At 35.3% G+C, this 80,893-nt stretch carries 82 protein-coding genes; 58 read left to right on the forward strand and 24 right to left on the reverse strand.

What is annotated here, in order from left to right:
- Nucleotides 1–73 precede the first annotated feature (73 nt).
- Entirely contained in the window at nucleotides 74–874 is an 801-nt protein-coding gene (locus HMPREF3270_RS04900; RefSeq protein WP_070848216.1) for a carbon-nitrogen family hydrolase, read from the reverse strand.
- Nucleotides 875–1,094: 220 nt separating this feature from the next.
- On the opposite strand from HMPREF3270_RS04900, the gene HMPREF3270_RS04905 reads away from it, so the two are divergent.
- Nucleotides 1,095–2,543 (forward strand): SdrH family protein, encoded by a 1,449-nt coding sequence (locus tag HMPREF3270_RS04905; protein ID WP_070848217.1) that lies wholly within the window; start codon nucleotides 1,095–1,097, stop codon nucleotides 2,541–2,543.
- Nucleotides 2,544–2,631: 88 nt separating this feature from the next.
- On the opposite strand, the gene mroQ is transcribed toward HMPREF3270_RS04905, so the two are convergent.
- Entirely contained in the window at nucleotides 2,632–3,375 is a 744-nt protein-coding gene (gene mroQ, locus HMPREF3270_RS04910; RefSeq protein ID WP_070848218.1) for an intramembrane glutamic endopeptidase MroQ, read from the reverse strand.
- 216 nt (nucleotides 3,376–3,591) lie between these two features.
- Here mroQ and groES point away from each other — a divergent pair, with 216 nt between their 5' ends.
- Nucleotides 3,592–3,876, forward strand: a complete 285-nt coding sequence (groES, locus tag HMPREF3270_RS04915; protein WP_070848219.1) for a co-chaperone GroES — start codon at nucleotides 3,592–3,594, stop codon at nucleotides 3,874–3,876.
- Between the two features lie 38 nt (nucleotides 3,877–3,914).
- Complete coding sequence (gene groL, locus HMPREF3270_RS04920; protein ID WP_002481715.1) at nucleotides 3,915–5,534, forward strand: chaperonin GroEL; 1,620 nt, start codon at nucleotides 3,915–3,917, stop codon at nucleotides 5,532–5,534.
- Between the two features lie 104 nt (nucleotides 5,535–5,638).
- Here the strand turns inward: groL and HMPREF3270_RS04925 are convergent, their stop codons facing one another.
- Both HMPREF3270_RS04925 and HMPREF3270_RS04930 read right to left on the reverse strand, forming a co-directional pair.
- Nucleotides 5,639–6,664, reverse strand: coding sequence for a threonine aldolase family protein (locus HMPREF3270_RS04925; RefSeq protein ID WP_070848220.1), 1,026 nt, complete (start codon nucleotides 6,662–6,664; stop codon nucleotides 5,639–5,641).
- A gap of 388 nt (nucleotides 6,665–7,052) precedes the next feature.
- Nucleotides 7,053–8,348 carry an aminotransferase class I/II-fold pyridoxal phosphate-dependent enzyme gene (locus HMPREF3270_RS04930; protein ID WP_070848221.1) on the reverse strand — a complete coding sequence of 432 codons (1,296 nt, stop codon included), beginning with the start codon at nucleotides 8,346–8,348 and terminating at the stop codon, nucleotides 7,053–7,055.
- A 192-nt stretch (nucleotides 8,349–8,540) separates the two neighbouring features.
- Between HMPREF3270_RS04930 and HMPREF3270_RS04935 the strand changes: the two genes are divergently transcribed.
- The 6 genes from HMPREF3270_RS04935 to HMPREF3270_RS04960 all read left to right on the forward strand — a co-directional run bounded on the left by HMPREF3270_RS04935 (nucleotide 8,541) and on the right by HMPREF3270_RS04960 (nucleotide 12,476).
- A complete protein-coding gene (locus tag HMPREF3270_RS04935) occupies nucleotides 8,541–8,732 on the forward strand; it encodes an SE1626 family protein (protein ID WP_002481712.1) in 192 nt (63 codons plus the stop codon).
- Between the two features lie 164 nt (nucleotides 8,733–8,896).
- On the forward strand, nucleotides 8,897–9,277 hold the full coding sequence (locus HMPREF3270_RS04940; RefSeq protein ID WP_002481711.1) for a PSM export ABC transporter transcriptional regulator PmtR: 381 nt from the start codon (nucleotides 8,897–8,899) through the stop codon (nucleotides 9,275–9,277).
- Nucleotides 9,274–10,164: a phenol-soluble modulin export ABC transporter ATP-binding protein PmtA gene (locus tag HMPREF3270_RS04945; protein ID WP_070848222.1), complete on the forward strand. Its 891-nt coding sequence runs from the start codon at nucleotides 9,274–9,276 to the stop codon at nucleotides 10,162–10,164. Before HMPREF3270_RS04940 ends, HMPREF3270_RS04945 begins: the two co-directional genes overlap by 4 nt.
- Nucleotides 10,161–10,841 carry a phenol-soluble modulin export ABC transporter permease subunit PmtB gene (locus HMPREF3270_RS04950; protein WP_057510885.1) on the forward strand — a complete coding sequence of 227 codons (681 nt, stop codon included), beginning with the start codon at nucleotides 10,161–10,163 and terminating at the stop codon, nucleotides 10,839–10,841. Before HMPREF3270_RS04945 ends, HMPREF3270_RS04950 begins: the two co-directional genes overlap by 4 nt.
- 22 nt (nucleotides 10,842–10,863) lie before the next feature.
- Nucleotides 10,864–11,751, forward strand: a complete 888-nt coding sequence (locus HMPREF3270_RS04955; protein ID WP_002481708.1) for a phenol-soluble modulin export ABC transporter ATP-binding protein PmtC — start codon at nucleotides 10,864–10,866, stop codon at nucleotides 11,749–11,751.
- Nucleotides 11,748–12,476 carry a phenol-soluble modulin export ABC transporter permease subunit PmtD gene (locus HMPREF3270_RS04960; RefSeq protein ID WP_057510883.1) on the forward strand — a complete coding sequence of 243 codons (729 nt, stop codon included), beginning with the start codon at nucleotides 11,748–11,750 and terminating at the stop codon, nucleotides 12,474–12,476. Before HMPREF3270_RS04955 ends, HMPREF3270_RS04960 begins: the two co-directional genes overlap by 4 nt.
- Before the next feature lie 50 nt (nucleotides 12,477–12,526).
- Here the strand turns inward: HMPREF3270_RS04960 and HMPREF3270_RS04965 are convergent, their stop codons facing one another.
- Nucleotides 12,527–13,090, reverse strand: coding sequence for a thioredoxin family protein (locus HMPREF3270_RS04965; RefSeq protein WP_002481706.1), 564 nt, complete (start codon nucleotides 13,088–13,090; stop codon nucleotides 12,527–12,529).
- Nucleotides 13,091–13,311: 221 nt separating this feature from the next.
- On the opposite strand from HMPREF3270_RS04965, the gene HMPREF3270_RS04970 reads away from it, so the two are divergent.
- The 3 genes from HMPREF3270_RS04970 to HMPREF3270_RS04980 all read left to right on the forward strand — a co-directional run bounded on the left by HMPREF3270_RS04970 (nucleotide 13,312) and on the right by HMPREF3270_RS04980 (nucleotide 15,339).
- Nucleotides 13,312–13,797 carry a hypothetical protein gene (locus HMPREF3270_RS04970; RefSeq protein ID WP_226956295.1) on the forward strand — a complete coding sequence of 162 codons (486 nt, stop codon included), beginning with the start codon at nucleotides 13,312–13,314 and terminating at the stop codon, nucleotides 13,795–13,797.
- A 148-nt stretch (nucleotides 13,798–13,945) separates the two neighbouring features.
- Nucleotides 13,946–14,506: an HAAS signaling domain-containing protein gene (locus tag HMPREF3270_RS04975; RefSeq protein WP_002481704.1), complete on the forward strand. Its 561-nt coding sequence runs from the start codon at nucleotides 13,946–13,948 to the stop codon at nucleotides 14,504–14,506.
- Nucleotides 14,503–15,339 carry a DUF4097 family beta strand repeat-containing protein gene (locus HMPREF3270_RS04980; protein ID WP_070848223.1) on the forward strand — a complete coding sequence of 279 codons (837 nt, stop codon included), beginning with the start codon at nucleotides 14,503–14,505 and terminating at the stop codon, nucleotides 15,337–15,339. Before HMPREF3270_RS04975 ends, HMPREF3270_RS04980 begins: the two co-directional genes overlap by 4 nt.
- A gap of 77 nt (nucleotides 15,340–15,416) precedes the next feature.
- Here the strand turns inward: HMPREF3270_RS04980 and HMPREF3270_RS04985 are convergent, their stop codons facing one another.
- The 3 genes from HMPREF3270_RS04985 to HMPREF3270_RS04995 form a co-directional block, all read right to left on the reverse strand.
- Nucleotides 15,417–16,100 carry an ABC transporter ATP-binding protein gene (locus HMPREF3270_RS04985; protein ID WP_070867180.1) on the reverse strand — a complete coding sequence of 228 codons (684 nt, stop codon included), beginning with the start codon at nucleotides 16,098–16,100 and terminating at the stop codon, nucleotides 15,417–15,419.
- An 18-nt stretch (nucleotides 16,101–16,118) separates the two neighbouring features.
- Entirely contained in the window at nucleotides 16,119–17,168 is a 1,050-nt protein-coding gene (locus HMPREF3270_RS04990; RefSeq protein ID WP_023015883.1) for an ABC transporter permease, read from the reverse strand.
- 294 nt (nucleotides 17,169–17,462) lie between these two features.
- Nucleotides 17,463–18,506: a C45 family autoproteolytic acyltransferase/hydrolase gene (locus tag HMPREF3270_RS04995; protein WP_002481700.1), complete on the reverse strand. Its 1,044-nt coding sequence runs from the start codon at nucleotides 18,504–18,506 to the stop codon at nucleotides 17,463–17,465.
- A 406-nt stretch (nucleotides 18,507–18,912) separates the two neighbouring features.
- Here HMPREF3270_RS04995 and HMPREF3270_RS05000 point away from each other — a divergent pair, with 406 nt between their 5' ends.
- A complete protein-coding gene (locus HMPREF3270_RS05000; protein ID WP_096754678.1) occupies nucleotides 18,913–19,089 on the forward strand; it encodes a hypothetical protein in 177 nt (58 codons plus the stop codon).
- 72 nt (nucleotides 19,090–19,161) lie between these two features.
- On the opposite strand, the gene HMPREF3270_RS05005 is transcribed toward HMPREF3270_RS05000, so the two are convergent.
- Nucleotides 19,162–19,572, reverse strand: coding sequence for a YolD-like family protein (locus HMPREF3270_RS05005; protein ID WP_023015882.1), 411 nt, complete (start codon nucleotides 19,570–19,572; stop codon nucleotides 19,162–19,164).
- A gap of 167 nt (nucleotides 19,573–19,739) precedes the next feature.
- Here HMPREF3270_RS05005 and HMPREF3270_RS05010 point away from each other — a divergent pair, with 167 nt between their 5' ends.
- A complete protein-coding gene (locus HMPREF3270_RS05010; RefSeq protein WP_070848224.1) occupies nucleotides 19,740–20,774 on the forward strand; it encodes a 6-phosphogluconolactonase in 1,035 nt (344 codons plus the stop codon).
- Between the two features lie 257 nt (nucleotides 20,775–21,031).
- A complete protein-coding gene (locus HMPREF3270_RS05015; protein WP_070848225.1) occupies nucleotides 21,032–22,594 on the forward strand; it encodes an SLC13 family permease in 1,563 nt (520 codons plus the stop codon).
- Nucleotides 22,595–22,659: 65 nt separating this feature from the next.
- On the opposite strand, the gene HMPREF3270_RS05020 is transcribed toward HMPREF3270_RS05015, so the two are convergent.
- On the reverse strand, nucleotides 22,660–23,778 hold the full coding sequence (locus HMPREF3270_RS05020; protein ID WP_070848226.1) for a glycosyl hydrolase family 28-related protein: 1,119 nt from the start codon (nucleotides 23,776–23,778) through the stop codon (nucleotides 22,660–22,662).
- A gap of 119 nt (nucleotides 23,779–23,897) precedes the next feature.
- Between HMPREF3270_RS05020 and HMPREF3270_RS05025 the strand changes: the two genes are divergently transcribed.
- From HMPREF3270_RS05025 to HMPREF3270_RS05035, 3 genes are all read left to right on the forward strand, one after another.
- A complete protein-coding gene (locus HMPREF3270_RS05025; RefSeq protein ID WP_002481694.1) occupies nucleotides 23,898–24,449 on the forward strand; it encodes a cysteine hydrolase family protein in 552 nt (183 codons plus the stop codon).
- Nucleotides 24,450–24,524: 75 nt separating this feature from the next.
- A complete protein-coding gene (locus tag HMPREF3270_RS05030) occupies nucleotides 24,525–25,451 on the forward strand; it encodes a manganese-dependent inorganic pyrophosphatase (protein ID WP_070848227.1) in 927 nt (308 codons plus the stop codon).
- Nucleotides 25,452–25,669: 218 nt separating this feature from the next.
- On the forward strand, nucleotides 25,670–27,046 hold the full coding sequence (locus HMPREF3270_RS05035) for an aldehyde dehydrogenase (protein WP_070848228.1): 1,377 nt from the start codon (nucleotides 25,670–25,672) through the stop codon (nucleotides 27,044–27,046).
- A gap of 93 nt (nucleotides 27,047–27,139) precedes the next feature.
- On the opposite strand, the gene HMPREF3270_RS05040 is transcribed toward HMPREF3270_RS05035, so the two are convergent.
- Nucleotides 27,140–27,946: a prephenate dehydratase gene (locus HMPREF3270_RS05040; protein ID WP_002481691.1), complete on the reverse strand. Its 807-nt coding sequence runs from the start codon at nucleotides 27,944–27,946 to the stop codon at nucleotides 27,140–27,142.
- Nucleotides 27,947–27,977: 31 nt separating this feature from the next.
- Nucleotides 27,978–29,057 carry a nitric oxide synthase oxygenase gene (locus tag HMPREF3270_RS05045; protein ID WP_002481690.1) on the reverse strand — a complete coding sequence of 360 codons (1,080 nt, stop codon included), beginning with the start codon at nucleotides 29,055–29,057 and terminating at the stop codon, nucleotides 27,978–27,980.
- Nucleotides 29,058–29,306: 249 nt separating this feature from the next.
- Between HMPREF3270_RS05045 and HMPREF3270_RS05050 the strand changes: the two genes are divergently transcribed.
- The 11 genes from HMPREF3270_RS05050 (at nucleotide 29,307) to HMPREF3270_RS05100 (ending at nucleotide 41,781) form a co-directional block, all read left to right on the forward strand.
- On the forward strand, nucleotides 29,307–30,776 hold the full coding sequence (locus HMPREF3270_RS05050) for a nicotinate phosphoribosyltransferase (protein WP_070848229.1): 1,470 nt from the start codon (nucleotides 29,307–29,309) through the stop codon (nucleotides 30,774–30,776).
- Nucleotides 30,769–31,614, forward strand: a complete 846-nt coding sequence (gene nadE, locus HMPREF3270_RS05055; RefSeq protein ID WP_070867181.1) for an ammonia-dependent NAD(+) synthetase — start codon at nucleotides 30,769–30,771, stop codon at nucleotides 31,612–31,614. Before HMPREF3270_RS05050 ends, nadE begins: the two co-directional genes overlap by 8 nt.
- A 90-nt stretch (nucleotides 31,615–31,704) precedes the next feature.
- Nucleotides 31,705–32,244, forward strand: a complete 540-nt coding sequence (locus HMPREF3270_RS05060; RefSeq protein ID WP_371099748.1) for a DUF2179 domain-containing protein — start codon at nucleotides 31,705–31,707, stop codon at nucleotides 32,242–32,244.
- A complete protein-coding gene (locus tag HMPREF3270_RS05065) occupies nucleotides 32,234–32,407 on the forward strand; it encodes an NETI motif-containing protein (protein WP_002481686.1) in 174 nt (57 codons plus the stop codon). Before HMPREF3270_RS05060 ends, HMPREF3270_RS05065 begins: the two co-directional genes overlap by 11 nt.
- 212 nt (nucleotides 32,408–32,619) lie before the next feature.
- Nucleotides 32,620–33,918 (forward strand): adenylosuccinate lyase, encoded by a 1,299-nt coding sequence (gene purB, locus HMPREF3270_RS05070; protein WP_002481685.1) that lies wholly within the window; start codon nucleotides 32,620–32,622, stop codon nucleotides 33,916–33,918.
- 115 nt (nucleotides 33,919–34,033) lie between these two features.
- Nucleotides 34,034–34,336: a YerC/YecD family TrpR-related protein gene (locus tag HMPREF3270_RS05075; protein ID WP_023015874.1), complete on the forward strand. Its 303-nt coding sequence runs from the start codon at nucleotides 34,034–34,036 to the stop codon at nucleotides 34,334–34,336.
- A gap of 130 nt (nucleotides 34,337–34,466) precedes the next feature.
- Complete coding sequence (locus HMPREF3270_RS05080; RefSeq protein WP_002481683.1) at nucleotides 34,467–35,156, forward strand: heptaprenylglyceryl phosphate synthase; 690 nt, start codon at nucleotides 34,467–34,469, stop codon at nucleotides 35,154–35,156.
- Between the two features lies 1 nt (nucleotide 35,157).
- Nucleotides 35,158–37,353: a DNA helicase PcrA gene (pcrA, locus tag HMPREF3270_RS05085; protein ID WP_070848230.1), complete on the forward strand. Its 2,196-nt coding sequence runs from the start codon at nucleotides 35,158–35,160 to the stop codon at nucleotides 37,351–37,353.
- A 3-nt stretch (nucleotides 37,354–37,356) separates the two neighbouring features.
- Nucleotides 37,357–39,360, forward strand: a complete 2,004-nt coding sequence (ligA, locus tag HMPREF3270_RS05090) for an NAD-dependent DNA ligase LigA (RefSeq protein WP_002481681.1) — start codon at nucleotides 37,357–37,359, stop codon at nucleotides 39,358–39,360.
- Nucleotides 39,361–39,379: 19 nt separating this feature from the next.
- Nucleotides 39,380–40,579, forward strand: coding sequence for a CamS family sex pheromone protein (locus HMPREF3270_RS05095; protein WP_070848231.1), 1,200 nt, complete (start codon nucleotides 39,380–39,382; stop codon nucleotides 40,577–40,579).
- Between the two features lie 158 nt (nucleotides 40,580–40,737).
- Nucleotides 40,738–41,781 carry an NAD-dependent formate dehydrogenase gene (locus HMPREF3270_RS05100; protein WP_070848232.1) on the forward strand — a complete coding sequence of 348 codons (1,044 nt, stop codon included), beginning with the start codon at nucleotides 40,738–40,740 and terminating at the stop codon, nucleotides 41,779–41,781.
- Nucleotides 41,782–41,886: 105 nt separating this feature from the next.
- On the opposite strand, the gene putP is transcribed toward HMPREF3270_RS05100, so the two are convergent.
- A complete protein-coding gene (gene putP, locus HMPREF3270_RS05105) occupies nucleotides 41,887–43,425 on the reverse strand; it encodes a sodium/proline symporter PutP (protein ID WP_070848233.1) in 1,539 nt (512 codons plus the stop codon).
- 386 nt (nucleotides 43,426–43,811) lie between these two features.
- Between putP and gatC the strand changes: the two genes are divergently transcribed.
- The 5 genes from gatC to rlmD all read left to right on the forward strand — a co-directional run bounded on the left by gatC (nucleotide 43,812) and on the right by rlmD (nucleotide 49,526).
- Nucleotides 43,812–44,114, forward strand: coding sequence for an Asp-tRNA(Asn)/Glu-tRNA(Gln) amidotransferase subunit GatC (gene gatC / locus HMPREF3270_RS05110; RefSeq protein ID WP_002481677.1), 303 nt, complete (start codon nucleotides 43,812–43,814; stop codon nucleotides 44,112–44,114).
- Nucleotides 44,114–45,571, forward strand: coding sequence for an Asp-tRNA(Asn)/Glu-tRNA(Gln) amidotransferase subunit GatA (gene gatA, locus HMPREF3270_RS05115; protein ID WP_002481676.1), 1,458 nt, complete (start codon nucleotides 44,114–44,116; stop codon nucleotides 45,569–45,571). The genes gatC and gatA overlap by 1 nt, the downstream gene beginning before the upstream one ends.
- Before the next feature lie 12 nt (nucleotides 45,572–45,583).
- On the forward strand, nucleotides 45,584–47,011 hold the full coding sequence (gene gatB / locus HMPREF3270_RS05120; protein ID WP_037556606.1) for an Asp-tRNA(Asn)/Glu-tRNA(Gln) amidotransferase subunit GatB: 1,428 nt from the start codon (nucleotides 45,584–45,586) through the stop codon (nucleotides 47,009–47,011).
- Between the two features lie 165 nt (nucleotides 47,012–47,176).
- Nucleotides 47,177–48,097 carry a diacylglycerol kinase gene (locus HMPREF3270_RS05125; RefSeq protein ID WP_002481674.1) on the forward strand — a complete coding sequence of 307 codons (921 nt, stop codon included), beginning with the start codon at nucleotides 47,177–47,179 and terminating at the stop codon, nucleotides 48,095–48,097.
- A 67-nt stretch (nucleotides 48,098–48,164) separates the two neighbouring features.
- Nucleotides 48,165–49,526 carry a 23S rRNA (uracil(1939)-C(5))-methyltransferase RlmD gene (gene rlmD / locus HMPREF3270_RS05130; protein WP_023015867.1) on the forward strand — a complete coding sequence of 454 codons (1,362 nt, stop codon included), beginning with the start codon at nucleotides 48,165–48,167 and terminating at the stop codon, nucleotides 49,524–49,526.
- A 117-nt stretch (nucleotides 49,527–49,643) separates the two neighbouring features.
- Here rlmD and HMPREF3270_RS05135 read toward each other — a convergent pair whose 3' ends face one another.
- On the reverse strand, nucleotides 49,644–49,964 hold the full coding sequence (locus HMPREF3270_RS05135; protein WP_070848234.1) for a hypothetical protein: 321 nt from the start codon (nucleotides 49,962–49,964) through the stop codon (nucleotides 49,644–49,646).
- 268 nt (nucleotides 49,965–50,232) lie between these two features.
- On the opposite strand from HMPREF3270_RS05135, the gene dinB reads away from it, so the two are divergent.
- Nucleotides 50,233–51,303 carry a DNA polymerase IV gene (gene dinB / locus HMPREF3270_RS05140; RefSeq protein WP_002481671.1) on the forward strand — a complete coding sequence of 357 codons (1,071 nt, stop codon included), beginning with the start codon at nucleotides 50,233–50,235 and terminating at the stop codon, nucleotides 51,301–51,303.
- A gap of 44 nt (nucleotides 51,304–51,347) precedes the next feature.
- Here the strand turns inward: dinB and HMPREF3270_RS05145 are convergent, their stop codons facing one another.
- On the reverse strand, nucleotides 51,348–51,905 hold the full coding sequence (locus HMPREF3270_RS05145) for a 3'-5' exonuclease (RefSeq protein WP_070848235.1): 558 nt from the start codon (nucleotides 51,903–51,905) through the stop codon (nucleotides 51,348–51,350).
- 164 nt (nucleotides 51,906–52,069) lie between these two features.
- Here HMPREF3270_RS05145 and HMPREF3270_RS05150 point away from each other — a divergent pair, with 164 nt between their 5' ends.
- On the forward strand, nucleotides 52,070–53,386 hold the full coding sequence (locus tag HMPREF3270_RS05150) for a lipid II isoglutaminyl synthase subunit MurT (protein ID WP_070848236.1): 1,317 nt from the start codon (nucleotides 52,070–52,072) through the stop codon (nucleotides 53,384–53,386).
- A complete protein-coding gene (locus HMPREF3270_RS05155; RefSeq protein WP_070848237.1) occupies nucleotides 53,383–54,102 on the forward strand; it encodes a lipid II isoglutaminyl synthase subunit GatD in 720 nt (239 codons plus the stop codon). The genes HMPREF3270_RS05150 and HMPREF3270_RS05155 overlap by 4 nt, the downstream gene beginning before the upstream one ends.
- A gap of 82 nt (nucleotides 54,103–54,184) precedes the next feature.
- On the opposite strand, the gene HMPREF3270_RS05160 is transcribed toward HMPREF3270_RS05155, so the two are convergent.
- Entirely contained in the window at nucleotides 54,185–55,171 is a 987-nt protein-coding gene (locus tag HMPREF3270_RS05160; protein ID WP_070848238.1) for an FUSC family protein, read from the reverse strand.
- A 219-nt stretch (nucleotides 55,172–55,390) separates the two neighbouring features.
- On the opposite strand from HMPREF3270_RS05160, the gene map reads away from it, so the two are divergent.
- From map to HMPREF3270_RS05185, 5 genes are all read left to right on the forward strand, one after another.
- Complete coding sequence (gene map / locus HMPREF3270_RS05165; protein WP_002481666.1) at nucleotides 55,391–56,155, forward strand: type I methionyl aminopeptidase; 765 nt, start codon at nucleotides 55,391–55,393, stop codon at nucleotides 56,153–56,155.
- Nucleotides 56,156–56,270: 115 nt separating this feature from the next.
- Nucleotides 56,271–56,666 (forward strand): hypothetical protein, encoded by a 396-nt coding sequence (locus tag HMPREF3270_RS05170; protein WP_002481665.1) that lies wholly within the window; start codon nucleotides 56,271–56,273, stop codon nucleotides 56,664–56,666.
- 15 nt (nucleotides 56,667–56,681) lie between these two features.
- Nucleotides 56,682–57,383 (forward strand): cell wall-active antibiotics response protein VraT, encoded by a 702-nt coding sequence (liaF, locus tag HMPREF3270_RS05175; protein WP_002481664.1) that lies wholly within the window; start codon nucleotides 56,682–56,684, stop codon nucleotides 57,381–57,383.
- Nucleotides 57,380–58,423: a sensor histidine kinase VraS gene (locus HMPREF3270_RS05180; protein ID WP_002481663.1), complete on the forward strand. Its 1,044-nt coding sequence runs from the start codon at nucleotides 57,380–57,382 to the stop codon at nucleotides 58,421–58,423. Before liaF ends, HMPREF3270_RS05180 begins: the two co-directional genes overlap by 4 nt.
- Nucleotides 58,413–59,042 carry a response regulator transcription factor VraR gene (locus HMPREF3270_RS05185; protein ID WP_002481662.1) on the forward strand — a complete coding sequence of 210 codons (630 nt, stop codon included), beginning with the start codon at nucleotides 58,413–58,415 and terminating at the stop codon, nucleotides 59,040–59,042. The genes HMPREF3270_RS05180 and HMPREF3270_RS05185 overlap by 11 nt, the downstream gene beginning before the upstream one ends.
- 70 nt (nucleotides 59,043–59,112) lie before the next feature.
- Here the strand turns inward: HMPREF3270_RS05185 and HMPREF3270_RS05190 are convergent, their stop codons facing one another.
- The 4 genes from HMPREF3270_RS05190 to HMPREF3270_RS05205 all read right to left on the reverse strand — a co-directional run bounded on the left by HMPREF3270_RS05190 (nucleotide 59,113) and on the right by HMPREF3270_RS05205 (nucleotide 61,868).
- A complete protein-coding gene (locus HMPREF3270_RS05190; protein ID WP_002481661.1) occupies nucleotides 59,113–59,691 on the reverse strand; it encodes a beta-class carbonic anhydrase in 579 nt (192 codons plus the stop codon).
- 207 nt (nucleotides 59,692–59,898) lie between these two features.
- Nucleotides 59,899–60,975 (reverse strand): YihY/virulence factor BrkB family protein, encoded by a 1,077-nt coding sequence (locus HMPREF3270_RS05195; protein WP_057510596.1) that lies wholly within the window; start codon nucleotides 60,973–60,975, stop codon nucleotides 59,899–59,901.
- Between the two features lie 130 nt (nucleotides 60,976–61,105).
- Nucleotides 61,106–61,396, reverse strand: a complete 291-nt coding sequence (locus HMPREF3270_RS05200; protein ID WP_002481659.1) for a hypothetical protein — start codon at nucleotides 61,394–61,396, stop codon at nucleotides 61,106–61,108.
- Nucleotides 61,397–61,403: 7 nt separating this feature from the next.
- Nucleotides 61,404–61,868 carry a low molecular weight protein-tyrosine-phosphatase gene (locus tag HMPREF3270_RS05205; protein ID WP_023015860.1) on the reverse strand — a complete coding sequence of 155 codons (465 nt, stop codon included), beginning with the start codon at nucleotides 61,866–61,868 and terminating at the stop codon, nucleotides 61,404–61,406.
- A gap of 223 nt (nucleotides 61,869–62,091) precedes the next feature.
- On the opposite strand from HMPREF3270_RS05205, the gene HMPREF3270_RS05210 reads away from it, so the two are divergent.
- The 3 genes from HMPREF3270_RS05210 to HMPREF3270_RS05220 are packed head-to-tail and all read left to right on the forward strand — an operon-like array spanning nucleotide 62,092 to nucleotide 64,129.
- Nucleotides 62,092–62,298, forward strand: a complete 207-nt coding sequence (locus tag HMPREF3270_RS05210; protein ID WP_002481657.1) for a DUF1128 family protein — start codon at nucleotides 62,092–62,094, stop codon at nucleotides 62,296–62,298.
- A 36-nt stretch (nucleotides 62,299–62,334) separates the two neighbouring features.
- The gene (locus HMPREF3270_RS05215) at nucleotides 62,335–63,573 is read left to right on the forward strand and encodes an aminopeptidase (RefSeq protein WP_070848239.1); all 1,239 of its coding nucleotides are present in this window, start codon (nucleotides 62,335–62,337) and stop codon (nucleotides 63,571–63,573) included.
- A gap of 58 nt (nucleotides 63,574–63,631) precedes the next feature.
- Nucleotides 63,632–64,129 (forward strand): acyl-CoA thioesterase, encoded by a 498-nt coding sequence (locus HMPREF3270_RS05220; RefSeq protein ID WP_031262747.1) that lies wholly within the window; start codon nucleotides 63,632–63,634, stop codon nucleotides 64,127–64,129.
- Between the two features lie 68 nt (nucleotides 64,130–64,197).
- Here HMPREF3270_RS05220 and yfkAB read toward each other — a convergent pair whose 3' ends face one another.
- The gene (gene yfkAB, locus HMPREF3270_RS05225) at nucleotides 64,198–65,349 is read right to left on the reverse strand and encodes a radical SAM/CxCxxxxC motif protein YfkAB (RefSeq protein WP_070848240.1); all 1,152 of its coding nucleotides are present in this window, start codon (nucleotides 65,347–65,349) and stop codon (nucleotides 64,198–64,200) included.
- Nucleotides 65,350–65,521: 172 nt separating this feature from the next.
- Between yfkAB and HMPREF3270_RS13915 the strand changes: the two genes are divergently transcribed.
- The 7 genes from HMPREF3270_RS13915 (at nucleotide 65,522) to HMPREF3270_RS05255 (ending at nucleotide 71,005) form a co-directional block, all read left to right on the forward strand.
- Entirely contained in the window at nucleotides 65,522–65,689 is a 168-nt protein-coding gene (locus tag HMPREF3270_RS13915) for an SE1561 family protein (RefSeq protein WP_096754677.1), read from the forward strand.
- A 116-nt stretch (nucleotides 65,690–65,805) separates the two neighbouring features.
- Complete coding sequence (locus tag HMPREF3270_RS05230; RefSeq protein WP_002481652.1) at nucleotides 65,806–66,333, forward strand: type 1 glutamine amidotransferase domain-containing protein; 528 nt, start codon at nucleotides 65,806–65,808, stop codon at nucleotides 66,331–66,333.
- A 180-nt stretch (nucleotides 66,334–66,513) separates the two neighbouring features.
- On the forward strand, nucleotides 66,514–67,326 hold the full coding sequence (gene sgtB / locus HMPREF3270_RS05235; RefSeq protein WP_002481651.1) for a monofunctional peptidoglycan glycosyltransferase SgtB: 813 nt from the start codon (nucleotides 66,514–66,516) through the stop codon (nucleotides 67,324–67,326).
- A gap of 176 nt (nucleotides 67,327–67,502) precedes the next feature.
- Nucleotides 67,503–68,306 carry a recombination regulator RecX gene (gene recX / locus HMPREF3270_RS05240; RefSeq protein WP_023015857.1) on the forward strand — a complete coding sequence of 268 codons (804 nt, stop codon included), beginning with the start codon at nucleotides 67,503–67,505 and terminating at the stop codon, nucleotides 68,304–68,306.
- Entirely contained in the window at nucleotides 68,299–68,613 is a 315-nt protein-coding gene (locus HMPREF3270_RS05245; RefSeq protein ID WP_002481649.1) for a YfhH family protein, read from the forward strand. The genes recX and HMPREF3270_RS05245 overlap by 8 nt, the downstream gene beginning before the upstream one ends.
- A gap of 15 nt (nucleotides 68,614–68,628) precedes the next feature.
- Nucleotides 68,629–70,155, forward strand: coding sequence for an ATP-binding cassette domain-containing protein (locus HMPREF3270_RS05250; RefSeq protein WP_070848241.1), 1,527 nt, complete (start codon nucleotides 68,629–68,631; stop codon nucleotides 70,153–70,155).
- Nucleotides 70,156–70,207: 52 nt separating this feature from the next.
- A complete protein-coding gene (locus HMPREF3270_RS05255) occupies nucleotides 70,208–71,005 on the forward strand; it encodes a hypothetical protein (protein WP_234016319.1) in 798 nt (265 codons plus the stop codon).
- 88 nt (nucleotides 71,006–71,093) lie between these two features.
- Here HMPREF3270_RS05255 and HMPREF3270_RS05260 read toward each other — a convergent pair whose 3' ends face one another.
- Nucleotides 71,094–72,077, reverse strand: coding sequence for a metal-dependent hydrolase (locus HMPREF3270_RS05260; protein ID WP_002481646.1), 984 nt, complete (start codon nucleotides 72,075–72,077; stop codon nucleotides 71,094–71,096).
- Between the two features lie 119 nt (nucleotides 72,078–72,196).
- Between HMPREF3270_RS05260 and mutY the strand changes: the two genes are divergently transcribed.
- From mutY to HMPREF3270_RS05275, 3 genes are all read left to right on the forward strand, one after another.
- Nucleotides 72,197–73,243 (forward strand): A/G-specific adenine glycosylase, encoded by a 1,047-nt coding sequence (gene mutY, locus HMPREF3270_RS05265; RefSeq protein ID WP_023015854.1) that lies wholly within the window; start codon nucleotides 72,197–72,199, stop codon nucleotides 73,241–73,243.
- 72 nt (nucleotides 73,244–73,315) lie between these two features.
- A complete protein-coding gene (locus tag HMPREF3270_RS05270; RefSeq protein WP_002481644.1) occupies nucleotides 73,316–73,858 on the forward strand; it encodes a nucleoside tri-diphosphate phosphatase in 543 nt (180 codons plus the stop codon).
- A gap of 158 nt (nucleotides 73,859–74,016) precedes the next feature.
- Nucleotides 74,017–75,753: an ABC transporter ATP-binding protein gene (locus HMPREF3270_RS05275; protein WP_070848242.1), complete on the forward strand. Its 1,737-nt coding sequence runs from the start codon at nucleotides 74,017–74,019 to the stop codon at nucleotides 75,751–75,753.
- A 51-nt stretch (nucleotides 75,754–75,804) separates the two neighbouring features.
- Here the strand turns inward: HMPREF3270_RS05275 and HMPREF3270_RS05280 are convergent, their stop codons facing one another.
- Complete coding sequence (locus HMPREF3270_RS05280) at nucleotides 75,805–76,905, reverse strand: FUSC family protein (protein WP_002481642.1); 1,101 nt, start codon at nucleotides 76,903–76,905, stop codon at nucleotides 75,805–75,807.
- Between the two features lie 107 nt (nucleotides 76,906–77,012).
- Nucleotides 77,013–78,302 (reverse strand): glutamate-1-semialdehyde 2,1-aminomutase, encoded by a 1,290-nt coding sequence (locus tag HMPREF3270_RS05285; RefSeq protein WP_002481641.1) that lies wholly within the window; start codon nucleotides 78,300–78,302, stop codon nucleotides 77,013–77,015.
- 81 nt (nucleotides 78,303–78,383) lie between these two features.
- On the opposite strand from HMPREF3270_RS05285, the gene bcp reads away from it, so the two are divergent.
- From bcp to perR, 3 genes are all read left to right on the forward strand, one after another.
- Nucleotides 78,384–78,839, forward strand: coding sequence for a thioredoxin-dependent thiol peroxidase (bcp, locus tag HMPREF3270_RS05290; protein WP_002481640.1), 456 nt, complete (start codon nucleotides 78,384–78,386; stop codon nucleotides 78,837–78,839).
- 5 nt (nucleotides 78,840–78,844) lie between these two features.
- Entirely contained in the window at nucleotides 78,845–79,795 is a 951-nt protein-coding gene (locus HMPREF3270_RS05295; protein ID WP_023015853.1) for a phosphoglycerate dehydrogenase, read from the forward strand.
- Nucleotides 79,796–79,888: 93 nt separating this feature from the next.
- On the forward strand, nucleotides 79,889–80,341 hold the full coding sequence (gene perR, locus HMPREF3270_RS05300; protein WP_002481638.1) for a peroxide-responsive transcriptional repressor PerR: 453 nt from the start codon (nucleotides 79,889–79,891) through the stop codon (nucleotides 80,339–80,341).
- Nucleotides 80,342–80,893: the final 552 nt, after the last annotated feature.

Here is an 80,893-nt window from a genome sequence, read left to right on the forward strand (position 1 = left end):
ATATATCAACCGAATTTGACAAAGAGCCTAATAAGTAAAACCCATGAGTTCCTCCCAAACTCATGGGTTATTTTTATTGATCATATTTATAAAGGTGAGGGCGTCTATTATCAAAGACAGGAATATTTTGTCGTTGCTGCTTAACTTCATCAAGATTAATATCTACAGTTAAGACTTCTTCTTTAGTTCCTGCTTCGGCTAAGATTTCTCCATTCGGATTAATCACAAGAGAATGACCCGCGTATTCTGTGCCACCATCTTTTTCAAAACCGCAAGTATTACAAGCGATAACGAAGATATCATTTTCAATCGCTCGGCTTTGGAGCAATGTACGCCAATGATTTAAACGTGCCATCGGCCATTCAGCTACATAGAATAAAATATCTGCACCTTCAATAGAAGGGTGTCGTGCAATTTCAGGGAATCGTAAGTCATAGCAAATGATTTGTGACGCACGCACTTGTTCATTGAGGTTAAAGACATAAGGAACAGTTTCGCCGCCAGTTAAGTATAAATGCTCATCTAACATAGGAACGAGATGTACTTTATCATATTGATAAATCAATTCGCCTTGTGCGTTAACTGTGAATGCAGTATTGAAAGTATTGCCTTTTTTCTTATTAGAAACTGATCCAGCAACAATTGTAACGTTATAAGCACGGCTTAGCTTTTGAATGAATGATAGACTCTCTTTTAAATCATCATCTGATAAAGTAGATAGTTGTTCTAGTGCGTAACTGTTATTCCACATTTCAGGTAAAACAGCGACGTCTGTATCAGATTCAAGGTTTTTTGAAAATAGTGATTCAATCTTATCTTGGTTAGCTTTCGCATTACCATGTGCAAGATTGAATTGAAATAGTTGAACTTTCATTGATAATCCTCTCCATTCTTTTATTAATATTACTGTACTAAAGTGCGTCATGAATTTCCAATATTGATAATAATCTGATATTTTAGTGCTTTATTTGGATTATTACAAATTATTAAGTATATTAACACTTCTTTTCATTCTAATATACATATAGAATTTAAAGATAAGTTCTTATATACTTAAGTTGATTGCTATATTTGATAAAAGGAGGTGCGTTAAAATGAAAAAGAAAGTATACAAAAAATTAACATTGACCATCGCTGCAACTGGGCTGCTATTACCAAGTACAGTAACACATGCCGCAGAACAAACACAAAAGAATCAACAAGTACCTGTTTCAAAACAAACAGAAACAACTAAAACACAATCAGATGGTTTAAATAATCAAAGCGCGCCTGAAGAAGAAACGTTAACTCAAAGTCCGAGTGACACTTCAAATGAAAGTACTTCATCTAGTGTTCAACCAAATCAACAGATTGATACTACAACACAAAAAGAAGACCAAACAACAACACCATCAAATAATACATCGACAAATGAGGAGACAAATGCATCACAAGAAGACACTTCACAAGATACGACAAAACCTCAACCAAACGATCAACCTGGAGGTAGTTCAACAGGTGCAGAAAGTTCGGACAACCCAAATGACAGCAGCAATAATACTGAAACCCAACCCGAACCTACAAATCCAGAAGAACCAAAACCTGAAGAAACAAATCCAGACGAAAAAACATCTTCAGGCGATAATACAGAAAAACCTGAAGATAATAGTGAAAATGATAAAGGACAAGGTGGCGGTACGATTCCACAAAGAGGAGAGGGCGGTTCACATCCAGTTGAACCATCACCTGAAAAACCTGTGCCAGACGAACCAACACCAGAGGAGCCTGAACCAGGAGAACCATCAATGCCAGATGGACCCACTACACCAGAAACACCAGAACAAGGCCCATCAGACAATAATTTACCAAGCAACAATAAATCTGGACAAAATTCATATCAACCGAATCAACAAGTCACGCCAACTTCAAGCTATCATCCATCAGCTGACTATATACCGAACAGTTCTAATTTCGCTTCGGCAACACCTTCTTTAAATGGAGGCTTAAATGAACAGCAAGCTTCGGATGAAGTAATGCCTTTTTCAAATTTAGGTTTAATTGGTGACCGTTATGGACATTTGATTACAGGGTCATTTAGATATAATCCATTCATCGTTCATCAAGTAGGTATGATCAGTGATGATACGCAGTCAACTGAAGATGATGTTCATGCAGTGTTGCAACCGCAAAATTTTAGTAATAATAGTAATTTAAATAATTTACAGCAAAGTACGGGCTACTTCAAATATCAGTATTTCAGTCCTATGAGAGCGCAACAATATTATGCAAATTTAGACTTGCAAATTTTAGGATTAGTAACAAGTGACTTAGGCTCAATGCCAGATTTAAAAGAAGTAAAACGAGATAAGCATGCTGAAGCTAAACAGACAACTAAACCTTCAGAAGATACAAAACAAAATGCAGATAAAGCGAAGAAGAAACAAGAAGAAAAAACAACTGATAATCAGAAATACCCACGCTTACTCAACACTTTGTTAATTGTATTCGGGGTTGCATTTATCTGGTTTATTGTATTAATGATTATGAAACGAAAGAAGCAATAATATAGTATTTAGATTAGTAACTATATTAATAGAACCTAATTCAAAAAAATCACGCAACAAGTTCGAGAGTAACCTGTTGCGTGATTTTTTAATATCCAATCATATGAAAAATAAATGATACAGATTCTTGAATTTTTTTAAGATCGTCTGCGAATAATAATTGAATGACGACCACGTAACTATTCATGAAGATATGAATTAAAATGGGCACGGCAATACGCTTGGTGTAAACATAAAAACCAGCTAAAATAAAGCCCATACCAAAATAAATTAAAATAAAGTTTGGGTCGTTATGTGCCATAGCGAATAATGCTGAGCTGACTGTGCCAGCAATGATAAAACGTATGACTTTATTACCTCTAAGAATATTGAAAATCTCACCGAAGATAACCTTTCTGAATACGAATTCTTCTAAGAAAGGCCCAGCAATTGCCACGAGTACAATAAAAATAGGTGCTTCTTGAATAATTTTCATAATGCCGGTTGTATTCGGGCTTGGCTGATCGATTTTAAATACAAAATGATTTAATAGAGAAGCAATAATTTGATATAACAGTACGACAATGAGCCCTACAATGGCCCAAAGAATGACATAACGTTTTTGGACTTTCGGTTGTAATTCTAAACGTGTTTTGTTTTTGATTTTATAATTCATCCACAAAATGACCAATGCTGCTAAAATCATTAAAATGACTTGTGTGTATGATGTCGTAAGCATAAGTTGTTTGCCTTTAAAATGATCAAACAAACCAGCACGATACAACATCTGTGGACCGAACAATGCAAGTCCATAAACGATCAAGGTTAGGATTGAAAACCATAGTCGTGACATAATGTAACTCCTCCATACTATCTAGTTGCTATATTCATTTTAAACTAAAAGTTTGTGCGAGGAAAATAAAATTCTAATTGCTTGATGTATTGACCAATTTTGATTAATATAGAAAGTGGATTAGCACTCAGGATATGAGAGTGCTAAACAAAACTTGATATGTAAATAAATCAAATATGAAATAAACAATTGCAACAGATTAGAGGAGGAACGACCATGCTTAAACCATTAGGGAATCGCGTGATAATTCAAAGAATTGAAAGTGAACAAACAACTAAGAGCGGAATCGTATTAACTGATAAAGCGAAAGAAAAATCTAATGAAGGTAAAGTTATCGCAGTCGGACCAGGCAGAACTTTAGATAATGGTACTGTTATTACGCCTGAAGTTAAAGAAGGCGACACTGTGGTATTTGAACAATATGCCGGAAGTGAAGTACAAGTCGGTGAAGACAAATACCTTGTTATCAGTGAAGAAGAAATTCTAGCTATCGTACAATAATACATCAATCATAACAAATAACAGGAGGCTATAAACATATGGCTAAAGAAATAAAATTTTCTGAAGATGCACGTCAATCAATGCTTCGCGGTGTAGATCAACTTGCGAATGCAGTCAAAGTAACAATCGGACCTAAAGGTCGTAACGTGGTGCTAGACAAAGAATTTACTGCACCTTTAATTACAAATGACGGGGTAACGATTGCGAAAGAAATTGAACTTGAAGATCCATATGAAAATATGGGTGCAAAATTAGTGCAAGAAGTTGCGAATAAAACAAATGAAATTGCTGGTGACGGTACAACAACAGCTACAGTACTTGCACAAGCAATGATTCAAGAAGGATTAAAAAACGTAACAAGCGGTGCGAACCCTGTTGGTTTACGTAAAGGTATTGATTTAGCAGTAGGCGAAGCGGTACAAGCTTTGCATGATCAATCTCAAAAAGTTGAAAATAAAAATGAAATTGCACAAGTTGGTGCTATTTCAGCAGCTGATGAAGAAATCGGTCGATACATTTCAGAAGCAATGGATAAAGTTGGTAATGACGGTGTTATCAGTATTGAAGAATCAAACGGCTTCAACACAGAATTAGACGTAGTTGAAGGTATGCAATTTGATAGAGGTTACCAATCTCCATATATGGTAACTGACTCTGAAAAAATGGAAGCTGTATTAGAACGTCCATATATCTTAGTGACTGATAAAAAAATCAGCTCATTCCAAGATATCCTTCCATTATTAGAACAAATTGTTCAATCTAATCGCCCAATTTTAATCATTGCTGACGAAGTAGAAGGCGATGCTTTAACAAACATCGTATTAAACCGTATGCGTGGAACATTTACTGCAGTCGCAGTTAAAGCACCAGGTTTCGGTGATCGTCGTAAATCAATGTTAGAAGACATTTCAATTTTAACAGGTGCACAGTTCATCACTGATGACTTAGGTTATGACTTGAAAGATGCATCTATTGATATGTTAGGTACAGCAAATAAAGTGGAAGTTACTAAAGACAATACAACAATTGTTAACGGTGACGGAGATAAAAATTCTATCGATGCACGTGTATCACAAATCAAATCACAAATTGAAGAAACTAACTCAGATTTCGACCGTGAAAAATTACAAGAACGTTTAGCTAAATTAACTGGCGGCGTAGCAGTAATTAAAGTCGGTGCTGCAAGTGAAACAGAATTAAAAGAACGTAAATTACGTATCGAAGACGCATTGAACTCTACACGTGCAGCAGTAGAAGAAGGTATTGTTGCTGGTGGCGGTACTGCATTAGTGAATGTATACAAACGTGTCAGCGAAATTGAAGCTGAAGGTGATGTTGAAACAGGTATTAATATCGTCTTAAAAGCATTAGAAGCACCTGTACGTCAAATTGCTGAAAATGCTGGTTTAGAAGGTTCAATTATCGTTGAAAAATTAAAACATGCAGATCCAGGTGTTGGTTACAACGCAGCTACTGGTGAATGGGTGAATATGTTAGATGCAGGTATCGTAGACCCTACAAAAGTAACACGTTCAGCATTACAAAATGCTGCAAGTGTAGCAGCAATGTTCTTAACAACAGAAGCTGTAGTAGCTAAAATTCCTGAAGAAAATAATGATGCAGGCAACCCAGGAATGGGCATGCCAGGCATGATGTAAGAGATATCATAAATAAAGCAGTTTAATTCATAAACTGCTATCAATAGAAAAGGCGCTTCATTAGTATGTATAGCTAATGAAGCGTCTTTTTTGATAAATTTTACTTAAATATGTGCTTTAAGGTAGGCGATATGTTCTTCACGTGTTGCCCAGCTGGTCGCAAAGCGTACGATTTTATGCGTCTCGTTATACTTCTCCCAACAAGTGAGTTTTATATATTCACTCAATCTTTCAATTGTTTCATTGTTCATAATAAAGAATTGCTGATTGGTTGGTGAATCTAAATAGAGTTGGTAGCCTTTTTCAACAAATGCTTGTTTTAATTGCATTGCCATATCCACTGCATGTCGACTGATATCTAAATATAAGTTATTTGTAAATAATTCAGCAAACTGAACACCGATTAAGCGGCTTTTCGCAAGTAAGGCACCGTGTTGTTTAACAATAGATGTAAAGTGCCTCGGCTCATTGTTGCTTGTGAAGACAATAGCTTCACCACATAAAGCTCCGATTTTAGTACCACCTATGTAAAAGACATCTGCATATTTGGCAATATCCTTAATATCTAAATCAGCTTCATCACTGACTAAACCATAACCTAAACGCGCACCATCAATGTATAATGGGATCTCATATGTTTTACACATGTTTGAGATGCTTTCTAATTCTGATTTTGTGTATAAGGTTCCGTATTCAGTAGGATAAGAAATATAAACCATACCTGGATAAACCATATGTTTATAGTTTGAGTCTTCATAGAAGTCATCAATATAATTTTTTACTTGATCAGCAGTGATTTTACCATTGTCAGAAGGTACCGTTAATACTTTATGACCACTGAATTCAATCGCACCGGATTCATGTACACTGATGTGACCAGTGTCCCCGGCAATGACACCTTCGTATTTGTTTAGCATTGCATTAATTACAACTTGATTCGTTTGTGTTCCACCGACTAGAAAATAAATAGCAGCTTCTGGCATATCGATAGCTTGTCTGATTTTACTAATTGCATCAGCAGTAAATGTATCATTGCCGTATCCAGACTCCTGTACGTAATTAGTTTGAACTAATTTTTCTAAAACTTTTTCATGTGCACCTTCTAGATAGTCATTTTCAAAAGATATCATGGGTCCTTCCTCCAATTCATAGTATTTTTTATAATGCAATTCTAGCTGCAAAGCAAAAGAGGTGTAAGTAGTACTAATATTCTGAAAACATTATTTAGAATTCAAGAACTAATGTACCAAAATCACATCTTTTCAAAAGTCTTATACAGTTAGAGAATGTTTTAATAATAATGCGGTTAGTTGATTGTGTCAACTACAAGATAATACTTTTATATTTTAATCTTGCAAAGCTTTGGCTGTTAATACTGTAAAATAGAGGAGTTATATAAATTATAGCGATTTTTTGACAATTCATATTATGGCAGTAAAACAGACGCTTTTTTAAGTGATCATACATAAAAAAACTCTGATGGACTAAGCGGTCGATCAGAGTTTAACTAATTATTTATTATTGTTGTAAGTCAGCGATACCTTTTGCGATAGATTCGAACACATGAGGGATATCGTCTTTTTCGATACAGCTGAAAGCAACACGGATATCAGTTTTGTTCAAAGCAATTGTACCGATAGAATATGCTTCGATTAAGTGTTTACGTAATGCTTCCGCATCAACATCTTTAACTTGAATTGCCATGAAATAACCAGAGTTGAAATCATAAGGTGTCCAGTAAGCTTTAAATTGCTCATCATATACCACTGATTTTGTGACTTCATAACGTTCGCGTAAAGTATCGATGTGACGTTGCACATCCGCTTCAAACGCTTCACGATGTTCAGGTTGCAATACATATTGAACTGCACTTTGTGAAGGCATAGGACCACTTGAGATATTACTACGGATTAAACCTTTAACTTTAGCTTCTAAGACAGCTTTAGTAATTTCATCATTAATACCGAAAGTAATAAAGCCGACACGTAAGCCCCAAGCAAAGAATTCTTTAGTTGCACCGTCTAATCTCACCGGTAAGATATTTTCTGATTCAAGCTGTGTTAATGCTGAGAATAATGATTGCGTATAAACATCTTCATAGAATAGACCATAATACGCATCATCAACAATTGTAATTACTTTAGTACCGCGATCAGCTAAGTCTTTAATTGCTTTAGCGATAACATCAACTTGATTTGCAGTTGGTGTATAGCCTGTTGGGTTATTTGGGTAATTCAACAATAAGATGACTTTGTCTTGATCATAATTTTCTAAAGCTTCAACAAAACCATCAGTTGTGTAGCGATTTTGTTCATCAAAGATAGAATATGTTTGAATATCAGCACCATGACGCGTATTAAAAATTAATTTATAGTTGCCCCAGTTTTGTACAGGTAATAATAACGTATCACCAGCATTAACGAATAAGTCAGCTAAAATAGATAAGCCATGTGTTAATGCGTTTGTCACGATAGGTCTAGAAATTTGTTTTTGTTCTAGATCAGGATTTTCTTTTAGAATTTTTTCTTCCCATAACGCACGTAATGTTTCTAATCCTTGCGGTGGCGCATAAGGGAAAATTTCATCTGGATCTAGATGTTGGTATAAACCGTAGATTGTATCAGAGTATAATTTTCCATTATCATCTGTCGCCATACCAATTGTTGCGTTATACTTTGTTGCTTTAGCTTCTGCTGATTGAGATAAAATGCCTTTAGGATAAAACATGTGTTTACCTAAGTCAGACAGCATGTCCAATATCACAGGGTTAGATTGTGTAAGTTGCTCATTTAAATCAAGCGCTAATGGATTCATAATAATTCCGCCTCACTTTTTAAAGTCTTCATACATTACTATATTATCTTGAATGAGCTTAAATAGAAAGTAGAGAACGACGATTTTCAGAAAATATGGTCGATTATTCTAAATGTATCCTTAAAAATAGAAAAACTAACCATGAATACCCAATAATTATTTGATATACTGATTATATTTGAGGTGAAAATATTGAAACATTTGACTAAAATTTTTGTGATTATCGCAATTCTAGCGTTTTTAGCTGGTGCTTATTTTCAATTTATTGAAGATGAAGGCGCAAGTATTAAAATGTTTTTAGCGGCCATCATGTTCATGATTTGTGCTTTTATCAGTCGTAATAATGATCGGAAGAAAAGAGAACAGTATAAACGTAAAAAGTAACTGTACAAGTGCATTGTGCAGTTACTTTTTTATTGCTTTTGTGTATATACAATATATACAGAAAAGACTGATTTTTGAGTGATTATGTAAAGATTACGTAAAAATCATAGACATAACTGTTATATCTGTGTATACTGTGTATATACAGTTAGGGAGGAAGTTAGATGAAAATACTGCTTAAGAATAATAGTGAATATCCGATATATGAACAAATCAAGCAGCAGATTAAAGAAAATATACTCAAAGGTTATATTTCTCCCGGTGATCATCTTCCCTCTATGAGAGAACTTGCGAAAGACTTACGCGTAAGTTTAATTACGACCAAACGTGCTTATGAAGATTTGGAGAAAGATGGGTTTGTGACCACAATCAGGGGAAAGGGTACTTACGTTAAAGAGCAAGACAATGCGATATTGAAAGAAAAGCAATTTATAGTCATCGAAGATTTAACGAAATCATTAGTAAAAGAAGCAAAAACAATCGGTATGCCGCTTGAAGAGTTGAATGAAATCTTAGCATTAATCTATGAGGAGGAAAATGAATGATAGAAAAAGCTATCGATGTACAGTCACTTTCGTATCATCATAAAAACTTCGAGCTTAAAGATATTTCATTTCATGTTCCAAAAGGTTATGTGACAGGTTTCATTGGCGCTAATGGTGCAGGTAAAACAACCATTATTCGTTTATTGATGAACTTGATTCATCGAGAATCTGGATATATTGAAATGCTTGGACATGAAATGCCAAAACAAGAAAGAGAAATCAAAGAACAAATCGGTTTTATTTATTCGGAATTATACTTGAATGAAAAATGGACAATCGAAAAAGTAGAGCGATGTATTGGACCGATGTATCGCAATTGGGATCATGATATTTTTCACCACTACATAGAACGATTTAAACTTCCGCTTAAGAAGAAGATTAAGACGTTTTCAACAGGAATGAAGATGAAACTTTCCTTTGCGATTGCATTCAGTCATCATGCGAAGTTGTTCATTTTAGACGAACCGACAGCAGGATTAGACCCTATCGCAAGAAATGAAGTACTAGAAATCATCCAAGAAGAACTCATTAATGAAGATGTTTCAGTTTTCTTTTCAACACATATAATTTCAGATATTGAGAAAATTGCAGATCATCTTGTTTATCTTAAAGATGGGCAAATTATCTTCAATGAACCGAAATATGTATTGTTGGATGATTACCAATTAATACGTGGTAGTGTCGAAGACTTGGATGAGGAATTAAAAAGTTACATTATCAATTTGAAAATTAAACAAACGGGTTATGTAGGATTAACGAAAGAAGCGGATGCTTTCAAAGAAATCTTTGGTGACCGAGTAGAAATTTCTAAACCGACCATTGAAGAATTGATGGTTAATGTAGAAAAGGGTGGCTTAGATGAAGCAAAGCTTGGTGAAGTGTTATGAAGACATTGCTCAAAAGAAACTTACTATTAAGAAAATATACTTTAATTGTTTATGCATTGATGATTATACTTGCGCCAGTTGTATTGCCATTGATTAAAGGTGATTCGGTATGGAGTTTTATTATTAAAAATATCTTTGCGGCGCTTGTTATGTTTATCATTATTTTTGATAGCGGACAAGTTTTCAGATTGCAATTTAAATTAGGCGGTAATAAAGCTTATTACTTCAATCACAGCTTACCTTTTTCAGCACGTCAGCAGTTAAATACACATTATTTAACAACACTCTTGTTAGCATTAGCAGGTGCAATCGTGTTGATTGTGTATAATGACGTGCCGCAAGGTGCAGAGATTAATAGTATTGAACTGATGACGCCTTTGACATTTATCGCAATTAACCTTTTGGGTCACGCACTCGCTTTCCCCAAAAGTTCTGAAGTCAGAAGGGATTTTATTCCTTATTGGGGCTATATCGTTGTTGCGAATATTGTTGTACCGATTTTAATCGCAATTGGTTTCTTGTTGATCGCAGTTGTGACAGAACGTTTTGATATGATGTCAGACAAAATGGTGGAAGTTTATATCAATAGGTTTGTGCTTTGGTCTGGCTTATTATGTATCGTAATTTTTGTGGGAACATATTTTTATCAGCTTAAAAAAATTAATTCAAATCAATAGTCATTTAAAAGGAGGTCTTTTGATGAAACTTGAACATATTACAAAACAATACGGTTCTAACAAGGTATTAGATAATATTGATTTTAAATTTGATCAAAGCCGCATTGTCGGTTTGATTGGGAAAAACGGTGTAGGTAAAACGACATTAATGAAAGTCATGAACGGCAACATTATTAATTACTCAGGAAAGGTAAATTTAGGTCCTGATGAACGCGTCGGTTATTTAATTGAGCACCCTAAACTTTATGATAATAAATCAGGCTTATATAATTTGAAAATCTTTGCGCAAGTCTTAGGTAAAGGCTACGACAAAGCTTATGCACAAAGTATTATTGATGCATTCGGCATGGCGCCTTATATCAAAAAGAAAGTCAAAAAATACTCAATGGGTATGAAACAAAAACTTGCGATTGCAGTGTCATTGATGAATAAACCGAAATATTTAATTTTAGATGAACCGACAAACGGTATGGATCCAGATGGTTCAATTGATGTGCTTGAGACCATTCAGCGATTAGTTAAAGAGTTAGATATGAAAATTTTGATTTCGAGTCATAAATTAGAAGACATTGAATTAATTTGTGACCGTGCAGTGTTCTTAAGAGATGGCCATTTTGTACAAGATGTGGATATGGCGAAAGGGACACCGACAGATGTGACAGTCTTGGAATTAGGAAAAGACTTATCAGATGAGAAATTTAAAGAGGTTTTAGATTATTTGACGATTCATTTCAGTATCTTACAAAGTCATAAAGATTCTGGTGAAATTTCATTAAAATCAATCAAAGATTACAAAGAATTATTAAAAGGACTTGCAGGATTAGACGTCTTCCCAGAATACATTGAAACACGTAAACAATCATTACGTGATACGTACTTCAATATTAATCAAAGAGGTGAGAAAAAGTGAATCTATTCCAACTCGTAAAACATGACATTATCAGTATCTTAAGAAGTCCATTAACGTATTTAGCACTTATTTTAACATTACTTCCAATTATCGGGATGACAGCATTGATTAATCAACAAATGCATAAAGTAGATGGAGATATTATTATGGCCATGGGCAGCTGGTTCTTCTCTATAGTTGGATTACTGTTTATGATTAAAACAATCACAAGAGATATCTCTCAAGGTACGATTCAATTATATTTAAACAAAACGAGCAATCGTATAAAGTATTTTATTGCGAAAGTCTTATCTATCGCATTTATCGCGATTTTAATCACAGTGCTTTTAGATGTGCTTGTTTTAATTATTCAAGCCGTTACAAAAGGACCTGATGTGAAAGATGAGAAGATGTTGCAGATTTTATGGTTCTACTTTATTTTCTTATTATTCTTTGGTCTATTGTTATTCTTGGTAGCGTTAATCGTACCAAAACCAGCATTGATTTATGCGTTAGGTATATTCTTAGTCTTGATTGTGCCATTTGCGGAACCATTTCTACCTATGATTCCGAAAATTGGAGATGATATCCAAAAAGCATTGAAGTATATTCCGTTCAGTTATTTAACGAACAAAACAACGACAGGGGACTTCAAATTCAGTAATTGGCAATGGTTTATTTCAGCGGCTTCGATTGTTGTCTTATTTGTTGCTAATACGCTATACATTACAAAAAAAGATATTTAATCAAAAAAGCCGGAATGCTAGTTCATGTACTCTAGCTTCCGGCAGTTTTATTATGGGTTCAGTAATTTGTTCATGATAGAGTTGTAAACTTCTTTCCAAAGATTTGAATCTGTTTTGAAGCGGTTGCTGATGACAACATGAGTTTGTTGTACGGCTTCATCATAATTTTCATCATCTTTATCTGGAAGTAATTTTTTTCTAGTTTCTTCAACGAAGACTTGTGCAGCTTTTGCGCGTGGGCCCCATACATTTTCTTGTTCGTATTGATCATTTAAGAATACGAAAATTGGAATCGCACGTGCTTTACCATTCGTTAAATATTGATCAATCAAGTCTGTGTCTTGGTCTCTATGAAAGACGCGTACTTCGAGGTCTAACAATTCGCTGATATGTTTTAAGATCGCAATATTCATCATGGCATCCCCACACCAATCTTCAGAAATTGCGAGTACTTTACGATATGACTTTTGCTTGACTTGTTCGATACGTGAATCATCTTCAGGTACTGTAAAACTTTCATAAATCTTAAGCAGACCTTCTTGATTTTCTTTCATCTCAGAGATATACGTATCTAAATCTTGAGCATTTTGAAAATATGTTTCTAGTTTTGTCATCGATAAAACCCCCTTTGTTAATTGATAATATTATATCAACAAATGATTCAGAATTAAAAGGAAAGGTTGTGAAAATTCTAAAGATTATATAGTGTTGCAAATGTAGTTAATATATTTTGAAGAAAAAGTAATATATAAGTGAAATAGCACCGTGCAATTTCTAAAAATAGTAGTATGATAAATATGTGCGAAAAATACATACGAAAGAGCAGTAAAAAGGAGTGATTCTTTTGAAGTATAAATTAGTCGCAGTACTTATGTTTTCAACGATAAGTGTAATAACTTTATTGATTTCAGGGTATATGAGTAGTACAAAATCAGTTGATTTATCAGAAATGACAATTAACAACATGAAGATGAATCAATCATTTAATCCAAAGGGTTTTAATGAAAATCATAATATTCAAGTCGACCGCTTTGCGTTTTATTACAATGATAAGCATCCTAATTTTGTGGTGAAAGTTGATAAGGCACATCATAAAATTAATGGAATGGTTGTTATTAAGGATAAACAAATTGAAACGAACATGGGCTTTAAAGTAGGGGATGATATCAGCGATGTCATTCAAGCACTAGGCAGCAGTTACCAATTAACAGAAGGTAAGAATGGTTATAAAACGTTGAATTACGTTGATAAAGAAAATCATTTAAAACTTAAAGTCTTATATCAAGATGATGAAATTAAACGAATTGAATATTTCAAATGAGAATTCTAATTAAAGATGGCGTACTTGAAAGGCAATTTAAGCGGCCATCTTTTTACATAAGATAATATTTTCTTTAGGCCAAAGGGGAAACATTTTAAAAGCTTTGCAAGTTAAAGTATAATTCAAGTAGATTTTGGAGGTGGCCATTGTGAATAAAATTACATTTTTAAATGATTTAGAAAGTGAATTAAGATGGTTGCCTAGAGACGAAAAAGATAAAATTATGTATGAATACGAAGATGTGTTCTACGAAGGTGAAAGAGAAGGGCGCTCAGAACACGATATTCTAAATGAAATGGAAAGCCCGAAAAAAATAGCAAAAGAAATTTATGCGCAAAAAGCTATCAAGAATGCTGAATATGCGCCGAACGCACAAAATGTCACCAAAGCTGTTCTCGCTACGTTAGGTCTAGGCATTTTATCTTTAATTATCATATTGATTCCATTATTCTTTGTGGTTATATTTATGATTATATTATTGCTTGCTTCGCTCGTACTTTTATTATCTCCAATCATTTTATTTGTAGCGAATGTGATGAGCGGATTTTCACAATTTGTTTTCAGCGATTTCTTATTTGCCTTTAGTTACACGGGTCTTGGAATTATCTTTATTGTCTTTATCTTCAAGTTGGTTGAAGTGATTTATAAATTAATTCTGAAGTATTTACGTTGGAATTTGAAATTGATTAGAGGGAGCATAAGCGCATGAGAAAACTTTTATTAATTGGCATGATCACGTTTGTTGCTTTCTTCTCACTCGGCACTTTAGTCTGGTTTGTTCATGATCAAAGTAATTTGCCAGAGGAGCGTGTTGAAAAGACATTTCATAATAAAGACATTCAAGATATTTCAATCAGCGGCAATCGTGCAGACATCAAAATTGTACAAGGTAAGGAATTGAAGCTTAAATATAAAGGACAACGTCCTATTAATTTCTCAGAACATAATCATATCCTTAAAATTTCTGAAGATAAAAAGGATGAAATAGCGCCTAATATTAATCCATACAAAAGAACGAAACAAGAAATGATTGTCGAGGTACCAAAGAAACAATTAAATGATATTAATATTTCAACAGATATCGGCGCAATTAAATTGGATGGTGTACAAGCTGCGACAACCACAATTTGGAATAACATTTCAGATGTACATATTAAAGATTCCAAGTTGGAAAGTTTAGATATGAAATCAGAGAGCAGTAAGTTGGCATTTGAAAATAGTACGTTAAAAAACGGCAATTTCAAAATTCATTCTGGCGGTATCAGTGGAGATCATTCATTAGTAAAAGAAAGTATTTTTATATTAGGTACGGGTCATATCAATTTCTCAAAGATGGCGAATTCTTGTGATATTAAAGCCTCAACGAAAAGTGGCAATATTACGTTAAGCTATTTACACCCGCCGAAAGATACACTGTTAAGATTAAACCCTGCTGAAGGTAAGAAGTTGGTAAAAAATCCTCACTTTAAAAATGATAAAGTCGGTAAGGGTGAAAATGTTTTAGAATTCTATACGAATAAAGGTAATATCACAATCGAATAATGAACGTTTCAACAAAAAAACGATTTTCATCAAATGTTAGATGAAAATCGTTTTTTTTTGTCTATATTTCTATTCAATTATAATGTGCTGGATTCTGTTTGTTGTTGTGCTAAAACGCCGTCTTCCATTTGGTATACTTTATCGCAGAATTTCATTAAACGTTCATCGTGTGTTACGACAAGACAGGTTTTATTTAATTCCTTGGTTTCTTTCTTTAAGATGTTCATGACTTCCATCGCATTTTCAGTATCTAGTGAAGCGGTAGGTTCATCAGCTAAGATAATAGATGGATTTGTATACAATGCTTTGACAATCGCAACACGTTGTTTCTGGCCGCCAGAAATTTCGCTTGGCAGCTTATTTTGAACTTCACTTAAACCTAATCGTTCTAATAAGTTAGTCAATGCTTCATCACTTAGCACATCTTTCTTTTGTTTTTTCAACAAGGTAAATTGCTGTTTGACTGTTAAGAAAGGAACCAAGTTTGTGGCTTGCAAGATAAAGCCGATTTCGTTCATACGCGTATGTGCTAATTGTTTTTGAGAAAGATGTGTAATGGCTTGGCCATTCACATAAATTTCACCTTCAGTCGGTGTTTGTAATGCTCCGGCCATCGTCAAGAACGTACTTTTTCCTGATCCAGAGGGGCCGATGATGCCGACGAGTTCATTCTTATTAAATTGTACTGTCGTTGGTTTAACAGCTTCGATAATTTTATTACCATCTTTAAAACGCTTCGTGACGTCTTTAAACTCTAACATTAGTATTTTCACTCCTTTTTATCCAATGGCTTTTAATGGGTCTACTTTACGGATCGTTAAAATAGAGAACAGACTTCCAATGAGTGATACAACAATCAAGACAAGTCCATAGATGATTAATGTCACAGGATTAAATGCGACAGGCACAGCATTCGGTAAAAAGGCACCTGTGATTAGTGTCAGTGCTAACCCGATTAATGTACCGATTAAAGAAATCATAAAGGTTTGTGCTAAAACGACTTTAGCTAAGTAACCATTTGTGAAACCTTGTGCTTTCAATACACCGAATAAGTTTGTTTTTTGAAGTGTAATGACATATAAGAAAATACCGATGACTGTTGCTGAAATAATAAATAAGAAAGTAATCATAAAGTTAAGTGTCAGATTTTGTGCAGTGTAACCAGGTAAATTTTCAACGAAGTTTTCAATGCTGACCGCTTCTAAATCAGAATTGAGTGATTTATCTTTCCAATCTTTGTCACGAACCACAACAGCATTCGTTTTATCTTTGGTTAATTTCGGATTGATACTTTGAATTGTATTATAATTACCGAATAATACAGGTGATGCGTTATATTTTGCGCTTTCCGTAAATCCAACAATTTTCAGCTTTTCATCTGATTGGGATAAAGATAATTTATCGCCGATTTTAAAGCCTTTATCTTTTAAAGTTTCATCTGCGATGACCTCATTATCTTTATTAAATTTATGTCCTTCTAGTAATTTAGGAATTAAGAATGATTGTTTGGATACGCCGAATAAGAGGGCATTTTCTTCTTTTTGACCATTAGAAACAATAACGGCAGATTGTTTGAGTAACGCGGATTCTTTAAATGTATTTTTTGTTTCTTTTGTATCGAAGACAGATTGAGCGACAGTTTGATTCGCATCTTTATTTAAGACAATCGCATCTGCATGCCATTTATCTATACCTTCACGGTTCATATTGATTAAACCGCTTGCAAGGCCTGAAAGTAAAAAGAGCAGGTAACTGATCATAATCAGCACACCGATGATTAATCCGAATTTTAATTTATTTCGTTTCATCTCGTTCCAAGCTAAAAACATAGGAGAACTCCTCTCGAGTATTTAATTTTGAATGTTGAGTTGATTATGATTGAAGACTATCAACTTAATTAATCAATTATAACTTATATAACTCAAATGTGAAAAATAAAACAAAATGTATCAAACTTTTTTGCGAATACTTTTAATAAAAGAAGTGGATTGGGAGTTAATTTAGATTGGGATAAAGAATTTCAAGATATTCTTAAATCAAGTAAAGTCTTGTTTTTTTCTAATAGAGCAGATAAAAATAAAAGCGAAAAGACTTTAGCACAGTGTCTTTCCGCTTTTAATCTATTATTCAGATGCGAAGGCAATGTCTGTATCAATTTCGCCATGAAGAGAGGTAATATCTAGTTCGTTGTGGTTAAGCCATTGATTAAAATCAATACATACAGGTGTTTGATTTTCGCCTAAACTGATCCAAGCTTTCATTGTTTCTGGTTGATACATAGATGTATGAATAGTACCAGACCAGCTGCTGAAGAGCTTACTGTAAATTTCATATTGCGGATCATTAAAAACTTCAAAAGCTTTCATTTTATCCATATGGATATCTGTTTGTTTTAAAGTTTTAGCTAATCGTGCTTTAGATTCTTTGGTGTAGTTACGATTTTCATGCGTCAGCAACTTGAAATGGTTAGTGCACGTACGATCATAACGTACATCTAGACCTCTAGGTGTCACTTCTACAATCGCGTGTTGATTATGTTTATCCATCATAATATAACTGAATGAACTACGATGAGGAATTTCTTTTAATAAACGAATGGCTTCATCTGTATCACGACAAAGTTCTAAAATTAAGCGTCCAATCATATAACAGACAAACCCGTCTTGCGGATGTTTACGATGCATAAAATTATAGCCCATAGCGAGACCCGCAGAATTAAGCCCATCCATTCTGCCTGTGACGCGAGAAGTAGGACCAATTTGGGCTAATCCACCGTCATTTGGTTCATATAATAAATAGCGACCATCATATGTGGCAGGGTGATAGTCATAATTGCGCACTAAATAATTGTCGCCAAGAAAGACTGTACAGCCGCTGTCTTTCTTAATAGGTGTAAAGCGATAATGTGCAAAATTAAAAACAATTTGTCTAATCGGTAACTCAAGCACTTCACGCATACCCATTAATTCTTCCCAAATTTGCGGTGCATATTGTTGGAAGATTGCATGTGTTTCATTAACATCGATATCAAAGCGTGGTAAGCGTTTCTTCCATTCTTTTTCTCTATTTTGCATGAGTTTAGTTGTTTTCATCCACTTGCCTGTTTCAACACCTAAATCATAATGTGATCCTCGAAATGTCATAATATCTGAGTGTACTTTTTGCATTCAAAATAACCCCTTAATGTTTCTCTTGATAATGTTACAAGAATGTAATTATTTATTAATAGACTTGGGAAATCAAACCATATTATAATATATATGTAGAGAAAAAACTGTAAATACGGTTTGTAAATGTCACTTGAAACGAAGATAGATTACGTTTAGAGGTGATTCATATGGTACAAGATTATTATAATAAAGCATATGCCGCTGTTTACAGATGGTGGAGAGGCGCGTAATTCGTAATTCTTGTGATTTTAAGAGGTTAACCTTTTTCGGTTAGCCTCTTTTTAGTATAATGGCTTTAGACATGCTTTAGCTTTTTTAATATAGGGTATATGTTTTAATGACCAATTTAAGTATGCTATTATTAGAGCATGCAGGCGATTATTTTTATAGAGGTGAAATCAAAATGTTAGACTTTATTAAAGGCTTTTTTAAATTCTTCTTCAGTTTAGCACTTATCGTGTCAGTTGTAGTTGGCGTAGGTGTGGCTGTATTTGCTTTCATCTTCAAGAAAGACTTTGAAGATATCGAAAGAAGAACAAAAGAAATCGTTGCTGATATTGAATCAGGCAACAGTAATTAATTGTAATAGAATTAATGTAAAAGCACTTGCTGAGTTGAATTCAGCAAGTGCTTTTTTCATGAGTCTAAAAGGCTAAGAAGCGTTACGACATAATGTGATTTGGACAATATCAAGCAAAGAAAGTTTAATTTGCTGCTGTTGTTTCAAATTGATACCGATTAAGACTTGATCTAAGTAATTGATTTTGTCTGGCATCATTTTGATAGTCTGTATCCAACCTCCTTTAAAGTAGCGCACACGAATGGGACATTGTTCTTGAAATGCGATATGAATCTGTTGGTTCAATTCATGAATTTGATCTTCAGATAAAATAGGGCGTTCTATCTTAGTTTGATCTACCGCATATTGATGCAGACGTTCAAACTGTTCGGGCAATGTCGCAAAAGGTGCCCATTTCACCATGCCTCTGCCCATCGGGATATTCGCATCGAGCTCCTCCCGTGGAATTTTTCGATAATCTGTTTCTTCTTTAGACGTTTCCATCACTATCACCTGCTTGAGTAAGAGTTGATAATTTCATTATACGAACACTTGTTCGTATTTTCAACTGTAATTAATAGTTTAGCAGAAGAAAACCGTTTCAGAATTGAACTATTATCATTTTTCAGAATAATCCCGTACAATAGGAGGTAAGATGAGGAGGTAATAATATGACGAAATCAGGTTATATTGGATCTTACACAAAGAAAGAGGGTAAAGGGATTTACCGCTTCGTACTAGACGAAGACAAAGCAGCAGTCACTGAAGTTGCGACTGCCTATGAAATTGAGGCTTCTACTTTTATTGCACGCCACAATCAATTTTTATATGCGATTACGAAAGAAGGCGAACGCTGCGGTGTCGCAAGTTTCAGAGTTGAAAATGACGGCACATTGACTTTACTTAATAAATGCTTAGACTCTGTTGAAGGCACAGGATGTTATATTTCTGTATCAGAAGATGGCAATTATTTATTTGAAGCGGTCTATGGTGCAGGACTTTTACGTTTATACGAATTAGATGCAGCAACAGGTGAAGTTGTACGTTTAATTGAAGAGTTGGAACATAAATATCCGACAGGCCCGCATGAACGTCAAGAACATGCACATGTCCATTATGTGCAACAAACTCCAGATAAAAAATATGTTGCTGCGTGCGATTTAGGTACAGACAGAGTAGTCAGCTACACATATGATGAAGAAGGCTATCATGAAGCAGCGGTATCTGAATTTACTGCAGGTTATGGCCCACGCCATATCGCATTCCATGAAAATCAACCTTATGCATATGTTGTACATGAACTTTCAAATAAAGTGAGTGTTACCAAATATGATGACGGCCATTTTGAAGAAGTAGGCGTTTATGTAACGATTCCAGATGACTTCAGAGAAGCAACGAAACTAGCTGCAGTACATTTATCTCATGACCAACGTTTCTTATATGTCAGCAACCGTGGTCACGACAGTATTGCAGTATTCGAAGTCAGCGACAAAGGTGACGCATTAAAATTAGTTGAAATCGTGAAAACTGGCGGTGAATTCCCACGTGACTTCAATATTTCAGATGATGATCAATATATTGTATGTGCACATCAAGAAGGGGATTCTCCAGTGACTGTTTTAAAACGTAATAAAGAAACAGGCCAACTGACATTAACAGATGACAAACAACATGCTGCAGAAGGTGTCTGTGTCATTTTTGATTAAAGTAAAACAGTTGTAAATGCTATAGAGTAACCAGCATCTTTTGATAGGTGCTGGTTTTTTTATGGAAATGTTATAAGAATTATTTATCATATGAATTATAAAAGGTTATGTAACCGTTTGCATTATTTTGGTTAAATATACGGATTTTTGTGATAAAATTAAAAAAACAACATGTACAGGGGTGCTTTAAATCAGTATCAGATTTAATTTTCGATTGATTTAAAGTAAAACATGTTGAATTCAAGGGGGGATTGGTTATGCGTCATTCACAACAAACAACTTTTCGCATACCGGGACGTCTGACATTCTTTTCTCAACCAAAGAAACAAAAATCTTATAACTTAGGCCAATTAATAGGTTTGATTTTAGGACCTGTACTCTTTGCGTTGATTTTAATGTTTGTACATCCTGAAGGTTTATCACATCAAGGGGTTTTCGTTTTAGCAAGTACTGCATGGATTGCGGTGTGGTGGATTACAGAAGCGATTCCTATTCCGGCAACCAGCTTAATGCCATTAGTGCTGATGCCGATAGGTCATGTCATGGATCCTGCACAAGTTACTTCTGAATATGGTAATGATATTATTTTCTTATTCTTAGGCGGCTTCGTGCTTGCGATTGCGATGGAAAGATGGAACTTACATACACGCGTAGCTTTAATTATTATCAATAGTATCGGAACAAGTACTGGGAAAATTTTATTAGGCTTTATGTTAGCAACTGGCGGCTTATCAATGTTTGTATCTAATACAGCAGCAGTAATGATTATGATTCCAATCGGCTTAGCGATTATCGCAGAAGCGAAAGCTTTGAACGATAAAGAACATCATAAACACAATTTATCTAAATTTGAAAAGTCATTAGTCCTTGCGATCGGTTATGCAGGAACGATTGGCGGTATGGGAACATTGATTGGAACACCGCCTTTAATTATTTTGAAAGGGCAATACCATACAGCATTCGGTGAAGAAATCAGCTTTGCGAAATGGATGTTGATTGGTATTCCGACAGTTATTATCTTATTATTCTTGGCTTGGGTTTACTTACGTTTTGTTGCCTTTAAACAAGAATTGAAACATTTGCCTGGCGGTGATGATTTAATCAAAACCAAGTTGAAAGAATTAGGCAAAGTCACATTTGAAGAGAAAGTTGTTTTCACTGTCTTTACCACAGCAAGTATTTTATGGATTATCAGAGAGTTTTTACTCAAACAATGGGGACCGACCTCACTTGTTCAAGATGGTACGATTGCGATGTTCGTATCAATTTTATTATTCATTATTCCAGCTAAAAATAATAAAAAATACAAACGCATTATTGACTGGGAAGTTGCGAAAGAATTGCCATGGGGCGTACTGATCTTATTCGGAGGCGGTTTAGCTCTAGCAAAAGGTATTTCAGAGAGCGGCTTAGCGAAATGGTTAGGTGCACAATTGACAGCCTTAAATGGTGTCAGTCCTTTACTCATCGTGATTGTAATCACTATGTTTGTGTTATTCTTAACAGAAGTTACATCCAATACAGCGACTGCGACTATGATTTTACCAATTTTAGCAACACTATCTGTCGCAATCGGCGTGCACCCATTATTATTAATGGTGCCAGCCGCAATGGCTTCAAACTGTGCTTACATGATGCCAGTCGGTACACCACCGAACGCCATTGTCTTCGGGACAGGTTTGATTTCTATTAAGAAAATGGCAAGTGTCGGCTTCTGGGTCAACTTAATCAGTGCAGTTCTCATTATATTAGTAGTTTATTTCTTAATGCCATATGCATTAGGAATAGATATTAGCGAACCATTAAAACCACTTAAATAATAATAAAGGAGATAGGCTAAAGTATTGTACTTTAAACCTATCTCCTTCTTTTATGTTGATTTTAATTATGATTTAAGTGCTGGTGATTGATAGATGTGTGAAAGGTTGCGACGTTTAATTTGTGCAGGTTTTAGTTGTGGTTGATCTAAATACAGACCATCAATATCATGCAATGTTAAAGTTTGTGATGTATCAAACTGATTCTCAGCAATTAATACATCTTTGTGCTGCGTATTATAGTAACCGCGAATATGAATCGCGTCTTTGGTCATAGGCCCTTCAAACTGGTTATTAATAATATAAAGTTCACGACCGCCTTGAGCTCCCATACGTTGTCCAGTCAGTACATCTGCAGTGTTTTTATCATCTTTCGTGCCTAAAAAACGCACGCCGCCAGCACAATTTAAGAAATGATTGTCCATGATATATAAGCTGTGTGCTTTAAAAGGTGTCAACGCAAAATCTTGTGTTTGATGGAACGTGTTGCGATAGATAAAAATATCGTGATAAAACTGATTGTGACGTGTTGCATGTGAACCGATTGCGCGATTCCAACTCTTGAAGCCTGGTGTTTCTGAAGGACCGAAATAGCATTCAGAAACCATAGTGTTTCTAGTAATTGTACCATCTCGCGTTCCGAATTTAGGGAAAGCACCTGGTACTTGAATATCAAGTTGTATTGCTTCAGAAAAGCTGCGATCACCATCAATATCTAAAAAGCCTTCAAAACTGCAGCGTGTGATCAGCGTATCTTCAACACCGCATGCATCAATTGCGTGACCGCCGACGATGTCTTTGAAGCGGATATTATATAATACAATACTTTGTGCGTGACCTAAGCACATCGCAGTGTTGTTGTCTGGAATACGACTTCCGTTCATATCGAATGTACCGCCGATAATTGTGATATGGCTATTGCCGGTATAGCCATGATAAAGTCCATTTCGCATCCCATTTTTAAGTAATGCATCTTTGCCTTGACGCTTAATAATTGCTTCTTCATGTAAGAATAGTGTCGTGCCTTCATAAATCGTTAAGGCACGTTTGACATGAAATTCTCCTTTCGGCACAAAAATCATACTGCCTGGATGTTGTTTTGCGAGATTTAATGCATGCTGTAATGCTTTTGTATCCTTATGTTTATTTTGACCTGTTAATCCGAATTCAGTTGGGTATATCAACATGGTTTTGACCTGCTTTCTTTATTTCATTCTTTGTATAAAACGGGGTAAACTCGATAATTTGTCAAATTTAGGTTATCCTATTAATTAACAAGATATCACAAAATTGGGGGTAACGCATTATGGCAAAAAAAGCTTTAATTGTTGTAGATTATTCATATGATTTTGTCGCACCGGACGGCAAGTTGACTTGTGGAGAACCTGGTCAGGCGCTAGACAATTTTATCGCAGAACGTATGGAAGCGTATGATAAAGAAGGGGAAGCAATCTTTGTCATGATGGATCTGCATTATGAAAACGATCCGTATCATCCAGAAAGTAAATTATTCCCGCCGCATAATATCGAAGGCACTTCAGGAAGAGATTTATACGGTAAAGTTAAAGATGTTTATGAAAAAATTGAATCACATGAACATGTGCATTATTTAGATAAACGCCGCTATGATTCTTTCTTTGGTACACCTTTAGATAGTTTATTACGTGAACGCGGTATTACTGAAATCGAAATTGTTGGTGTATGTACAGATATTTGTGTACTGCATACAGCTATTTCCGGTTATAATAAAGGGTATGCAATCACTATACCGACAAAAGGTGTTGCATCGTTTAATCCAGAAGGTCATAACTTTGCGTTAGAACATTTTAAAAATGTCTTAGGTGCGAAGGTAGAATAACAGAATAGACTCGTGATAAAATAGGATTAAATAGGTATGAATTACAATAATTAATGACAAGGAGTGTCTCAGGACATGGAAAGTACTTATATTTTCGGGCATAAAAGTCCAGATACAGACGCAATTAACTCTGCCATCATTATGGCTGAATTTGAACAATTAAACGGCAATACTTCTGCGAAAGCATATCGCTTAGGTGAAGTGAGCCCTGAAACGCAATATGCTTTAGATTACTTTAAAGTAGAAGCACCAGAATTATTATCAGATGATTTAACAGGTAAAGACGTTATTTTAGTAGACCATAACGAATTCCAACAAAGTGCAGATTCAATTGAAGGTGCCAATATCCGCCACGTTGTGGATCACCACAGAATCGCTAACTTCCACACAGCTGGTCCGTTATGCTACCGTGCAGAACCACTAGGTTGCACAGCAACAATTTTATACAAAATGTTCAATGAAAAAGGCTTTGATATCAAACCGGAAATCGCTGGTTTAATGTTATCTGCCATCATTTCAGACAGCTTATTATTCAAATCACCAACTTGCACTGAGCAAGATAAAGACGCAGCAAAAGCATTAGAAAAAATTGCTGGTGTAGATGCACAAGAATACGGTTTAGAAATGTTAAAAGCAGGTGCTTCTACATTGAATAAAACAGCAGTTGAATTAATCAATGCAGATGCAAAATCATTCAACATGGGTGATTACACAGTACGTATCGGCCAAGTTAACACAGTAGACTTAAATGAAATTTTAGGCCGTCAAGCTGAGTTAGAACAAGCTATCACTGAAACATTAAATAATGCTGAATATGATATCTTCGTATTAGTTGCGACAGATATTTTAAATAGTGATTCAGCTATCTTAGTATTAGGTGAAGACAAAGATAAAATTGCGCAAGCATTTGGTGTTGAGTTAGATAACAACACAGCATTCTTACCAGGTGTAGTATCTCGTAAGAAACAAATCGTACCGCCAATCACTGAAACATTATCATAAGCAGTTAGACGCTGTTTATACATGAATATAGATTAAACTGGAATGGGCTAAGATGATAAACAAACAAGCATTCATTGTGTCATCTTGCTTTTTCCAGTTTTTTATTATAAATTTTGGTAATTGAAGTGTTGGTAAAAGTAATAAAATCATTATAAAAGATTAAAATTAGGGTAAAATTGAGTAACAAGGATAATTGTACGAAAGGAGTTAGAGAACCTTTGAAATCAATCGAGGAAAAATTTAAAGACTGCCAAGGGTATTTTAAAACGCATATTACTAAAGATATTAAATACCGTAGAAAACAACTTAAAGCTTTGAAACATGCGATTAATAAATATGAAAATCAACTTTTAGCCGCATTGCATTTAGACTTAGGAAAAAATAAAGTAGAAGCGTATGCGACCGAAATCGGTGTCGTATTAAAAAGTATCAGTGCCGCTCGTAAAGATATACATAAATGGGCGAAAACGAAACAAGTGAACACGCCGCTCTATTTGTTCCCGAGTAAAAGTTATATTAAAAAAGAACCATTAGGCACAGTTTTGATTATCGGACCTTTCAACTATCCAGTTCAACTTGTATTTGAACCTTTAATTGGTGCGATCGCAGCTGGTAATACAGCAATTATCAAACCTTCAGAGCTGACACCGAATGTAGCTTCTGTGATTACAAAAGTCATTGAAGAAGCATTTGAATCAGCTTATATTACTTCAGTTGAAGGCGGTGTTGAAGAGACACAAGTCTTGTTAGAACAACCATTTGATTATATTTTCTTTACAGGCAGTGAACGTGTCGGACGTATTGTATATGAAGCAGCAAGTCGTCATTTGACACCTGTGACGTTAGAACTTGGCGGCAAGTCACCGGTTATTGTAGATGAGACAGCGAATTTGAAAGTCGCAAGTGAACGTATTGCGTTTGGAAAATTTATCAATGCGGGTCAAACATGTGTAGCTCCTGACTATATCTTGGTCCATGAGTCGGTCAAAGCAGACTTGATCAAAGCCTTGCAAGGTACTATTAAAGAGTTCTATGGCAAAGAACCGGATAAAAGTGCAGATTTCGGACGCATTGTGAATGATAAGCATTTTGAGCGTTTACAAGCATTGATTCATGACAATCAAGATAAAGTGGTTATCGGCGGTGAAACACATGAACCTTCACGTTATATTGCGCCAACGGTATTAGATAACGTGACTCCACAAGATTCAGTGATGGAAGAAGAAATCTTTGGGCCGATTTTACCGTTGTTGACGTATCAAACATTTGATGAAGCGGTCGAATTTATTCAAGCACGAACACGTCCGTTATCACTCTATTTGTTCAGTGAAGATGAAAATAATACGGATCGTGTGTTAAATGAACTATCCTTTGGCGGCGGTGCTATCAATGATACGTTAATGCAGTTAGCGAATCCAAATCTGCCATTCGGCGGTGTAGGCGCTTCTGGTTTCGGTAAGTATCATGGTAAGTATTCGTTCTATACATTCACACACGAGAAATCATATATTTATAAAACTACACGCTTAGAATCTGGAATAATATTCCCGCCTTACAAAGGGAAATTCTCTTATATTAAAAACTTATTCAAATAGTAAAATGAACTATCTGATTGAAGTAGAATAACAATAATAAAACTGGGTCGAACTTTGAAAGCAAGGTTCGACCCAGTTTATTTAGAATATATCTTATTTAGTTTGTTTCTTGAAAGAACCGATGATTTTCACTTGATAATCTAAGGTTTCAAGTATTTTAATCACTTTGTCTAATTCAGAATTAAGCGTAGCATCGGCTTGGACAAAGAAGCGATATCTGCCTAATTGTGTTTTAAGCGGACGTGATTCAATCCAAGATAAGTTGATATTGAAAATTGCGAATGTATTTAAAATATTCGCAAGCAACCCGGCTCTATCTTGTTCTGGTGTAATCATTAATACAGTGTCTGTCGCATCTTCAGCGATAGTTAAGTGATTACCTATGATTAAGAAGCGGGTCACATTATGTGGAAAATCTTCAATATTTTGTTCAATTGCTTCTAGACGATGATCTTCATTGATACCTAGCGGTGCAATCGCGCCCGTATGTTCATCAATAAAATCTAAACTTTGAACGGTACTTTCTGAATAGCCGATTTGAAATTGATGACGCTGGATAAATTGGTTAGTTTGACTGATTGCAGGTGCGATAGAATACACTGTATCAATCGCTTCGATTGGTGTACCAGCTAAAGCATATAATCCGAATTGGATATTTAAATGGATTTCACCAATAGCGTATATATTTTGATGTGCTAAGCCATCTGCGATGATGTTGATTGTGCCTTCAATTGAATTCTCAATCGGTACAATACCAATGCTGTCTGAGTCATTTTGAACTGCTTGAACGACTTCATATAAGTTGGATTTTGGATGATAGTCAGCTTCTGTTTCTGTTAGATACTTTTTAGAAGCAAGATATGAAAATGTACCCCTTGGACCTAAATAATATAAATTCATTTTTGCATTTCCCCTTTGATGTGACGCACAGTTAATGGAAAGGGCACCCAGTTGTTTCTGCTGGTTTCTTATAAAAGAAATTTGGTTCTTTCATCACATTTTTATACCCATGATGATAGTTCGAAACCAGAGTAGGTGACAGTGATGGTACGAGCCAAGACCATTTTCCAGTAACTTCACGATTGGCTTTTGCTTCATTGGATTCAAAGTGTTCGAATTGTTTAGCAGCTGTTAGGTGATCGACAATCGATGCGCCTACTTTTTTAAACGAATGATACACTGCATCATTCAGTTCTACCATAATACGATCTTTATTGAATGAAGTATTTTTAAGTGTATCAAATTCAAACGCTTCTGCAACTTTTTCTATTAAATTATAGCGGTATGTGTCAGTAAAATTACGTACAGCAATTTCATTTACCATATACCAGCCATTAAATGGTACTGTTGGATAAGTAATACCGCCGATTTTTAAATCCATACTAGAAATAATCGGTACTGCATACCATTTCAATCCTAAGTCAGCGAGTTTAGGGTAATGGCGGTGTTCGATTGGAACTTCTAGGACCAGTTCTTCAGGTAAATCATGCAGGCGCGGGAAGCGCTCACCAGGCAATTTATAAATCAATGGTAAGACATCAAAATCTGTACCTGCACCTTGCCAACCTAAGTGTTGTGCAGTTTTAGTCATCTCGCGTTCCGCAGGATCCCCAGCATCTTCATAACCTGCATAGCGAATTAATTGATTATTATAGATGATAGGCGGATGATCTTCTTCTTGCGCATAAATCGTAATGTAAGATTGAATTTTTCCACCGTTTGTCGCTTCGTCTAAATGTTTGTGGATAGATTCGATAAAGGCATCATTGTCTTTGACGTCACGTGCATCTTGAACGATTAACGTTTCCCAAAATAATCGTCCGATACAACGATTGGAATTACGCCAGGCCATACGTGCACCATATGTTAGTTCTTCCGTCGTATGGTGATACGTGCCAGTTTCGTTAATTTCCTTTTCGATTGCTTCTAATCTCTCTTGAATAACATTTTCGTCATAATTCAACTCTCGATACATTGTGTGAATAAATTCAGTCGCTTTCTCTAATAACATTTTCTTCACCTCATCTTTATTATAGGAGTAATAAGGGAAAACCCCTAGTAAAGATGTCACACAAAATATAGAAAACCAACTAAATCTGACAAAATTATTACATTAATAAAAAAGTATTTACAAAATTAATTGATTTAATTTCAATTTCGGTACAATTGTACGAAGAATGACATACCCCTAACGGGGAATGTATAAAAGCCTATAAGAATGTGATAAACTAAACAAAAAAGGTTGATTGGGGAGAAAGTTATGTATCAATTTAGAGATGACAGCTTAATGCTTCATAATGACTTATACCAAATTAATATGGCTGAAAGTTATTGGTATGATAATGTTCATGAAAGAAAGGCGGTCTTTGATTTATATTTCCGCAAGATGCCATTCGACAGCGGTTATGCTGTATTTAATGGATTACGCAGAATTATTCAATTTATCGAAAATTTCCATTTTACTGAAACGGATTTAACATATTTAAAATCTATTGGTTACCAAGATGACTTTTTAGATTATTTGAAAGACTTGCGCTTTACTGGAAACATTCGAGCAATGGAAGAGGGCGAAGTATGTTTTAATAATGAGCCTTTAGTAAGGGTAGAGGCACCATTAATTCAAGCACAATTAATTGAAACGATTTTATTAAATATCGTTAACTTCCATACGTTGATTGCGACAAAAGCAAGCAGAATTAAACAAGTCGCACCTAACGACTTATTAATGGAATTTGGTACAAGACGTGCACAAGAAGAAGACGCAGCATTATGGGGAGCAAGAGCAGCTATTATCGGCGGTTTTGATTCTACAAGTAATGTCAGAGCGGGTAAATTATTCGGTATTCCTGTATCTGGTACACATGCGCATGCTTTTGTACAAACTTATGGTGATGAATATGTTGCATTTAAAAAATATGCAGAACGTCATAAAGACTGTGTCTTTTTAGTAGATACTTTCCATACGTTAAAATCAGGTGTGCCGACAGCGATTAAAGTGGCACAAGAATTAGGCGATAAAATCAACTTTATCGGTATACGTTTAGATTCAGGTGATATTGCTTACTTATCTAAAGAAGCACGTAAAATGTTAGATGAAGCAGGTTTCACTGATGCGAAAATCATTGCATCTAACGATTTAGACGAAGAAACAATCATGAGTTTGAAAGCACAAGGTGCGAAAGTCGACTCATGGGGTGTAGGTACGAAGTTAATCACAGGTTATGATCAACCAGCATTAGGAGCAGTTTATAAACTTGTTGCTGTAGAAGATGAATCAGGTGAGTATCAAGACCGTATTAAACTATCAAACAATGCGGAGAAAGTAACAACACCTGGTAAGAAAAATGTTTATCGTATTATTAATAAAGCAACAGGTAAAGCAGAAGGGGATTATATTACACTTGCACATGAAGATCCGTATGCAGAACAACCATTGAAATTGTTCCACCCAGTGCATACGTATAAAAGTAAGAAAGTAAAATCATTCGAAGCGATTGATTTGCATAAAGATATCTATACTGAAGGTAAATTAGTTTATGAATTACCACACGAAAAAACAGCCAAAGCCTTCTTAAAAACAAATTTAGAACATCTATGGGAAGAAAATAAACGTTTCTTGAACCCTCAAGAGTACCCTGTTGATTTAAGTAAAGCATGTTGGGATAACAAACAACAAAAAATCTTTGAAGTCGCAGAAGATGTCAAAGAAATGGAGGAACGACATGAGTAGTGAATTGCAGGATATTATTGTTAAAGAAATGAAAGTTAAACCATCCATCGATAGTGAAAGTGAAGTCCATGAACTCATTCACTTTATTAAACACTATGTTCAAAGTCATGGTTTTATCCAATCGTTAGTATTGGGGATTTCAGGCGGCCAAGATTCAACACTTGCTGGTCGTTTGTGTCAAATTGCGGTAGAACAGCTACGAGAAGAAGGCAGAAATGTACGCTTTATCGCAGTTAAGTTACCATATGGTGTACAAAAAGACGCAGATGAAGTTGAAGATGCTTTGAAGTTCATTCAACCAGATGAAACTGTCACGGTTAATATTAAACCGGCAGTTGATCAAAGTGTTAATGCATTGAATGAAGCTGGATTTGAATTAACAGACTTTCAACGCGGTAATGAAAAAGCACGTGAACGTATGAAAGTTCAATTTGCGATTGCGGCAAACCAAAGCGGTATTGTCATCGGAACTGATCATTCTGCAGAAAATATTACAGGCTTCTTCACAAAATATGGCGATGGTGCTGCAGATATAGCGCCTTTATTCGGCTTAAATAAGCGACAAGGGCGTCAATTATTGGCATACTTAAATGCACCGAAACATCTTTGTGAAAAAGTGCCGACTGCTGATTTAGAAGATGACAAACCGCAACTTCCAGATGAAGAAGCGTTAGGCGTGACTTATGATGCGATTGATGATTATTTAGAAGGCAAACCTGTGTCTGAAAAAGATCAAAAAGTAATTGAAGGCCACTACTTAAGAAATGCGCATAAGCGAGAATTAGCATACACGCGCTACACTTGGCCAAAATCAGAATCATCGAAAGAAAAAGAGTGACAAATAATCAGTCGACTGATAAAATAAGCTAGATTTCAATTTGAAAAGAGGTAATATATTTTGTCAGTAATTTCAGCAAACCCATGGCTGATGCTGCTTTCAATTTTTATCATTAACGTTGCTTATGTGACATGTCTCACAGTTCGTACGATTCTTACCTTAAAAGGTTACCGTTATGTCGCAGCAGCGGTTAGTTTCCTTGAAGTGTTAATCTATATTATCGGATTAGGCTTAGTGATGGCTAACTTGGATAAATTCCAAAATATTGTAGCTTATGCGTTTGGTTTCTCTGTCGGCATTATTGTCGGTATGAAAATTGAAGAGAAACTTGCATTAGGTTATTCTGTAGTCAATGTGACAACAGCCAATTACGAATTAGATTTACCGACACAACTTAGAAATTTAGGTTACGGTGTCACACACTTCCCAGCTTATGGTCGAGACGGCGAACGTTTAGTCATGCAAATTCTGACACCAAGACGCTTTGAACTTAAGTTGATGGATACGATCAAACAACTTGATGACAAAGCATTCGTCATTGCCTATGAAGCACGAACATTACATGGCGGCTTCTGGGTTAAAGGTATTAGAAGTAAACGATTGAAGGCGTATGATACAGATGAAATTTGAAGTAGCAGAAAACGAAACGATTCAAGAATGTTTAGCACGTATGCGTGAAGCGGGCTATATGCCAGTGAAGCGGTTTGAGAAACCAGTCTATCGTGAAAATAAAGACGGCAGTATAGAAGTTGAGCGTCAACATATACAATTTGTCGGTAAGAAAATTCAATAAATGTGCAGAAAGCCCAATTTGTATTTTGAAATGAAATACGAGTTGGGCTTTTTAGATAAAAGTTTGGAAAGCCTTATACATTTGAAAAAAATTCTGTTAAAATAGAGAGTATAAGAGTAAAAAGTCGAACGTTTTGCAGGATATTTTGAAGAATGTACATGTTCTGTGAGCGTCCACATTTAAAATCAAACTTTAAGATAGGAGTTTATGAAATGATTGAACGTTATTCTCGTGAAGAAATGTCACAAATCTGGACAGACCAAAATCGTTATGAAGCATGGTTGGAGGTTGAAATCCTAGCATGTGAAGCTTGGAGTGAATTAGGTTTTATCCCGAAAGAAGACGTTAAAAAAATCCGTGAAAATGCGCGTGTAGATGTAGACCGTGCGAAAGAAATTGAATTAGAAACTCGTCATGACGTTGTTGCTTTCACACGTCAAGTTTCTGAAACTTTAGGAGAAGAACGTAAGTGGGTGCACTATGGTTTAACTTCAACAGACGTTGTAGATACAGCGTTAAGCTACCAAATCAAACAAGCAAACGATATTTTGGAAAAAGACATTGAACGTTTTATCGAAGTATTAGCTGCGAAAGCGAAAAAATATAAATATACATTAATGATGGGTCGTACACATGGTGTGCATGCTGAACCGACAACATTCGGCGTAAAAATGGCATTATGGTATCAAGAAATGGTACGTAACTTTAAACGTTTTAAAGAAGTACGTAAGGAAATCGAAGTAGGTAAAATGAGTGGTGCAGTCGGAACATTCGCAAATATCCCACCTGAAATCGAAGCATACGTTACAAAACACTTAGGTCTTGATTTTGCACCTGTATCAACACAAACATTACAACGTGACCGTCATGCGTATTACATCGCAACATTAGCTTTAATCGCAACTTCTATGGAGAAATTTGCAGTTGAAGTACGTAACTTGCAAAAAACAGAAACACGAGAAGTAGAAGAAGCATTCGCGAAAGGCCAAAAAGGTTCTTCAGCAATGCCGCATAAACGTAACCCGATCGGTTCAGAAAATATTACAGGTATTTCACGTGTCATCCGTGGTTACATTACAACAGCATACGAAAACGTTCCATTATGGCATGAACGTGATATTTCACACTCATCTGCAGAACGTATTATGTTACCAGATGTGACAATCGCATTAGATTATGCATTAAATCGTTTCACAAACATCATCGATCGTTTAACAGTCTTTGAAGATAATATGATGGCTAACATCAACAAAACATTCGGTTTAATTTATTCACAACGTGTGTTATTATCATTAATTAACAAAGGTATGGTACGTGAACAAGCTTATGACTTAGTTCAACCAAAAGCGATGGAATCTTGGGAAACTAAAACACCATTCAGAGAATTGCTTGAACAAGATTCACAAATTACAGATGTATTAAGTAAAGAAGACTTAGACAAAGCCTTCGATCCAAAACACCACTTAAATCAAGTGGATACAATTTTCGAACGTGCTGGTTTAGCTGACTAATGTTTACCATAAATTTGTATATCGCAACAATTTCTTAAGGGTCATGACTACACTTTAATGTATTAGTACGTTAAAATAGGATAAAGATGAACACAAAGAACAGGAGTTGTTTGATATGCAAATTGAGAAGTTACGCGGTAAAGCATTAGATGAGCTGTTTGATGCGATTCTAACGCTTGAAAATAGAGAAGAGTGTTACCAGTTTTTTGATGACTTATGTACTGTAAATGAAATTCAATCGTTATCACAAAGACTTCAAGTTGCTAAAATGATTAAACAAGGCTATACGTATGCAACGATTGAAAAAGAAACAGGTGCTTCTACAGCGACAATTTCCAGAGTAAAACGCTCCTTACAATGGGGTAACGACGCTTATACTGTCGTATTAGATCGTATGAATATCGAAACAAATGACTAGTTCAAAACAGAGCCTGCACATCTTATGATGTGAGAGGTTCTGTTTTTCTTTGTTTAGACATATCCGTTTAGAATCTAAGTGGTAAAAATGATATAATCAAATGTATGTTTAAAAGAAGGGAAACGGTAAAATGTACGACATAAAAAAGTGGCAACATGTATTTAAATTAGATCCTGCAAAGACAATCAATGATGAAGATTTAGATAAAATCTGTATGTCAAATACAGATGCAATTGTGATTGGCGGAACTGATAATGTGACTGAAGACAATGTCATTCAATTGATGAGTCGTGTCCGTCGTTATCCGCTTCCACTCGTCCTTGAAATTTCCAACTTAGAAAGCATCATGCCTGGTTTTGACTTCTACTTTGTCCCGATGGTCTTAAACAGCCCGGATGTACAATACCAAAATGGCTTATTGCTAGAAGCACTTAAAGACTACGGTCATATGATGGATTTTGATGAAATCAAATTCCAAGGGTACATCATATTAAATCCTGATTCTAAAGCAGCGGTGAAAACACAAGCCAAAACAGATTTAGATGAATCAGATATTGAAGCTTACGCATTGATGACGGATAAAGTCTATCAATTTCCAATCATGTACATAGAATATAGCGGCACGTTCGGAGATATGGAAATGGTTCGTACCGCAAAACAAAATGTTGAACAAGCACATGTATTTTATGGCGGCGGTATCCGCTCATTAAGCGATGCGCAAGTTGCGGCGAAAGAAGCAGATACGATTGTCGTCGGCAATTTAGTCTATACCGATATCAAACAAGCATTGAAAACAGTTAAAATAAAGGAGTTATCTTAAGATGAATGCGTTATTAGACAATATGAATACTGAACAAAGCGAAGCAGTCCGTACAACTGAAGGACCACTGCTGATTATGGCCGGAGCAGGCTCAGGGAAAACGCGTGTTCTAACGCATCGTATCGCGTACTTATTAGATGAAAAAGGCGTTTCTCCTTATAACGTCTTAGCAATTACTTTCACAAACAAAGCAGCACGAGAAATGAAAGAACGTGTTGAAAAATTAGTAGGAGAAGAAGCACAAGTTATTTGGATGTCAACGTTCCACTCTATGTGTGTACGTATTTTAAGAAGAGACGCAGATCGTATCGGCATTGAGCGCAACTTTACGATTTTAGATCCGACAGATCAAAAGTCAGTCATTAAAGATGTGTTGAAAACAGAAAATATCGACAGTAAACGTTATGATCCGCGTATGTTCTTATCTGCCATCAGTAATATGAAAAATGAACTTAAAACAGTTGAAGACGCTGAAATTGAAGCAACAGACTTTATGTCTGATATGGTGGCACGTGTGTATGCAGGTTATCAACGTCAGCTTTCTCGAAATGAAGCGCTCGATTTCGATGATTTGATTATGACTACAATCAATCTCTTTAAACGAGTACCAGACGTTTTAGAATACTATCAAAATAAATTCCAATATATCCACGTGGATGAGTATCAAGATACTAACAGAGCACAATATACGCTTGTGAAACTATTAGCGGATAAATTTAAAAATTTATGTGTCGTAGGTGACTCTGACCAATCCATTTATGGTTGGCGTGGTGCTGATATTCAAAACATCTTGTCATTCGAGGAAGATTATCCGAATGCGAGAACGATTTTCCTTGAACAAAACTATCGTTCAACGAAAGTCATTTTAAATGCGGCCAATGAAGTAATTAAAAATAATACAGAACGTAAGCCGAAAGGGCTGTGGACTGCGAACCAAGAAGGTAAAAAAATTAATTATTACCAAGCACAAAGCGAAAGTGATGAAGCACAATATGTCGTAAAAGAAATTATGCGTCAGCAACGTGAAAACAATAAATCCTTCAATGATATTGCGATTTTATATCGTACGAATGCACAATCTCGTGTGCTTGAAGAAACATTTATGAAATCGAATATTCCATATACAATGGTCGGCGGTCACAAGTTCTATGACCGTAAAGAGATCAAGGACTTATTAAGTTATTTACGTTTAATCGCAAATAGTAATGATGATATCAGTTTACAACGTATTATTAACGTACCAAAATGTGGTATCGGACCATCTTCTGTTGAAAAAATTCAAGCGTATGCCAGACAAAATGATTTAAGTATGTTTGATGCCTTAGCTGAAGCAGATTTTATCGGTTTAACCAAAAAAGTGACTAAACAAGCGATAGACTTCTATACATTGATTTCAAATTTAATCCAAGAACAAGAATTCTTAGAAGTCAGTGAAATTGTAGAAGAAGTCTTAAATAAATCAGGGTATAAAGAAATGTTGGAACGTGACCAGACTTTAGAAGCACGCAGCCGTTTAGAAAACATTGAAGAGTTTATGTCTGTTCCTATGGATTATGAGAAAAACACACCACTTGAAGAACAATCATTAATCAATTTCCTAACAGATTTATCATTAGTCGCAGATATCGATGAAGCGGATATTGAAAACGGTGTGACATTGATGACGATGCACTCTGCGAAAGGTTTGGAATTCCCGGTAGTCTTTATTATGGGTATGGAAGAATCAATTTTCCCTCATATCCGTTCTATTTTGAGTGACGATGATCACGAAATGGAAGAAGAACGCAGAATTTGTTATGTGGCGATTACACGTGCGGAAGAAGAGTTGTATTTAACACATGCGACGAGCAGAACGTTATTTGGTAAAACACAATCTAACTCAGCTTCAAGATTTTTAAAAGAAATTCCTGAAGATTTATTGAATAAGCCTGCAAGAACAGAAAGCCGTTATGCAGGAGCTGCCAGCAGTCAAAGACCTGTTAAACGCGGTCCAAGCAGACGTACAACGAAACGTTCAGAAGTGGCATCTGGAACATGGAACGTCGGTGATAAAGTGGTTCACAAAGCATGGGGAGAAGGTATGGTCAGCAATGTGAATGAGAAAAACGGTACGGTTGAACTCGATATTATCTTTAAATCTCAAGGACCGAAACGTTTACTTGCGAACTTTGCGCCGATTAAAAAGAAGGAGGACTAAGGGATGAACGATTTAGCCAATAGAGTTGAAACACTGCATCGCTTATTGAATCAATATAATCATGAATATTATGTGATGGATAATCCATCTGTACCAGATAGTGAGTATGATAAATTACTCCATGAATTGATTCATATCGAAGAAGAACATCCTGAATTTAAAACAGAAGATTCTCCGACAGTACGTGTAGGCGGCGAAGCACAAGCTACTTTTAATAAAGTGCGCCATGATACACCAATGTTAAGTTTAGCTAATGCTTTCAATGAAGAAGATTTACGTCGTTTTGATGCCCGTGTACGTGAACATGCGGGAAAAGTTGAGTACATGTGTGAATTGAAAATTGATGGTTTAGCGGTATCTTTAAAATATGAAAACGGCAGATTTGTGCAAGGGTTGACGCGTGGTGACGGAACGATTGGTGAGGATATTACAGAGAACTTGCGTACAATTCGAGCGATTCCATTAAAAATTAAAAAGCCGTTAACTTTTGAGGTGCGCGGTGAAGCGTTTATGCCGAAAGCTTCTTTTGAGCGTTTGAATAAAGAGAAGGAAGAAGCGGGCGAACAAGCTTTTGCGAACCCACGAAACGCAGCGGCTGGCTCATTACGTCAATTAGATTCAAAATTAGCTGCAAAACGCCGTTTAAGTATTTTCTTATACAGCGTCAATGACTTTACAAACTTTCATGCGACATCACAAAGTGAAGCTTTAGATGAATTAGATGAGTTAGGTTTTAAAACCAATCAAAACCGTAAACGTGAGTCAGATATTGAAGGCGTATTGGAATACATCAAGTATTGGACTGAAAAACGCCAAGACTTATCCTATGATATTGATGGTATTGTGATTAAGGTCAATGATCTTGAAGAGCAAGATGAGCTAGGGTATACACAAAAATCACCAAGATGGGCAATTGCCTATAAATTTCCAGCAGAAGAAGTAGTAACGACTTTACATGATATCGAATTAAGTGTCGGACGTACGGGTGTAGTCACACCGACAGCAGTATTAGAACCTGTCCGTGTTGCTGGAACGACTGTTTCTCGTGCTTCACTGCACAATGAAGATTTAATTCATGAAAAAGATATTCGTATCGGGGACAGTGTAGTGATTAAAAAAGCAGGCGATATTATTCCGGAAGTTGTGCGCAGTTTACCTGATCGCAGACCAGAAGGAACTGAAACTTATCATATGCCGACACATTGTCCAAGTTGCGGTCATGAATTAGTTCGTTTAGATGGAGAAGTCGCATTACGATGTATTAATCCTAAATGCCCAGCACAACTTGTCGAAGGTATGATTCACTTCGTATCACGCCAAGCGATGAATATCGATGGTTTAGGTACGAAACTGATTATGCAGTTGTACGATAATGAAATTATTAAAGATGTAGCAGATTTATATTACCTTACAAAAGATGATTTGTTGCCGTTAGAACGTATGGGTGAGAAAAAAGCAGATAATCTTTTAAATGCGATTGAAGCGTCAAAAGAAAATTCATTTGAACATTTATTATTCGGTTTAGGCATCAGACATTTAGGTGTTAAAGCCAGTCAAGTAATCGCAGAACGTTTTGACAACATGGAGCGTTTGTTTGAAGTAACGGAAGAAGAATTGCTTGAAATCCATGATATCGGAGATAAGCTAGCGACTTCATTAATTACTTATTTAAATAATGAAGATATCATTGCTTTAATTGATAAACTTCGTGCAAAAAATGTTAATATGAAGTATAAAGGTATCAGAACTTCAGAGATAGAATCTGATTCAGAATTTAATGGTCTGACTGTTGTATTAACAGGTAAACTGCACAATATGACACGTACAGAAGCATCTAAATGGTTGGAAGCACAAGGTGCAAAAACGACAAGCAGTGTGACTAAGAATACGGATTTAGTCATCGCTGGTGAAGATGCTGGATCTAAATTGACGAAAGCAGAAAAACTAGGCACAGAAATTTGGTCTGAAGCAGACTTTATCCAAAAACAAAATGAAGTTGACCAATAAACAATAGAGGAGATAGGGCATGAAGAAAACAAGTGTATTACTCATCTCTCTCTTATTGATTCTCACGGCGTGTGGCAATAAGGATGAGCAACAAAAATCAACAAAAGAACAAGAAAGTCAATCAGATTCAAGTACTGTTAAGCACATTGCGACAGATAAGAATGTTCAAGGTGATGACTATAGAACGATTCTTCCATTTAAAGAAAGTCAAGCAAGAGGTATGTTGCAGCAAACGATGGCGAATGGCTATAACGGTGATGACTTTGAAGATGGTTTATTAGAACAAAGTAAGACAGTTTTTCCAACTGACGAATACTTATACCAAGATGGTCAGTTTTTAGATAAAAAAACAATTAATGCTTATCTTGGACCTAAATACACAAAATCTGAAATCGAAAAAATGGATAAAGATGAAAAAGAAGAGAAAAATGCGAATGAAAATCTTGGTTTAAATCCATCTCGTCATGGCGAAAAGGATGAAGAAAAAATCGCAGAAAATTCACCTGCTTATCTTTCTAACATCTTAGAACAAGATTTCTACGGCAATAGTGACACCAAAGGTAAAAAAATTAAAGGCATGACTATTGGTCTTGCGATGAACAGTGAATATTATTACCAAAAAGAAAAAGACGGACCAACCTTCAGTAAGAAATTAGACCGTGCGAAAGTCGAAAAAGAAGGTAAGAAAATGGCCGATGAAATGTTGCAACGTTTACGTGAACATAAAGCATTGAAAAACATTCCAATTCACTTTGCGATTTATATTCAATCTGGAGAAAATGATATTATTCCAGGAGAATTTGTTTCAGGTGCAACGGCAGATGATGGTCAAACACGTATCAACAGTTGGAAAGATATTAATGAAAAATCAGTGCTGTTACCTTCATCAGAAGCAGCTGATTTGAATGAGAATTTAAACAATAACTTCAAACAGTTCAATGATAATTTGCAGTCATATTTCCCTAACTTTACACAAGCAGTAGGTAAAACGAAATTTGATGGCAAAAAACCGAAAAACCTTATTATTGAAGTACCGATTGATTACTATGGCAAAGCTGAATTAACTGGTATTACACAATTTATTGCACAACAAGCTGACAAATACTTCAGCAATATTGATGCCTATGAAATTCATATTAAAGATGGTAACCAAGCACGTGCTTTAATCACAAAAGGTAAAGATGATAAAAAACAAAATGTGCATATCTATAAAAGATAAATGAATAGATAAAATTATGATAAAGATGTCTTCGCATAGAAGGCATCTTTTTATATTTTTTTGACAATATATTGAAGTACTACCTGGTACAGTTTAATACAAATTTTGATGGGAAAAAGTACAATGATGTATCAAAATTAGAAACAGGTGATATATAAATGAAAATTGTAGCACTATTTCCAGAAGCCACAAAAGGGCAAACAGAAAACAACGTGTTAGATGACTATACTGCGTTAAATCTACGTCCTTTTTTAGAAGAACGTGGACATGAATTGGTCGTATTGAAAGATGGAGAAGATGATTTAGATCAACATCTTAAAGATATGGACGTTGTTATTAGCGCGCCATTTTACCCTGCATATATGACAAAAGAACGAATTGAACAAGCACCTAACTTAAAATTAGCAATCACTGCAGGTGTAGGTTCTGACCATGTGGATTTAGAAGCAGCTAGCGAACATGATATTTCAGTGGTAGAAGTCACAGACTCAAACACGGTTAGTGTAGCTGAACATATTGTGATGACAACATTAATCTTAGTTAGAAATTACGAGGAAGGTCATCGCCAATCAGAAGAGGGTGGTTGGAACTTAACACAAGTAACGAACCACGCCTTTGAACTTCAAAATAAAACGATTGGTATTTTTGGTTTAGGCAGAATTGGTCGTTTAGTTGGAGAGCGTTTAAAACCGTTTAACGTAGATATTATTCACTATAGACGTTCTAGTCAAGAAGATACAGACTTCTCAAAATATGTGAATTTTGATGAGTTAGTGCATAAAAGTGATGTGTTGATTATTACAACACCACTTACCCCTGAAACAGATGATTTATTTGATTATAATACAATCAGTCAAATGAAAGATGGCAGCTATATTGTAAACTGTGCACGCGGTAAGATAGTAAACAAAGAAGAAGTAGTTAAAATGATAGAAGAAAATCATCTTCAAGGCTATGGTGGAGATGTATGGTATCCACAACCTGCACCTTCAGATCATCCGTGGAGAACGATGCCGCGTAATGCGATGACTATTCATTATTCAGGTATGGTTGTTGAAGCACAATTACGTATTGAAAAAGGTGTTAAAGATTTATTAACACACTTCTTTGATGAAACGCTATTCCCTAAGGAAGATGTGATTGTGAATGGTGGTCAAATCACTAGCCAATCTTATGCGAAACATGATGATTCAAACAACTAAGCTATAAGCTTAGCAGATTAAGTGAAAAGGAAATGCAGCTGCTTATAACACAAATAGGGCAGGAACGAGAAGTTCCTGCCCATTGTATTGATTAATGATTTTTAATTAGCTATGCAAAATTTGTTTAACTTCATCTAATTCATTGACTGTACGTGTACTTGGTTTTTGTGTAAACTTGCTGACCAAGTAAGTAACTACGACACTCATAATAAATCCTGGAATGATTTCATACATACCGAAGATTTCTGAAACATCAGCCATTGGTTTGATGAAGACAATCCAAACAATAACAGTTAATGCGCCTGCTACCATACCACTGACTGCGCCAGCTCGTGTTAAACCTTTCCAATAAAGTGAGAACAAAACAAGTGGACTAAATGAAGCTCCGAAGCCTGCCCAAGCGTTACCAACTAAGTTTAAAATCGTATCGTTAGGTGACCATGCGATCCAAATTGCGACAATCGCTACAACCATAACACTCAAACGACCTACAAGTACAAATTCTTTTTCGTGTTTTTGTGCGTTTGCTTTTTTACCACGAATCAATTTATAGAAGTCTTCAGTTAATGAACTTGATGTTACAAGCAGTTGTGAAGAAATCGTGCTCATAATTGCTGCTAAAATGGCAGCTAATAAGAAGCCACCGACTAATGGATGGAATAAAATCTGACTCATGATAATAAATAGTGTTTCTGGATCGTGAAGTGTAACATTGTAGTCTGGCACAAATGCGATACCAGTCAAACCGACTAAACATGCACCCGCAAGTCCGACTGCCATCCATAAAATTCCAACACGACGCGCAGTTGGTAAGAGTTTAAAAGATTTAATCGACATAAAACGAACGATAATGTGAGGTTGACCGAAGTAACCTAATCCCCACGAGAAGAGTGAGATAATACCTAAAACAGTAGTTCCTCTGAATAAGTCCAAATTAGTAGGTTTCATATCTGCGATTTGTGAGAATGTATCCCAACCATTTAATTTTAATAAGGCTACGATTGGAACCATAACCATCGCAATCAACATGATGACACCTTGGAAGAAGTCAGTAATTGAAACAGCTAAGTAACCGCCTAAAAAAGTGTAAAAAATAACGATAACAGCTACCATAATCAAGCCGTATCGATAATTCAGTCCGAATGCAGTTTCAAATAATTTACCTCCAGATACAAACCCGGAATGCGTATATAACGTAAAGAAAACGACAATAATGAGACCAGAGATAATTTTAATAATGTTTGAATGATCATCTAATCTATTTTTGAAAAAGTCTGGCAAGGTAATCGCATTGCCTGCAATTTCTGTGTAAACACGTAATCTTGGTGCGACAATAAAGTAATTCAAATATGCTCCCAGTGTTAAACCGATCGTAATCCAAATTGCGGATAATCCTGTCGCATAGACAGAACCAGGCAATCCCATAATCATCCAGCCGCTCATATCAGAAGCTCCGGCTGACAGCGCTGTAATGTACGGGCCGATGTTTCGGCCTCCCAACATATATTCGCTTAAATTTCCCGTTGACTGTTTGTAACCATAGATACCGATGATAACTAGAATGATAAAGTATACACCAATCATGATGTATGTTTGCCAGTCAGCATCGATTTGGCTACTCACTGAAGTACCTAAAATAAACATCGTGGTTTCCCCCTTTTTCTCATTGATGATTCAATGTATACGCATTATTATACAACAATTCTGAAAAAAGGGAATAGTTATTTTATAACAATGTTAAATATAAACCGCTCAACAGTGGCATTTTAAACGCTTTCTGTAATGAAAAGGTTTTCAATGCTTTAAAGCACATTAGTAGTATTTTTATAATTTTGAATGTATAAACGTTCATATTACATCAAAGCTTCTGTTGAATTAATGGTAATGATTTGCAATTGAAGTTCAGAATGATTAAGTTAAAGGGGAGTCATTACCTGATATGTGGGTATTTTGAACTAAAAAATTTAGATTTTTGACAGTTTTTTTGATACAATTTTATGATGAAGTATTAATAAGGAGGCAGTTCATTAATGGCTAGAGTATCACGTGAAGAAGTTGAACATATTGCAAATTTGTCTAAACTTCATATTTCACCAGAGGAAACAACAGAAATGCAAGACACATTAGAAACAATCCTAAACTTTGCCCAACAAATCGATACAGCTGATACAAGCGATGTAGAACCGACGTATCACGTATTAGATTTACAAAATGTATTAAGAGAGGATAAAGCAGTTAAAGGCATTCCTCAAGAGCTTGCGCTCAAAAATGCAAAAGAAACAGAAGATGGTCAATTTAAAGTACCATCAGTTATCAACGGGGAGGATGCGTAATGTCTATTCGTTATGAATCAGTTGAAAAGTTAAGCGAAATGATTAAGAACAAAGAAATCAAACCTTCTGAAGTTGTAAAAGATATTTATGATGCAATTGAAGAAACAGATCCGACAATTAAATCATTCTTAGCTTTAGATAAAGAGAATGCAATCAAGAAAGCTGAAGAGCTGGATGAATTGCAAGCGAAAGACCAAATGGAAGGTAAACTCTTCGGTATCCCAATGGGTATCAAAGATAACATTATTACAGAAGGTCTAGAAACAACATGTGCAAGTAAAATGTTAGAAGGCTTTGTACCGATTTATGAATCAACAGTAATGAAAAAATTACATGCTGAAAATGCAGTATTAATCGGTAAATTAAATATGGACGAATTTGCAATGGGTGGTTCAACTGAAACTTCTTACTTCAAGAAAACAGTTAACCCATTCGATCATAAAGCAGTGCCAGGTGGATCATCAGGTGGTTCAGCAGCAGCTGTAGCAGCAGGTTTAGTTCCATTCTCATTAGGTTCAGATACTGGTGGATCTATTCGTCAACCAGCAGCATACTGCGGTATCGTGGGTATGAAACCGACATACGGTCGTGTATCACGTTTTGGTTTAGTTGCATTCGCATCTTCATTAGACCAAATCGGACCTTTAACACGTAATGTTAAAGATAATGCAATTGTTTTAGAAACAATTGTAGGTGTAGATAAAAACGATTCTACAAGTGCTCCAGTTGAAGATAATGACTTCACTTCAGATATCGGTAAAGATATTAAAGGTATGAAAATTGCTTTACCTAAAGAATATTTAGGTGAAGGTGTATCTGATGAAGTGAAAGAAGCAGTACGTAACGCTGTTGAAATTTTAGAAGGTGAAGGTGCAATCGTAGAAGAAGTATCATTACCAAATACTGGCTATGGTATTCCATCTTACTATGTTATCGCATCATCAGAAGCTTCTTCTAACTTATCTCGTTTCGATGGTATTCGTTATGGTTACCATTCAAAAGAAGCACAAACATTAGATGAACTTTATAAATTCTCACGTAGTGAAGGCTTCGGTAAAGAAGTTAAACGTCGTATTTTACTTGGTACTTTCGCGCTAAGTTCAGGTTACTACGATGCTTACTACAAAAAATCACAAAAAGTCAGAACGTTAATTCGTCAAGACTTTGACAAAGTATTTGAAGACTATGATGTAGTCGTTGGTCCTACAACACCAACAGCTGCCTTCAACTTAGGTGAAGAAATCAATGATCCGTTGACAATGTATGCAAACGACTTATTAACTACTCCAGTTAACCTTGCCGGCTTACCAGGTATTTCAGTACCTTGCGGACAAACTAATAACAGACCGATTGGATTACAGTTTATCGGCAAACCGTTTGATGAAAAAACACTTTACCGTGTTGCTCATCAATTCGAACAACAATACAACTTACATGATGCATATCAAAATTTATAAGGAGTGTTAATGATGCATTTTGAAACAGTCATTGGACTAGAAGTCCACGTTGAACTGAAAACAGATTCTAAAATGTTCTCTCCATCACCAGCACATTTCGGAGCAGAACCAAACACAAATACGAATGTGATCGACTTAGCATACCCTGGTGTGCTTCCAGTTGTAAACGAACGTGCCGTTGACTGGGCAATGCGTGCTGCAATGGCATTAAACATGGAAATTGCGACTGAATCTAAATTCGATCGTAAAAACTATTTCTATCCAGATAACCCGAAAGCTTACCAAATTTCACAATTTGACCAACCTATCGGGGAACATGGTTACATTGATATCGAAGTAGATGGTGAAACAAAACGTATCGGTATCACACGCCTTCATATGGAAGAAGATGCGGGTAAATCAACACATAAAGACGGTTATTCATTAGTAGACTTAAACCGTCAAGGTACACCGTTAATCGAAATCGTATCTGAGCCCGATATCCGTTCACCTCAAGAAGCTTATGCTTACCTTGAAAAATTACGTTCAATTATTCAATATACTGGCGTATCTGACGGTAAAATGGAAGAAGGTTCATTACGTTGTGACGCTAACATTTCATTACGTCCATATGGTCAAGAAGAATTCGGTACAAAAGCTGAATTGAAAAACTTGAACTCATTCAACTATGTACGTAAAGGTTTAGAATATGAAGAAAAACGCCAAGAAGAAGAACTATTAAATGGCGGCGAAGTACTTCAAGAAACACGTCGTTTCGATGAGTCTACTGGTAAAACTATCTTAATGCGTGTTAAAGAAGGTTCAGATGACTATCGTTACTTCCCAGAACCAGACATCGTACCATTATACATTGACGATGCATGGAAAGAACGTGTACGTCAAACAATTCCAGAATTACCAGACGTACGTAAGAAAAAATATGTTGAAGAATTCGGATTACCTGCGTATGATGCGCATGTCTTAACATTAACGAAAGAAATGTCTGATTTCTTCGAAGAAGCAGTTGAGCATGGCGCTGATGTAAAATTAACTTCTAACTGGTTAATGGGTGGCGTTAATGAGTACTTGAACAAAAACCAAGTTGAACTTCAAGATACAAAATTAACACCTGAAAACTTAGCTGGTATGATTAAGTTGATTGAAGACGGCACTATGAGCAGTAAAATCGCGAAAAAAGTCTTCCCAGAATTAGCTGAAAATGGCGGAGATGCTAAACAAATCATGGAAGATAAAGGTTTAGTTCAAATCTCAGATGAGTCTGTATTATTAAACTTCGTAACAGAAGCATTAGATAATAACCCTCAATCTGTTGAAGACTTCAAAAACGGTAAAGGCCGTGCGAAAGGCTTCTTAGTCGGACAAATTATGAAAGCGTCTAAAGGTCAAGCTAACCCTCAAATCGTTAACAAATTATTACAACAAGAATTAGATAAACGCTAATTGATTGTATAACCTGCAGTGATTACTGATTGTAATCTCTGCGGGTTTTTTATTTTGATAAGGTGGTTTCAAAAACGAATTTCATTGATTTCAACCATTAATACTTTCAACTGAAGCGGAAATCATTTAAAATTGAAATTGAGTAAAAATGATGAGGGATTATTTATGAGAAAACGAGCTAGAATTATTTATAATCCGACTTCAGGCAAGGAATTGTTTAAAAAAATGCTTCCAGAAGTCTTGATTAAAATGGAACAAGCAGGATTTGAAACAAGTGCATATGCAACGCAAAAAGCAGGAGATGCGACGATTGAAGCAAAACGCGCATTGCATGAAGATTATGAAATGCTCATCGTTGCTGGTGGTGACGGCACATTAAACGAAGTGGTTAATGGGATAGCCGAACATCCGAATCGTCCTAAAATCGGTGTCATTCCAATGGGAACGGTAAATGATTTTGGTCGTGCCTTACATTTACCCACTGATATATTAAGTGCAGTAGATGTCATTATTAAAGGACATACAGTTAAAGTAGATATCGGTAAAATGAATAGCCGATATTTTATTAATTTAGCTGCAGGTGGACGTATTACTGAAGTCTCTTATGAAACTTCTAGTAAATTAAAAACATTTGTTGGACCATTTGCTTACTACATCAAAGGTATGGAAATGTTGCCGCAAATGAAAAATGTAGATGTCCGTATTGAATATGATCAAAAAGTCTTCCAAGGTGAGATCCTGTTGTTTTTACTTGGATTGACGAATTCAATGGCAGGCTTTGAAAAATTAGTGCCAGATGCGAAATTAGACGACGGTTATTTTACGTTGATTATCGTTGAAAAAGCGAATTTAGCAGAACTGGGTCATATCATGACTTTAGCTTCAAGAGGGGAACATATTAAACATCCGAAAGTCACATATGAAAAAGCAAAATCAGTTAATGTATCATCTTTTGAACAAATGCCGCTTAATGTAGATGGGGAGTATGGTGGTCAATTACCTGCCAATTTCTTAAATTTAAAGCAGCATATTGAAGTATATACACCAGCTAATGTAGATAATAAAGAATTAATTGAACAAGATTAGAGAAGTAAGCAGATGAAAGGTTAGGACTTAATCACAAGCCTGACCTTTTTTCTATGGAGGTTACAGTGTGGAAACATTAAAGAAAAATCAAATCTTTACAGGCGAGGTTATCGACTTAACGCATGAAGGACATGGTGTAGTCAAAATAGACCGTTACCCAGTCTTTGTGCCGAATGCCTTGCCTAATGAAGAAATTGAATATAAATTAATCAAAGTAAATAAAAACTTTGCGATTGGTAAATTATTAGAGATTCATAAAGAAAGTGCTGAACGTGTGACGCCTCCATGTGTTTACTATAACAAATGCGGAGGCTGCCAGCTGCAACACTTAGATTATCAATCACAATTAACAATGAAACGTAATCAAGTTGTGAATCTATTTCACCGTAAAGGAAAGTTTGAGCAAACGGTTATCAATGATACGATCGGCATGATGAATCCTTGGAACTATCGAAATAAATCACAAATTCCTGTCGGCTTGAATAAAGAACAAGATGCGATTATGGGCTTCTATCGCCAACGCAGTCACGATATTATTGATATGGATGAATGTATTATTCAAGACAGCATTCAAAACCAATTGATGCGTTCGATTCGTGCCTTACTAAAAGAGCATGACGTATCCATTTATAATGAAAGAAAGAAACAAGGTTTATTACGTCATGTCATTATTCGAGTAGGCCATGTCTCACGTGAAGTGATGATTATTTTTGTGACGAACGGTAAGAAGTTTAAACAAGCTAAACCGATTGTTGAGAAATTGGTCAATGCGATGCCGAATATTAAAAGTGTCATTCAAAATATCAATGAAACACATTCAAATGTGATAATGGGCAAAACATCAAAAACATTGTATGGTAAAGATGAAATTATTGATGAGTTGGATTCAGTGGAATTTGAAATCAGCGATCAGTCATTCTATCAAATCAATTCATCACAAACAGTTAAATTATATAATCAAGCGATGAAATACGCACAATTAACAGGCGAAGAAACAGTACTTGATACGTATTGCGGTATAGGTACTATTGGATTATATATGGCAGATAAAGCGAAACATGTCTATGGCGTTGAAGTCGTTCCTGCCGCAATTGAAGATGCGAAGAAAAATGCGCAATTGAATGGCTACGATAATACAACTTTTGTCTGCGGTAAAGCTGAATCAGTGATTTTAGACTGGAAACAACAAGGCATTCAACCTGATGTTGTCATGGTCGATCCGCCACGTAAAGGTTGTGACGAAACATTCTTAAACACACTGTTAGAATTAAATCCAAAACGCATTGTCTATATTTCATGCAATCCAGCTACACAACAACGTGATGCCCAAATTCTTGCGCAAAACTATGCGTTAAAAGAAATCACGCCTGTCGATATGTTCCCACAAACAACACATATTGAGACAGTAGCATTGTTTGAAAGATTATAATCAAAAATTATGTATATCGAAACAACGAGGTTTTTTCACATAGAAGATGCCTCGTTTATTTTGTGCAGTTATGTATAAGAAAGAGGCTAGGTGTGACCCCGGCCTCTTTGTTGAATATTAGTTATCATTATTTTCTTTTGAAGTCGTTTCTCCGCCTTTGCGGCCGATTTCTTGGAAATGTTCTGAACTGTATTCTTCAGCTGTTTTTTCTCCACCTTTATGTCCAGCTTCTTCGTGACTCATTTTGTTTTCATCGTTTGATCCATTGTTAGAATTTGATTGATTACTGTCTGATTGTGATTGACTTGTGTTAGATTGAGCTTCTCCGCCTTTTTGACCGATTTCTTGGAAGTGTTCTGAGTTGTATTCTTGTGCCGTTTTTTCTCCACCTTTACGTCCAGCTTCTTCATGACTCATTTTGTTTTCATTGTTTGTCATATTGAATCCTCCTTCTAACGTGATTTGGTGACTAAAGAACAATTAAGTACTCGAGTCTAGTTAGTTATACCTTTTTATAATAAAGTTAAACAAAAAATAAATGAATTCTTTTTGTTAAGGTAATGTAAAGGTAATATAATTAATAATTACTGAAATTAATTATCGTATTTTAGTGAAATTCAAACACGTCATAGGTAATAAATAATTAAAGCTTGCCAAGATAATATATAATAGATGATAAGTACATTGTTTAATGGAGGTGAATGGTATGGAAGAGCGACGTATTGTGCATATCGATATGGATTATTTTTATGCACAAGTAGAAGTAAGAGATAATCCTAAATTGAGAGGGAAGCCTGTCATTGTCGGAGGAAAAGCAAGTGGACGTGGTGTTGTGACAACGGCCTCATATGAAGCGAGAAAGTATGGGGTGCATTCTGCGATGCCAATGGCACAAGCACATAAACTTTGTCCGAATGGTTATTATATTCAACCTCGCTTTGATGTTTACAGAGCAACCTCTAAAGAAATTATGGATATCTTTAAAAGTTATACTGAAGTCGTTGAACCGTTATCGCTAGATGAAGCTTATTTAGATATCACGCATCTGGTACGTCCGGATCTTCCAGCATCTGCCATTGCACAGTATATTAGAAATGATATTTGGGAAAAGACCGGATTAACCGCTTCAGCCGGCATTTCCTACAATAAATTCCTCGCTAAACTCGCCAGTGGTATGAATAAACCGAACGGTATGATGATTATTAATTATCAAAATGTCCACGAGATATTAATGAACTTAGATATCGGCGGTTTCCCAGGTGTCGGTAAAGCAACCAAAGCCATTATGCATGAACATGGCATCTACAACGGTAAAGACTTATATGAAAAAGATGAACGCGAATTAATACGGATATTTGGTAAACGTGGACATGGATTATACGAGAAAGCCAGAGGACGCGGCACTAATATTGTTAAAGCCCATCGTATCCGTAAATCAGTCGGCACTGAAAGAACCTTTACAACTGACGTTAATGATGATGAAGAAATATTATTGAAAGTCAGAGAGTTAAGTGAGAAGACAGCAGAACGATTGAGTCGTATTCAAAAATCAGGCAAAACTGTAACGGTAAAAATTAAAACACATCAATTTGAAACATTATCGAGACAACGTAGCTTAAGAGATCCGGTTAGAAATGAGATTGATATTTATAATATTGCTTATACACTTTACAACGAACTTAAAGATCCAGAGGTACCCATCAGGCTAATTGGAGTAACAGTGGGTAATTTAGAAAAAACAGAATATCAAAATATGTCGATATATGATTTTCTTTAGAAAAAAATAACCGGTTGAACATTTATTCAGGTAAGTTCAATCGGTTATCCTTTATCTGTTAAATTTTTACCATAGACTGCAAGCATGTCAGATAAACTGTTGTAGTGCTTCAGTAATCTGAAAGTTATCATGGCACAAGCTTTAGCATCATTTAAAGCATCATGGTGTCCATGAAAATCTAAATGATAATAATCCATCATGTATTTTAAACCGTACCGTCGGTTATTAACGGTTCTACGAGCAAGTTGTAGTGAACAGAAGTAAGTCATATTGGGTGTCTGTAAACCTAAGGCTTGAATGCTGGCATGCATTACTGTCATATCAAATGCGGCATTATGCGCAACAACTGGTAAATTATCTATAAACTGCATCATGTAAGGCAACACAAAATTGAAGTCAGGCGCTGTTTCAACATCTTGAGGTTTAATGCCATGTACATTGATGTTTTGATTAGAAAAGTAGTCCTTAGGATTCACTAATGTATAAAACGTTTCAACAATTTCATTTTCAACTACTTTAACCATACCGACGGAACAAATACTTGTACGCTTACCGTTTGCGGTTTCAAAGTCCAACGCAACAAATGCATTTTGGTGTTTCAAAAGTAATTCGACCTTTCTATATGTGATGATTTAAGTAATAAAATACTACTGGATAGGAAAGTGAGAGTCAAGTGTTTGACTTTGATAGTGTTTATAGAATATTTTTAATTAAAGTCTGAGACGTGTTATAATTATTCAGGTTGATATTTAGAGGAGTGAAGCGAATGAGACAATGGACGGCGATCAACTTAGCCAAGTTAGCGCGCAGAGCCAGCCGTGCTGTAGGGAAACGCGGTACAGATTTACCAGGGCAAGTAGCCAGAAGAATTGATAAAAATATACTACGAAATTTAGCAGAACAAGTCGATGATGTTGTATTTATTAGTGGTACAAACGGTAAAACAACCACGTCGAATTTAATAGGTCATACATTAAAGGCCAATAATATAAAAATAATTCATAATAATGAAGGTGCGAATATGGCTGCAGGGATTACATCTGCATTCATCGTACAATCTCAACCAGATACAAAAATCGCAATTATTGAAATCGATGAAGGTTCTATACCAAGAGTGTTAAAAGAAATGACACCGACAATGATGGTCTTCACGAACTTCTTCCGCGATCAAATGGATCGCTTCGGTGAAATTGATATTATGGTTAACAACATCGCAGAAGCCATCAGTCATAAAGGCATTAAACTATTATTGAATGCCGATGATCCATTTGTGAGTCGTTTAAAAATTGCGAGTGAATCTAATGTCTATTACGGCATGAAAGCACATGCACATGATTTTGAACAAAGTACGATGAATGAAAGCAAATATTGTCCGAACTGTGGTCGCTTATTAGTGTATGATTATATTCATTATAATCAAATCGGTCATTATCATTGCGAATGTGGTTTTAAACGTGAGCAACCGAAGTATGAAGTGTCTAAGTTCACAGTATCACCTTTTATTCATTTAACGATTGGTAATACAACATTCGATATGAAAATTGCTGGTGACTTTAATGCTTATAACGCCATCGCAGCGTACAGTGTTTTACGCGAATTAGGTTTAAATGATGAATCTATCCGTAAAGGCTTTGAAACATATACATCAGATAATGGACGTATGCAGTATTTCAAATCAGGTTCAAAAGAAGCCATGATTAATTTGGCGAAAAACCCGGCAGGGATGAATGCAAGTTTATCTATGGGCGAACAGCTTGAAGGCAAAAAAGTCTATGTCATCAGCTTAAATGACCATGCGGCAGATGGCAGAGATATTTCATGGATTTACGATGCTGACTTTGAAAAACTAAGCGAACAAGATATAGAAGCAATTATTGTCACAGGTAATCGTGCTGAAGAATTACAATTACGTTTAAAACTTGCTGAAGTGGATGTACCAGTTATTGTAGAACGTGATATTTATAAAGCGACAGCTAAAACAATGGATTATCCAAGTAAGACTGTCGCAATTCCGAACTATACATCACTTGCGCCGATGTTAGAGCAATTAAACCGTTCGTTTGAAATGAGGGAACAAAGATGAATGAATTAACGTTATATCATTTTATGACAGATAAATTGAATTTATATAGCGATATCGGTAATATCATCGCATTAAAACAACGCGCAAAATGGCGCAATATCAAATTGAACGTTGTTGAAGTCAATGAAACAGAAGGTGTAACTTTTGATGGATGTGATATCTTCTTTATCGGCGGCGGCAGTGACCGTGAACAAGCGCTTGCGACGAAAGAATTAAGTAAAATCAAAAGTAAATTGAAAGATGCCATAGAAGAAGGAATGCCTGGATTAACAATTTGCGGCGGTTATCAATTCTTAGGTAATAAGTACATTACACCTGATGGGACAGAGCTTGAAGGCCTAGGTATTTTAGATTTTTATACACAATCTAAAAAAGAACGTCTGACAGGTGATATTGTCATTGAAAGTGATACATTCGGAACAATTGTCGGTTTTGAAAATCACGGCGGCAGAACGTATCATAACTATGATACATTAGGAAAAGTAACGCATGGATTTGGTAATAACGATGAAGACGGTAAAGAAGGCATTCATTATAAAAACTTGTTAGGCACTTATTTACATGGCCCTATTTTACCGAAGAACCATGAAATTACAGATTACTTATTAGAGCAAGCATGTATTCGTAAAGGTATTCCATTTGAACCGCGTCAATTGGATAATACTGCGGAAGAAGGGGCTAAACAAGCCATTGTCGATCGCTTTGAAAATAAATAAGAAATACAAGATAGCACTAAAAGCTATAATTTAAATAAAAAGGTCACTTTTTGAAAATCAGTTCAAAAAGTGACCTTTTCTGTTAAGCATAACGTTCATCGAGAATACGATAAGTCATGAGAATTTCATAAATGATATGGCTTTTAACTTGTTGTTTTTCAAATTCATCTAAATGAATCACACTGCGTTTTAATATTTCAGCATCTTCATCTACACGTTCAAAACCACCTGTTTCTATAATTTCACTGATACTTTCTGCGATGTTCAAGATAGCTGTTTGTTCAGCTTTCGTGAAGTGAAACTTAGTGTTCTTAGGCAAATAGACAATGTTAGATAAATGGGTAATAAACAGGCGATCTGTATGTGCACGATTAGACAGTGCTTTAAGTTTAACCCAATCTTCTTGGTCTTTGTGGTATTCTAATTCGTCTTTTTGGTAACGAATTAATGTGTCTACTCGCAAGATGGCTGAAAGTAATTTTTCTAATTTTTGATTAGTTTTAGTAGAATTAAATTTTTCATTCACCAATTCTTTTAAACGTAGACTATAGAGATGATACATATCTGTTTCAACTTTTTGTGCGTTCTCAGCAACTTGATGGTAGTATTTCGGCGGTAAAACAATTAAGTTTACCAAACCAGCTGTAACCAAACCGATGACCGCTGTTAAAAGTCGTGAGAAGAAATTAAATAAATAATGATCTCCAATACCTGGTATCATGGCCATAGCGGTTAAAGTCGCAACTGTAATACCATCATGTAATTTTAATTTTGCGCAAATAAAGATTGTACAGGTGGCGCTCATCGCATAAGCAAGTGCTGATTTATCACTGAAAATATACGTAAAGAGTACAGCTAAGAGCGCACCGATAACAGTCGCAGGCAAACGTTTATATCCTTTTTTGAGTGATGCTTTTGCGGTTGGTTCAATGGTGACGATGGCGCTTAAAGTGGCATAAATCGGGTTAAGATTGAGCGCCATGCAAAAGAAGGCTGTCAAAAATGTGGCAAGTCCAGTTTTAATGGTTCTTGCGCCGATAATTTTGCGATACCATTTGTCTTGTGTCATAAAAAAATTTACCTCACTTGATGTCGGCAACTTTGTTGCAACATAGTTCCATTTGCAGTTATTAACGAATGAACTGCTTCTTACAGATTTAGTATAACAAACATTTTTTGCTATAATAAGAAAGAATGAGTGTTAATTATGATAATTTCGTATCATAATGAGACATATAAGCGCACGTGCGCTGCATTATCAATTATTGAATAAGGAAAGGGATCGCACATGATTGTAAAAACAGAAGAAGAATTATTAGGTTTAAAAGAAATCGGATATATTTGTGCATTAGTCAGAGATACAATGCAAGAAGCAACAAAACCGGGTGTAACAACTAAAGAATTAGATAACATTGCTAAAGATTTATTTGAACAACACGGTGCTTTGTCTGCACCTATCCATGATGAAAATTTCCCTGGTCAAACTTGTATCAGTGTAAATGAAGAAGTGGCACATGGTATTCCAGGTAAACGCAAAATCCGTGAAGGGGATTTAGTTAATATAGATGTTTCTGCATTAAAAAATGGTTATTACGCAGATACTGGTATTTCATTTGTTGTGGGTGAACCAAGTGATCCGATGAAACAAAAAGTATGTGAAGTTGCTGAAGAAGCGTTTGACAATGCAATGAAAAAAATCAAACCAGGCAGCAAACTAAGTCAAATCGGTAAAGCAGTACACGCAACTGCACGTAAAAATGATTTGAAAGTTATCCGTAACTTAACAGGTCATGGTGTAGGCAGTTCACTACATGAAGCACCTAATTACGTTCTAAACTACTATGATCCAAAAGATAAAACATTACTAAAAGAAGGTACTGTGATTGCAGTAGAACCTTTCATTTCTTCTAATGCAACATTTGTAACTGAAGGTAAAAATGAATGGGCTTTTGAAACAAGCGATAAAAGTTATGTCGCACAAATCGAACATACGGTTATTGTGACGAAAGATGGTCCATTATTAACAACGAAAATAGATAAAACAGAAGAATAATTCCTTGGTATTATGGGAATTAGGACTAAAGTATGAAAGTAAAATGGTTCCAGAGCCTATCGTGAGGCGTCTGGAATTATTTTATAATGGAATCAATCATAAATGAGGTGATTCCATGAATATCATAGCAATTTATTTAGACAAACTTTATCACACTACAGTTAAATACAGTATTACGAATTGTCAAGCGCATTTAAACAGAAAGTTACATTCAACTAAACAATATATCGCTTATTTAAACCGCAAAAGACAAAATATCGTGGCATATATTGAACAATTGACAACTGAAGTAGAAAATAAATACATCGATTTGATGGATCAATATCAAATCAGCAATGTACAACGCATGGAAAATATTAATAATGCAGAGTTGTCTGCATTAATGCATGACTTAAACGAAGCAGAATCTGATTGTGCAAGAATTGAAGCAGATTTATCAGAGCAAAATAAAACACGTATTACTCTTGAAAGAGAATGTGATATGATTGCACAAATGAGTTTAGTTGCATAGAAAAGGTGGCGAAACATGACCAATAAGTATATCTCAACTGAGATGTTGATAATATTTACAGCATTAATGATTATAGCCAATTTTTACTATATCTTTTTTGAAAAAATCGGCTTTATTCTCGTATTATTATTAGGGATTATCTTAATGTACGTAGGCTATCTTTATTTCCATAAAGTCCGAGGTCTGTTGGCCTTTTGGATTGGTGTATTAATGATTGCCTTTACACTGCTCTCTAACAAATATACGATTATTATTCTTTTTATTTTCTTAGTGCTGATTATTATTCGTTATATCGTCTTCAAATTTAAACCGATGAAGATTATTGCTTCTGATGAAGAAGTTACTTCACCGCAATTTATTAAACAAAAATGGTTCGGTAATCAAAGAACTCCTGTTTATGTTTATAAGTGGGAAGACTTGCAAATTCAACATGGCATCGGCGATATCCATATTGATTTAACGAAAGCAGCAAATATTAAAGAAAATAACACGATTGTGATGAGACACTTCATTGGTAAGATTCAAATTATTGTGCCGATGAATTACAATATCAATCTTCACGCAGCAGCGTTTTATGGTAATGCGACTGTGAATCAGAATACGGTTAAGATTGAAAATAATCATATCCAAATGACTGAAGAAACAAAAGAAGAAAACTATAACATCAATATTTATACTTCGACATTTATTGGTGATGTTGAGGTGGTTTATAGATGAACCACTATATCAGAGCCATCGGTTCGATGCTGATATTGAACTATAGTATATTAGCGATTTTCTTTTTTATAGACAAAGTATTCGTCAACATCATCTACTTTCAAGGAATGTTTTACACGCAGATTTTCGGCATTCCTGTTTTCTTGTTTTTAAATATTATAGTGATTTTGATGAGTATTATTGTTGGTTCTGTGTTAGCGTATAAAGTGAACGAACAAAATGATTGGATTAAAACACAAATTGAACATTCCATTGAAGGGGAAGTTGTCGGTATTAATGATCAAAATATCGAACTCTACCAAGAAACTTTGGATATCTATCATACACTTGTGCCATTAAACCAAGAATTACATCGACTACGTATTAAAACACAAGATTTGACCAACGAAACATATAATTTAAATGACGTTAAAGTGAAGAAAATTATAGAAGATGAACGCCAGCGTTTAGCTAGAGAATTGCATGATTCAGTTAGTCAGCAATTATTTGCGGCAAGTATGATGTTATCGGCGATTAAGGAATCACCACTTGAACCGCCGCTTGATCAGCAAATTCCGACACTAGAAAAGATGGTACAAGATTCGCAACTAGAAATGCGTGCATTGTTATTACATTTAAGACCGCTTGGCTTAAAAGATCGCTCACTTGGGGAAGGAATTAAAGATCTTGTTGTGGACTTACAAAAGAAAGTGCCTATGAAAGTAGTTTATGATATTGAAGACTTTGAGGTACCAAAAGGCATAGAAGATCATTTATTCCGTATCACCCAAGAAGGGATTTCCAATACACTGCGACATGCAGAAGGCACAAAATTAACGATAGATTTATTTAATAAAGATGATTATCTGTTATTGCGTATTCAAGATGATGGTAAAGGCTTTGATGTAGATGAAAAAATGGAGAAAAGCTATGGATTGAAGAATATGCGAGAGCGAGCATTAGAAATCGGGGCAACACTGCATATTGTTTCTTTGCCTGGGGCAGGGACAAGAATTGAAGTGAAGGCTCCATTGAATAAGGAGGAAAATGATGGCGATTAAAGTATTATTTGTCGATGACCACGAAATGGTTCGTATCGGCATCTCAAGTTATTTATCTACACAACCTGATATCGAAGTCGTCGGGGAAGGCAAATCAGGTAAAGAAGCAATTGAAAAAGCTCATGAATTGCAGCCTGATTTAATCTTGATGGATTTGTTGATGGAAGACATGGATGGCGTAGAAGCCACAATGCAGATTAAAAAAGATTTACCTCAGATTAAAGTATTGATGCTGACAAGTTATATTGAGGATAATGAAGTGTATCGTGCTTTAGACGCTGGGGTAGACAGTTATATTCTAAAAACGACGAGCGCAAGTGATATCGCAGAAGCGATTCGTAAAACATATCGTAACGAAGCGGTGTTTGAAGCGGAAGTACTTGTTAAAATGCGTAATCGCATGAATCAACGTGCTGAATTATATGAATTATTAACAGATAGAGAAATGGAAATTTTATTGTTAATCGCAAAAGGTTATTCTAACCAAGAAATCGCCAGTGCGTCACATATTACGATTAAAACAGTTAAAACACATGTGAGTAATATATTAAGCAAGCTAGAAGTTCAAGACAGAACACAAGCTGTTATTTACGCATTCCAACACGATTTAATTCAATAAAAGAAAAGGCAAGATTGAAAATGAGTGCTTTCAATCTTGCCTTTGTATTATCCATAATACAGTTTATGTACTATTTATTTTTTTCTGCCAGTTCATAGCCATCTTGGATTAATTCTAATTCGCCAGTATGCGGATCAATCACAAGACCATGAATTGGTACTTTTTTATCAAATAATGGATGATGATAAAGCATATCAATATTATGTTTAACATTATCACTTGCGTTTTCGAAGCCTTCTAAGAAGTTGTCCACGTCTACACCAGAGTGTTTGATAATATCAAACGTTTCATCAGTAACGCCACGTTCTTTCATTGCATCTTTTACAGTATTTACGTCTAAACTACCCATGCCGCAGTCTTTGTGTGCCATAATAATTATTTCTTCAGCACCTAATGCATAAATACCAACTAATAAACTTTTAATTGTAGAACCGTATGGATGCGTAATAATAGCGCCTGCATTTTTGACTACTTTTAAATCTCCGTTATTAAAACCTAAAGCTTTTGTGCCTAAGTCTTGTAAACGTGTATCCATACAAGTGAATAATACTGCTTTTTTATTTGGTTTTTTACTTGTGGAATAGTTTTCAAACTCTTTGTTTTCCACAAATTCCTTATTGTAAGATAAAATACTGTCTAATAATGTCATCTTATTTACACTTCCTGTATCCTGAATTTAGTTGTTTTGTTATATCAAGATGAATTGACTGTCATGACTAGTTCACAAAAATGTCACTAACCAAATAGTATCATACCCTAATGAATACATAAAATAACATGTTTTTAAAAAATAAAAGAAAAAGAGCAACATCAACTTTGATTTTATACAAAGTGACTTGCTCTTTAAGTAATATGATTATCTTTCAGTATGAGGATTCTGCATTTCTGCACGTTCAAATTCACGTTCTTCAAGTGAATCTCCGTGTTTCAATGTTCTGCGTTGGTTAATAATCGCATTGATCTCAGCACCGACAATGATGATGAAACCAGTGATATATAGCCATAACATTAACACGATGATACCACCGATACTGCCGTATGTTTTAGAGTAGTTTGAGAAGTTTGAAACGTAGAAACCAAACGCCGCAGTACCTAGAATCCATACAACTGATGCGAAAAGTGCACCTGGTAATACAGATTTGAATTTAATTTTGATATTCGGTGCTAGGGCATATAGAGTTGAGAATAATAAGAAAATCACGATAAATGGTAATAAGAATCGTAAAATACTAAATACCCATTTCACTTGGCTATCAAGTCCAAGCGGACCAAATAATAAATGACCGATTTGTTGACCGAAAACTGGTAAGATTAAGGCTACAATAAATACTGCACCCATAATCACAGTGAATAGCACACTGATTAATTTCAATACGATAGGGTTTCTGCCGTCTTCAACATCATATGCTACGTTGAACGCGTTCATTAAGGCTGTCATACCATTTGAGGCAGACCAAAGTGCCAAAATCAAACCTACTGATAAAATACCGCCGCTGGCATTTTTCATAATATCTTCGATAATACCTGTCAGTAGATCCGCTGTAGAAGCAGGTGCATTTTTTGCAATCATACCGACAATTTTATTTCTATCGATTTGGAATAATGGTAAAAGTGAAAGCAAAAATAGCAACATAGGGAATAGTGATAACATAAAGTAATATGAAAGCTGTGCTGCTAAGCCTGTCGCATCATCTTTACCAATTCGATAAATTAAAAATGAAAAGAAATTGGAATCTTTCGTATATTTAGCCGGTTTGTTATTTCTAGCTACAAAGAATGTCTGATTTGATTTTTTTGGTGACTTAGATTTGAATTCTTGCGGTGCCACATAATTATTATGATCTTCGTGTGTAATACCCTCAGACTTTTCTTTTACTTTTTGAAAAATCCCTTCTTTTTTATTATTTTTGTCTTTTTCATTTGAATGAGACATAACATGTACTCCTTTATTACTATATTCAGTTGGTCAATGAGTTGAAAAAAGGGGGATAGAACTTAGATGAGTAAAACTCACTTAAGTTTATCCCTATAGTCAACGCATTGTAATGCTCTTAAACCTATAATTAGTTTAAGTGTTTATCGTTTTGTTTACGCTCTTGTAACGTGTTTTTCGCATTTTTCAATGCACGTTCTAATTCTGGGTTATTGCGACGAATTTCTTCGATAGCATCTTTCCAGTAAAGAACTTCTTCTTTGATTACGCTGATTTTTGAAGGTCCTCTGTCAGAACGTTTACCTTCTTTTAAGTTCTGAATACTGCTTTTTAATGCATTTCGCGTATTTTTGTCAGCTAATGTAATTGCTCCGCCGACTAAAGCGCCTAATAAAATGCCTGGTACTAATTTGTTATTCATAATTTATCTACCCCTCTTTAGAATTTGTGTCTTTAAGAATGTAATCAATTAAATTATCACATGATGATTGTACCATATCGAATACACCCTCAAAATTATTTGTATAGTAAGGATCAGGTACATCTTGTTCTTCCATATCGCTGAATTCCAACAATTTGAATAATTGGCCCTTCAACTCAGGATTGATACGCTTAATGTTATCCACATTACTTTGATCCATCGCAATAATGTAATCAAAGTCATCCGTAGATTCAAATAGTTCACTGATCATACCGTCAAAAGGTATGTTGTGAGTATTTAAAATGCGTTGTGTTCCTTCGTGAGGTGCTTGGCCTAAATTCCAACTGCCTGTACCGCGTGAGACAACTTCAATGCCTTCTATACCGCGGTCTTTCAGACGTTGTTTCATAATTGCTTCAGCCATTGGAGAACGACAAATATTGCCTAAACAGACAAATGCTACTGTAGTCATATTTTACCTCCAAATTATTTTTCAGCCGGATAAATAAAGCGTATGATGAACATAGATACAAGGTATACCTAACGTTCCATAGATAATATTTACCCGAACTCTGATGAAATAACCCATATAATATTATCTTATCGGTTTTTAACCAACATCTAAAGAGTAAATTATCAAAAGTTTTCAGGAATTGTTGAGTTTGATAATATATAAACATAAAGAGGTGATTTAAATGTCAGAAACAAATAGAGATATGATCATTGATATCAGAGAGAAACTAAACGTGGTAAACGTTAATCTAATCGATCCTGATAAATTTGAAGATGCAGACGAAGCTAAAATCAAAGAAATTCATAGCTTTGTTACTTCAAAAGAAAAATTTTCACCAAGTGAAGTGACTGCCATCGCATCTGAATTAGGCGAACTAAGACAATCGTAAGAACAAACAGCAGTCAGAATAAGGAGGAACTTTGTTATGTCACAATTACAAGAAAAGCTAAAACAATATGCACAACTTATCGTAGATGTCGGTATGAATGTGCAAGAGGGGCAACCAGTATTTATTCGTTCATCAGTAGATGCTTTAGAATTAACGCATGATATCGTTGAGGCAGCATACAAACGCGGCGCTTCTGATGTAAGAGTAAAATATGCAGATGATACATTAAGACGTTTAAAATTTGAACATGAATCTGTAGAATACTTCGAAGAAAATGATTTGAAAGATTATGATATTGAAGAACGTATGGATTATGTAAAACGTGGTGCTGCGAACTTAGCTTTAATGAGTTCTGACCCTGATTTATTAAGTAATGCAGATAGTGCTAAAAAAGCAGCTTTCGGCAAAGCTTATTCAAAAGGATTCAAAGGATATATGGAAGCAATTCAAAATAATGACTTACCATGGTGTGTAGTCGTATATCCGAACAAAGCATGGGCACAACGTGTCTATCCTGAATTAGATGCTGAGGCAGCTTATGAAAAATTCATTGATGAATTATTAGACATTGTTCGTGTAGATGGTAATGATCCGATTGAAAACTGGAATCAACATATCCAAAACTTAAGTGAACACGCTAAATATCTACAAAACAAACAATATTCAGCACTTCACTATATTTCAGAAGGTACAGATTTAACAATTGGCTTGCCTAAGAATCATTTATGGCAAGATGCGACAAGTTTCACAAATGATGGACAAGAATTTATTGCCAATATCCCAACTGAAGAGGTATTTACAGCCCCTGATCGTAATCGTGTAAACGGTCATGTGACAAATAAACTTCCGCTCAGCTATAACGGAACGCTGATTGATGGCTTTACGCTTACATTTAAAGATGGCAAAGTTGTAGATTTTTCTGCTGAAAAAGGGGAAGAAGTATTACGTGACTTACTTGATACTGATGAAGGTTCAAGATATCTAGGGGAAGTCGCGTTAGTTCCAGACGATTCACCGATTTCAAATCGTAATCGTGTCTTTTATAACACATTGTTAGATGAAAATGCTTCTTGCCACATCGCATTAGGCGCTGGTTATCCGTTTACGATAATTGGCGGTACAGAAATGACACGTGAACAATTAACAGAAGAAGGTTTAAATGATGCGTTTATTCATGAAGACTTCATGATTGGCAGCGCAGATTTAACGATTTATGGTATCACGCAAGATGGGGAAGAAGAGATTGTGTTTAAAGACGGTAACTGGGCTTACTAAAATAAATATAATCAATTCATAAAGGAGATCAATTGTGGAACAAAGAGAAAGTAAACCAATGTCAGCATCAAAAACTGTAAAAGATCGTCAAGTATATCCACAAGATACGAATCATCATCATACTATGTTCGGTGGACTCTTAATGGCGAACATTGATGAAATTGCGGCAATCTGCGCTATGAAACACAGCAGTACGCCAGTTGTTACAGCTTCTACAGATTCAGTGGACTTTTTATTACCTATCCGTAATGGAGATATTATTTCATATGAAGCGATGGTTTCATACGCTGGTTCAAGTTCAATGGAAGTTTGTGTACAAATCATTCTTCAAGATATCATCAATGATAAAAAACATATGGCAGCACTCAGCTTCTTAACATTTGTAGCGTTAGATGAAAACGGCAAACCAACAGAAGTACCAGATGTTTATCCTGAAGGTGAAATTCAAGAATGGTTCCATAGTACTGCGCCTGCACGTGTAAAACGCAGAAAAGAACGTCGTCAAGAAAGTAAAGATACCTTAGAGTTCTTAACGAGAAGACGACATATTGAATAAAATAAGCAATTAAAAATGGCATCTCAACATAAAATGAAGTGTTGAGATGCCATTTTGTATTATTAACGTTATTGTTGCTGGAAGATGCGATGCATCATTTTTTCTTTTTCTCGGAAATCAGTATTTGGATAATACATATTTTTTACTAGTAAGTTCGGTCCTAAGCAATGTACCGGTGCACAATGACAATTCAAACTTTGTGCTAAGTCTGAAGCGAGCCATTTGTCGAAAACATCTGTAAGACGATCGGTTTGGATATTAGAAATAGAACCTGTCTCATCGCCGAAGTCCGTCACAATCACATCGCCAGTAAAGACATTGACGTTCAAACGGCTGCGGCCGTCTGGATCATTACGTAAGCTGACGTTTTTTGCTGAACGCAGTTGTTTGAATAATTGTGCATCGTCTTCATCTTGAATGCATGGATAAATCGGTAGTGTCCCAAACAACATCCATACAGATTCGTCACGAATTTCTAAAAGGTGACGTATAGTTTCTTTAATTTCTTTCAAACTAAGTACGTTAAGCTGACTCGCAAAATCAGATGGATACATCGGATGAATTTCATGTCGACTGCATTTCATATCATTTACCACTTCACGATGAATTTTTTCAAGGTAAGGTTTCGTGCTTTGGTTCAACATCGTTTCAGCAGAGACAAACATGCCTTGTTCAGATAATGTTCTAGAATTCTCAATCATTTGTTCATAAAGTTTGAGTTTTGCTTTAAGCGGCGGCTGTTTTTCCATTGCGCCGAATCCAACTGTAGCGAATTCATCCGTTGTTCCCCAGTTGTGCGAAATATGCATCACGTCTATGTATTCAGCAATATCTAAATAGCGATCTTGCGGCAAAGTTAAATTAGAGTTCATTTGTGTATAAATACCGCGATCATAGGCATATTTTAATAGCGGTTTAACCACATTTCGAATTGATTTCTTAGAAAACATCGGTTCGCCGCCTGTAATAGATAGGGTACGTAAATTAGGAATTTCATCTAAACGTTTAAACATTAATTCCATTGGAAGCGGTTCAGGATCTCTTGTTTGTAAGGTATAACCGACAGCACAATGACTGCAGCGCATATTACATAAATTCGTTGTGGTGAATTCAATATTGCTTAACTGCAAGTTGCCGAACGCTTCGACATCGTTGTATGCCTCCCAAGGATCATTTGCTATAGTAATCGGCTTTTTAATATTCGTAGATTGGCCAATCATAATTTTGCCTTCTTTCTGTACAATGTATTTCTTAATAAAAAAGGGGTAATGTGAAGTGAAAGATTCAAATCACAAAAGATGAGTCATTCCATATTATTAATATTCTAGTGAATTTTGTCAATCGCATGTTAGAATAGGATTATATTTTTAAAGAAGGAGCCTTATCATGAAAATGAGCGAAAATGAATTAATTACGAACATTAAAACGAGATTATCTGAATTTGTAGATGAAATTGATCATGTGGATCCAGATAAAGTCAGTGTTGAAGATGTTGATGAATGGATTGGTTTACTGGACCAATTAGAAGAAAAAGTAAAACTTTATCAACGTGAGAAGTAAGGTCTCATACTTTCTATGTTTAAATCATGACATTTTGGTCTATACAATAAGTACAATCAAAGACAAAAGAAATTCTTATTACAATTTATTGTATAGAATAGAAAGGTGATAAATAAATGGCACAAACAGTAGCAATTATTTTAGGTAATGACTTTGAGGATATTGAATTAACTAGTCCAAAAGAAGCAATCGAAGAAGCAGGCTACAATACAGTGATTATCGGCTCAGAAGCTGGAGAAGAAGTCGTAGGTAAACATGGTACAAAAGCTAAAGTTGATGTAGATATCGGCTCAGCTGAACCAAGCGATTATTCAGCATTATTAATTCCAGGCGGATTCTCACCAGACCATTTACGTGGAGACGTAGAAGGAAGATATGGTACATTCGCAAAAGCATTTATCAAAGAAGATGACCCAATCTTTGCGATTTGCCATGGTCCACAAGTATTAATTGATACTGATGATTTAAATGGCCGTACGTTAACAGCGGTATTAAACGTACGTAAAGACTTAGAAAACGCAGGTGCACATGTTAAAGATGAATCAGTAGTCGTTGATAAAAATCTTGTAACAAGCCGTACACCTGATGATTTAGATGACTTCAACAAAGCAATTGTTGACGCATTAAAAAATAATGAAAAATAAGCAGTTATAAGCTTAGCCGGAGTATCTATAAGATATTCCGGTTTTTTTACATATCCAGGAGTATCCATGTGTACTACTCAAGACCGATTTTGTGTCAAAACGTATAATTCTTATTTCATATCAAACAGTTCTCAATTATAATATGTGTGAAATACTAAAATAGATTGAGGAGATCTGTGTATGAAAAGAAGCGAAAGGCTATCGAGGTCTCAACGCGAGACAACAAGAGGCACACAGAATACACCCCATTATAATACTTATTATCAACCCGTAGGTACACCGCCGAGAAAAAGAAAAAGCAAAGGGCTATTTTTAAAATTACTTATTGGACTCATTATTGTAATTGCACTCTTCTTTGGTGTGATGTATGCATTGTCATCACGTGCCAATGTAGAGGACTTAAAAACCATTGAAAATAAATCTACGTTTGTTCCAATCAATGATATGCCGAATTATACTAAAGGCGCTTTTATCGCTATGGAAGATGAGCGATTCTATGACCATGGCGCATTTGATGTGAAAGGTATATTTAGGGCACTGTTCACGACTTTAAGTGATCAATCGGTACAAGGTGGCAGTACAATCAGTCAACAAGTTGTTAAGAATTATTATTATGGAAATGAACAAAGTTTTACACGGAAAGTGAAAGAAATATTGGTCGCATCGCGTATGGAACGGGAATATTCTAAAGAAGAGATATTGAGCTTTTACGTTAATAATATTTATTTTGGTGATAATCAATATACTATTGAAAGTGCTGCAAATCATTACTTTGGTACAACGACCGTCGCAAACAGTCAAAATATGCCGACGATTAGTGTGCTTCAAAGTGCCATTTTAGCAAGTAAAATTAATGCACCAAGTGTATATGATGTCAATAATATGTCGCAGAACTATATTAACCGTGTCAAAATCAATTTAGAAAAGATGAAGCAGCAAGGTTATATCAACGATGAACAATATAAAACAGCATTAGCTCAGTTAGGCGTTTAATGCGATTTCAGGCAATCAGTATATTCAGCTGCATTGCCTTTTTTATATGCCGCATGCTTAAAAGAGACAATGTATGTTACTTGTGTAAATTCAGGGGGATAATGCTATAAAAGTACATGCATTTGTTTTACAATAAGTATCGATACCATTATGAATTTAAGAGAAGAGGTGAGACCATGCCTAAAATTACAATGATTGAAGTTCAAAAGAAAAATAAAGAGCGGTTTAATTTATACTTAGACGGTGCCTTTGAGATGGGTATCGATATGGATACTTTAGTACACTTTAATTTAAAAAAAGGCGATGCGCTCACTGCTGAAGATATGATGCATATTCAAAAGTATGAGCATTATCGCTTAGGGTTACATTACGCTGTTCAATATCTTTCATATCGTAAAAGAACTGAACAAGAAGTCATTACACATTTACAAAAACATGAAATCAATGAGGTAGCTATTGCAGAAGTCATTGCTTATTGTCATCAAGAAGGCTATATTGATCATCAAGATTATGCGGAAAGTTTAAAAAATACTATGATTCGGACTACTGATAAAGGGCCTGAGATTTACAAACAAAAGCTTTATAAAGCGGGAGTCGAAAAGAATATTATTGAAGATTATGGCGAACGTTATGAACAAGAACAACCGCTTGAAGATATCGTTGCGCTTGCTGATAAATTGATGCATCAAAAGAAAGGACCGATGAAGAAGCGGACAGATAAAGTGAAACAATCATTATTACAAAAAGGCTATTCATTCGAGATGATTAATGAAGCGATGCAAGCCTTAGATTTTGAACCAGATACAGATGAAATTGATGCTTTATTGCAAAAGGAATTAGAAAAAGTGTATCGTAAAAATGAACGCAAATATAGCGGGCAACAACTTGTGATGAAAACAATAGAAGCACTTCTCAGAAAAGGCTATGAGTATGATACAATTAAAGATAAATTAAGAGAAAGCGGGATTAGTGATGACTGAGAAAAGTTTAAGCGAAATGACTAAGAGTGAAATTTTAAATGAAATACAAAAATATAAAGAAAAAATGCGTAAAGCAGAAATGAACGGCATTTTAAATGAATATGATGTCTACCGTACAAAAGTCATCATTGCGGAAAGTTACTTAGTAGATACAGATAAAATTGAATTCGGTAAACTTTATGAATTAAATGATGGTACGAAACGTTATATGCGTGTAGATCGTTTGAAAGGTGTCTTTGCATGGGGCAAAATCCTGCATAGCGGACTAAGTGAAGAAGGCATCCCAGTCGCATTATTAAAACTTTAGAAGGATGTAGAAATTATGGCGAGTTCGATTGTATTAAAATTACTGAATATTACACATTATTATCGTAAAAAGAATAGAAAAAAATGGTATCTGCCGTATGGTTATGATGCTGAAGATATCGAATTGAATAATGTGTCACTTCACTTATATCAAGGAGAATCATTAGGTATTATAGGGGAGCCTGGCGCGTCGAAAACATTAATCGGTAGAATCTTAGCCGGTGAAGTTAAACCTGATAAAGGGCGTATCCGACGTAACGGCAGTTTATATTTCGGAGATATCGAAGATAAACATTTACACGAAGAAACGGTGACTGCGCTTGTTCAAAATGCAGTGGAATTATTTACATATACGGTTTCTGGACATAAAGTCGAACAAATTTTGCGCTATGCTGATTTATATGAGCAGAAAGATAAGCTAGTTTACCAGTTAACTGATCGTGAGTATGCACAATTAATTGTAAGTTTAGCACGTACGTCTAAAGCCGATATCATTATCTTTAATCATGTGTTAAGTGAATTGGATGATGCATTTATGGAGAAAGCCATAACACTTTCTCAAGATTACATAGATGATGAACTTACAATGATTACAATCGATGATAATTTAAAGGTTATCCAGGCAGTATGTAACTATGCCGTATGGATTTCACATGGCCAATTACGTACGGAAGGCCCATTGAGTCGTGTGTTACCTGCATTTAAAGAACATGAACGAGACCGTCAATCATTAAAAACTGAAGATGAAAAAGCGCAGTTTGATGTAGACTGGAAAGAAAAACGTACGCGTATTCCTGAAATGTCTTATAACTTCAAACGAATTGAACGTTATAAACACGCAAAACCGACACCTTTCTTGGCACGTGTTATCGGTTGGAGTGTTTTGTTACTGATCGGCTTTATTTTTACAGCGGTATTGTTGTTTAACAATTTAGGGATTGTGCATTTTGCGCAAAATACTGAACAAAGTAAATTACAAGCTCAGAAAAAAGGTGTATTTGATGAGACTTTGACTTACGGTATTGTGATGAATAACAATATTGAAGTTAAAGGGATTGACCATAAACAAAAAGTGAAGCTGCCGAAATATACATTTGTGACGATTACTGGAGAAAATGATAATAAATATCGACTGGTTATCGATGATAAATCTTATGTAATTGGTAAAAATAAATTATATCATTTCAATCCAGCAGGTCTTTATGAAAGACATAGTAAAGATACACTCGAAGATTACATGAAGTCTAATTATATTAATTATATAGATTTCTATAATAGTCACTTAGGTCAATCTCATAAGAAAGCAGTTAAAAGTTTAGTTCCTGAGAAAGATCAACGTTTTGTTGCGCCAGTCACACAACAGCCTGTAAATTTATTGTTCAATGATAATGATCATTTAACAGGATTTGTATTCCCGATTGTTGATAAAGACAAATTAAAAGATAAGTTTGATATTCAAGGGGATTACTGGGTCACAAAATCAGGCAATGGTTACTTTATTGCTGATTTGAAAGATAATAAATGGATTTATATAGAATTGTAGGTGAGACCGTTTGATAGATAAATTGATAAATTTTTATTATAGCTTGCCGCAAATGATGAAACATTTAATGGGGAGTTTGAAGCGAAATTGGAGATGGTTCGCGATTCCGCTTGTAGCTTCAGTGTTGTTATTACTCGTAATGTTGCTGTTTTTAAAAATCATTAACGCGACAGAAGAAACACAAGCTGTGTGGTATTACCGCTTCATCGGTTTCATCACATTATCTTGGACACTTGTTACTTTATATTTCAACACAATGCGTTATCGCAGAGATTATTATGAATATAAGAACTATGACTATCCAACCGCTTTTAAAAGTATTATCTATACACTGATTTTTTCAGTAGGATTATTACTTTCTATCGCATTAGTTGTCCTGGTCAAACCCGTCAACTTAGATAGTTCATTTTGGGCTATTGGCTTTTACTGGATCATGTGGAATTTATTTGTGATGATTGTTTCGCAAGTATTAGGTTTAGTAAGAATGATCAGCCGTTACAATATTTTTGATATGACACTCTATATCGTATTTGCGGTTATGTTCATTATCGTACCGATCTTTTTCATTCCAGGTCCACATAAATCAATTTGGATGCATATTTTAATGTTGAATCCATTATTTTATTTAGTTTCTGGTATTGAAGAAGCTGTGATTATCGGTGTTAATAGTTTGGGCAATATACCTTATCATTTCTTCTTTATTGTATGGTTAGGTATCGCAAGTCTATTATTGTATATTCTAAGACCACATATCGCATATGAGAAATTTAGAATGACAACTAATCGTTCTATTCATTTAAAAAATACGGCTGAACCTGAAAAGGTGAAAAACTCCAATTTTGATCATTAATCAAATGAGTTTAGGTATATAAAAATAATCATAGAAAAAATAAAACGAGAACAAAGTGTAGTTGATACATTTTGTTCTCGTTCTTTTATTAATGTGTATAAAGTTTTTTCATCAATTTCTGTTCACTAAAGACCCAACCTGTGTATGAATGGGTGATATTTAAGTCTTGGTCCAAATGTACAATCGCTACGAAAGAATAGTGATCTTTGTTTAAATAACGTAAGTCGATGAAGCGGACTTCAAGAATATTATCGCTTAAACGACGAGTATCCCATCTGTATATAGAAGAGAAGTTTAAAAACGCTTTGATATTAGGGTCGTTACGTAATACCTGCATTAATTCTTCATCAGGGAATGGTTGACGTTTCACTTTATCAGCGAAAACGACGTTTGTCCCATAACTGCGTCCGACATAGTCGTGAGTTTGTGTTTGAACTGCGACACGCCATTCCATAAATTTCATAGTAGGTGCCACAAATACTTTAACTAAGTGTGCATTATCTTGACTGCTGACCATACGTAAAACACGTTTTCGAATCGTGGCTTGGAAGATAAAACGTACAATATAATAAATCACTAATACGATGAAAATTGGAATATACACCGCAAAAGCATTTAAGCCAAAAGCCCATAGCACAATGCCTAAACACCATAAAATAAAGATGTAAGGATCAAAGGTATTAATGACACTCAATTGTATCCATTTATTTGAGAAAGGCCGCAACGCTTGCGTACCGTAGGAATTAAATATATCTACAAAGACGTGTAAAAAGACTGCAAGTTGTGCCCATAACCAAATATGTAATGGGTTAATATGGCTGAAAAAGGTAAAAACGAGTAAGGTTATAAGTATCGGCCATAATATAGTGAAAGGTATTGAATGTGTGATACCTCTATGATTAGATATATAAACAGCATTATTTTTTAGTTTTAATACAGTGTCGCTGTCAGGAATTAAAGAACCTGCGATTAAGGTTGTAGCCGCAGCACCAAAATGATCTGACAGGGTCGGGTCATGCATGGCTAGCGCAGTAAGCCCAATGCCCATGACGATATGTGTGCCTGTATCCATAATTGTTCACTCATTTCAATTAATCTTACATATAGTATAAAACATAATGACAAATAACTAAATCAATTCACCCTTAATTAAAGGGTGTGTTGACAAGAGAGAAGGAGAACTATTGAAGAATGAAACAGCAAAATAGTTTCAAAAGAGATTTATTAGATTGGTTTGAAACCAATCAACGTGAAATGCCTTGGCGAGAAACGACTAATCCTTATTATATCTGGATTAGTGAAGTTATGCTTCAACAGACACAAGTTAAAACAGTGATAGATTATTATCATCGTTTCACAGAACGTTTTCCGACAGTTGAAGATTTAAGTCAAGCATCACAAGATGAAGTTTTAAAATATTGGGAAGGATTAGGCTATTATAGTCGTGCGCGCAATTTTCACCATGCAGTGCAAGAAGTTGCGACGCAATATAACGGTAATGTCCCAAGCAATCCGGATTTGTTCGGACGATTAAAAGGTGTGGGACCTTATACACAAGCAGCGGTGATGAGTATTGCGTTTGATTTACCATTGCCAACCGTTGATGGTAATGTCTTTCGTGTGTGGTCTCGCTTAAATAATGATTTCAGTGATACTACAAAACAATCTGTCCGCAAAAAATTCGAAAGTGAATTGCGTCCTTATGTTACAACACATGCAGGCCAATTTAACCAAGCTATGATGGAACTTGGCGCATTAATTTGTACACCGAAATCACCGCTTTGTTTATTATGTCCAGTTCAATCACACTGCGAAGCATTAGAAAAAGGGACGGTTGATCAACTACCCGTCAAACCCAAAAAGATTAAAAAGAAGACAATTAAACAAAATTGTTATGTCATTTATAATCAAAATGATGAAGTGTTAATTGAACAACGTACAGAAAAGCTATTACATGGAATGTGGGAGTTCCCGATGTATGAAGCAACTTATAGTGAAGAACAGCTTCATGATTTATTACAACAAGATATATCTATTAGTGAGACACCGATATTTAAGTTAAAACATCAATTCACACATTTAACTTGGGACATTCAAGTCTATCAAGTTGACGATGTTATAGATGAGTCACAAACACAATTAAGTGATCGCTTTGTATGGATGCGTTTAGAGGATAGAGATCACTACAACTTTCCAGCATCGATGCATAAAGTATTAAACTATTTAACCACGAAGTAGTTAAGTCTGAGTTTAAAAAAGTATTATGTTATAATTGTGATTGTGAAAAATAGCCAGGAGGAGGTGTGGAACATGGTAAAAGAGTCCATACCGAAAGAAGGAGAACGTATTAAAATACAAAGTTACAAGCACGATGGCAACATTCATAGAGTTTGGTCAGAAACTACGATTTTAAAAGGGACAGACCATGTTGTGATTGGGGGCAATGACCACACGCTTGTAACCGAAAGCGATGGACGTACATGGATTACCAGAGAACCAGCAATCGTCTATTTCCACTCGGAATATTGGTTTAATGTCATCTGTATGTTCAGAGAAGACGGTGTATATTATTATTGCAACTTATCGTCACCATTTGTGTGTGATGAAGAAGCATTGAAATATATTGATTATGATTTAGATATCAAAGTTTATCCGAATGGTAAATATCATTTGTTGGATGAAGACGAGTACCAACAACATATGCAGCAAATGAATTACCCTAAAGATATAGATGCGATTTTACGCAGGAATGTTGATATCTTACAACAATGGATTGAACAAAAGAAAGGTCCGTTTGCGCCAGACTTTATTAAAGTTTGGAGAGAACGCTTTAAAAAGTTGAGACAAGGTTAGCATATCAAGCAGATTGCTTTATTACGTCTTGTGTTTTTAATTATAATAACTTTGGTATGAATAATAATCGTAATACGAGGTTGGGACATCGCAAAAAAATGTCTCGCCTCGTTGATTTATTTCGCATTAGAAAAGGATAGAAAGGGAGGATTGCCTCAATGATACGCAGGTATTTAAAGTTTGTTAAGCCGTATAAATGGCGGATAGCAGCTACCATTATTATCGGTATCATTAAATTCGGCATTCCGATGTTGATTCCATTATTAATCAAATATGTAATTGATGATGTCATCAACAATCCGAGCATGGGCACGCAAGACAAATTAAGCCACTTGGGTATCGCAATCGGGATTGCCTTTTTTATATTTGCAGTCGTACGTCCACCGATAGAATATATGCGTCAGTATTTAGCGCAGTGGACCAGCAACAAAATACTTTATGATATTCGTAGACGTTTATATGATCACTTGCAAGCACTAAGTGCACGCTTCTATGCCAACAACAAAGCAGGTGAAGTGATTTCACGTGTTATCAATGACGTTGAGCAGACTAAAGACTTTATTTTAACAGGACTAATGAACATCTGGTTAGACTGTGTGACAATTATTATCGCATTATCAATCATGTTTGTACTTGATGTTAAATTGACATTAGCCGCTATGATTATATTCCCGTTCTACATTTTAACGGTTTATTACTTCTTCGGAAGATTACGTAGTCTAACACGTGAAAGATCTCAAGCTTTAGCAGAAGTACAAGGGTTCTTACACGAACGTGTACAAGGTATTTCGGTGATTAAAAGTTTCGCAATTGAACAAAATGAAGCGCAAAACTTTGATAAGAAAAACAGTAAATTCTTACATCGTGCTTTTAAACACACACGTTGGAATGCTTATTCTTTCGCAGCAATCAATACGGTAACTGATATCGGACCGATTATTGTAATTGGCGTCGGTGGTTATTTAGCAGTAACAGGTTCCATTACAGTTGGTACGTTAGCTGCGTTCGTCAGCTATTTAGAACAACTTTTCGGACCTCTACGTCGTCTTGTTTCTTCATTTACAACATTGACACAAAGTTTCGCTTCTATGGACCGTGTTTTCCATTTATTAGATGAAGACTATGATGTAAAAGATGAACCTTATGCGAAACCGCTCAAAATCACAGAAGGTAACATCTCTTTAGATCATGTATCTTTCCGATACAATCCACATGCACCTAAAGTGTTAGATGATATTTCGTTAAATGTGAATCATGGCGAAACCGTCGCCTTTGTAGGAATGTCTGGTGGAGGTAAATCGACATTAATCAACTTGATTCCTCGATTTTATGATTCTACCGATGGAACGATTACTATAGATGGTTATAATGTAAAAGACTTTTTATTATCTAGCTTGCGTGAGCAAATTGGTTTAGTTCAACAAGATAATATCTTATTCTCAGACACAATCAGAGAAAATATCTTACTAGGTAAACCAGGTGCGAGTGATGAAGATGTGATAGAAGCGGCTAAACTCGCAAACGCACACGATTTCATTATGAGTCTGCCTGAAGGTTATGAAACTGAAGTAGGGGAACGTGGTGTGAAATTATCAGGTGGTCAAAAACAACGTATTTCACTTGCACGTATATTCTTAAATAATCCGCCGATTATTATTTTAGACGAGGCAACAAGTGCGTTAGACCTAGAAAGTGAAGCAATCATTCAAGAAGCTTTAGCACATTTAAGTGAAAATAGAACAACATTAATCGTTGCCCATCGCTTATCTACAATCACTCATGCAGATAAAATTGTAGTAGTTGAAAACGGACAAATTATTGAAGCCGGTACGCATCAAGAGTTATTAGCTAAACAAGGTGCATACCATCATCTTTATACAATTCAAGATTTATAATAAAGAAAGAGCAGAAACGTCCCTCAGCGGGGGACAGTTTCTGCTCTCTTTTTATAAGTCTAAGTCTTCTTCTTCTATTTCAATGTTAGAGTCATCTGTATGGAATTGGAAATAACTCATGACCAAACGGTCTAAGTGTGCTAAATCATAACTGAATTCCTCGATTGCTGAGATAATCTGCATGACATTAGAAATTGAATACTCAGAGGTTTCAGTGTTCAGGACCATTTCATTTTTAAATGCTTCCATTAACTCAATTTTTTGCGGAATGTCCACAGGTGCTTGGAAATTCTCGAAATCGTGTCTTGCTTTTTGAGCGATGCTTAACATAATTTGGTCATATGAAGTCATTAAATCATCTAGTTCAAATTTGATTTGCAAACGAAGATCAGTACTCATATTATGCAAATCATGTTGGTAACGATGCATACGTCTCAAAACATCATAGGCACTTTTTGTAGTTGTCACAACTTGTTTGAAAATTATCTTTTTACGATTTAATTCTGGCCAATTTTTTCTAAAGAAAGGACGTTCTTCTTTATAATAATTGAATAATTGTTCCAGATTTTTCAAACGTTCTTTAATACTCTTTGTATCTTCTTTAACATGGTAAAACTCTGTTGTATCGTTAATAACCAATTTAATCCAAATGAAAATATCAGAAGCGATATTCATTGAATTATAATAAAGCTTTGTTTCGTATTTAGGTGGAAAGAAGGCGACATTGACAGTGAAAGCACTGAAAACACCAATCATCACTAACACGAAACGATAAAACGCTGATGCATAGAAGTTACCTGTTTCTCCACCTTGACCCATGATGATAAGGGCAGTAACTGTGGCTAAGGTTGCAACATGTTGAAGTTTTAATTGGAATAATAAAGCAATTAAGACTATAACTGTTGCGCCCATGATAATAATACTATCGCCAAATAAACTGACCATCGATACAGATAAAATTGCACCGATTAAGTTACCTTGAAACTGTTCTTTTATAGTTTTATAAGAACGATATACACTTGGCTGCATTGCTACAATTGCACCGATACCTGCTACGGTAGGAATGCCTGCACTCTTTGGCAGCAGTGATGCAATTAACATCGCTAGGACAATCGCAATACCTGTTTTAAATATTCTTGCACCTAGTTTCAAATGAGTGTGCTCCTTTATTCCTATTTATGCACATTTGCTTGGAAGTGGTTTCCAAAAACAAAAACGTATATTAAAGTTTATACACTGAATCAATATGTTTTTCAAGTTTATTTCATTTGAGAGAATGCATAGTCTGCAGCACGTAATGTTTCTTCAATATCTTCATCTGTGTGTTCTGTTGTTAAGAACCAAGCTTCAAATTTAGAAGGTGCTAAGTTGATGCCTTGATGCAACATTAATTTGAAGAATTTCGCAAATGCATCGCCATCAGAATTTTCTGCTTGCTCATAATGTGTTACTTTTTCGTCAGTAAAGTAAAGTGTTAATGAACCATAAACACGGTTTACTGTAGCTGTGATACCATGTTTTTCAATTAATTCATTTAAACCATCTTCTAATTTTTTACCAAGACGATCTAATTCTTCGTAAACACCTTCTTGTTCTAAAACTTCTAATAAAGCGATTCCTGCTTTCATTGAAAGTGGATTACCAGCCATTGTTCCTGCTTGATATGCAGGGCCTAAAGGTGCAACTTGTTCCATAATGTCTTGACGTCCACCGTAACCGCCGATTGGTAAACCGCCACCAACGATTTTACCGAATGCTGTTAAGTCAGGGTATACGTTCAACAAGTCTTGAGCAGCACCGTAGTGGAAGCGGAATGCTGTGATAACTTCATCATAAATTACAAGACCGCCATATTGATGGGTGATTTCATTTACTTCTTCAAGGAAGCCAGGAAGCGGTTCAACCATACCGAAGTTACCGATAATAGGTTCAACTAATACTGCTGCGATTTGATCGCCCCAATGTTTCATTGCTTCTTTGTAAGACTCGATATCATTAAAAGGTACTGTAATTACTTCTTGAGCCACGCTCTTAGGTACACCGGCTGAATCAGGAGAACCTAATTGAGAAGGGCCGCTACCTGCAGCAACAAGTACTAAATCTGAGTGTCCGTGGTAAGATCCAGCGAATTTAATAATTTTATCGCGATTTGTATATGCACGTGCGACACGAATTGTTGTCATGACAGCTTCAGTACCAGAGTTGACAAAACGCATTTTTTCTAAAGATGGAATTGCTTCACGCAATTTTTTAGCAAATTCGATTTCTAGCTCAGTTGGTGTACCATAAAGCACACCTTTAGCTGCTTGTTCTTGAATAGCCTTAGTAATATGTGGATGTGCATGTCCAGTAATAATTGGACCATATGCTTGAAGGTAATCAATGTAACGATTGCCGTCTACATCATATAAATATTGACCTTTACCTTCTTTCATTACTACCGGTGCACCGCCGCCAACTGCTTTATATGAGCGAGAAGGGGAGTTGACACCGCCAAGGATGTATTCGTCTGACAAACTTTGAAGTCGTTCGCTTTCAGTGAATTTCATTTTTTATCAACCTCTTTTAATTTAATATTTCCGTTTACTATCGTATCATATAATTAACTATAAGAAGAAAAAGGTGAGCATATGTTGAAAAAAGGAGACAAATTCCCTGAATTTGCATTAGAAAATCAAGATGGAGAAGTCATTACTAACGACACAATCAAAGGCAGAAAGGCAATTCTTTATTTCTATCCTAGAGATAATACACCTGGATGCACAACAGAGGCTTGCGATTTCCGTGATAACATGGCAATGTTTAATGATTTAGATATTGCAGTATACGGAATCAGCGGAGATTCTAAAAAGAAACATCAAAACTTTATTGCTAAACATGATTTGAATTTTGATTTGCTAGTAGATGAGGATTATAAATTATCTGAAGCAACTGGCGTGTATCAATTGAAGAAAAGTTTTGGCAAAGAATCTATGGGCATTGTCAGAACTACTTTCGTTGTAGATGAAAATGGTGTCGTAGAACATGTAATCGAAAAAGTTAAAGTAAAAGAACAAATGAATCAATTAAAAGAAATGTTGGGGTGAAGTGTGTGAAGGTTCTTTCATTAAATAGATTAAAAGACTCAGAGCAGTTATTGGAAGAAACTTTTCCAGAAGTAGAATTTGTATTTCGAAAAAATGTAGATGAAATAAATGAGCAAGATAAACGAGATGCAGATGTTGTAATTGGTTATAGTGGCAAAGCTGATCAAGCTTTTTTTGAGGGTATGCCTAATTTAAAGTTTGTAGCTTGGTATGCGGCTGGTGTTAATTCACTACCATTACAATATTTTGCTGAACGTAATATTGTATTAACGAATGTATCAGGTATTCACGCAAAACAAATGAGTCAATTTGTATTTGCCTATATTTTAGACGATTATAAACAAATGAGAGTTTCTAGACAAAATCAAGATAATAAAGTTTATGATTCTACAATTACAGGCAGACGTGTAGATGGAGATACGTTACTAATTTTGGGGACAGGTAATATTCCTAAACAAATTTCCAAACTTGCACGTGCATTTGAAATGAAAATTATTGGTATTAATACAACTGGACATGAAGTTGATGGATTTGATGAAACATATCCTTTAAAGGAACTTGATCAAGTTTTGCCTAAAGCAGACGTTGTAGTTAATGTGCTGCCCGAAACTGAAGAGACGTACCATTTATTAGAAGATAAGCAATTTGACGCAATGAAAGAGACTGCATTATTTATTAATATCGGCAGAGGTACAATTGCTTCAGAAGAAACAATTGTTAAAGCGCTTAATGAGGGCAAAATTCGTCATGCTTATTTAGATGTTTTCGAAAAGGAACCTTTATCAGAGGATAATCCGTTATATCAATTAGATAATGTAAGTATTACTGCGCATATCACAGGAAATGGTAAAGAAAACTTTAAAGAGGCATCTCAAATTTTTATTAGAAACTTCAAACATTTTCTAAGTAATGGAGATGTCATTGAGAAAAAAGTAGATTTATCAAAAGGTTATTGATAAAATAATGTGCCAACATTGACATTTCAATGGTTCTACCGTTATATTAATATTAAGTAATAATAATTATTAAGTAGAAAGACGGTGGATTAGATGAGTGCAGAAATGGAATCTATTGAGCATCAATTAGAGGACTCTATTGCATCTTTAAGAAATGCCGGAATCAGAATTACACCGCAAAGACAAGCCATTCTTAGATTTTTGATTTCAAGTGAAACTCATCCAACAGCAGATGAAATTTATCAGGCACTGTCACCAGATTTTCCAAACATAAGTGTTGCGACGATATACAATAACTTACGTGTGTTTAAGAAAACAGGAATTGTGAATGAATTGACTTATGGAGATGCATCTAGTCGCTTTGATTTTAATACACATAATCACTATCACGTCATTTGTGAGAATTGCGGTAAGATAGTAGATTTTCATTATCCGCAATTACATGAAGTTGAACAATTAGCTCAACATGTGACAGGTTTTAAAGTGTCACATCACAGAATGGAAATTTATGGATTATGTCCAGAATGCCAAAGTAAAGAACAATAAAACATTATTACCATTAATAGGAAAGCTGAATGTCATATGGCATTCAGCTTTTTATATTTGGTTTCGGATCATGTGAGTTTTAATCCTATGTAAAGTATTTAACAACGTTCCTTACAATAAGAAAGCTGATTTGAAGTGGGGGACAAAGTATTAATACACTCAAAGAGTAAGATAATTGGACGTTTAATTACACCATATACATCAAAAATCTCATATGAATGAAATCGTGCGTACTATTAGTAATTTTATACATTTTTTATTATAGAAAATTATTGACTCTTAACTAAAGGCTTGATATGATGAATAGGTCGTTGAAACGGCGCAGTAAATTAAACATTGAGAATTAAAAGTTTGAATTAAAAACTTTAACAAAGTGTAAATTTTACTATTGATTATCAACAAGAAACATTATAGAATAGTTATTGTTGAAAAAACGAAACAAGTTACTTCGAAAAAATAAATTTTAAAAAGTACTTGACTTCAAAATTCAAAAACGGTATAATCGATTATTGTAACGCGAAAAAATGAACATTGAAAACTGAATGACAATAT

This window comes from Staphylococcus sp. HMSC65H10 (assembly GCF_001839185.1).
GTDB classification, from domain to species: Bacteria; Bacillota; Bacilli; order Staphylococcales; family Staphylococcaceae; genus Staphylococcus; species Staphylococcus simulans.

Bases quoted from the DNA above. Each gene is read 5' to 3' on its own strand.
- HMPREF3270_RS05045 (WP_002481690.1), bottom strand. From the start codon at position 29,057: ATGTTATTAGAGAAAGCGACTGAATTTATTCACACAATGTATCGAGAG.
- HMPREF3270_RS05205 (WP_023015860.1), bottom strand. From the start codon at position 61,868: ATGACTACAGTAGCATTTGTCTGTTTAGGCAATATTTGTCGTTCTCCA.
- HMPREF3270_RS05060 (WP_371099748.1), top strand. From the start codon at position 31,705: ATGCTGCTTTCAATTTTTATCATTAACGTTGCTTATGTGACATGTCTC.
- HMPREF3270_RS05155 (WP_070848237.1), top strand. From the start codon at position 53,383: ATGAATGAATTAACGTTATATCATTTTATGACAGATAAATTGAATTTA.
- HMPREF3270_RS05210 (WP_002481657.1), top strand. From the start codon at position 62,092: ATGTCAGAAACAAATAGAGATATGATCATTGATATCAGAGAGAAACTA.
- HMPREF3270_RS05215 (WP_070848239.1), top strand. From the start codon at position 62,335: ATGTCACAATTACAAGAAAAGCTAAAACAATATGCACAACTTATCGTA.
- HMPREF3270_RS13915 (WP_096754677.1), top strand. From the start codon at position 65,522: ATGAGCGAAAATGAATTAATTACGAACATTAAAACGAGATTATCTGAA.
- liaF (WP_002481664.1), top strand. From the start codon at position 56,682: ATGACCAATAAGTATATCTCAACTGAGATGTTGATAATATTTACAGCA.
- gatB (WP_037556606.1), top strand. From the start codon at position 45,584: ATGCATTTTGAAACAGTCATTGGACTAGAAGTCCACGTTGAACTGAAA.
- HMPREF3270_RS05020 (WP_070848226.1), bottom strand. From the start codon at position 23,778: ATGTTGATATACCCAACTGAATTCGGATTAACAGGTCAAAATAAACAT.
- recX (WP_023015857.1), top strand. From the start codon at position 67,503: ATGCCTAAAATTACAATGATTGAAGTTCAAAAGAAAAATAAAGAGCGG.
- HMPREF3270_RS05285 (WP_002481641.1), bottom strand. From the start codon at position 78,302: ATGAAATTCACTGAAAGCGAACGACTTCAAAGTTTGTCAGACGAATAC.
- HMPREF3270_RS04940 (WP_002481711.1), top strand. From the start codon at position 8,897: ATGAAAATACTGCTTAAGAATAATAGTGAATATCCGATATATGAACAA.
- HMPREF3270_RS05065 (WP_002481686.1), top strand. From the start codon at position 32,234: ATGAAATTTGAAGTAGCAGAAAACGAAACGATTCAAGAATGTTTAGCA.
- HMPREF3270_RS05100 (WP_070848232.1), top strand. From the start codon at position 40,738: ATGAAAATTGTAGCACTATTTCCAGAAGCCACAAAAGGGCAAACAGAA.
- HMPREF3270_RS04995 (WP_002481700.1), bottom strand. From the start codon at position 18,506: ATGCAAAAAGTACACTCAGATATTATGACATTTCGAGGATCACATTAT.
- HMPREF3270_RS04965 (WP_002481706.1), bottom strand. From the start codon at position 13,090: ATGACAAAACTAGAAACATATTTTCAAAATGCTCAAGATTTAGATACG.
- gatC (WP_002481677.1), top strand. From the start codon at position 43,812: ATGGCTAGAGTATCACGTGAAGAAGTTGAACATATTGCAAATTTGTCT.
- mroQ (WP_070848218.1), bottom strand. From the start codon at position 3,375: ATGTCACGACTATGGTTTTCAATCCTAACCTTGATCGTTTATGGACTT.
- HMPREF3270_RS05005 (WP_023015882.1), bottom strand. From the start codon at position 19,572: ATGGAAACGTCTAAAGAAGAAACAGATTATCGAAAAATTCCACGGGAG.
- HMPREF3270_RS04900 (WP_070848216.1), bottom strand. From the start codon at position 874: ATGAAAGTTCAACTATTTCAATTCAATCTTGCACATGGTAATGCGAAA.
- sgtB (WP_002481651.1), top strand. From the start codon at position 66,514: ATGAAAAGAAGCGAAAGGCTATCGAGGTCTCAACGCGAGACAACAAGA.
- HMPREF3270_RS05260 (WP_002481646.1), bottom strand. From the start codon at position 72,077: ATGGATACAGGCACACATATCGTCATGGGCATTGGGCTTACTGCGCTA.
- HMPREF3270_RS05150 (WP_070848236.1), top strand. From the start codon at position 52,070: ATGAGACAATGGACGGCGATCAACTTAGCCAAGTTAGCGCGCAGAGCC.
- HMPREF3270_RS05170 (WP_002481665.1), top strand. From the start codon at position 56,271: ATGAATATCATAGCAATTTATTTAGACAAACTTTATCACACTACAGTT.
- HMPREF3270_RS05025 (WP_002481694.1), top strand. From the start codon at position 23,898: ATGGCAAAAAAAGCTTTAATTGTTGTAGATTATTCATATGATTTTGTC.
- HMPREF3270_RS05185 (WP_002481662.1), top strand. From the start codon at position 58,413: ATGGCGATTAAAGTATTATTTGTCGATGACCACGAAATGGTTCGTATC.
- HMPREF3270_RS04930 (WP_070848221.1), bottom strand. From the start codon at position 8,348: ATGAATCCATTAGCGCTTGATTTAAATGAGCAACTTACACAATCTAAC.
- HMPREF3270_RS05180 (WP_002481663.1), top strand. From the start codon at position 57,380: ATGAACCACTATATCAGAGCCATCGGTTCGATGCTGATATTGAACTAT.
- HMPREF3270_RS05095 (WP_070848231.1), top strand. From the start codon at position 39,380: ATGAAGAAAACAAGTGTATTACTCATCTCTCTCTTATTGATTCTCACG.
- purB (WP_002481685.1), top strand. From the start codon at position 32,620: ATGATTGAACGTTATTCTCGTGAAGAAATGTCACAAATCTGGACAGAC.
- HMPREF3270_RS05230 (WP_002481652.1), top strand. From the start codon at position 65,806: ATGGCACAAACAGTAGCAATTATTTTAGGTAATGACTTTGAGGATATT.
- HMPREF3270_RS05135 (WP_070848234.1), bottom strand. From the start codon at position 49,964: ATGACAAACAATGAAAACAAAATGAGTCATGAAGAAGCTGGACGTAAA.
- HMPREF3270_RS05195 (WP_057510596.1), bottom strand. From the start codon at position 60,975: ATGTCTCATTCAAATGAAAAAGACAAAAATAATAAAAAAGAAGGGATT.
- mutY (WP_023015854.1), top strand. From the start codon at position 72,197: ATGAAACAGCAAAATAGTTTCAAAAGAGATTTATTAGATTGGTTTGAA.
- HMPREF3270_RS04905 (WP_070848217.1), top strand. From the start codon at position 1,095: ATGAAAAAGAAAGTATACAAAAAATTAACATTGACCATCGCTGCAACT.
- HMPREF3270_RS05200 (WP_002481659.1), bottom strand. From the start codon at position 61,396: ATGAATAACAAATTAGTACCAGGCATTTTATTAGGCGCTTTAGTCGGC.
- dinB (WP_002481671.1), top strand. From the start codon at position 50,233: ATGGAAGAGCGACGTATTGTGCATATCGATATGGATTATTTTTATGCA.
- map (WP_002481666.1), top strand. From the start codon at position 55,391: ATGATTGTAAAAACAGAAGAAGAATTATTAGGTTTAAAAGAAATCGGA.
- HMPREF3270_RS04945 (WP_070848222.1), top strand. From the start codon at position 9,274: ATGATAGAAAAAGCTATCGATGTACAGTCACTTTCGTATCATCATAAA.
- HMPREF3270_RS04990 (WP_023015883.1), bottom strand. From the start codon at position 17,168: ATGTTTTTAGCTTGGAACGAGATGAAACGAAATAAATTAAAATTCGGA.
- ligA (WP_002481681.1), top strand. From the start codon at position 37,357: ATGAACGATTTAGCCAATAGAGTTGAAACACTGCATCGCTTATTGAAT.
- HMPREF3270_RS04980 (WP_070848223.1), top strand. From the start codon at position 14,503: ATGAGAAAACTTTTATTAATTGGCATGATCACGTTTGTTGCTTTCTTC.
- groES (WP_070848219.1), top strand. From the start codon at position 3,592: ATGCTTAAACCATTAGGGAATCGCGTGATAATTCAAAGAATTGAAAGT.
- HMPREF3270_RS04925 (WP_070848220.1), bottom strand. From the start codon at position 6,664: ATGATATCTTTTGAAAATGACTATCTAGAAGGTGCACATGAAAAAGTT.
- HMPREF3270_RS04985 (WP_070867180.1), bottom strand. From the start codon at position 16,100: ATGTTAGAGTTTAAAGACGTCACGAAGCGTTTTAAAGATGGTAATAAA.
- HMPREF3270_RS05000 (WP_096754678.1), top strand. From the start codon at position 18,913: ATGTTAGACTTTATTAAAGGCTTTTTTAAATTCTTCTTCAGTTTAGCA.
- HMPREF3270_RS05220 (WP_031262747.1), top strand. From the start codon at position 63,632: ATGTCAGCATCAAAAACTGTAAAAGATCGTCAAGTATATCCACAAGAT.
- HMPREF3270_RS05245 (WP_002481649.1), top strand. From the start codon at position 68,299: ATGACTGAGAAAAGTTTAAGCGAAATGACTAAGAGTGAAATTTTAAAT.
- bcp (WP_002481640.1), top strand. From the start codon at position 78,384: ATGTTGAAAAAAGGAGACAAATTCCCTGAATTTGCATTAGAAAATCAA.
- perR (WP_002481638.1), top strand. From the start codon at position 79,889: ATGAGTGCAGAAATGGAATCTATTGAGCATCAATTAGAGGACTCTATT.
- HMPREF3270_RS05190 (WP_002481661.1), bottom strand. From the start codon at position 59,691: ATGACATTATTAGACAGTATTTTATCTTACAATAAGGAATTTGTGGAA.
- HMPREF3270_RS05275 (WP_070848242.1), top strand. From the start codon at position 74,017: ATGATACGCAGGTATTTAAAGTTTGTTAAGCCGTATAAATGGCGGATA.
- HMPREF3270_RS05125 (WP_002481674.1), top strand. From the start codon at position 47,177: ATGAGAAAACGAGCTAGAATTATTTATAATCCGACTTCAGGCAAGGAA.
- HMPREF3270_RS05080 (WP_002481683.1), top strand. From the start codon at position 34,467: ATGTACGACATAAAAAAGTGGCAACATGTATTTAAATTAGATCCTGCA.
- nadE (WP_070867181.1), top strand. From the start codon at position 30,769: ATGAGTAGTGAATTGCAGGATATTATTGTTAAAGAAATGAAAGTTAAA.
- pcrA (WP_070848230.1), top strand. From the start codon at position 35,158: ATGAATGCGTTATTAGACAATATGAATACTGAACAAAGCGAAGCAGTC.
- HMPREF3270_RS05010 (WP_070848224.1), top strand. From the start codon at position 19,740: ATGACGAAATCAGGTTATATTGGATCTTACACAAAGAAAGAGGGTAAA.
- HMPREF3270_RS05075 (WP_023015874.1), top strand. From the start codon at position 34,034: ATGCAAATTGAGAAGTTACGCGGTAAAGCATTAGATGAGCTGTTTGAT.
- HMPREF3270_RS05270 (WP_002481644.1), top strand. From the start codon at position 73,316: ATGGTAAAAGAGTCCATACCGAAAGAAGGAGAACGTATTAAAATACAA.
- HMPREF3270_RS05255 (WP_234016319.1), top strand. From the start codon at position 70,208: ATGATGAAACATTTAATGGGGAGTTTGAAGCGAAATTGGAGATGGTTC.
- HMPREF3270_RS05250 (WP_070848241.1), top strand. From the start codon at position 68,629: ATGGCGAGTTCGATTGTATTAAAATTACTGAATATTACACATTATTAT.
- HMPREF3270_RS04955 (WP_002481708.1), top strand. From the start codon at position 10,864: ATGAAACTTGAACATATTACAAAACAATACGGTTCTAACAAGGTATTA.
- HMPREF3270_RS05160 (WP_070848238.1), bottom strand. From the start codon at position 55,171: ATGACACAAGACAAATGGTATCGCAAAATTATCGGCGCAAGAACCATT.
- HMPREF3270_RS05040 (WP_002481691.1), bottom strand. From the start codon at position 27,946: ATGAATTTATATTATTTAGGTCCAAGGGGTACATTTTCATATCTTGCT.
- HMPREF3270_RS05030 (WP_070848227.1), top strand. From the start codon at position 24,525: ATGGAAAGTACTTATATTTTCGGGCATAAAAGTCCAGATACAGACGCA.
- putP (WP_070848233.1), bottom strand. From the start codon at position 43,425: ATGTTTATTTTAGGTACTTCAGTGAGTAGCCAAATCGATGCTGACTGG.
- HMPREF3270_RS05050 (WP_070848229.1), top strand. From the start codon at position 29,307: ATGTATCAATTTAGAGATGACAGCTTAATGCTTCATAATGACTTATAC.
- HMPREF3270_RS05015 (WP_070848225.1), top strand. From the start codon at position 21,032: ATGCGTCATTCACAACAAACAACTTTTCGCATACCGGGACGTCTGACA.
- yfkAB (WP_070848240.1), bottom strand. From the start codon at position 65,349: ATGATTGGCCAATCTACGAATATTAAAAAGCCGATTACTATAGCAAAT.
- HMPREF3270_RS04950 (WP_057510885.1), top strand. From the start codon at position 10,161: ATGAAGACATTGCTCAAAAGAAACTTACTATTAAGAAAATATACTTTA.
- gatA (WP_002481676.1), top strand. From the start codon at position 44,114: ATGTCTATTCGTTATGAATCAGTTGAAAAGTTAAGCGAAATGATTAAG.
- groL (WP_002481715.1), top strand. From the start codon at position 3,915: ATGGCTAAAGAAATAAAATTTTCTGAAGATGCACGTCAATCAATGCTT.